This is a genomic window from Myroides sp. LJL119 (assembly GCF_054871605.1).
The window spans coordinates 460794-576136 of the sequence record NZ_JBTXLO010000001.1 but is presented as its reverse complement, the minus strand read 5'-3'; the positions used below and the strand labels follow the sequence as shown (position 1 = coordinate 576136).

General features: G+C 32.9%; 95 protein-coding genes and 1 tRNA gene (2 of these 96 cut by a window edge). 61 read left to right on the top strand and 35 right to left on the bottom strand.

Annotated elements, in window-relative coordinates:
* From ybeY to ACYSNV_RS02540, 5 genes are all read left to right on the top strand, one after another.
* On the top strand, positions 1 to 337 hold the 3' portion of the coding sequence (ybeY, locus tag ACYSNV_RS02560; protein WP_461760992.1) for an rRNA maturation RNase YbeY. Its footprint begins 83 nt before the window's first position; the window shows 337 of its 420 coding nt (coding positions 84–420); its start codon lies off the left edge, out of view; the stop codon is at positions 335 to 337.
* Positions 338 to 376: 39 nt separating this feature from the next.
* A complete protein-coding gene (gene mnmG, locus ACYSNV_RS02555) occupies positions 377 to 2254 on the top strand; it encodes a tRNA uridine-5-carboxymethylaminomethyl(34) synthesis enzyme MnmG (RefSeq protein WP_461760991.1) in 1878 nt (625 codons plus the stop codon).
* An 893-nt stretch (positions 2255 to 3147) separates the two neighbouring features.
* Entirely contained in the window at positions 3148 to 3999 is an 852-nt protein-coding gene (locus ACYSNV_RS02550) for a class I SAM-dependent methyltransferase (protein WP_461760990.1), read from the top strand.
* A gap of 231 nt (positions 4000 to 4230) precedes the next feature.
* Positions 4231 to 4827, top strand: a complete 597-nt coding sequence (locus ACYSNV_RS02545; RefSeq protein ID WP_461760989.1) for an OmpH/Skp family outer membrane protein — start codon at positions 4231 to 4233, stop codon at positions 4825 to 4827.
* Between the two features lie 129 nt (positions 4828 to 4956).
* Positions 4957 to 7230: a helix-turn-helix domain-containing protein gene (locus tag ACYSNV_RS02540; protein WP_461760988.1), complete on the top strand. Its 2274-nt coding sequence runs from the start codon at positions 4957 to 4959 to the stop codon at positions 7228 to 7230.
* Positions 7231 to 7242: 12 nt separating this feature from the next.
* Here ACYSNV_RS02540 and ACYSNV_RS02535 read toward each other — a convergent pair whose 3' ends face one another.
* Positions 7243 to 8391, bottom strand: a complete 1149-nt coding sequence (locus ACYSNV_RS02535; RefSeq protein ID WP_461760987.1) for a DNA polymerase III subunit — start codon at positions 8389 to 8391, stop codon at positions 7243 to 7245.
* 298 nt (positions 8392 to 8689) lie between these two features.
* On the opposite strand from ACYSNV_RS02535, the gene ACYSNV_RS02530 reads away from it, so the two are divergent.
* Together ACYSNV_RS02530 and ACYSNV_RS02525 are read left to right on the top strand one after the other, a co-directional pair.
* The gene (locus ACYSNV_RS02530; protein WP_461760986.1) at positions 8690 to 9880 is read left to right on the top strand and encodes a phosphoglycerate kinase; all 1191 of its coding nucleotides are present in this window, start codon (positions 8690 to 8692) and stop codon (positions 9878 to 9880) included.
* Between the two features lie 63 nt (positions 9881 to 9943).
* Complete coding sequence (locus ACYSNV_RS02525) at positions 9944 to 11446, top strand: lytic transglycosylase domain-containing protein (RefSeq protein ID WP_461760985.1); 1503 nt, start codon at positions 9944 to 9946, stop codon at positions 11444 to 11446.
* Between the two features lie 211 nt (positions 11447 to 11657).
* Here the strand turns inward: ACYSNV_RS02525 and ACYSNV_RS02520 are convergent, their stop codons facing one another.
* From ACYSNV_RS02520 to ACYSNV_RS02500, 5 genes are all read right to left on the bottom strand, one after another.
* Positions 11658 to 12446: a tyrosine-protein phosphatase gene (locus ACYSNV_RS02520; protein ID WP_461760984.1), complete on the bottom strand. Its 789-nt coding sequence runs from the start codon at positions 12444 to 12446 to the stop codon at positions 11658 to 11660.
* Between the two features lie 87 nt (positions 12447 to 12533).
* Positions 12534 to 12935: a ribonuclease P protein component gene (gene rnpA / locus ACYSNV_RS02515; protein WP_461760983.1), complete on the bottom strand. Its 402-nt coding sequence runs from the start codon at positions 12933 to 12935 to the stop codon at positions 12534 to 12536.
* A 75-nt stretch (positions 12936 to 13010) separates the two neighbouring features.
* The gene (locus ACYSNV_RS02510) at positions 13011 to 14906 is read right to left on the bottom strand and encodes a M1 family metallopeptidase (protein WP_461760982.1); all 1896 of its coding nucleotides are present in this window, start codon (positions 14904 to 14906) and stop codon (positions 13011 to 13013) included.
* 68 nt (positions 14907 to 14974) lie between these two features.
* On the bottom strand, positions 14975 to 16600 hold the full coding sequence (locus tag ACYSNV_RS02505; protein WP_461760981.1) for a S8 family peptidase: 1626 nt from the start codon (positions 16598 to 16600) through the stop codon (positions 14975 to 14977).
* Positions 16601 to 16676: 76 nt separating this feature from the next.
* Positions 16677 to 17537, bottom strand: a complete 861-nt coding sequence (locus tag ACYSNV_RS02500) for an MBL fold metallo-hydrolase (RefSeq protein WP_461760980.1) — start codon at positions 17535 to 17537, stop codon at positions 16677 to 16679.
* Between the two features lie 399 nt (positions 17538 to 17936).
* Between ACYSNV_RS02500 and ACYSNV_RS02495 the strand changes: the two genes are divergently transcribed.
* The 4 genes from ACYSNV_RS02495 to sufD all read left to right on the top strand — a co-directional run bounded on the left by ACYSNV_RS02495 (position 17937) and on the right by sufD (position 21978).
* A complete protein-coding gene (locus ACYSNV_RS02495) occupies positions 17937 to 18266 on the top strand; it encodes a HesB/IscA family protein (protein ID WP_461760979.1) in 330 nt (109 codons plus the stop codon).
* Between the two features lie 96 nt (positions 18267 to 18362).
* A complete protein-coding gene (gene sufB / locus ACYSNV_RS02490; RefSeq protein ID WP_461760978.1) occupies positions 18363 to 19811 on the top strand; it encodes a Fe-S cluster assembly protein SufB in 1449 nt (482 codons plus the stop codon).
* Between the two features lie 51 nt (positions 19812 to 19862).
* A complete protein-coding gene (gene sufC, locus ACYSNV_RS02485; protein ID WP_461760977.1) occupies positions 19863 to 20609 on the top strand; it encodes a Fe-S cluster assembly ATPase SufC in 747 nt (248 codons plus the stop codon).
* Positions 20610 to 20658: 49 nt separating this feature from the next.
* Positions 20659 to 21978: a Fe-S cluster assembly protein SufD gene (sufD, locus tag ACYSNV_RS02480; RefSeq protein ID WP_461760976.1), complete on the top strand. Its 1320-nt coding sequence runs from the start codon at positions 20659 to 20661 to the stop codon at positions 21976 to 21978.
* A 332-nt stretch (positions 21979 to 22310) separates the two neighbouring features.
* Here the strand turns inward: sufD and ACYSNV_RS02475 are convergent, their stop codons facing one another.
* The 6 genes from ACYSNV_RS02475 to ACYSNV_RS02450 form a co-directional block, all read right to left on the bottom strand.
* The gene (locus ACYSNV_RS02475; protein ID WP_461760975.1) at positions 22311 to 24005 is read right to left on the bottom strand and encodes a ribonucleoside-diphosphate reductase subunit alpha; all 1695 of its coding nucleotides are present in this window, start codon (positions 24003 to 24005) and stop codon (positions 22311 to 22313) included.
* 45 nt (positions 24006 to 24050) lie between these two features.
* The gene (locus tag ACYSNV_RS02470; protein ID WP_461760974.1) at positions 24051 to 25028 is read right to left on the bottom strand and encodes a ribonucleotide-diphosphate reductase subunit beta; all 978 of its coding nucleotides are present in this window, start codon (positions 25026 to 25028) and stop codon (positions 24051 to 24053) included.
* A gap of 391 nt (positions 25029 to 25419) precedes the next feature.
* Positions 25420 to 26457: a hemin-degrading factor gene (locus tag ACYSNV_RS02465; RefSeq protein ID WP_461760973.1), complete on the bottom strand. Its 1038-nt coding sequence runs from the start codon at positions 26455 to 26457 to the stop codon at positions 25420 to 25422.
* A 10-nt stretch (positions 26458 to 26467) separates the two neighbouring features.
* A complete protein-coding gene (locus tag ACYSNV_RS02460) occupies positions 26468 to 27241 on the bottom strand; it encodes a heme ABC transporter ATP-binding protein (RefSeq protein ID WP_461760972.1) in 774 nt (257 codons plus the stop codon).
* Position 27242: 1 nt separating this feature from the next.
* On the bottom strand, positions 27243 to 28280 hold the full coding sequence (locus tag ACYSNV_RS02455; RefSeq protein WP_461760971.1) for a FecCD family ABC transporter permease: 1038 nt from the start codon (positions 28278 to 28280) through the stop codon (positions 27243 to 27245).
* 2 nt (positions 28281 to 28282) lie between these two features.
* Positions 28283 to 29131, bottom strand: coding sequence for a heme/hemin ABC transporter substrate-binding protein (locus tag ACYSNV_RS02450; RefSeq protein WP_461760970.1), 849 nt, complete (start codon positions 29129 to 29131; stop codon positions 28283 to 28285).
* Positions 29132 to 29319: 188 nt separating this feature from the next.
* On the opposite strand from ACYSNV_RS02450, the gene ACYSNV_RS02445 reads away from it, so the two are divergent.
* From ACYSNV_RS02445 to ACYSNV_RS02425, 5 genes are all read left to right on the top strand, one after another.
* Entirely contained in the window at positions 29320 to 30534 is a 1215-nt protein-coding gene (locus ACYSNV_RS02445) for an aminotransferase class V-fold PLP-dependent enzyme (protein WP_461760969.1), read from the top strand.
* A gap of 31 nt (positions 30535 to 30565) precedes the next feature.
* Entirely contained in the window at positions 30566 to 30985 is a 420-nt protein-coding gene (locus ACYSNV_RS02440) for a SufE family protein (RefSeq protein ID WP_461760968.1), read from the top strand.
* An 18-nt stretch (positions 30986 to 31003) separates the two neighbouring features.
* A complete protein-coding gene (locus ACYSNV_RS02435; RefSeq protein WP_461760967.1) occupies positions 31004 to 31324 on the top strand; it encodes an SUF system Fe-S cluster assembly protein in 321 nt (106 codons plus the stop codon).
* Positions 31325 to 31326: 2 nt separating this feature from the next.
* On the top strand, positions 31327 to 31839 hold the full coding sequence (locus ACYSNV_RS02430) for a DUF2480 family protein (RefSeq protein ID WP_461760966.1): 513 nt from the start codon (positions 31327 to 31329) through the stop codon (positions 31837 to 31839).
* 61 nt (positions 31840 to 31900) lie between these two features.
* Entirely contained in the window at positions 31901 to 32737 is an 837-nt protein-coding gene (locus ACYSNV_RS02425; RefSeq protein WP_461760965.1) for a DUF3078 domain-containing protein, read from the top strand.
* 62 nt (positions 32738 to 32799) lie between these two features.
* Here ACYSNV_RS02425 and asnA read toward each other — a convergent pair whose 3' ends face one another.
* Together asnA and hflX are read right to left on the bottom strand one after the other, a co-directional pair.
* On the bottom strand, positions 32800 to 33804 hold the full coding sequence (gene asnA / locus ACYSNV_RS02420; protein WP_461760964.1) for an aspartate--ammonia ligase: 1005 nt from the start codon (positions 33802 to 33804) through the stop codon (positions 32800 to 32802).
* Positions 33805 to 34077: 273 nt separating this feature from the next.
* Complete coding sequence (gene hflX, locus ACYSNV_RS02415; protein ID WP_461760963.1) at positions 34078 to 35331, bottom strand: GTPase HflX; 1254 nt, start codon at positions 35329 to 35331, stop codon at positions 34078 to 34080.
* Positions 35332 to 35547: 216 nt separating this feature from the next.
* Between hflX and ACYSNV_RS02410 the strand changes: the two genes are divergently transcribed.
* Positions 35548 to 36843, top strand: coding sequence for a hypothetical protein (locus ACYSNV_RS02410; protein ID WP_461760962.1), 1296 nt, complete (start codon positions 35548 to 35550; stop codon positions 36841 to 36843).
* 317 nt (positions 36844 to 37160) lie between these two features.
* Here ACYSNV_RS02410 and ACYSNV_RS02405 read toward each other — a convergent pair whose 3' ends face one another.
* The 4 genes from ACYSNV_RS02405 to trpS all read right to left on the bottom strand — a co-directional run bounded on the left by ACYSNV_RS02405 (position 37161) and on the right by trpS (position 40670).
* Positions 37161 to 37955: a S1/P1 nuclease gene (locus tag ACYSNV_RS02405; protein WP_461760961.1), complete on the bottom strand. Its 795-nt coding sequence runs from the start codon at positions 37953 to 37955 to the stop codon at positions 37161 to 37163.
* Positions 37956 to 37961: 6 nt separating this feature from the next.
* Positions 37962 to 38477 (bottom strand): acyl-CoA thioesterase, encoded by a 516-nt coding sequence (locus tag ACYSNV_RS02400; protein ID WP_461760960.1) that lies wholly within the window; start codon positions 38475 to 38477, stop codon positions 37962 to 37964.
* A 77-nt stretch (positions 38478 to 38554) separates the two neighbouring features.
* On the bottom strand, positions 38555 to 39478 hold the full coding sequence (locus ACYSNV_RS02395) for an HU domain-containing protein (RefSeq protein WP_461760959.1): 924 nt from the start codon (positions 39476 to 39478) through the stop codon (positions 38555 to 38557).
* A gap of 205 nt (positions 39479 to 39683) precedes the next feature.
* The gene (trpS, locus tag ACYSNV_RS02390; protein ID WP_461760958.1) at positions 39684 to 40670 is read right to left on the bottom strand and encodes a tryptophan--tRNA ligase; all 987 of its coding nucleotides are present in this window, start codon (positions 40668 to 40670) and stop codon (positions 39684 to 39686) included.
* Between the two features lie 227 nt (positions 40671 to 40897).
* Here trpS and ACYSNV_RS02385 point away from each other — a divergent pair, with 227 nt between their 5' ends.
* Positions 40898 to 41665, top strand: coding sequence for a lysophospholipid acyltransferase family protein (locus ACYSNV_RS02385; protein WP_461760957.1), 768 nt, complete (start codon positions 40898 to 40900; stop codon positions 41663 to 41665).
* A gap of 310 nt (positions 41666 to 41975) precedes the next feature.
* On the opposite strand, the gene recA is transcribed toward ACYSNV_RS02385, so the two are convergent.
* Positions 41976 to 42983 carry a recombinase RecA gene (gene recA / locus ACYSNV_RS02380; RefSeq protein WP_461760956.1) on the bottom strand — a complete coding sequence of 336 codons (1008 nt, stop codon included), beginning with the start codon at positions 42981 to 42983 and terminating at the stop codon, positions 41976 to 41978.
* 424 nt (positions 42984 to 43407) lie between these two features.
* Here recA and trhO point away from each other — a divergent pair, with 424 nt between their 5' ends.
* From trhO to ACYSNV_RS02340, 8 genes are all read left to right on the top strand, one after another.
* Entirely contained in the window at positions 43408 to 44766 is a 1359-nt protein-coding gene (trhO, locus tag ACYSNV_RS02375) for an oxygen-dependent tRNA uridine(34) hydroxylase TrhO (RefSeq protein ID WP_461760955.1), read from the top strand.
* A 103-nt stretch (positions 44767 to 44869) separates the two neighbouring features.
* Positions 44870 to 45223, top strand: a complete 354-nt coding sequence (locus ACYSNV_RS02370) for an arsenate reductase family protein (protein ID WP_461760954.1) — start codon at positions 44870 to 44872, stop codon at positions 45221 to 45223.
* Positions 45224 to 45954: 731 nt separating this feature from the next.
* On the top strand, positions 45955 to 46803 hold the full coding sequence (locus tag ACYSNV_RS02365; RefSeq protein WP_461761071.1) for a YicC/YloC family endoribonuclease: 849 nt from the start codon (positions 45955 to 45957) through the stop codon (positions 46801 to 46803).
* A 26-nt stretch (positions 46804 to 46829) separates the two neighbouring features.
* Positions 46830 to 47402 (top strand): guanylate kinase, encoded by a 573-nt coding sequence (gene gmk / locus ACYSNV_RS02360; RefSeq protein WP_461760953.1) that lies wholly within the window; start codon positions 46830 to 46832, stop codon positions 47400 to 47402.
* Positions 47403 to 47412: 10 nt separating this feature from the next.
* The gene (gene nadD / locus ACYSNV_RS02355) at positions 47413 to 48000 is read left to right on the top strand and encodes a nicotinate (nicotinamide) nucleotide adenylyltransferase (protein ID WP_461760952.1); all 588 of its coding nucleotides are present in this window, start codon (positions 47413 to 47415) and stop codon (positions 47998 to 48000) included.
* A gap of 58 nt (positions 48001 to 48058) precedes the next feature.
* Positions 48059 to 49219, top strand: a complete 1161-nt coding sequence (locus tag ACYSNV_RS02350; RefSeq protein ID WP_461760951.1) for an iron-containing alcohol dehydrogenase — start codon at positions 48059 to 48061, stop codon at positions 49217 to 49219.
* A 307-nt stretch (positions 49220 to 49526) separates the two neighbouring features.
* Positions 49527 to 50522: an NAD(P)H-dependent glycerol-3-phosphate dehydrogenase gene (locus tag ACYSNV_RS02345; protein ID WP_461760950.1), complete on the top strand. Its 996-nt coding sequence runs from the start codon at positions 49527 to 49529 to the stop codon at positions 50520 to 50522.
* Between the two features lie 198 nt (positions 50523 to 50720).
* Positions 50721 to 51704, top strand: a complete 984-nt coding sequence (locus tag ACYSNV_RS02340; RefSeq protein WP_461760949.1) for a TerC family protein — start codon at positions 50721 to 50723, stop codon at positions 51702 to 51704.
* A gap of 597 nt (positions 51705 to 52301) precedes the next feature.
* Here the strand turns inward: ACYSNV_RS02340 and ACYSNV_RS02335 are convergent.
* A complete protein-coding gene (locus tag ACYSNV_RS02335) occupies positions 52302 to 52706 on the bottom strand; it encodes a hypothetical protein (RefSeq protein ID WP_461760948.1) in 405 nt (134 codons plus the stop codon).
* A 360-nt stretch (positions 52707 to 53066) separates the two neighbouring features.
* Between ACYSNV_RS02335 and porW the strand changes: the two genes are divergently transcribed.
* From porW to atpG, 10 genes are all read left to right on the top strand, one after another.
* Positions 53067 to 55721, top strand: coding sequence for a type IX secretion system periplasmic lipoprotein PorW/SprE (gene porW / locus ACYSNV_RS02330; RefSeq protein WP_461760947.1), 2655 nt, complete (start codon positions 53067 to 53069; stop codon positions 55719 to 55721).
* 29 nt (positions 55722 to 55750) lie between these two features.
* Complete coding sequence (locus tag ACYSNV_RS02325) at positions 55751 to 56197, top strand: bactofilin family protein (RefSeq protein ID WP_461760946.1); 447 nt, start codon at positions 55751 to 55753, stop codon at positions 56195 to 56197.
* 21 nt (positions 56198 to 56218) lie between these two features.
* Positions 56219 to 56440, top strand: coding sequence for an AtpZ/AtpI family protein (locus tag ACYSNV_RS02320; RefSeq protein WP_461760945.1), 222 nt, complete (start codon positions 56219 to 56221; stop codon positions 56438 to 56440).
* A 7-nt stretch (positions 56441 to 56447) separates the two neighbouring features.
* Positions 56448 to 56837: a hypothetical protein gene (locus ACYSNV_RS02315; protein ID WP_461760944.1), complete on the top strand. Its 390-nt coding sequence runs from the start codon at positions 56448 to 56450 to the stop codon at positions 56835 to 56837.
* A gap of 113 nt (positions 56838 to 56950) precedes the next feature.
* Positions 56951 to 58135 carry a F0F1 ATP synthase subunit A gene (gene atpB, locus ACYSNV_RS02310; protein ID WP_461760943.1) on the top strand — a complete coding sequence of 395 codons (1185 nt, stop codon included), beginning with the start codon at positions 56951 to 56953 and terminating at the stop codon, positions 58133 to 58135.
* A 51-nt stretch (positions 58136 to 58186) separates the two neighbouring features.
* Complete coding sequence (gene atpE, locus ACYSNV_RS02305) at positions 58187 to 58381, top strand: ATP synthase F0 subunit C (protein WP_461753240.1); 195 nt, start codon at positions 58187 to 58189, stop codon at positions 58379 to 58381.
* A 92-nt stretch (positions 58382 to 58473) separates the two neighbouring features.
* Entirely contained in the window at positions 58474 to 58974 is a 501-nt protein-coding gene (locus ACYSNV_RS02300; protein WP_461760942.1) for a F0F1 ATP synthase subunit B, read from the top strand.
* A 9-nt stretch (positions 58975 to 58983) separates the two neighbouring features.
* The gene (gene atpH, locus ACYSNV_RS02295) at positions 58984 to 59520 is read left to right on the top strand and encodes an ATP synthase F1 subunit delta (protein WP_461760941.1); all 537 of its coding nucleotides are present in this window, start codon (positions 58984 to 58986) and stop codon (positions 59518 to 59520) included.
* 42 nt (positions 59521 to 59562) lie between these two features.
* Complete coding sequence (atpA, locus tag ACYSNV_RS02290; RefSeq protein ID WP_461760940.1) at positions 59563 to 61137, top strand: F0F1 ATP synthase subunit alpha; 1575 nt, start codon at positions 59563 to 59565, stop codon at positions 61135 to 61137.
* 66 nt (positions 61138 to 61203) lie between these two features.
* A complete protein-coding gene (gene atpG, locus ACYSNV_RS02285; RefSeq protein ID WP_461760939.1) occupies positions 61204 to 62070 on the top strand; it encodes an ATP synthase F1 subunit gamma in 867 nt (288 codons plus the stop codon).
* Between the two features lie 470 nt (positions 62071 to 62540).
* Here atpG and ACYSNV_RS02280 read toward each other — a convergent pair whose 3' ends face one another.
* Together ACYSNV_RS02280 and ACYSNV_RS02275 are read right to left on the bottom strand one after the other, a co-directional pair.
* Positions 62541 to 64670: a DUF5689 domain-containing protein gene (locus tag ACYSNV_RS02280; RefSeq protein WP_461760938.1), complete on the bottom strand. Its 2130-nt coding sequence runs from the start codon at positions 64668 to 64670 to the stop codon at positions 62541 to 62543.
* A 12-nt stretch (positions 64671 to 64682) separates the two neighbouring features.
* Positions 64683 to 67454, bottom strand: coding sequence for a carboxypeptidase-like regulatory domain-containing protein (locus tag ACYSNV_RS02275; RefSeq protein WP_461760937.1), 2772 nt, complete (start codon positions 67452 to 67454; stop codon positions 64683 to 64685).
* Positions 67455 to 67579: 125 nt separating this feature from the next.
* Between ACYSNV_RS02275 and ACYSNV_RS02270 the strand changes: the two genes are divergently transcribed.
* Positions 67580 to 68647 (top strand): endonuclease/exonuclease/phosphatase family protein, encoded by a 1068-nt coding sequence (locus ACYSNV_RS02270; RefSeq protein WP_461760936.1) that lies wholly within the window; start codon positions 67580 to 67582, stop codon positions 68645 to 68647.
* A gap of 55 nt (positions 68648 to 68702) precedes the next feature.
* Here ACYSNV_RS02270 and ACYSNV_RS02265 read toward each other — a convergent pair whose 3' ends face one another.
* Positions 68703 to 69458, bottom strand: a complete 756-nt coding sequence (locus ACYSNV_RS02265; protein ID WP_461760935.1) for a 5'-methylthioadenosine/adenosylhomocysteine nucleosidase — start codon at positions 69456 to 69458, stop codon at positions 68703 to 68705.
* A 276-nt stretch (positions 69459 to 69734) separates the two neighbouring features.
* On the opposite strand from ACYSNV_RS02265, the gene ACYSNV_RS02260 reads away from it, so the two are divergent.
* From ACYSNV_RS02260 to ACYSNV_RS02240, 5 genes are all read left to right on the top strand, one after another.
* A complete protein-coding gene (locus ACYSNV_RS02260) occupies positions 69735 to 71315 on the top strand; it encodes a PSP1 domain-containing protein (protein ID WP_461760934.1) in 1581 nt (526 codons plus the stop codon).
* Positions 71290 to 71793: a gliding motility lipoprotein GldH gene (locus tag ACYSNV_RS02255; RefSeq protein ID WP_461760933.1), complete on the top strand. Its 504-nt coding sequence runs from the start codon at positions 71290 to 71292 to the stop codon at positions 71791 to 71793. Before ACYSNV_RS02260 ends, ACYSNV_RS02255 begins: the two co-directional genes overlap by 26 nt.
* A gap of 21 nt (positions 71794 to 71814) precedes the next feature.
* A complete protein-coding gene (locus ACYSNV_RS02250) occupies positions 71815 to 74130 on the top strand; it encodes a penicillin-binding protein 1A (RefSeq protein ID WP_461760932.1) in 2316 nt (771 codons plus the stop codon).
* Positions 74131 to 74201: 71 nt separating this feature from the next.
* Positions 74202 to 74903, top strand: a complete 702-nt coding sequence (locus ACYSNV_RS02245; protein ID WP_461760931.1) for a CoA transferase subunit A — start codon at positions 74202 to 74204, stop codon at positions 74901 to 74903.
* A 19-nt stretch (positions 74904 to 74922) separates the two neighbouring features.
* Entirely contained in the window at positions 74923 to 75579 is a 657-nt protein-coding gene (locus ACYSNV_RS02240) for a CoA transferase subunit B (protein WP_461761070.1), read from the top strand.
* Positions 75580 to 75623: 44 nt separating this feature from the next.
* Here ACYSNV_RS02240 and ACYSNV_RS02235 read toward each other — a convergent pair whose 3' ends face one another.
* Positions 75624 to 76496, bottom strand: coding sequence for a universal stress protein (locus ACYSNV_RS02235; RefSeq protein ID WP_461760930.1), 873 nt, complete (start codon positions 76494 to 76496; stop codon positions 75624 to 75626).
* A 94-nt stretch (positions 76497 to 76590) separates the two neighbouring features.
* On the bottom strand, positions 76591 to 77382 hold the full coding sequence (locus ACYSNV_RS02230; RefSeq protein ID WP_461760929.1) for a Rossmann-fold NAD(P)-binding domain-containing protein: 792 nt from the start codon (positions 77380 to 77382) through the stop codon (positions 76591 to 76593).
* A gap of 99 nt (positions 77383 to 77481) precedes the next feature.
* On the opposite strand from ACYSNV_RS02230, the gene ACYSNV_RS02225 reads away from it, so the two are divergent.
* The gene (locus ACYSNV_RS02225; RefSeq protein WP_461760928.1) at positions 77482 to 78747 is read left to right on the top strand and encodes an alkaline phosphatase family protein; all 1266 of its coding nucleotides are present in this window, start codon (positions 77482 to 77484) and stop codon (positions 78745 to 78747) included.
* 72 nt (positions 78748 to 78819) lie between these two features.
* On the opposite strand, the gene ACYSNV_RS02220 is transcribed toward ACYSNV_RS02225, so the two are convergent.
* Complete coding sequence (locus tag ACYSNV_RS02220; protein ID WP_461760927.1) at positions 78820 to 79173, bottom strand: transposase; 354 nt, start codon at positions 79171 to 79173, stop codon at positions 78820 to 78822.
* A gap of 97 nt (positions 79174 to 79270) precedes the next feature.
* Positions 79271 to 80800, bottom strand: coding sequence for a GNAT family N-acetyltransferase (locus ACYSNV_RS02215; protein ID WP_461760926.1), 1530 nt, complete (start codon positions 80798 to 80800; stop codon positions 79271 to 79273).
* 162 nt (positions 80801 to 80962) lie between these two features.
* On the opposite strand from ACYSNV_RS02215, the gene ACYSNV_RS02210 reads away from it, so the two are divergent.
* The 10 genes from ACYSNV_RS02210 to ACYSNV_RS02165 all read left to right on the top strand — a co-directional run bounded on the left by ACYSNV_RS02210 (position 80963) and on the right by ACYSNV_RS02165 (position 99761).
* Positions 80963 to 81667: a response regulator transcription factor gene (locus tag ACYSNV_RS02210; protein ID WP_461760925.1), complete on the top strand. Its 705-nt coding sequence runs from the start codon at positions 80963 to 80965 to the stop codon at positions 81665 to 81667.
* The gene (locus ACYSNV_RS02205) at positions 81657 to 83030 is read left to right on the top strand and encodes a HAMP domain-containing sensor histidine kinase (protein ID WP_461760924.1); all 1374 of its coding nucleotides are present in this window, start codon (positions 81657 to 81659) and stop codon (positions 83028 to 83030) included. The genes ACYSNV_RS02210 and ACYSNV_RS02205 overlap by 11 nt, the downstream gene beginning before the upstream one ends.
* Before the next feature lie 266 nt (positions 83031 to 83296).
* The gene (locus ACYSNV_RS02200) at positions 83297 to 84412 is read left to right on the top strand and encodes an efflux RND transporter periplasmic adaptor subunit (protein WP_461760923.1); all 1116 of its coding nucleotides are present in this window, start codon (positions 83297 to 83299) and stop codon (positions 84410 to 84412) included.
* Positions 84413 to 84435: 23 nt separating this feature from the next.
* On the top strand, positions 84436 to 87546 hold the full coding sequence (locus ACYSNV_RS02195; protein ID WP_461760922.1) for an efflux RND transporter permease subunit: 3111 nt from the start codon (positions 84436 to 84438) through the stop codon (positions 87544 to 87546).
* Positions 87539 to 88843 carry a TolC family protein gene (locus tag ACYSNV_RS02190; RefSeq protein WP_461760921.1) on the top strand — a complete coding sequence of 435 codons (1305 nt, stop codon included), beginning with the start codon at positions 87539 to 87541 and terminating at the stop codon, positions 88841 to 88843. Before ACYSNV_RS02195 ends, ACYSNV_RS02190 begins: the two co-directional genes overlap by 8 nt.
* Positions 88844 to 88856: 13 nt before the next feature.
* Positions 88857 to 89549 (top strand): porin family protein, encoded by a 693-nt coding sequence (locus ACYSNV_RS02185; RefSeq protein ID WP_461760920.1) that lies wholly within the window; start codon positions 88857 to 88859, stop codon positions 89547 to 89549.
* Positions 89550 to 89985: 436 nt separating this feature from the next.
* Positions 89986 to 93213, top strand: a complete 3228-nt coding sequence (locus tag ACYSNV_RS02180) for a SusC/RagA family TonB-linked outer membrane protein (RefSeq protein ID WP_461760919.1) — start codon at positions 89986 to 89988, stop codon at positions 93211 to 93213.
* Positions 93214 to 93234: 21 nt separating this feature from the next.
* Entirely contained in the window at positions 93235 to 94770 is a 1536-nt protein-coding gene (locus tag ACYSNV_RS02175; RefSeq protein ID WP_461760918.1) for a RagB/SusD family nutrient uptake outer membrane protein, read from the top strand.
* A 276-nt stretch (positions 94771 to 95046) separates the two neighbouring features.
* On the top strand, positions 95047 to 96693 hold the full coding sequence (gene pafA / locus ACYSNV_RS02170; RefSeq protein WP_461760917.1) for an alkaline phosphatase PafA: 1647 nt from the start codon (positions 95047 to 95049) through the stop codon (positions 96691 to 96693).
* Between the two features lie 143 nt (positions 96694 to 96836).
* Complete coding sequence (locus tag ACYSNV_RS02165; protein WP_461760916.1) at positions 96837 to 99761, top strand: M16 family metallopeptidase; 2925 nt, start codon at positions 96837 to 96839, stop codon at positions 99759 to 99761.
* Positions 99762 to 99821: 60 nt separating this feature from the next.
* On the opposite strand, the gene ACYSNV_RS02160 is transcribed toward ACYSNV_RS02165, so the two are convergent.
* The 3 genes from ACYSNV_RS02160 to ACYSNV_RS02150 are packed head-to-tail and all read right to left on the bottom strand — an operon-like array spanning position 99822 to position 104501.
* Positions 99822 to 100514: an HAD family hydrolase gene (locus tag ACYSNV_RS02160; protein WP_461760915.1), complete on the bottom strand. Its 693-nt coding sequence runs from the start codon at positions 100512 to 100514 to the stop codon at positions 99822 to 99824.
* A 30-nt stretch (positions 100515 to 100544) separates the two neighbouring features.
* On the bottom strand, positions 100545 to 103898 hold the full coding sequence (gene mfd / locus ACYSNV_RS02155) for a transcription-repair coupling factor (protein WP_461760914.1): 3354 nt from the start codon (positions 103896 to 103898) through the stop codon (positions 100545 to 100547).
* A gap of 15 nt (positions 103899 to 103913) precedes the next feature.
* Complete coding sequence (locus tag ACYSNV_RS02150) at positions 103914 to 104501, bottom strand: hypothetical protein (protein ID WP_461760913.1); 588 nt, start codon at positions 104499 to 104501, stop codon at positions 103914 to 103916.
* A gap of 151 nt (positions 104502 to 104652) precedes the next feature.
* Between ACYSNV_RS02150 and ACYSNV_RS02145 the strand changes: the two genes are divergently transcribed.
* Positions 104653 to 105606 carry an NAD-dependent epimerase/dehydratase family protein gene (locus tag ACYSNV_RS02145; protein WP_461760912.1) on the top strand — a complete coding sequence of 318 codons (954 nt, stop codon included), beginning with the start codon at positions 104653 to 104655 and terminating at the stop codon, positions 105604 to 105606.
* 31 nt (positions 105607 to 105637) lie between these two features.
* Here ACYSNV_RS02145 and ACYSNV_RS02140 read toward each other — a convergent pair whose 3' ends face one another.
* Positions 105638 to 105811, bottom strand: a complete 174-nt coding sequence (locus ACYSNV_RS02140) for a hypothetical protein (RefSeq protein ID WP_461760911.1) — start codon at positions 105809 to 105811, stop codon at positions 105638 to 105640.
* 32 nt (positions 105812 to 105843) lie between these two features.
* Entirely contained in the window at positions 105844 to 106014 is a 171-nt protein-coding gene (locus tag ACYSNV_RS02135; RefSeq protein ID WP_461760910.1) for a hypothetical protein, read from the bottom strand.
* Positions 106015 to 106110: 96 nt separating this feature from the next.
* On the opposite strand from ACYSNV_RS02135, the gene ACYSNV_RS02130 reads away from it, so the two are divergent.
* The 3 genes from ACYSNV_RS02130 (at position 106111) to ACYSNV_RS02120 (ending at position 108245) form a co-directional block, all read left to right on the top strand.
* Positions 106111 to 107403, top strand: a complete 1293-nt coding sequence (locus ACYSNV_RS02130) for an aldehyde dehydrogenase family protein (RefSeq protein WP_461760909.1) — start codon at positions 106111 to 106113, stop codon at positions 107401 to 107403.
* Between the two features lie 41 nt (positions 107404 to 107444).
* Positions 107445 to 108086, top strand: coding sequence for a trimeric intracellular cation channel family protein (locus ACYSNV_RS02125; protein WP_461760908.1), 642 nt, complete (start codon positions 107445 to 107447; stop codon positions 108084 to 108086).
* 85 nt (positions 108087 to 108171) lie between these two features.
* Positions 108172 to 108245, top strand: a tRNA-Asn gene (locus tag ACYSNV_RS02120).
* A 37-nt stretch (positions 108246 to 108282) separates the two neighbouring features.
* Here the strand turns inward: ACYSNV_RS02120 and ACYSNV_RS02115 are convergent.
* From ACYSNV_RS02115 to panC, 3 genes are read right to left on the bottom strand one after another with little or no spacing between them, the layout of a single operon-like run.
* Positions 108283 to 109251 (bottom strand): lysylphosphatidylglycerol synthase transmembrane domain-containing protein, encoded by a 969-nt coding sequence (locus ACYSNV_RS02115; RefSeq protein WP_461760907.1) that lies wholly within the window; start codon positions 109249 to 109251, stop codon positions 108283 to 108285.
* A gap of 4 nt (positions 109252 to 109255) precedes the next feature.
* A complete protein-coding gene (gene panD, locus ACYSNV_RS02110; RefSeq protein ID WP_461760906.1) occupies positions 109256 to 109606 on the bottom strand; it encodes an aspartate 1-decarboxylase in 351 nt (116 codons plus the stop codon).
* Between the two features lie 12 nt (positions 109607 to 109618).
* Positions 109619 to 110467, bottom strand: a complete 849-nt coding sequence (gene panC, locus ACYSNV_RS02105) for a pantoate--beta-alanine ligase (RefSeq protein ID WP_461760905.1) — start codon at positions 110465 to 110467, stop codon at positions 109619 to 109621.
* Between the two features lie 110 nt (positions 110468 to 110577).
* On the opposite strand from panC, the gene ACYSNV_RS02100 reads away from it, so the two are divergent.
* From ACYSNV_RS02100 to atpD, 4 genes are all read left to right on the top strand, one after another.
* Entirely contained in the window at positions 110578 to 111381 is an 804-nt protein-coding gene (locus ACYSNV_RS02100; protein ID WP_461761069.1) for a glycogen/starch synthase, read from the top strand.
* A 31-nt stretch (positions 111382 to 111412) separates the two neighbouring features.
* Complete coding sequence (locus ACYSNV_RS02095; RefSeq protein ID WP_461760904.1) at positions 111413 to 113071, top strand: DUF4270 family protein; 1659 nt, start codon at positions 111413 to 111415, stop codon at positions 113069 to 113071.
* Positions 113072 to 113083: 12 nt separating this feature from the next.
* Positions 113084 to 114928: a glutamine--fructose-6-phosphate transaminase (isomerizing) gene (gene glmS / locus ACYSNV_RS02090; RefSeq protein ID WP_461760903.1), complete on the top strand. Its 1845-nt coding sequence runs from the start codon at positions 113084 to 113086 to the stop codon at positions 114926 to 114928.
* 154 nt (positions 114929 to 115082) lie between these two features.
* A protein-coding gene (gene atpD / locus ACYSNV_RS02085) for a F0F1 ATP synthase subunit beta (RefSeq protein WP_461760902.1) crosses the window boundary here: on the top strand, positions 115083 to 115343 show its 5' portion. Its footprint extends 1251 nt past the window's final position; only the first 261 of its 1512 coding nucleotides appear in the window; it begins with the start codon at positions 115083 to 115085; the stop codon falls past the right edge of the window.

The following is a 115343-nucleotide window of genomic DNA, read 5'->3' as shown; positions in this document are numbered from 1 at the left end:
CGAAGGATTCAAAGTAGGAAATATTAATTATATTTTTTGTAAGGATGATTATTTACATCGAATCAATGTTCAATATTTGGACCACGATACTTTGACGGATATTATTAGTTTTGATTATACTGAAGGTAATATTATCTCGGGTGATATTTTTTTATCAGTTGAACGTGTTGCTGAAAATGCAAAAGAATTTGAGGTGGAATTTGAAAAGGAGTTATTACGTGTGATGGCTCATGGTATTTTACATTACTGTGGGTATGGTGATAAAAGCGCCGAAGAAGAATTAATCATGCGTAGAAAAGAAGAAGAGAAAATGGAATTGTTCCACGTGGAACAGTAAGATTTCTCAAAGTTTAATTTTAATGTTTCACGTGGAACAATGAGTATATTTCAAGATACATATGACGTTATTGTAGTGGGTGCTGGTCATGCTGGATCCGAAGCTGCCGCTGCAGCAGCAAACATGGGGTCAAAAACTTTATTAATTACAATGAGTTTGCAGAACATTGCCCAAATGTCCTGTAATCCGGCAATGGGTGGTATTGCAAAGGGACAAATAGTTCGCGAGATTGATGCTTTAGGTGGATATTCGGGAATTGTGTCTGATCAAACTGCCATTCAATTCAAGATGTTGAATAAATCTAAAGGTCCTGCAATGTGGTCTCCAAGAGTACAGTCGGATCGAATGCGATTTTCTGAAACTTGGCGATTGATGTTAGAAGGTACTCCTAATTTGGATTTTTATCAAGACATGGTTAAATCACTTATCATTAAAGATGGTAAAGTGAAGGGTGTTGTTACCAATTTAGGTTTGGAGATTAAGTCAAAGACTGTAATTTTGACTAATGGTACTTTCTTAAATGGACTTATACATATAGGAGAAAAACAATTCGGTGGTGGTAGAGCAGGAGAGGGGGCAGCTTATGGTATTACTGAGGATTTAGTTAATGCTGGTTTTACCTCTGGTCGAATGAAAACTGGTACGCCTCCGCGTGTAGATGGTCGCTCTTTGGATTACTCCAAAATGGAGATTCAACCCGGTGATGCTGTACCTGCTAAATTCTCGTATATGGATGTAACTAATCCTTTAAAAGAACAGCGTGCATGTCACATGACATATACATCGCCTTTGGTTCATGACTTGTTACGTGAGGGGTTTGATCGATCTCCTATGTTTACAGGTAGAATTAAGAGTATAGGACCTAGATATTGTCCATCTATCGAGGACAAAATTAATCGTTTTGCTGATAAGGATCGACATCAGATTTTTGTGGAACCTGAAGGTTGGAATACATGTGAGATTTATGTTAATGGTTTCTCTACATCTTTACCCGAAGAAATTCAATTTAAAGCATTAAGATCGGTTGTAGGTTTTGAAAATGCAAAAATATTCCGCCCAGGTTATGCTATTGAATACGATTATTTTCCACCTACACAGCTAAAACATACATTAGAAACCAAGTTGGTTGATGGGTTATATTTTGCTGGGCAAATTAACGGAACGACAGGATACGAAGAAGCAGCTGCCCAGGGATTAATGGCAGGTATAAATGCGCACTTGAAGATAACTGAGAAAGACCCTTTTATTTTAAGGAGAGATGAAGCTTATATTGGTGTTTTAATAGACGATTTGATTACCAAGGGTACTGAAGAGCCTTATAGAATGTTTACTTCTCGTGCTGAGTACAGAACATTGTTGCGTCAAGATAATGCCGATTTCCGTTTAACTCCTAAAAGTTATCAGTTAGGTTTAGCTTCTGAAAAACGTCTTAGAAGAATGGAACATAAGTTGAAGAATGCAGAAAATTTCGTGCAGTTCTTTAAAGATACAAGCGTAAAAACCCAAGAGGCAAATCCTATTTTACAAGCTAAAGGATCTTCTTTAATGACTCAGCCTGATAAGATGTTTAAAGTTTTTTCTAGACCACAGATAGAGTTAGAAGATATATTAAAGTTTGAAAAAGTACAAGCCTATATTCAAGAGCATAATTTAGATCAAGAAGTAATTGAGCAGGCAGAGATTCAAGTGAAGTATTCGGGTTATATAGAAAAGGAAAAAAATAATGCTGATAAATTAACAAGATTAGAAGATGTTAAAATACCTGATAATTTTGATTACGATAAGATTGTATCACTTTCCTTTGAATCACGTGAGAAATTAAAAAATATTAGACCTATAACAATATCTCAAGCATCAAGAATTAGTGGAGTAACTCCAACTGATATTTCTATATTGCTGATACATATGGGACGTTAAGTTCAATTAAAAATATATCAATAAAAAGGTATGTATGTTTCACGTGGAACATACATACCTTTTTTTGTTTATATAAAATTTATCTAGAAACTAATTATTTCTGGTTTCTCTAAATGTATAAAAAATAGTAAAAGCTAACTTATTTATATACTTTAAAAAGGCATTAATGAAGTGTAAATACTTTAAAAGAAGCTATAACGCAATCTATAATTTCAGTGTAAATTTTGTTTTTAACCTTAGACATTCATAGTAGAATATATTAATGAATCCATGTTCTTTTTAGAAAAATAATATTTTCCTTTTTGAAAAAATAAATTGGGCAAGAATGTTACTTTTATAAATACATTGGGTAGAGAAAAAAAATAACGAGTCTTATTTAACTTTAAGGCTTTTAATATGAAGTCAAAATCCTCATAGGAGTACTACTGGCATATTTTTATGTAAGTATATTGTTGAGATCTAATCGAAATTAACCATTAATAGACACATTTTTAAAGGCTTTATTAGCCACAGTTATTAATAGAGTTCAAATACGGTAATTTAGAAGACTAAGTGTTTTTAGTTTTTTTAGATTCTAGATTCTTAATAACTATAAATTAAAATTGTAATCAAAATATATTTTAATAAATAGGAAGTAGTAAATTTGTTTCTTCTTAAGTAAATAGTATTGAAAATATATTTAATATTTTAATACATTGTAAACATGACCTGCAGTAGATTGACTTTTTAAATAAGATAAAATATAATAGAAATTGTAACTTCAAATTATATTTTACACTTAGTATAAATTATTAATAAGGTATTAAAATTTCATCAGTGTGGATTCACAATTATGTCTTTGTTTATTTTATGAACATAGTTGTTTATATTTGTTTTGTAAATTTAAAGGTACCATGAAAATAAATCCAAGTATTAAGTTTTTAGATGTAGAAGATCATAGCATTACTAAGGAGAGATTTTCTTTATTTCAAGATAAAGAACTCCTTTTATTAAAGACTGAGCCGGAGCCAGATCTTTCTCAAATTGGACGTTATTATCAAAGTGAATCTTACATTTCGCATATAGACTCAAAACAAGGTTTTTTTAATAGAATTTATCAGATTGCAAAAAAAAATAGTATTTCAAGAAAATTACAATGGATAGAATCAATTCATGATGCCGGTGGAACCCTATTAGATATAGGCTGTGGAACTGGAGAGTTTCTTTTACATGCAAAGAGTAAAGGATGGAATACAGTAGGATATGAACCCAGTTTACTTGCAAGTGAATTAGCAATTGCAAAAGGAATAAATTTAGTAGCAAGTACCAAAGAAATAAAAAGTGGTTCTATAGAGGTTATAACTTTGTGGCATGTTTTGGAGCATGTCTCTGACTTAGATAAACAATTATTGGAGTTACGCCGTTTGTTAAAGCCAAATGGGATTATTTTAGTTGCTGTACCAAATTACCAATCTTATGACGCTGTTTACTATAAAGAGTTTTGGGCGGCATATGATGTACCTAGACATATTTGGCATTTTTCTCGCGAGGCGATGGCAAAATTATTTACTAGTTACGATTTCACACCAATTGGATTACAACCTTTATATTTAGATAGTTTTTATATTAGTTTGTTGTCAGAGCAATATAAGACAGGAAAGAAAAATTGGATTAAGGCATTTTGGATAGGATTGAAATCTAATGTGCAAGCAAAACAAGATATGAACTACTCTTCCTTAACATATATCTTTAGAAAGGATAATTGACTACTTTTTGAATGTTTTAATTAAATTAAAGTATTTTAAGGCATTTTTACATCTCTTATGTGTAGTTGTTGTGTTTATTTATTTTAAGTTGCTTAAATCGCTTTAAATAAGACGAAAATCCATAAGGTATTTTGATAGTTTCTTATTTACAAATAGATTTTTCTAATAATGTGTTTTTTTTAATATTCGTTTGAAAGTTTTGTTATTTTTACATACTTAAAAAAATCGGAAATGAAGAAAAGTATTTTAACATTAGGACTAGCTGCAATGTTTATGGCTTGTAATAGTTCTTCTTCTACAAATGAAATTAAAACGGCATACGTAGATTCAAATCTTCTACTTAAAGAATATGTAGAGGTTAAAAATATGGAAGTAGAATTTAAAAGCAAGTCAGAGCAAAAAGGTAAAGCTTTAGAAAGTGAGATTGCTGCGTTCCAAAAAGAGGTAGAAAGCTTTCAAAAAAATGCTGCTGCTAAAGGTCAAGCTTGGGCTCAGAGTAAAGCTCAAGAATTACAACAAAAAGAGCAAGAATTACAATATAAGCAACAAACTTTAATGCAAGCTTTACAACAAGAAAGCGGTGCTGCAATGGATGCTGTGATTGAAAAAGTGAAATCACATATTAGTGATTACGCTAAAAAGAATAATTTAGATTACGTTTTCAATACGGAAGATGCTTCGACAATTATATTTGCTAAAGAGCAATATAATATTACAGATATTATTGTTAAAGAATTAAATGATAAGTTTCAGGCGCAAGGATCTAAACAAGAAGATGTAACTAGTAAGGAAGATACAACTAGTAAAGAGCAAAAGACTGATAACTAGTTTTTTTATCAAAGGTTTTATACAAAGGAGCATATTATATGCTCCTTTGTTTATTAATAGAAAATCTACTAAGATTTTTAAATTACCTTGTATCAACATTTTATTGTAATTTGGCTTAAAATTACCTTCATGACTACTTTTTCAAAGCAAGCACAATATGTCTTAGATTTTGTAAATAGAACTAACCGAAATATATTTTTAACTGGTAAGGCGGGCACTGGTAAAACTACTTTACTTAAAGAAATAATTAGAACTACTCATAAAAAAGCAGTTATTGTGGCCCCCACTGGTATCGCAGCTTTAAACGCTGGAGGAGTTACTATTCACTCATTTTTTCATCTGCCTTTTGGAGCATTTATTCCTGATAGTGTTAATCCACCTATGCTTGATGCATCTTTAAAAGTGGAGAATAGAGTATCGTTGCGTAAACACATGCGAATGAATTCGGTTAGGAGATCTATTTTTAAAAATTTAGAATTACTAGTAATCGATGAAGTAAGCATGCTTCGTGCTGATGTTTTAGATGCAATGGATTACATGTTACAAACCATAAGAGGTAACCGAAAAGCTTTTGGAGGAGTACAGGTATTGTTTATTGGGGATTTACTGCAATTACCACCTGTTGTTAGAGATCAAGAATGGGATATTTTAAGACGCTATTATAATGGAATGTATTTTTTCCACTCTATTGTACTGCAAGAAAATTTGCCTTTGTATATTGAGTTAGAAACAATTTACAGACAGTCGGAGGCTGAATTTATTGGTATTTTAAATAATTTACGAAATAATACAGTAAGTGAAAAAGACTTACAAACCTTAAATAAATTTATACGTCCTGATTTTGATGTGATGAAAAATCCAGGTTATATTACCTTAAGCACCCATAATGCTAAAGCAGATAGAATTAATGAAGAGGCTTTAGCCGTTCTATCAGGTAAAGAGTTTAGTTATCCTCCGGAGATCATAGGGGAGTTTCCTGAAAAAATTTATCCTTTAGATCCTATATTGAAATTAAAACAAGGAGCTCAAGTGATTTTTGTAAAGAATGATACTTCCATTGAAAAGCAATTTTATAATGGAAAAATGGGAGTAATTAAATCGTTGTCTACAAATCAAGTTGTTGTTTATTTTGAGCAGGAAAATAAATCTATTGAAATAGATAAATATGAATGGGAGAATATTAAATATTCAATTGATCCTAATACCAAAGAAATACAAGAGCAAGTAATGGGAACCTTTGTACAGTATCCTTTGAAATTAGCATGGGCTATAACGGTTCATAAAAGTCAAGGATTAACTTTCGACAAAGCTGTTTTAGATGTGTCTTCTGTTTTTTTACCTGGTCAAGCCTACGTTGCTTTATCTAGACTTCGTAGCTTACAAGGATTAGTTTTACTCTCTGCAATTCAAATGAATGGATTGGTTAATGATTATGATGTTATGTGCTTTGCTAAAAATAAAGCACAAGATGATTATTTAAAGCTGGAATTAGCACAACAAGAAAAGGCTTTTCTTGCTGAATTTTTTATAAAGACATTTAATTGGAATGGTATGTCGCATTTATGGCATACTCATTTAAATACCTATAATAATGAGAGTGATAGAAGTCCTAAGACACCTTATAGGGGTTGGGCGCAGAAAAGTACGACAACTATTGATAAGATGTTGGTGCATTCGCAAAACTTTGTTAAGCAACTCTACGGATTGTTCCATAGTGATCCTTATCGAATTGAATTTATAAAAGAGCGTATAAACAAAGCATATGATTACTTTTTTCCTCAATTAGATCATCTTGTTTTTGAGTTACTTTTTAATATCGCTCAGGTTAAAGGTAAAAGAAGTTTAAAAACTTTTTATCAAGAACTAATTTTATTGGAAGATGATTTATTGAATAACGTTTTACTACTTAAAAAAGCCAAAAAATTAGTAGAGATTATAAATGATGGTAAACCAATAAATAAAGAGTCATTAGAAGATCAAGATATATCAAGTTATAAAATTAACCACTTGGTTAATATTGCCAATTTACTAAGGTCCACTAGATTAGATGTTGATAATCAGGATATAGATTTGTCTGAATATAGCTCATCAAAAAAAGAGCCTAAATTAAATAAAAAGCCTACCGTAACAATTACGTTAGAATATTATCAAGCTGGACATAGTATAGCTGAAATTGCGGAAATTAGGAAGTTATCACAAACTACTATTAATTCTCATATTGCTAAATTAATAAAAGATAAAATTGTTACTATTGATCAGGTTTTAGATAAGGATAAGTTAGATAAACTTGCAGAAGTTTTTGCCGAATTTGATCAACAAAGTTTGACACAAATTAAAGCAAAGGTTGCAGATGAATTTTCCTGGGAGGAATTAAGGCTCTATCAAAGTTATCTAAGTCAATAAAATATTGAAATCTTATTTTTTGTGAATTAACCGGGTTAATTTAATTGATAGATCAGTGAAAATCATTTTAGCATTACCATTTCTTTCAATGTGATAGATGGCTTGAGATAATTCAATAAAAATTTCTTGAATATTAGCTCCATTAACATATGGAGCAAAATTCTCTAGTTTAAAATTTTCCACTGTGGTTTGATAATAAACCAAGTTAGCAGCTTTATAATTTAACAATAGTGCTTGACGAAATAGTTCAATACAAAAGTCTAAAAATGATTTTTGTTGTTCTCTACCTATACTTGCTAATTCTTCGCTCCATTGAATTAATTCTTGTATAACTGCAGCATTTCCCTTAGCTCTAAAAGCTGCACGTACCCACTGAACAAACCATTTTTCAAAAGGCTCTACTTGATCTTTTGTGTCTACTAACTTTAGTGCTTTATTATAATTACCTTGTGATTGTCTAGCAATAAGATTGGCATGTTGTTCTGTACAATTGGTAGTGTTTATTAAAGCCTGTTGTATTTGATGCGTTGGGAGAATATTAAAATTTATTATTTGACATCTAGATACAATAGTGGGTAGAATATTTTTTTGATTCTCGGCAATAAGTAAGAATAAAGTTTTAATAGGTGGCTCTTCTAAAAGTTTTAAAAGTTTATTTGAGGCTTCCACATTTAATTTATCAGCCATCCAAATAATCATAATCTTATAACCTCCTTCATAAGATTTTAATGCCAGTTTTTTTGTAATAATTAAAGCCTCATCTACACCAATTTGTCCTTGCTTATTTTGAACGTCAATATAAGAGTACCAATCAGAGAGGTTTGCGTATGGATTATTTTTTAGAAAGGAAATCCATTGTGTTAAAAAATTATCAGATGTTGCGTTTTTTTTAACTGTTTCAGTGGTAGTTACCGGATAGACAAAATGTAGATCAGGATGGGAAAAATTTTCTACTTTCAGATCACAAGCTTCTCTACCTCCCATGCTTAGCTTAGCATTGCAATTACACAAAATGTGCTTGGCATAGGCTAAAGCCATAGGTAAAGTACCTGAACCATCAGGACCAATAAAAAGTTGGGCATGCGGTATTCTAGCATTATTCGCATTATTTATCAACGATTCTTTTATGTGACTTTGACCTACTATATGTGAAAACTCCATAAGGCAAATATAAAGTAATTCATCATTTAAAGAAATTAATCTTTTGTATTAACCTACAAAAATAATGCTAAAAACAGATAGAGGGTGTGAGACGTAAAATAGTTAAGTAAGAAAAAAAGATATAAAAATTAATCTTGTTTTGTTTTACCAATAGACACTTTAAGGTGAGAGTCTTAAATAGAAAATTTACTCCCTTAAAACCATGAAATCAATTGAGTATTAGGTTTATGCATTTTTTGGTTAAGAAAAAGAATTATATTTGTAAGCATTAATCTAAAAAAGCTCTAATTTTTAAGCAATGAAAACAGTCGATAATTTTAATTTTGAAAACAAAAAGGTTTTAATCCGTGTTGATTTTAATGTGCCTTTAGATGAGGAAGGAAATGTAACGGATGCAAACCGTATTCAAGCTGCTAAGCCTACTATTGAAAAAGTGGTAAATCAAGGTGGTGTTGCTATTTTAATGTCTCACTTAGGTCGACCAAAAGGAGAGAAGAATCAAAAGTTTTCTCTAAAACATATTGTAAAAGAGACAGAGCATATTTTAGGTCGTCCCGTAACTTTTGTAAATGATTGTATCGGAAAACAAGTTAAAGATATCATTGACAATAGTAAGCCAGGTGATATTATTTTATTAGAGAATTTACGTTTTTATCCGCAAGAAGAGCAGGGAGATAGAGACTTTGCTAAGGAGTTATCGGAATTAGCTGATTTTTATATTAATGATGCTTTTGGTACAGCTCACAGAGCCCATGCTTCTACTACAATAGTTGCTGATTTTTTTAAACAAAATAAATGTTTTGGTTACCTTCTAGCCAAAGAGATAGAAAGCTTGAATAAAGTACTGAAAAGTACTGAAAAACCTGTTACTGCTGTTTTAGGAGGTTCTAAGGTTTCATCTAAAATTACTATTATTGAGAATATTTTAGATAAAATTGACCATATGATTATCGGGGGAGGTATGACCTTTACTTTTATTAAAGCTTTAGGAGGTCAGGTCGGAAACTCCTTAGTGGAAGATGATAAATTAGAATTAGCTTTAGAGATTCTTAAAAAAGCTAAAGCTAAGAATGTTCAAATACATTTACCAGTGGATATTATTGCGGCAGATGCTTTTTCAGCTGATGCAAATACCAAAGTTGTTGATGCCTTTGATATACCTCAAGGTTGGATGGGGCTAGATGTAGGACCTAAAACTTTAAAAGAGTTAGAATCTGTGATTAATGAATCGAAAATAATTTTATGGAATGGTCCTTTAGGAGTTTTTGAGATTGATAAATTTTCAAACGGAACTATAACCCTTGGAGAGTTTATTGCCAAGGCTACTGAAAAAGGTACATTCTCATTAGTAGGAGGAGGAGATTCTGTTGCTGCGGTTAAACAATTTGATTTAGCCCAAAAGATGAGTTACGTCTCAACAGGAGGGGGTGCTATGTTAGAAATGCTTGAAGGAAAAACATTACCCGGTATTGCTGCCATTGAAAAATAAAGAAAATAATAAGATTAAGCTGCTTTCGTTATAGCAAGGCAGCTTTTATAATAATAGATAAATATGAACTACAAAGGACTTATTTTATCCTTATTGGGGCTAATAACACTTCCAACTTATGGGCAAAACCAACAAGATGATATAAAAGAGGAAATAATGCTTAAAACAACCGATCCTAAGACTTACCTGGATTCCATTAAGCTAACTTTTGTGGACCACATAGCTGGAGCAACTATAGAAAAACGCTGGTTAAATGAGTTAATGAGTCAAGATCTTTATTTAGATATGGAAAGTGACCTATCTGAGATTGACTTTGAAAACGCTGAGTTGTCAAATACGGAATTGAGCACAGAATTATTAAAACAGCGATTAGCGTTATTAAATGAAAAAACTCCTTTTGAAATTCAGTATAATCCAACCTTAGAAAAGGTAATTCATTCCTTTTTGAAAAATAGGAGACGTTCTTTTGAACGATTAATCGGACTTTCTCAGTACTACTTTCCAATGTTTGAAGACAAGCTAGCGCAATACAATGTACCTTTGGAAGTGAAATATTTAGCTATTGTAGAATCTGCTTTAAATCCACAGGCTAGAAGTAGAGTAGGTGCTACCGGATTATGGCAGTTTATGTTTGCTACTGGTAAACAATATAACTTAGAGGTAAATTCATATATCGATGAGCGTATTGATCCTTTAAAAAGTACACAGGCTGCAGCAAAATTTTTAGCAGACTTATATAATATGTTTGAAGATTGGGATTTAGTTCTAGCCTCTTATAACGCAGGTCCAGGTAATGTGGCCAAAGCAATTCGAAGATCACAAGGACAAAAGAATTATTGGAATATAAGACCAAATTTGCCAAGGGAAACTCAAAATTATTTACCCGCGTTTTATGCAACTATGTATATTTTCGAATATGCTAAAGAGCATGGCTTAGTGGCAAGTGAGTATACTCCTTTGGAACTTGTTCAAACCGATACTGTTTCTTTGAAGAAAATGATCTCCTTTGAGCAACTATCTGAAATATTGGATATTCCAGAAAAAGAAATAAGTTTTTTAAACCCTGTTTATAAACTCAAAGTAGTTCCATTCATTTCTGGTAAAGATAATCCTATTCGTTTACCTATTGATAAAGTAGGGCTTTTGGCATCTAACGAGCAAAAAATTTACGCCTATTTGGATTTAGTCAATTTAGATAAAGAACAACCGGACTTTCTTCAAGAAAGCTCTATGGCCTCTTCCTCAACAATAAATACCAAGTATCATACTATAAAAAGAGGTGAAAGTGTAGGAATAATAGCCAAGAAATATGGAATTAGTGTAGCCCAGTTAAAAAACATGAATAATTTAAAGAGTAATTTAATTTACCCAGGCAGAAAGCTTGTTGTAAGTAAATCCGTTGTAGCTCAACCAACAGGAAACTCTTATTATACAGTTAGAAAAGGCGATTCTTTATATTCAATTAGTAAAAAATTTTCTGGGGTTACTATAGCCAAGCTAAAGTCATGGAACAATATGCATGATACCGATGCATTACATCCTGGTATGAAGTTGCGCATAAATTAAATTTATAGAAGTAACGTGTTTTGATATAAACAGAATAAAAAGAAATCCTTCAAATTATGAAGGATTTTTTATTTTTAATACTTCTTTAAAATCAAAAACAATCTAATATGTGTTTTTAAAGGTGTTTTAAAGGCATTTTTAAAACACTTTACAAAAATTAGACATAAACTCATGTTAGTGATAAAGTAAAGGCCTTAAAGCAGTAATTTCGTCAATCTAAATAAAGTTCTTTTAAACGTAATCTATCTACTTTTAAAATATTGTCTAGAAAATTATCTACGTTTTGATAGTGCTTGTCAATTGTTTTAAAAGCATATTGAATATAACTTAATTTGACACTCATTAAATTTATCGTGGCTTGTATTTGTTTAGGATTATCTAATTTATAGGTTGTTAGAATATTTTTTATAAAAGGTTCGACTCTTTGATTAGTTTTCAAGTAATCATTATAAATGGTTTGTCTATCTACTTCTAAGGCACTTAGAAAAAGAGCTGCCGCTAGTCCTGTTCTATCTTTTCCAGCGGTACAATTAAAAACTAAAGGCGTTTGTTTTCTATGTTCTAAGATATTAAAGAAGGACTTGAATTGGGTTTGATTGTGCAGAACAAGTTGTTGATTTATATCCATTAAAAAATGTTCTGACTGCTCAACTTCTCCAGTTTGAATCATATTCTGAATAGTTGAAAATTTCAAATTCCCAGGGTTAATAGAAAGTTCAATCACTTGATGTATGCAAAGAGGCATTGGTGAATTATTACTATCTATTTCTTGCTGACTTCGAAAATCTATTGCAGTGTCAACACCAAGATTGGAGAGCTTTGTTTGATCTGTTATTGATAATCCGTTTAATTGTCCCGAACGATAGATTAACCCTTTTTTTATGTATTTTTTTTCGCGTGTTATATATCCTCCTAAATCTCTAAAGTTGGGCTGACTTTCTAACAAATAGTTAGTTGTGGAAGTATTTTGTAGATTGGAAGTAAAAGCGTGTTTTAGCATAGATTTTCTTTTTATATTAAACTAGAGATTTAACCTAGTTAAATTAAAGAAAATTTACCAATAAAACAATCTAGCTCTGCCTTTGAGCTAATTAGTACTATTAGTTTTATTTATTTGTTCGATGAATTTTTCCATGAGCTTAACCATTTTGTGATTTATTTGCTCATAGTTAAGTCTGTCTTTTGTTTGGTAAAAGATCATCATGGCGTAGGGCTGATCCAGTTTATTAATCAGAAGGTGTTTATTTAAACGGTAAGATTCTCTTAGAAGTCTTTTAAAATAGTTTCTATCTACGGCTTTTTTAAAATATCTCTTTGAAACTGATACACCAACTTTTAAAGGAAGATTTTCTTTATTAGTAACAGGAATATAAACTATACGTAAAGGATATTTACTTACTGTTTTTCCTTGGGAAAACATGGAATCTATTACCGTATGGCTTTTTAGCTTTTCCTTCTTTGGATAAGTGTATTTTAAACTTTCAATCATAAAGCAAAGTTATGAAAAAGCTTCTCAATATTTAAAAAAAAAAAAGAGTCACTGTTAAGTAACTCTTTTTATTTATTAGTTCTGATATAGGTTATTCTCTTGATTTACATCAGCCATAAATTGGCTTGGATCAATCATGATGCTTTTAATAGAACTTTTAGGTTTGTTGATGATAAACTTATATTGTGGTTGTGCCCATCCCCAAGGATCTAAGATTGTACGTTCTAATTCTACATAAGGATTTGGTTTTACCCAGTGCATTGAAGAATATGGGATATAGAATGATTCCATAGTCCCATCTTGATAGGTAACTAGAATATCTAGTGGCATTCCAGCACGACCGATTCGCTCCAAAGTAACTAAAGATTGCCCCTTTTGTAATTCTTCAACAAATTGAATTGCGTAATCAACCGTATTATTTGTTTGCGTAAAGTCAATCATGTACCAGTCTAAAACAGCACCTGATACTTTTTCAGCAGTGCGTTTAAAGTCATTAGGTGTTGGATGCGTTAATTTATAATTTGCATAATACTCCTTTAGAGTTTGCATCATATTTTCCCATCCAATTATGTAAGCTAATTGTGTTAAGAAAATAGAACCTCTACTGTAGGCTGATGTTGAGTATGCGCGATTTGTAAGGTAATGGTCCGCATGAGTTGTTAATGGCTCCTGCATACCTTTTGAAATTAAATTGTAATAACTCTTATAAGTTGAACCAAATGGGTTTTTATCTTCTTGTTGGTCGTCTGCTAATATTTTAACCATAGCTAAATCCGAAATAAAAGAAGTAAATCCTTCATCCATCCATTCATGTTTGGTTTCATTTGTAGCTAAAGCATGTTGGAACCAACTATGGGCAAGTTCATGAGCAGTAACTCCGATTAAACTAGACATATTTCTTCCTCCAGTTATAAGGGTACACATTGAATATTCCATTCCTCCGTCACCTCCTTGTATAACTGAATATTGACTATAAGGATATAGACCAACATTTTGGTTGAAGAAAGTCATTAAATCAGCAGTAATTGGTTGTAATTTTTTCCAATTTTCGATAATATCTGGATCATTCTTATATAAAAAATGTAGTTTTACATTGTTTGGTCCTGGGTAGATATCATGTATATAATTATTGTCTGCCGCCCAAGTAAAATCTAATACATTTTCTGCTTTGAAATGCCATGTTAAATTTTTGTCTTTAGTTGGTGCTACAGGCACACTTGGGTCATCTTGATATCCATGACCAATTTCATTTGCATTAACTAAAATTCCAGTTCCTCCCAAGGTATAGTTCTTATCGATTGTAATTTTTACATCGAAATCTCCCCAAACACTATGAAACTCACGTCCTAGGTACTGTTCTACATGCCAGCCCTCATAGTCATATTCCGCCATTTTGGGGAACCATTGAGCCATTGATAACGCAACACCTTCTTTAGATTCACGTCCTGATCTACGAATCATCTTAGGAGCCTGTCCTTTAAAATCTAATGTAATTTCAGTACTCGAATTAGGAGCAAGAGGTTCTTTTAAAGTAACTTCTAAGATGGTTCCTACTTCTTTAGAGGCTAGTTCTTTACCATTTTGCTTTAAGTTAGTTATTTTTAAATAGCCAATTTCATCTGGTTTTAATTTTGCTATTCGACTTTCTTTAATAGTTCTTCCTCTTACGGTTTTGGTATCGACCATTCTTGAATCAGGGTCGGCTATATTTTGTAGTAACGCATCCATGTCACTATTTGGCTGAAAAGCATTGTAATATAGATGGAAAAACACGCGGTTAAGAGTGTCGTTAGAATTGTTTGTATAGATTAGTTTTTGATTTCCAGAATAGGTGAATTTTTTCACATCGACTTTCACATCCATCTGATAATCTACATGCTGTTGCCAATATCCAGGATTAGGATTGTTTTGTCCTACGGAACTAACAATGCTAATAGCTGTTAGGGTTAAGGTAAGTAAAATTTTTTTCATAGTGATAGGTTGAAATAGGATAAGCTTCCAGACAAAAAAATCATGGAAGCTTATATTATAGTTAGTTTTTATTTTTTGTAAAGGACCTTATTTTCTGCTAATTGTTCTGCAAGTAATAAAGCGTTGTATGCATTTACAATAGAACCAGAAGTAGAGATAGTCTTGAAGTTTCTAACTTCTTTATTTTTTCCTACAATTACTTGTTGATCAATAGATACTCCAGAGTCTTTTAGAATTTTCTTTACCTGGGCAGCTGTAAATTCTGGGTAATAGGCGCGTATTAATGCAGCTACACCAGCAGTATTTGGCGACGCCATAGAAGTACCTGAGTATTTGTCGTATGTATTATGAGGAACCGTTGCATAGATTTGAACTCCAGGAGCAAATACATCCACATCATAATGTCCATAGTTTGAAAAACTTGCTACCATTTTTTCACCAAGTTCTGGTGCTAGAGCTCCAACTACAAGGAAATTATCTGCAATCTCAGGTCCCATAGCTACATTGTCGTTAGGGTACCTTTCAATACCTCCAGGAACATTTAAGTCTTTTGCATCATTACCCGCAGCAACTACAATTAGGACATCTTTTGATTCTGCATATTTTATAGCATCACGAACCCATTGGCTGTTTTCCTGGTAGTATTTTCCAAAACTACCATTAATAACTTTTGCTCCATTATCAGCAGCATAACGAATACCTAAAGCAATATCTTTATCATATTCATCACCATCTGGTACTGCTCGGATTGTCATTATTTGAACAACATCTGATGCAACTCCATCACCACCTAGATCATTTCCTCTTGTTTGAGCTATAATTCCTGAGACATGTGTTCCATGAGCAGCTTGATCGCGGTCTGGGCCAATTACATTGTTGTTTCCGTATATGCGATCATTAATATCTGTAGGATTATCACCCACAATACTTCTTCCATCAAAGTCTTTATTGTAGTGATGGTTTAGTTTCCCTTCAACGCTTTTTTCATAATTAGCTACCCAATTCAATGAACGGCCATCTTTTAAAACTTTCTCAATTTTTTCTTTAGCTTGGATAATTTCTTGTGGTGCAGTCTCTGATATATTTTCTAAATCTTCAAGTGTATAGTTTTGTTTATCTAAGTATTCTGCAAGACGTAAGTTAGCACGTTGAAGCATTTGCGCTCTAACTTTTGTTTCTAATGCTTTATTTCTCTCGGTTGTATATTCCTCAAAAGCTCTTTTGTACTGTTCAGATCCATCATCTCCACGTCTAACAATACGGGTAAGTTCAACATTTTCGTGAACCGCATCACCTAGAAAATTCCAACCATGTATATCATCTACATATCCATTGTTATCATCATCTATATTATTTCCCGCTATTTCTTTTGGGTTTGTCCAAATATGATTTTTTAGATCATCATGATCAATTTCTACTCCTGAATCAATTACACCTACTATAATTTTAGCTGGAATAGGTTTATTATTTAAAAGAAGTTCATATGCTTTATCTACAGACATTCCAGGAACAGAATCCTTTTGAATATCTAGGTGACTCCAACGGTTAAAATCTTCTACACTCAATGGAATTTGCTTTTTAGAAAGGTTTTCCATGTCTGGAGTGGGGGTAAATGTTAGGTTTTTTGTTGACCCACAGCTAGCCAATGCTAAGGCTAGTGTAGCCGAAAGATAGATTGGTTTAATCAGTCTCATTATTGTTAGTTTAAAAATTGTGATGTAAAAATGTTTTAAAAAAAAGAAATATAAAGCCTTTTAAAGCGTCTTAACATTAAATTAATATATCAGCGGCTTTAAAAGTATCTTTTAGTCGTACTCCTTTTTCAGTATGTTGTAAGGTGATAATTTCATTGTGTGCATCATGTTCAAGGAAAATATACCAGTTATTGTCTGCTGCTAATTGTAAAAACTTCTGCTTTTCATCTAAAGTAAGCAACGGCCTTGTGTCATATCCCATTACATAAGCAAGGGGAATATGCCCTACTGTAGGTAGTAAATCTGCGCTATAAGCTATTGTGTGATCTTTGTAATTAATAATAGGAATCATTTGTTTTTCGGTATGACCGTCAGCAAAAAACACATCAAAACCAAGAGGAGAATCTTTTAAAATATCTAAAGATGGAGTTTGAATAAAATTTAAAGCCCCACTTTGTTCTATAGGCAAAATATTTTCGGGTAAAAAAGAAGCTTTTTCTCTTGGGTTTGGATTAGTAGCCCACTGCCAGTGTTGTTTATTTGACCAATACTTAGCATTTTTAAATGTATTTTCGTACCCCGTTTTGTGCATATTATGTTTTACAGCTCCTCCTACATGATCAAAATGCAAATGTGTTAAAAAAACATCGGTGATATCTTCAGGACTAAATCCCTTTTGTTTTAAGGACTTCTCTAAAGAGTGATCTCCCCATAGACTATAGTAGCCAAAAAATTTTTCACTTTGTTTGTCGCCCATTCCCGTGTCTATTAATATTAATTTATTACCATCTTCTATTAATAGTAAGCGAGCGGCAAGATCAATCAAATTATTATTATCTGCTGGATTGGTTCGGTTCCATATTGATTTAGGAACAACTCCAAACATTGCACCACCATCTAGCTTAAAATTTCCGCTTTCTATGCTATGTAGTTTCATAATTGACTAGTTTTTAGATTTGATACGCAAAATAAGCAAATATTGTAAGCACAACAATAAATAAATTACTTGTAGGTATAAAAAATGAAATTCACTAAGATGATTATCATTAAAAAAAATAGATGATAAGAGATTAAAAACAATTACATAAAAAATCTTTTTTTAAGCCAAAAGCATTAAAATTAATACATTACATAAAATTTATCGGTTCCTAAATAACTAGTTAATATGCCAATAGGGTTCATTTTAAATAATCATTATGCGTTTGGCTTGATAGTTTTTATTGATATTAGTATTAAAACTTCTAATCGTTATAAATATGTTAGTTACTACCATAAACCATTTTTTTATAATACCTTTGCAGATAGATTTTTAGAATTAATCTAGATTAAACAACGTATGATAAAAGTTTCAGATTTAGCAAGAAAACGCGTAGCTCTTCTTATGGAAGATGAAGGCTTTAATCCTATTGAGGATTATGTACGTGTAGGGGTAACAAGCGGTGGTTGTTCGGGTCTTTCTTATCAATTAAAGTTTGACCGAGAATTAAACGAAAATGATAAAGTTTTCGAAGATAACGGAGTTAAAATCGTTGTAGATAAAAAAAGCTTTTTATATTTAGTAGGAACAACTCTTGATTATTCAGGAGGGTTAAATGGAAAAGGTTTTTACTTTGACAATCCAAATGCAAGTAGAACTTGCGGTTGTGGCGAGAGCTTTTCGTTATAAAAGCAACAAAAAATGGAACAAACTCACACTCTTGTTCTATTAAGAATTATTATTTAACTAAGGGCATAATTATGAATTGCTTTTAAGTATTAAAATATGAGCAAGTATACAGAAGAAGATTTAAAGAAAGAATTAGAAACTAAGGAATATGAGTATGGGTTTTATACAGATATAGAATCAGAGACATTTCCTATTGGTTTAAATGAGGATGTTGTAAGAGCTATTTCTCAAAAGAAAGAAGAACCAGAGTGGATGACACAATGGCGTTTGGAAGCTTTTAGAATTTGGCAAAGTATGGAAGAGCCGGAATGGGCAAACGTAAAATATACAAAACCAGATTTTCAGGCGATCTCTTATTATTCAGCTCCAAAAAAGAAAGATAAATACGAAAGTTTAGATGAGGTAGATCCAGAGTTAATAGAAACATTCAATAAGCTTGGGATCTCAATTGAAGAGCAAAAGCGTTTAGCCGGTGTGGCTATTGATATTGTGATGGACTCGGTTTCTGTAGCCACTACTTTTAAAGAAACCCTAGCCGAGAAAGGAATTATATTTTGTTCTATTTCTGAGGCTGTTAAAACACATCCTGAATTAGTAAAGAAATATTTAGGAACGGTTGTACCACAAACCGATAACTTCTATGCTGCATTAAATTCGGCAGTGTTCTCAGATGGTTCGTTTTGTTACATTCCAAAAGGAGTTAGATGTCCTATGGAATTATCAACCTATTTCCGTATTAACCAAGCTGGTACGGGGCAATTTGAGCGTACTTTAGTTATTGCCGATCAAGGTAGTTATGTATCTTATTTGGAAGGGTGTACAGCTCCTTCAAGAGATGAGAATCAATTACATGCTGCGGTTGTTGAATTAATAGCTTTAGATGATGCAGAAATTAAATACTCAACAGTTCAAAACTGGTTCCCTGGTGATGCAGAAGGTACAGGGGGAGTTTTTAACTTTGTGACTAAGCGTGGTATTTGTGAGAAAAATGCAAAAATATCATGGACACAAGTTGAAACAGGTTCAGCGGTAACCTGGAAGTATCCTTCATGTATTTTAAAAGGAGATAACTCTATAGGGGAATTTTACTCGATTGCTGTTACTAATAATCACCAACAAGCAGATACAGGTACCAAAATGATTCATTTAGGTAAGAATACTAAGAGTACAATTATCTCTAAAGGTATTTCTGCCGGAAAATCTCAAAATAGTTATAGAGGTTTGGTATCTATTGGACCAAGAGCAGAGAATGCAAGAAATTTCTCTCAATGTGACTCTCTATTAATGGGTAATGAGTGTGGAGCACATACTTTCCCTTACATTGAATCAAAGAATTCAACTGGTCAAATTGAGCATGAGGCTACAACAAGTAAAATTGGAGAAGATCAGATTTTCTATTGTAACCAAAGAGGTATTTCAACAGAAAAAGCAATTGCATTAATTGTAAATGGTTTCTCTAAAGAAGTACTTAATAAGCTACCAATGGAATTTGCGGTAGAGGCGCAGAAGTTGTTAGAAATCTCTTTAGAAGGAAGTGTTGGATAATAATCACACAACCAAGTTAAAACTCATTCTCAAAAATTAAAAAACAATCTTATGTTACAGATAAAAAACTTACACGCAAGTGTTGAAGATAAAGAAATATTAAAAGGAATCAATTTAGAAGTTAAACCAGGAGAGGTTCATGCAATTATGGGGCCAAACGGAGCAGGGAAAAGTACTTTATCTTCTGTTATTGCCGGAAACGAGGCTTTTGAGGTAACTCAAGGTGAAATTATTCTAGATAAAGAGAATTTAGTTGAGCTAGATCCAGAGGAGAGAGCACATAAAGGAATCTTTTTATCTTTCCAGTATCCGGTTGAAATTCCTGGAGTATCAGTTACTAACTTTATTAGAACTGCTATAAATGAAACTAGAAAGGCCCAAGGTTTAGAAGAAATGCCAGCTAGTGAAATGTTAAAGCAAATAAAGGAAAAAGCTGAATTGTTAGAAATAGATAGAAAATTCTTATCACGTTCTTTAAATGAAGGTTTCTCTGGTGGTGAGAAAAAGCGTAATGAGATTTTTCAAATGGCCATGTTAGATCCTAAAATTGCCATATTAGATGAGACAGATTCGGGGTTAGATATTGATGCTTTAAGAATTGTTGCCAATGGTGTAAATAAGTTAAAAAGCAAAGATAACGCCGTAATTTTAATTACACACTACCAACGTCTTTTAGATTATATTGTACCTGATTATGTACACGTTTTATATGATGGGAAAATTGTAAAAACAGGTGGTAAGGAACTAGCATTAGAATTAGAAGAAAAGGGATACGATTGGATTAAGGACTCTTTATAGTCTATCTGATTTAATTATTCATTATTCATTTTAATCTAATTGTAAGAACATGGAACTAAAAGATAAATTAATTACGTCTTTTACAGCTTTTGACAAGGAACTAAACACAGAGCATAATGTGTTGAAACCGATTCGCTCACAAGCTCTAAAGACTTTTACTGAAAAGGGATTTCCAAGCAAGAAATTAGAGGCTTGGAAGTATACTTCTTTAAATGCAATTTTAAAACAAGAATTCTCTTTTGAGAATCAAGTAAATGGTGATATACTAGAATTAGTTAAGCCTTATATTTTACAAGAAACTGATAGTTATAAATTAATTTTTATAAATGGTGTTTTTTGCGAAGAACTTTCACAGAAATACTTCGAACCAGGGATTACCGTTTGCTCTTTATCGCAGGCTCTTAATGAACCTGAATATCAGCAAGATATTGAACAGTATTATAATCAAGTTGCTGATAAACAAGATAGCTTGACTGCTTTAAATACCTCGTTTGCTCAGCAAGGAGCTTTTATTAGTCTAGCAAAAAGTAAGGTTTTGTCAAAACCAGTACAGATTCTGTACTTTACTACTTCTGCAGATAAAGCTATCTTTGTTCAACCTAGAAACTTAGTAATAGCAAGACAAAACGCACAAGTCAGAGTATATGAGCGTCACCAGAATATTGGTCAGGCTAATAGTTTTACTAACGTAGTAACAGAAATCTTTGCAGAAAAAACAGCTCAGGTAGATTATTATAAGTTACAAGACGATGTTTTGGAGTCTTCTTTAATTGATAATACTTTTATTGATCAACAAGATAATACTTTTGTTTCTGTACATACATTTAGTTTTGGTGGAAAAGTGACTAGAAATAATTTAAACTTTTATCAAAACGGGGAACATATAGATAGTACATTAAAAGGAATTACTTTAATCGGGGGGAAACAACATGTAGATCATTATACTCTAGTGTCTCATAATCAACCAAATTGTGAGAGTCACCAGAATTATAAAGGTATTTATGATGGTAATTCGGTAGGAGTATTCAATGGAAAGATTTACGTTGATAAGATTGCTCAAAAAACGGATGGTTTTCAGCAAAGCAACAATATCTTGTTAACCGATAAAGCAACTATTTATGCCAAACCTCAACTTGAGATATTTGCAGATGATGTAAAATGTTCGCATGGTTGTACTATTGGACAACTTGATATGGAAGCATTATTTTACATGCGTCAACGTGGAATAGGCAAACAAGAGGCTAAAGCTTTACTAATGTATGCTTTTACCGATGAGGTATTAGAGTCTATAAAAATTCCAGAATTAAAGAAAAAAGTATCTTCGATTATCGGAGGGAAATTGGGAGTTTCAATGGATTTAGATCTATAAACAACTAAGCTTTAATGATAATACAATATAAAAGAGCTACTTATTTAAGTAGCTCTTTTTTTTAATATTAAAAGTAACTTCGATGTAGAATTTTAATCAAAAGATAGGGTGAAATTAATATCGTTTTAATCATTTAACTTTTACGATGGCTTACTTGTTAATCAGTATGCTGTTTAAGACTAATTACAGCCCGTTTTAGCTATTTTATTTAAACGACGCATAAGAATTAATAAATAGCATAGATAGTTTGCTAATTATAGTTTTTAAAACAAAAAAAGGGATAAGCTTATTTCTATAAAATAAGCTTATCCCTTTTCTGTAGTATTTTTAATTTAAGATTCGCAGCTGCTACAGTTAACTAAATTTGTTACCATTTCTTTAGATACACTCTGACTACGTTGGTAGTATAAAGTTTTTACTCCCAACTTCCATGCCTCAATCATTAATTTATTAACTTCCTTGATAGGTAACGCAGAAGGAATGTTTAGGTTCAAGCTTTGGGATTGATCTACATATTTTTGTCTTATGGCAGCTTGTTGTATAAGTTCTAATTGAGAAATTTCTTTAAAAGTCTTAAACACTGCTTTTTCTTCTTGGGTCAGTCCCTCTAATTGTTGAACACTACCACCAGAGAGCATTATATTTCTCCATGTCTCTTCATTGTCTAATCCTTTTTCAACCAAAAGAGCTGTAAGGTATTTATTTTTACGCATAAAATTGCCTTTTGCTAATCCTGCTTTGTAGTAGTTACTACTAAAAGGTTCAATTCCTGGAGAAGTTTGGCCCAATATTGCAGAGGAAGAAGTAGTTGGAGCAATCGCCATAGTAGTAGTATTTCTTCTACCATACCCTTTTAGTATTTCAGGCTCTCCATATATTCTTGCTAAATCTTGTGATGCTTTATCTGCTTTTGCACTAATATCTGCAAAAATTTTGTTGGTAAGCATTTTGGCTTCTAATCCTTCAAAAGGTATCATATTCTTTTGTAAATACGAATGCCAACCTAGTACACCTAAACCTAAAGCACGATGACGTTTGGCAAATCGATTAGCAGATGCTAGGTAATAATTACCTTCTGTTTTTTCAATGAACTCTTGTAAGACAGCATCTAAGAAATAGATGGCCAATTTTACAGCTTCTGTATCCTTCCATTCATCATATAACTCTAAGTTCATAGAAGATAAACAACAAATGAATGATTCATCAGAGGAAGAAGGTAACATTATCTCAGAACACAAATTACTAGCGTTAATACGCATATTAAGGTCCTTGTAGACTTGTGGTTTATTTCCATTTACATTGTCAGAAAAGAAAATATATGGCATACCTTTTTGTTGTCTACTCTCTAAAACTTTAGCCCATAAACTTCTTTTTTCTTGATCACCATCTATCATTTCTTGCATCCAATAATCAGGTATGCTAACTCCGTAGAAAAGGTTTTGAATAGGACTTCCAATGCTTTTTATTTGTAAAAATTCTTCACAATCTGGGTGATCAATATCTAAATATGCTGCAAAAGCTCCTCTACGTACACCTCCTTGAGAAATAGTGTCCATTGCTGTATCAAAAAGCTTCATAAAACTAACAGCTCCACTACTCTTACCGTTATCTGTTACAGCACTGCCTCGTTCACGTAAATTACCAAAATAACCAGATGTACCTCCACCAATTTTTGTTTGCATGATTACCTCACCAAGTTTATGCGTGATTCCTTCTATACTGTCAGGAATATGAACATTAAAGCATGAGATAGGTAATCCTCTTTCTGTACCCATATTAGCCCAAATAGGAGAACTTAAACTCATCCAACCTCTTTCTATCATTTCTTGGAAAGACTCTTTTAATTCTGGCTTATAAAGACGTTTAGCCGCAGCGGTACAAATTCTATCAATCGCACCTTCAACGGTTTCTCCTTTTAATAAATATCCTCTGTTAAGGATTTGCTCACTTTCTGAATTTTTCCACCAAAGTTTTGGATATTGAGAGTCTGTTTTTTCGTTATCTATGAGAGGTAATGTCGTATTCATATTATTTAGTATTAAGAAATAATGGATAAATGGGTAATATATTATTTAGAAAAGATCGTCTGCTGAGATACTCTTATCATGTTTGGTGTAATCCACGGGTCTTTTAGCAAAGAAATCATCAAGACTATTTGCGAAAACTTCTTCTTCAAACCATGCCATTGGCTTATATTGATCCGATGTAATGTTATAGACTTTATCTAAGCCAATTTTTACCATACTTTCATCTACTCGGAATTTCATAAAGTTTAGTAAATCCTGTTTATTTACCGTTTCAATTTCTCCGCTTTCAAATATCCAGTCTAAAATTTCACTTTCAATCTCGATAGAGTGTTTTACTACTTGATTTACGTGATCTATTAACTCTTGGTCGAAAAAATCAGGGAACTCTTTACGAATAATATCTATGATATAAATACCAGCATTAGCATGTACTTGTTCATCCACGGAGGTCCATGCTATAATGTTGCTAACGTTTTTCATCAATCCTTTAAAACGGGTAAAAGATAAAATAATAGCAAACTGACTAAACAAAGATACGTTCTCTATTAACAAGGAAAATAAAATAAGAGAAACCACATATTTTTTTCTGTTGGTAGTATCTCTAGAATTTTCAAGTACAGTAGATAAATAGTCTACACGTTTTTTGATTACTGGTATGCAAAGCAAGTCTTCAAACTCATCGTTATATCCTAAAACATCTAATAAACGAGAATAAGCTTCAGAGTGTCTAAATTCACATTCAGCAAAAGTGCTTCCTAATCCATTAAATTCAGGTTTTGGAAAGTGCAAATATAGATTTCCCCAAAAGGTTTTTACAGCTACTTCTATTTGTGCAATAGCCAGTAAACTATGTTTAATTGCAGTTTGTTCCTCCAGGCTCAAATGCGAATGGAAATCTTGTGTGTCTGCAGTGAAGTCTACCTCACTGTGTACCCAAAATGATTTATTAATAGCCTCTGTGAATGTATAAATACCAGGGTATTCAAATGGCTTGTAATTAACTCTTTTATCAAAAATAGACATAGCAACACTTTATTAAAATTATTTCTATAAGCTTTTCATTTTAACACAACTTAGTTAAAGCTTGAAATTCAAAGCAATGAACTATTAAGTAAAAATAATGCTTAACTTATGCAAAGTACAATTTGAAAATCTGAATGTCAAGCTTATTTGAATTAAAAAGGAAAATACTTATCAAATAATGTTGATAACTAAATTTGTTTTAAGTTTTGTATTTGTCAAATATTTGATGAGTCCAGTAATGGCGGTGTGTCCGTTAATTAAGATTTTTTTTAAAGAATAGTTTATAGATTTCAATGATAAAAAAATACCCTGAAAAAGTGTTTAACTTTTTTCAGGGTATTTATATGTTAACTAAAAACTAGTATCTAGTATTAGGTATTTGTATAACTATTTAAAGAGAAGCTACAATTTCTCTCCAAGATTCTAATTCAGGTACTCCAGGTTTTCTTTTTCCAAAAAACTGTACAATAATATCACCTTTATCATCAAATACTTCAATAGAGGTAACCATACCATCCTCAGTAGGCTTTCTAACTACCCAAACTTGGTCAATTTTATCCATATCTAAGTGCATGTTGAAATCTGGGTCCATTATATTGTACCAGTTTTGGTGCCACATTGTTTTATAGATTTCACCAGTATGAATTTGTATTATACCTTTGTTTCCAGTGAAAACCATAATAGGAGTTTTAGTTTCTACTGATTTCTCCAGCATAGTTACAATGGACTCTTTTGTTATTTTTTTAGCATAATCACCTTCAGGCGCTAGGCGTAAGGCTTGCGTGCGGCTTACCCTATTTTTTGCCAATAACATATAAAAATCATGGGTGTCTTTTAATTCTAACCATCCTTTAGTGAATTCCTCTTTATTTATTTGTGAATCAGGAAGTTCGGCTTTGTTTTCACTGTAAGATTCCATGGTATAGCTTGGATGTTGCTCCATGGCTTTAAAGTCTTGCACTAATTTGTCGAAAGCCTCTTGATTGCTTTGTTCAGTTAAGTAAATTTTATGTACAGCTGAACCATCTTTAGCAAAAAACTGAAGACTTTTTCTTTGTTTCCCTCTTGCTAGTTCACTTACTGAAAAAGCATATTTCCAGTGACTAAGAAAAATTCTTAAATCAATATCAGGGTTAACAAAAAGGCTTGCGTGTGGAGATGTAAAATCAGGGTTTTCATATACTCCTTTTCTTTCATGCACACATTGATCATTGCGAGTAAGAGCCATTACCTTTCCAAGAGATTCTACTTGGCTAAGGATTTCTTTAAAATCAGGAGATAATGTAGTTACTGTTTCTCCTACTTGAGTAGCAAGTAATTCCATTTCACTTACCCCAAGAGTTTGAGCTGCATTTCTTATGCGAATGTGTGGGTTTTCTTTTTTTAATTCTTCCCAGTTTTGTTTTAAAATGGTTGTTTGTGTATTCATATTTTAATTATTAGCCAAATAGTATTAGCGGGTTATTTTTTAAAGGATGTTTTGTTACTACACAGGGTAATTGATATACTTTGGTTATGATATGTTCTTGTAAAACTTCTTGAGGTTTATCATAACTTACTTTACTTCCTTTGTCAAGTAGTAAAATTTTGTCAGCATATTGACTTGCAAGATTTAGATCATGAATAATAACAATAGCTGTGTTACCTTGACTTGTAAAGTCCTTTAATAGGTTTAGTATTTTATGTTGGTGTAATACATCTAAGTTGTTTAACGGCTCGTCTAAAAATAATAGTTTGTTTTCAATATTATTATTTAATTGAGCAAGAACTCTGGCCAGGTGAACTCTTTGTTTCTCACCTCCTGAAAGGTGATTGTATTCCGTGTGTTTGTATTTACAGATATCCAAGCATTTCATTGATTCTTCAACAACCTGTTTATCCGTGTTACTAGGGTCATTTTGAAAATAGGGATATCTTCCCATAGTAACTACTTGTTCAACACTAAGGGGAATATCGGTACTGTTGGCTTGTGAAAATTTAGCTTTATGTTTTGGAAGTTCTTTATGACACCAATTATCGTAATGGCATGTTTTAAATAAAATCTCATTTCCTTTTTGCTTTACTTCATTGGCCAGTAGATTTAAAAAGGTTGATTTTCCAGCTCCATTAGGTCCAATTACTGCAATTAATTCTGATTTTTCACAGCTAAAATCTATGCCATTAATTAAATAATGCTCTTTGTATTTAAAATTTATTTTAGTTGCCTGTATCATATTAAAATTTTTTCTTGGTACGAATTAAGATGCTTATTAATACTGGAGCACCTAATATCGCAGTTAATATACCAATTGGAATTTCAGAAGGAGGTATAATACTTCTACTAATAGTATCGGATACAACAAGTAGAATAGCTCCGCAAATAAAGCCAAGAGGGAGAATTACAGTGTAATTTGAATTAAAAAGTATTCTAAGAATGTAAGGTACTATTAAACCCACAAATCCGATGCTACCCGCAAAGGCTACACTAGTTCCAACTATTAAAGCTGAAAGTAGTATAATTCTTTTTTTTACCTTTTCAACGGAAATCCCTAAGTGTTGTGCGTCTTTTTCCCCCAACATCATTGCATTTAGAGCTTTACCATAGCGAATTAGAATAAAAGCGCTTGGAAGTACTACTAAGGCTAGAATTATATTTTTATTCCAAGATGCACCTGCTAGACTGCCAAGTGTCCAAAAGCTTAAATTTCTTAACTCTTCATCGGTAGATATATAAGTTAGTAAACCAGTTGCAGCTCCACTTAAAGCAGCGATAGCAACTCCACTAAGTAGTAATAGTCCTACATTGGTTTTTGATTTAACAGTGGAGATACGATAGACAAAAACCATGGTTATCATAGCACCAACAAAACTCATTATACTTAAAAGGGAGTAGTGTAGAAGTTCTGGGATATAAGGTTTGATATAAGATCCTAAAACAATTGTGACTGCTGCAAATAAAACAGATCCGGCAGTAACCCCAATTAAATCTGGTGAAGCAAGAGGGTTTTTAAATAGCCCTTGAAGTACTGTACCAGATATAGCTAAACCTGAACCTATTAATAAAGCCATGATAACTCGTGGTAATCTTAGCTGTAATAAGATGTATCTGTCGTTTAGTGAAATTGGCATGTTGGGATCTGGGAAAATAATTTTGACCCAGGTTTGTAAAGGACTATATTCAAATTGATACACTCCAATAAACAAACATAATACACTAATAACTAAAAGAATAGAGGTTAGTACGATAATATATAAACCTAGCTTTTTTTGCATTTTTAAGGCTGTAATAATAAGTTAAGCTCTTTAACTGCTTGTCCAACTCTTGGGCCAAATCCACTTAAAAACTGACCATCCATAGCTATAATTTGTTTGTTTTTTCCAGCATTTGTTTGTTCAACTCCTTGGATTTGTAATATACCCTCTATGTTTCCAAGACTTTCTAATCCGGTTGTAAATAATAAGATATAATCCGGATTAGCCTGGATAAGAGCCTCAGGTGTTAGAGGTTTATAGTCATTAAAACCTTGTACAGCATTTTTAGCACCTGCAAGAGTTATCATAGCATCTATAGGTGTGTTTTGACCAGCAACCATCATAACTGAGGTTCCTCTTGCGTATATAAATAATACAGAAGGGGTATGTTCAAAAGGGATAATATCGTTAGATTCTTTTTCGATTTTTGAAACGATTTCAGGATAAGAAGTATTATCTAGACTTTTTGCTACTTGTTCTATCATTTTATTGGTTCCCTCTAATGAAAACTCTTGGTCAATAATCTGAACCTTAACCCCAGCATTAGATAATTGTTGTAAGGTTTGTTCATTAATATCCTTTGAGCTGGCATATACACTAGTGGGTTGCAATGCCAATATGCTTTCTGCTGATATTTTGGTAGCATGTCCAAGATCTTGGGCATTTTGTTTTATGTACTCTGGATAAGTACTTGTAACGTCTACAGCTATGATATCTTTACCGTAGTTAAGAGCTTCCAAGGTTTCAGTTATAGAACCATTTAACGATATGATTCTTTGTGTTTGGGTCTCTTGTGGAGTGTTTGATGTTTTTTGCTTTTGACAAGCTACTAGTACTAAGACTAGTAAAGATAGTAAAGTTATCTTTTTCATTATTATTCTTATTTGTTTTAAATCTAAATTAATACAAATGTAGAATCTTTTTGATTTGTTACAAAACATATTTAGATTAATTTTAAATTATTATTATGTTCTGAGATACTTAGTTATGCGTATCTTTGCTATTAAATAACCATGGAGATTCCAAAAGGTTTTATTTTTATAATTAAATGAAGAGTAATATGTTAGATATAAAAGCCATCAGAGACGACTTTCCTATTTTACAAGAAAAGGTAAATGGCAAACCTTTAGTATATTTTGATAATGCTGCGACTTCACAAAAACCAAAAGTTGTTTTAAATGCAATTCAAGAATACTACCAAACTATAAATGCAAATATTCATCGCGGAGTACATACCCTGAGTCAGCTGGCTACCGATGCTTACGAGTTAGCTAGGGAAAAGGTGAAGAATCATATTAACGCTCCACATTTACAAGAAGTTATTTTTACATCGGGAACTACCTTTGGAATTAACCTTGTTGCAAATGGTTTTGGACAGATTTTAAAACCAGGTGATGAGATTTTAATCTCCTATTTAGAGCACCATTCTAATATCGTGCCTTGGCAGTTTGCAGCACAGAAAAGTGGGGCTTCATTGAAAGTAATTCCAATGAACGAAAAAGGAGAATTAGTTTTAGATGAATTAGATTCTTTATTGACTCAAAACACTAAAATTGTCGCAATAACCCATACCTCGAATGCTTTGGGTACTATAAACCCTATTAAAGATATTATTGAAAAAGCTCATAGCGTTGGAGCAGCTGTTTTGATTGATGGTGCACAGGCAACACCACATTTAAAACCTGATATGCAAGATTTAGATTGTGATTTTTATGTGTTTTCAGGACATAAAATATGTGGTCCCACAGGAACTGGGGTTTTATACGGTAAAGAGAGCTGGTTGAATCAACTACCACCTTATCAAGGAGGGGGAGAAATGATAAAGACCGTTACTTTTGAACATACTACATATGCTTGTTTACCACATAAATTCGAAGCAGGGACTCCTAATATTGCGGGCGGGATTGCTTTAGGATTTGCTATTGATTATTTAAATCAAATAGGTTTGGATAAAATACAAGCTTATGAAGATGAATTATTGCAATATGCTACTCAACAACTTTTGCAGATTCCAGGTTTGAAAATTTACGGTACAGCACAACATAAAGCAGCGGTGATCTCCTTTAATTTACAAGGGATTCATCCATATGATGTTGGGGTGATTATTGATAAATTAGGTGTTGCTGTTCGAACTGGTCATCACTGTACTCAACCTATTATGGACTTTTTTAAAATACCTGGAACAGTGCGTGCTTCTTTCAGTTTTTACAATACCAAGCAAGAAATTGATATTCTTGTGCAGGCAGTAAAAAAAGCACAAGAAATGCTATCTTAAAACAAAAAAACATACAAAAATAATATATAATATGACAATCAAAGAAACACAATTAGAGATCATTGACGAGTTTTCTATGTTTGACGATTGGATGCAGCGATACGAATACATCATTGACTTAGGGAAGAGTTTGCCTTTAATTGATTCTAAATATCAAATTGAGGAAAACTTAATTAAAGGATGTCAATCTCAAGTATGGCTACACGCAGAACAAAAAGATGGAAAAATCTTTTTTACAGCTAACAGTGATGCGATTTTAACAAAAGGAATAATAGCTATTTTAATTCGTGTTTTTTCAGGACAATCAGCTCAGGATATCGTTAATGCGGATTTGGATTTTATTGATAAGATCGGTTTAAAAGAGCATTTATCGCCAACGAGAGCCAATGGGCTTGTGTCAATGATCAAACAAATTAGAATGTATGCTTTAGCCTACCAAGCTAAAAATTAATATCAAAGTAATAATCTTATGCAAGAAATAGATGTACAACAACTAGGAGAGAATATCGTTTCGGTTTTAAAATCAATATATGATCCCGAAATTCCTGTAGATATATATGAATTAGGCCTTATTTATGATGTTTTTGTAAATGAAGATCACGATGTAAAGATTTTAATGACATTAACCTCGCCTAATTGTCCAGTAGCGGAGTCTTTACCTATGGAGGTAGAGGAGAAAGTAAAGTCAATAGACCAGGTTAAAGATGTGGAAGTTGAATTGACTTTTGACCCAGCTTGGTCAAAAGATTTAATGAGTGAAGAGGCAAAATTAGAACTAGGAATGTTATAATTATGGAAGGAGAAATCGTAAATAAAGTTGCCAATAGTATTTTAAAGGTTTTTGATCTAGAGGATTATTACCCAGTTAATGCTAGAATGGAAATAGATATTGCCCAGTGGCTTTATGAAGGGTTTGTTCTTCGTGAAAAAGAGTTTAGAACGTATTTAAAACAATTTGATTGGTCTGTGTATAAAGATGCCTATGTAGGACTTTTTTGTTCAACAGATGCTATCCTGCCACAATGGGCTTATATGCTTGTAACCAGTCACCTTCAGGGAATAGCGAAAGAAGTCTTTTTAGGAAATATGGAAATGGTAAATCAAAGTATTTACCATGATATTATAAATAAAATAGATTTTAGTATCTACCAAGACTTACCGGTAATTATAAAGGGTTGTTCTAAACATCCAATTCCCGAGCAAGCATACATTCAAGCTACGCAAGAAATGATTAAATATGCAAGGTCGGTGATGTTTGGTGAGGCTTGTTCGGCTGTGCCAATTTTTAAAAGATCCCTTAAATAATTAACGTTATTTTTGGAACTCTTTAGTTAAGTAACTAATTTTGGAGGCAAATAATACTGTTATGAAAAAACTTATTTTTTGCCTTTTAGGGCTATTTTCTACTTTAGCTATTCAAGCTCAGGATTCTGAAGTTCAAAAACCATGGAAAAGTAGTGGTAACGTTGGAATTTTGTTAAATCAATCTAGTTTTTCAAATTGGCAAGCAGGTGGAGATAACACTGTTTCTGGTAATTTGAATGTAAATTATGATATTAATTATGCCAAAGAAGATTGGACTTGGGATAATAAAATTCAAGTTAACTACGGTTTAACTAAGTTAAAGGGGGAGCAAGAAAAGAAAACGAATGATCGTTTGGAGATTAATTCTCTTTTAGGAAAACAAATGCAAGGCAATTGGTATTACTCTGCTTTTGCTAACTTTAAGACTCAGTTAGATACTGGTTATGATAAAGATGGAATTAGTAATTCACACTTTATGTCTCCTGCTTACTTGCAAATTGGTCCAGGTTTACTTTGGCAAAAGTCGGAAAATCTAAAAGTTAATATCGCTCCTGCAACTTCGAGATTCATTATGGTTCATAAGCATTTTACGGAGTTTCATGACTCTTTTGGGGTGAAGCAAGGTAAAACATTGGAATACCAATTAGGTATGTCTTTAAGTGGTTATTACAAATTAAATATTATGGAAAATGTTTCCATGGAAAATATTATTAATTTGTATTCGAATTATCTGGATAAGCCCGGAAACATTGTTTTAGATTATCAATTAAATATTGTAATGTCTATAAATAAGTACTTATCGACAAACTTCACTTTTCAAACAATTTATGATGATCAAGCCTTTAGTGGTTTTCAAATTCGAGAGATGTTAGGTGTAGGAGTTAATTTTACATTCTAGAATTAAAGTTAAAATTTAAAATAAAAAGCAAACCCCCAGAGATTTCTCTGGGGGTTTGCTTTTTATAATAAATGAATACCTTTTTCATGAGCATCTTTTTTGACATGTTCTGGCCAAATACTTGCTTGAACCTCGCCAATATGTTTTTTCTTTAATAAGAACATACAGATTCTAGATTGGCCCAAACCTCCACCGACTGAAAGTGGTAGTTGATCGGTTAGAAGTAAGTTATGATAAAATAAGTTACTTCTATCTTGTAAGGATTCTAGCTCTAATTGATGTAATAAAGCTTGTTTATCTACTCTAATCCCCATGGAAGATAGTTCGATGGATTGTTCACGTAATTCATCCCAAACAAGAAGGTCACCATTTAGACCTAGATAATTATCTTGATTTTTAGTACTCCAATCATCATAATCGGCAGATCTTTTATCATGCGGCTGACCATTACTAAGATTTGCACCAATACCTATTATAAAAACTGCACCATAGTCTTTTGCAATAGCGTGTTCTCTTTGTTTTGGTGTAAGTTCTGGATATTTATCTAAAACTTGTTGTGCATATATAAAGGTAACTTTTTCTGGTAAAACTGGCTTGATAGCTAATTCTTGATATACGATTTGTTCTGTTTGTTTTAAACTTTGATAGATTCGATTTACTACATCTTTTAAATAGGAAATATTTCTGTGATGTTTGGTTATTGTTAACTCCCAATCCCACTGATCTACATAAATTGAGTGAATGTCACTTGTGCTTTCATCTGGTCTTAAGGCCTTCATATCTGTTAGAATTCCTTCTAAAGGGTCTAAATTTAATTCTTTGAGTCTAATTCTTTTCCATTTAGCCAAAGAGTGCACTACTACGGCACGATTGTCATTTAAGAATTTTACAGGGAAGGAAACTGCACGCTCTTTTCCACTAAGATCGTCATTGATTCCTGTTCCTTCTCTTACAATCATTGGGGAAGATATGGGGTAAAGGTTTAGGGCATCGCATAACTTTTTAGAAAAGGTCTGTTTTACTAAAGCTATGGCTTTCTCGGTTTGTAAAATTTCTTTTTTACTCATGATAAATTTAGATATGATTTATAATTGGAATGTTTTTGAAAAAAATAGGCATAAAAAAAAGCCCCTTTTATTAAAAGGAGCTTTTAAACGGATAATGAAATAATATATAATTAACTTAAATCAAAAACAATAGCAAGCCCCTTTGGATTGTATACACAATTCAAATTATTATTAGCGTTATTATTGTTTAATGATTGATACATATAATCTTTTTATGATTAGGGTAAAAGTAATAAAATTTTTATAACTAGCATTTAAAAAAGCTAATATTATTTAAATTTCTTCATGATCGATATCCAAAGGGCCTTCACTGGCTTGTAAATGATCATAATCTGGATACAGAAAATCGTTATAAGGAAACCTTGTTACATGTATTTCTCTTACGGCTTCGTATACTTTTTTTCTCAACTCTTCAAAATTATCTTTTTGGGTTGCTGAAATAAATACGGCATTATCTTGCCCAACTTTATTCATCCATGTTCGTTTCCAGTCCTCTATGGTATTGTGTTTAGATGTACGCTCGGTTATTAAATCATCTTGTTCGATTGTTTCATGTTCATAAGCATCTATTTTGTTGAAAACCATTAGGGTAGGTTTATCTATGGATTTTATATCTTTAAGAATTTGGTTAACCGATTCAATATGATTCTCAAAGTCATGATGTGAGATATCCACCACGTGAATTAATAAATCTGCCTCACGAACCTCATCTAAGGTACTTTTAAAGGATTCTACTAATTGTGTAGGTAGCTTTCTAATAAAGCCAACTGTATCGGAAAGTAAAAAAGGAAGATTACCAATAACAATCTTTCTAACGGTAGTATCTAATGTAGCAAATAATTTATTTTCTACAAATACTTCACTCTTTCCAAGGGCATTCATTAGAGTCGATTTTCCAACGTTGGTATATCCCACTAAAGCAACTCGAACCATAGCTCCACGGTTTCCTCTTTGAGAGGCCATTTGCTTATCGATAACTTTTAGTTTCTCTCTTAGTAGGGTAATTCGATCTCTAACTATACGTCTGTCTGTTTCAATTTCTGTTTCTCCAGGACCTCTCATCCCAATACCTCCTCGTTGACGTTCTAAGTGAGTCCACATTCCAGATAATCTTGGTAATAAATACTGAAATTGCGCAAGTTCTACTTGTGTTCGGGCATACGAGGTTTGTGCTCTTTGTGCAAAAATATCGAGTATCAAGTTGGTACGGTCTAAGACTTTACAGTCTAGAATTCTAGATATGTTTTTTTGTTGAGCAGGTGTTAATTCGTCGTCAAAAATTACCGTATGAATATTATTTTCTACGATATACTGATGTATTTCCTCAATTTTTCCTGTTCCTACAAAAGTTTTAGGATTTGGTTTTTCTAATTTTTGTGAAAAACGTTTAAAAACTTGTCCTCCAGCAGTAAAAGTTAAAAACTCTAATTCATCTAAATACTCTTGTAACTTGGCTTCATCTTGGTCTTTTGTAATAATGCCAACTATTACAGAACGTTCAAAATTTGTTTCTTCTCTTTCAATCATAGAACTATGTATATATTACAAAATTAGTAAAAATGTAAGACTGTATAACAAAGGTATTAAATTTGTGTGTAATTATATTTTTTGTGGCTTATTTAATATTTCACTGTATTAATTTAAGTTTTATTTATAATTTAATGAGTTGCTTTTGCTTAACTTGCTAAAACATTGGTATGTTTATTGTAGTTAGTATATAAGTTTATTTAAAAAATTAGAATTATGCAAATTAAAAAATATATAGTACTTGTTTTTGCATTTGTTAGTTTTTTGCAAGTGCAGGCACAAAAAACCACGGTAACAGCAAACAGTTATGATATAAGTGATAATTTAGACCTACAAGCTGTAGCATCTATATTTGGAGACTCGAGTGATTTAGCTGATTTCGAATACCGTTTAAATGATCCTAAGTCTAGAATATCCAATTTAGATTTAAATAACGACGGATATGTAGATTACTTAAGAGTAGTTGAATTAGTTGAAGGCAATACACACCTTATTGTAATTCAATCTGTCTTGGGACAAGATATGTATCAGGATATTGCGACCATTGAGGTGGAAAAGCAAAAAAAACGTGGTAATGTGTATATACAGGTAGTTGGAAACTCATTTCTTTATGGGCCCAACTATATTTATGAGCCTGTATATGTTTCTAGGCCACCCATTTTTTCATTATTTTGGACTAATTCCTATAGACCATATTATTCTTCCTGGAATTGGGGTTATTATCCAAGTTACTATTATAATTATAACCCTTATGCGACTAATATTTATATAGGTCATATACATAACCATATTAATTACAATAACAATTATTTATATCACCCTTATAGATATAGTAACAGAGCAAGAACTCTATATAAGAATAATCGAAATGATTATTATGAACGTCAATATCCAGATAGAGATTTTAGAACTAAATACAAGGATGCTAATTATGTAAACCATTACGATAGATATAATTCAGCAACTAGTAGAAGCTCTTACGCTGTTAAATCAAGTTCAAATAACCGTACGCCAGTTACTGATTCGGATAGAAATCCTTATTATTCTAACGGTAGTTCTTCTTCTAGTTCTAGTAGAACTTCTTATACTAGAGATACTAACTCAAATGGATCTAGTGCCTCTACAAATAGTCGTGGAAATTACTCAAGTAATACTAGCTCGAATACAAGTAGATCTTCTTACTCAAGTGGTAACACAGGTTCCTATTCATCTAGTCCTAGTTATTCTCGAGGAACTACTAGTTCATCCTCAGGATATACTAGAAGTTCAAGTGGAAATAGTACAAGTAGTAATATAAATTCTAGTAGAAGTTCTAGCTCAAGAAGCTCTTATAGTGTGCCTGCTAGTTCTTCTAATTCTAGAGGCTCTTATAGTAGCCCTTCTAGTTCAAGAAGCTCTTATAGTAGTCCTTCTAATTCTTCTAATTCAAGCAAGTCTTCAAGAACAAGTAGTGGATCCTCTAGATCTAATTCTGGAAGCTCTAACAGTAGTAGGAGTTCTTATTCAAGATAATTTTGTTAGATACAATTTGATAGTATTTGGTGGATACAATTCATTGTGTCCACCTTTTTTATTTTAATTACTCAAATAATACAAGATTACTGAGTAGTTTTTATGTATAAAGCCCCTTGATTAGAGTTATCGATTTTCTCGTAAGTAGTTTGATATATGTATCATCGGATAAATCGTTGAAAATCCTTTTTTTAAATTAAATCTATTTTTACTTCTAATTCTAATTCTTAAGACTTTGGGTTAAAGGGAATTTATTTAAAATAAAAAAGTCGGAAGTTTTATCCCTCCGACTTTTTATAGTTTTTTATGTAAGTTTTTTACTTGAAAATATCATTTAAAACATCAGCTAAGCGAATACCTCCTTTTAGTAGGGAATCCTCTATGGTGTCTTTAAAATCATAATGATATCCGTAGCTTAATGAACTACTATTATCGTCTTGTACACTAGCATAAAGTTGTTCTGCAACATTATAGGATTCAAAAATCCAATCATTTAAATTTCCTTTAGAAATTTCTTTGTTATATTTCTTTCCATGTACATCTAATACTGTTGCATATTCTGTATAGCTATACTTGTCAAAATCTACTAAAGCAGAATCCCACAAAGAGTGTAAATTAGTTGGTTTTCTAAACCATTCTACTTTTACTCTATTTCCTCCTAAATCTTCAGGTCTTCCTACGTGCATTGGTTGATGAAGATCTCCAATAATATGAATTAAGAAATATAATTTTTGTTGTTTTTCTTCTAGGGTTAAATCTTTATTTTTTAACTCATCGATTAGTAGCAAAGCTCTTTTGTAAGCATTTGCATCAGTGGATTGTTCCAAAGCAATATCAAAAGCTTGTCTATCTAATCCCCCTGGCATATTAACATAATGCCAACCGTCTGCAAATTTAAAGCTTGGATCTGATTTTATAAAATCAGGCCAGTTTGCCCAATATGCTAATTGTTGATCACCAATGATTTCTTTTAATTGTTTTTTAGCCTTTTTACTTAAGTTTCGTTGTGCAATTTCTGCTACAACTCTGTGTCCAGTTGTCCCCCATGCAAAAACATTTGATGTCTGTAATGTAAATAGTGCTGCTATTACAAAAAATAAGATTTTCTTCATTTTAAATTATTGTTCGTTAAATAATGCTTTTAATTCTATAGCATCACTAGGTAGCATTTTACCTGCGATAACTAAGCTTAATTGTTTTCTTCTAAGTGCTCCTAAAAAGCGCTCTTTTTCGAGTTTGGTCTCTGGAATAATTTCCGGAACAACAACAGGGTGTCCTGTATCATCAACAGCTACAAAGGTATATATTGCTTCGTTGGCTTTTATTTTGTTTCCAGATTCTCGATCTTCAATCCAAACATCAAGGTAAACTTCCATAGAAGTATTAAAAGCTCGCGATATTTTCGCCTCCACACTAACTACACTTCCAAGAGGAATAGGTCTATTAAATGCTACGTGATTTACAGAAGCAGTTACACAAACTCTTCGAGAATGACGTCTAGCGGCTATACCAGCTGCTCTATCCATACGTGCAAGTAGCTCTCCACCAAACATATTGTTTAAGGGATTCGTTTCACCGGGTAAAACTAAATCGGTCATTAAGGTTGCCGATTCTGATACTAATTTAGCTTCCATTTATAAATTTTCCACAAATATAATGACATTAAACAAAAAATCCCTTAACTTTTGGTTAAGGGATTAAGGTTTAACTTTTATTGTACTAAAATCCAAGCATCTTTGTTGGATTTCTTATGTATTTTCCTAAGCTCACTTTGAGCAGATTCCTTGTCTGTAAAGCCCCCGTATGCAACAGGATACATTCCATACTTACTTCTAGGAAGTACTAGTGCGTGGTCATGACCTGATTCTTTTAACTTTTCAGCTTGGGAATTTGCAGCGTCTTGATTTCTAAAAGCACAAGCTATGATATAATACGGTGTAGCCAGGGGAGTCTTATCTTGTTTTTCAACTACAGGTAAGTTTACAACCTTTGCTGTGGGCTCGATAAAAAATGTAGCCTGTTGAATTTGATTTTCTAGTTGTACCTGTACTTTCTTTTGTATTTCTAAATCTTGGTAATTTTTATAGGAATCATATCCATTTTGAAATAAAAAGTAACCAACGCCCGTTAAAATAGCTACACTAGCTACATAGGGTAGTAGATTATATTTTGGTTTTAACTTAACTGTTTTTTTATTTGAAACTACCGGTAATGATCTATCAATTCGAAAAGCTGTTACTGCACTCAACCCAAAAGAAGTTTTTTTAAAACTTGAATCACCAGCGGGCGAGAACATTAAAACGTTATCTTCTAAAAGTTGTATCTCTCCTATTTGATCCAAGTTTAAGTGGCCAAGAGTTTTTAAATCTTCCATCCACTTAGATGTTTGTTGATATATTAAATCTAGAGCTTGTTCGTACGAGATTTTCATATCTGATGCGATATGATGTGCAAGAAGACCATCATTGTAAATAATATTGACATTAAAAGAAAGTCTTCTAAAGGGAGGAAAGAAGGCATCGGCTTTCTCATCGTAGTAAGCAGGCTGATTCTGCGTTAAAAATGCCCCAAAGCCTGGGACTACCACACATTGATAACGAAACATTAAATCCGATATGTATTTTTCTATCCTCATAATTACAAAATTACACCATTGCATTTATAAAACAAATAAATATATAACAATAATCTCATTATTACTTTATTAGCTCTTTATTTTTAAAAAAAACATCTGGTATTTCCAGAAAATTTTAAAGCAAATTACAAATACGAAAGTAAGTAACTAACTAATGTAAAAATAAGGGATTAAAAAAAACCACCTAAAAATAGGTGGTTGATATTTATTTGATAGGTAATTGTCCATAGCCAAGTTTTTCTCTTACTCTATTTAGAGTTTGGGTTGCTACCTTAGAGGCTTTTTCAGCTCCAATTTGGAGAAGTTTATCAACTTCTTCTAAGTTGTTTATATAGTAGTCGTACTTTTGCCTAATGGTGGCAAATTTTTCTACGATTAGTTCATACAGGGCCTGTTTTGCATGACCATAGCCATAATTTCCACCTAAATAATTGTTTCTCATCTGCTCTACTTGCTCAGGAGTTGCTAGGAGTTTGTAGATGATAAAAACATTACAAGTATCTGGGTCTTTAGGGTCTTCTAATGGTGTACTATCTGTCTCAATACTCATTATTTGTTTTCGTAAAGCTTTATCACTTTGAAAAATATTGATGGTATTGTTTCTCGATTTACTCATTTTATTTCCATCTGTACCTGGTACTATCATAACTTGTTCTGAAATTTTTGCCTCGGGTAAGACAAAAGTTTCTCCCATTTGATTATTAAACCTAGTTGCAACATCTCTTGTAATTTCTATGTGCTGCAATTGATCTTTACCTACAGGTACATATTGTGCGTCATAAAGTAAAATATCAGCCGCCATTAGCATTGGATAGTAAAACAAACCAGCATTAACATCGGACAATACCGAAGCTTTGTCTTTAAAAGAATGGGCTAATGTTAGACGCTGATATGGGAAAAAACAACTAAGATACCACGTTAATTCGGTGGTTTGCGCAACGTCACTTTGGCGATAAAATGTGACATGATTAATATCTAAACCACAAGCAAGCCAGGTTGCTGCTACACTATAGGTGTTTTCTTGTAATGTTTTTGCGTCTTTAATCTGGGTTGCGGAATGTAAATTGGCAATAAAAAGAAAAGAAATATTCTCCTTGTTATTAGCCATTTCCACTGCGGGAAGAATAGCTCCTAAGAGATTTCCTAAGTGTGGAGTTCCCGTGCTTTGTACTCCGGTTAGAATTTTAGCCATTGATTTTTGAATTATATAATAAATAGCAAAGATAAATCATTTGTTTTATTAATTATAGAGTTTTGCCAAGGTAATTAGTTGTGTTAGTAAGGTATAAGTTTACTTGAGAATATTCTGTATATGAAATTTTTCTAATTTCTAAGGAATTATTGTGCTTTTTATTTTTATAACACGGGAGTTACCAGAAAGATTTCTAAATTTACTCTTCCAAAAAGTGTATGAAAATTATGAGAGTACTATGTTGGCTTGCTAGTTGTTTATGGAGAATATGGTTTTACATGTGGATGGTAATTGTAATATTGATTCTAAGCCCTTTTTTGTTGTTAGTAATTTGGTCACAAAGACAATATCCATATTTTTATAAACTTGCTCGTGTTTGGGCAATTCTTACTTTTTATGGAATCGGTATGAGGTATAAAGTAGAAAAAAGTTTTTCTTTAGAAAAAGGAGCAAGCTATATGTTTATTGCCAATCATACATCCATGCTGGATATTATGCTAATGCTTATTGTTATAAAACGCAATCCATTTGTTTTTGTAGGGAAGAAAGAGTTAGCAGATTTACCATTATTTGGTTTCTTTTATCGAAAAACTAGCATTTTAGTTGACCGAAACGATACTAGAAGTAGAGTGGGGGTATATAATAGTGCTCAAGAAAGAATAGATAAGGGGTTAAGTATTTGTATCTTTCCTGAAGGAGGAGTGCCTGATGATCGAACTGTTGTATTAGATAATTTTAAAGATGGTGCATTTCGCTTGGCTATCGAACATAAAATTCCTATTGTTCCAATTGCATTTGGTAGATTGAAATATCACTTTCCATTTGTATGGGGTTTAGGATATCCAGGAAGAATTCCAGTGATAATTAATGAACCAATCTTAACTACTAATAAGTTAGCTAGCGAAAAAAGAATTCTAAAACAGCAAGCATATAATGTGATTTACCAACCTGTTAATAGTTGGGAAAAAGAGTTGAAAACCCGTTGGAGTTTATAGAATAAAAAACTAACACTAGTGAAAAAAATTAGAGTCAAGGACTCTTGTGACAGCATAAGATTTACAAGAGATTTTTGATAAATGATTTAGTCAATAGTTTTATTTAGCTAAAGTTTGTATTATTTATCTACTAGATAGACAACTGATGAAATTATATGATTTCTTTCGCTGATAGTAATTACTTTAATGAACTGAGCCCAGTGTTTAACTGGGCTCAGTGCATTAAAAATATAGTGTAATTTTATTTAATTATTTTTGTACTGTAATTAAATGAAAAGTAATTTTTTTTAAGGAAATCAAATTCTAATTGTTATGAATTTTCGTTTTCTTTGATTAATTCTTTAATCTTCGTTTCTAATTCCTCCATTAACTCAGGGTTGTCTTTTATTAAGCCTTTCACAGCGTCACGACCTTGACCTAATTTAGTATCTCCGTAGCTGAACCAAGAACCACTTTTCTTTACAATTTCATATTCAACAGCTAGATCTAAAATTTCTCCAACTTTGGAAACACCTTCTCCGTACATTATATCAAATTCTGCTGTTCTAAAAGGTGGTGCTACTTTGTTTTTTACGACTTTAACTTTCGTTCTGTTTCCAATAATATTTTCACCGTCTTTAATTTGGGTAGAACGACGAATATCTAAACGAACAGAAGCATAGAATTTTAATGCATTACCACCTGTTGTTGTTTCAGGATTTCCAAACATAACGCCAATTTTTTCACGTAATTGGTTAATGAAAAATACAGTACAGTTGGTTTTGCTAATTGTTGAGGTTAGCTTTCTTAAAGCTTGTGACATTAAACGAGCATGAAGACCCATTTTGGAATCTCCCATTTCCCCTTCAATTTCACTTTTTGGTGTTAGTGCTGCAACTGAGTCTACAACTACTAGATCTATTGCGCCAGAGCGAATTAGGTTTTCTGTAATTTCTAAGGCTTGTTCACCATTATCAGGTTGCGAAATAATTAAGTTGTCAATATCAACACCCAATTTCTGAGCATAAAAACGATCAAATGCATGCTCTGCATCTATAAAAGCAGCGATACCACCATTTTTTTGAGCCTCCGCAATTGCATGTAAAGTTAATGTTGTTTTTCCCGAAGATTCAGGTCCATAGATCTCAATAATTCTTCCTTTCGGATACCCACTCACACCCAAAGCAAGATCAATTCCTAAAGATCCTGAAGGAATTACTTCTATCTCTTCCACAGCGGTATCTCCAAGTTTCATTACAGTACCTTTACCGTAGGTTTTATCTAATTTATCTAATGTTAGCTGTAACGCTTTTAGTTTTGCTTCTTTATCTGCACTCATTTTATTGAAAAAATAGGTTCTTAATGAGGTAAAAGTAATACTTTTTGTTTACAATTCAACCAAAGGTAGGTATTATGCTACAAATTATAGCAAATTGTTGTTTCTCCTAACAAGTCTAAGTATAGTTGTAGCTGCTGTTTTTGTTTTATTTGTTAATCAGTTAGTTATGTGATTTTAAAAAAAGAGATCTAGTAGATATACGGGAATAGAAAAATAGCGTATTGTGTTATTTGATATTTTTTAGACTACAGTGGTCTCAGGGTGTTTTTAAAAGAGTCTTTTGCAGGTCTAGGATTGGGAAAAATTAAAAATTACTAAAGGGTTTTTAGCCAGTTATATATAAAAAAATTATCTTTGTCGAATCAAATCCTTCCATTTAGGATTTGATACTAATTATTTATTATCGACTTAAATTGTTTATAGCATGCAACTGTATAACACCCTAAGCGCCGAGGAGAGAGCTTTGCTAATTGAGCAAGCTGGCGAAAAACGTTTAACTTTATCTTTCTACGCATACGCGAAAATACAAGATCCACAAAAATTTAGAGACGATTTATTCCAAGAATGGCATAAGCTTGATGCTTTAGGTCGTACCTATGTAGCACATGAAGGAATTAATGCTCAGATGAGTATTCCTGCTTCTAAATTAGAAGAATTTCGTGAAACCTTAGAAGCCTATGATTTTATGAAAGGTATACGATTAAATGTAGCTATTGAGCAAGATGACTTATCTTTTTTAAAATTAACTGTAAAGGTTAGAAAAAAAATTGTAGCTGATGGGTTGGATGACCATACGTTTGATGTAACTAACAAGGGTATTCATTTAAGAGCAAAAGAGTTTAATGAATTACTAGAGGATCCAAACACTGTTGTAGTAGATTTTAGAAATCATTATGAAAGTGAAGTTGGTCATTTTACAGGTGCAATTACTCCTGATGTAGATACTTTTAGAGAGTCCTTACCTATTATAAAAGAACAATTAGAAAATATAAAAGAGCAAAAAAACTTATTGATGTATTGTACCGGAGGTATCCGCTGTGAGAAGGCTTCAGCGTACTTTAAACATCATGGTTTTAAGAATGTTTATCAATTAGAAGGGGGTATTATTGAATATACTCGTCAGGTTAAGCAAGAGGGATTAGAGAGTAAATTTATAGGAAAGAATTTTGTTTTTGATCATCGCTTAGGTGAAAGAATAACAGATGATGTAATTGCTCATTGTCATCAGTGTGGGGCACCTTGTGATACTCATGTGAATTGTGCAAATGAGGCTTGTCATCTGCTATTTATTCAGTGTGATGATTGTGCAGAAGCAATGCATGGATGTTGTACAACGGAGTGCTTGGAAACAATACAATTACCATTAGAGGAGCAGAAAAGATTAAGACAAGGTGTACAAAAAGGGAATCTTGTATTTAAAAAAGGACGTTCCGAGGCATTAAAGTTTCAAAAAGAACGTAATGTTTTCGAGGAAATTAAACCTGTAAAAGTTAGTACAGTTACTCAAATTAGAAAGAAAAAAATGGAACGACGCGTTTTAGTTGGTAGTGTTCAACATTATTTTACTAAGGCAAGTGTAGGACAAGTTCTTTTAAGTAAAGATTTAGAATTAGGAAATAGGATTGTTATTGTTGGTCCAACAACAGGCGAGGAGTTTATAAACGTTGATAAAATGATGGTTAACGGACAAGAAGTAACTCAAGCCAAGCAAGGAGATAAAATGACTATCCAGTTAGGTTTTAGAGTAAGAAAAAATGATCAAATATTTAAAGTTGTAGAGTAATTAAGGTTAAAGCTTTAGAAAAAAGTAAAATTAATTGATAAGTTGTGGATATTGTTTTTAATCCATTTCTTTGTCCGTATCCTAACTTATAAGGTTTTAAATTATGAGAATATTATACTACTTAAGTACTTGTGATACTTGCAAGAGAATCATGAAAGATTTACCGGATTTGGATACTTTTGAACTAAGAGAAATTAAAAAACAACCTATTTCAGCAAATGAGCTAGATCAGATGTATAAACTTTCTAATAGTTATCAAGCCCTTTTTAATAAAAGAGCACAGTTATATAAGAGTAGAAATTTGAAAAATGCTAATCTGCAAGAACAAGATTTTAAAGATTTATTATTAGAGCATTATACTTTTTTAAGCCGTCCCGTTTTTATTATAGATAATGAAATTTTTATAGGTAATAGTTCTAAAGTTATCCAACAAGTGAAGCAGAAAATTACATATTAATAGTATAAAAAAGAGCTGGAAATATTTTTTTCAGCTCTTTTTTATTTTTTCACAAGGATGTTTTGAAATAAGATTTAGTTGTTAATACACTGGTGTTCAGTAGATTGCCGGATTACTTGTTTTGATTTAAATTGCTTTAAAAGCAGTTTATTTTCAAATAAAGTGAATATCACTAGTTTTTTTAATAAAAAAACCTTAATTTTAGGATACTATAGTTAATTTAAAGATAGATTGCTAATTTCAAAAGAAAATAGTAATGAAATAGGATTAAATATAATTTAAATTAAATTTAACACTTTTAGATGTGACTAAACCACCGTTTAGTTGTCTAAAGGGCATACGAAAGGGAGAAATTGCTATGAAATCCTTTTTAAAATAAGTGTAAACCCAAGCATTAGGGTATGAAATTCCAAATAGGGGAGGTATTTCATGTTTTAAACCTAAACTTGGTTGTTGTTTGAATTAGGTTAGGATTTTAAACAACTAAAAAACTTATCATTGTTTTGGTTTACTTCCAACAATTAACGTTGAGTATGGGTTGAAGTAAAAAGTTAAGTATAGAGGGCTTTTAGCCTTCTATACTTTTTTTTTGTTTAAACAAAAAGGATCTTTTAGTGGCTAAAGGTTTAATTGTGTTGTAAATAAAGTAGTATTTTATAGGAATTATAGGTAGATTATTTGAGATTTTAGTACCTTTGTAGCTATTATTTTTTTAGGATATGATACAATCGATGACCGGTTTTGGTAAAGCTAGTTTGCAATTAGCAACCAAAAAGATAACTGTAGAAGTTAAATCGTTAAATAGTAAAAATTTAGATTTAAATGTTCGACTACCACAAGCTTATAGAGAAAAAGAGCTACCATTACGAAATGTAATAGCCTTAGAATTGGAAAGGGGAAAAGTTGATTTTTCTATGTTTTGTGAGGTGACCGCAGAAGAGACTTCTAATAAAATTAACGGTCCTATTGTAATGGCGTATATCCAACAAATGAAAGAGCTGATTCCCGATGCTGATCAAACGGAATTAATGAAGATGGCTGTTCGAATGCCTGATGCTTTAAAAGTGGAGCGTCAAGAATTAGACGATAATGAATGGCAACAAATTCAGCAAGTAATTCAATCGGCCTTAGCCAATATTAAAGAATTTCGTCACAGTGAAGGAGCTTCTTTAGAGAAGGATTTTTTGATTCGTATTGAAAATATTCATAGTTGTATGGAGCAAATCATTAATCTAGATGTAGAACGTATTATTACTGTCAAAGAAAGATTACGTACCAATTTGCAGGAATTGCAGCTAAATATAGATGAAAATAGGTTTGAACAAGAGATTATCTATTATTTAGAAAAAATGGATATTACCGAAGAAAAGGTTCGTTTAAAAAAGCATTTAGATTATTTTGTAGAAACTTTAAATGGAACCCAGGCTAATGGTCGTAAACTAGGCTTTATTGCACAAGAAATGGGACGTGAAATCAATACCATGGGCTCAAAAAGTAATCATGCAGAAATGCAGAAACTAGTGGTACAAATGAAAGATGAATTAGAAAAAATTAAAGAACAAGTTTTAAATGTTCTGTAATTAAATATAAGTAACAACACGACATTATGACGAAAAAAGGTAAGCTGATAGTTTTTTCAGCTCCCTCAGGATCTGGTAAAACTACAATTGTTAAGCATTTACTTGGGAAGGAAGATTTAAATTTAGAGTTTTCAATATCTTGTACTTCTAGAGAGGCACGTGGACAGGAAATAAATGGAACGGATTATTATTTTATTTCTTTAGAAGAGTTTAAAAAACATATAAAATCTGAAGATTTTCTAGAATGGGAAGAAGTATATCGCGATAATTTCTATGGTACACTTAAGAGCGAAATAGAAAGGATTTGGGCTAAAGGTAAAAATGTTATTTTTGATATAGATGTTGCTGGAGGGTTACGTATTAAGAAGAAATTTCCTGAAGAAACATTGGCTGTTTTTGTTAAACCACCAAGTATCGATGAGTTGAAAATACGACTAAAAAAGCGCTCTACAGAATCAGAGGATAAAATAAACATGCGAATAGCTAAGGCTTCTGTAGAATTGGCAACTGCACCTCAGTTTGATTTAGTTATAAAAAATTATGATTTGGATACAGCCAAACAAGAGGCTTATCAAATTGTGAAGGAATTTATTAAGTAAATAATTAATCATGAAGGTTGGACTTTATTTTGGAACATTTAATCCGGTTCATGTAGGACATTTAATAATAGCAAATCATATTGTACAGTATACTAACTTAGATCAAGTATGGATGGTTGTAACTCCCCATAGTCCTTTAAAAAAGAAAAGGGGACTATTAGAGGATTACCACCGAATTCATATGGTTAATTTGGCATGTCAAGAATATGATTATATTAAGAGCTCTGATATTGAGTTTAATTTATCACAGCCTAATTATACTATAAATACAATGGCTTATTTAAATGAGCGTTTTCCTAAATATGAGTTTAGCTTAATAATGGGAGAGGATAACTTAGATTCTCTGCCTAAGTGGAAAAATTATGAGCTGTTAATGGAACGATATCATTTTTATGTGTATCCTAGGTTATTTAGCGATAAATTAGTTGACAATCCTTTAAGAAGTCACCCCCATGTGCATTTGGTGGAAAAAGCACCAGTAATTGAAATTTCATCTACCTATATACGCAATGGAATCAAGGAATCTAAAAATGTTCGTCCTCTTTTAGATAAGGAAGTCTGGAAGTATATAGATCATAATTTGTTTTATAAAAAATAATAATAAATAAAAAAGGAAACTACGGTTTCCTTTTTTACTTTAAAACAGATATTTTAATATGGAAAATTTTGAATTGTTTAATCCAACTAAGCTTTTTTTTGGTAAAGGAGAAATCCATAAACTAAAGAATGAAATTCCTATTGATGCAAAAGTTTTATTAGTTTACGGTCAAGGAAGTATACATACAAACGGTGTGTATCAACAAGTTTCTACAGCACTAAAGAATCATATTGTTATAGAGTTTGGGGGTATTCAGCCAAATCCTGTTTATGAGACCTTGCAAAAGGCATTAGCTATAATTCATCAAGAGAAAATTGATTTTATACTAGGTGTTGGAGGAGGTAGTGTAATTGATGGGGTAAAATATCTTTCGGCAGCTACCCATTACAAGGGAAATCCTATTGAGATTATTCAAAATAAAATGAATGTAAAATGGGAAACTTTACCTTATGGAGCTGTTTTAACACTACCAGCTACTGGAAGTGAGATGAATTGTGGCGCAGTAATTACTATTGAATCTACACATGAAAAATTGTCCTTTCAGGGAAATGCACTTTATCCCAAATTTTCAATTTGTGATCCTACGGTTATTGGAAGTTTACCAAGCAGACAAATTAGTAACGGATTAGTTGATGGTTTTATACATGTTTTAGAACAGTATTTAACTTATCCTCAAGATGCTTTTTTACAAGATCGTTTTGCCGAAGCAATTTTATCCACCTTTGTTGAGGTGGCACCAAAGGTTTTAAAAGATCCTACAAACTATAGTGCAGCAAGTACCTTTATGTGGTGCTGTACCATGGCCTTAAATGGGTTGATTAGTATGGGGGTAAAGCAAGATTGGGTTACTCACGCTTTAGGGCATGAGTTAACAGTTTTATATGGCATAGATCATGGTAGAAGTTTAGCCATTGTAAATACAAATTTATATCGTGTAATGTTTGATTTTAAACAGCAGAAGTTAGCTCAATTGGGCAAGCAAGTTTTTAAGATAGACAACGGTACTACCCAGGAGATTGCTATGTTAACTTTGGAAAAACTGGATTCTTTTTATCATAGTGTTGGTGTTTCAACTCATTTATCAGATTATACCGATGATTATCTAAATACCAGTGACTTTATAGTGGAACGTTTTAAAGAAAGAGGGTGGGTTGCCATGGGTGAAAGGAAAAATATAACCCTAGATAAAATAGCTCAAATAATACAAAAAAGTTATTAATTAATAGGGTAAGTCTTTTACTTTCAGGTATTTTAATGGATTTAGAAATTGTTTATTAGTTTAAATTTTAGTCTTCTGTAGCGTCTTAGGGATTAAAAAACATAAAATTATATTTAAGTTTCCTAGAAATTGTTTTATGGTATGAAATTATAATATTGTTAATTTTGCTGTTAGTTTTTTCTTAGTTTCATATATTTGTGATTAATCTTGTGTAAAACAGACTAGGTATTTGGTAAATAACATACTGTATTGCTAATTGTTTGCAATAGGTTTTTTACTTACTTTTGGCACAGATATAATCAATATTATGAACGAGTACCCAAAATTTGCGGTAATAGGTGGTGGAAGTTGGGCAACCGCTATTGTAAAAATGCTTAGTGAGAACCTAGGTAAAATTGCATGGTATATCCGAAGTGAGATGGCGATTGAGGAGATTAAGGTAAATCACCATAATCCTAATTATTTGAGTTCGGTAGAATTTGATGTGAATCAACTATATTTAACTAATGATATTAATAAAGCTATTTCTTACGCAGACTATGTAATATTTGCTATTCCTTCTGCTTTTTTAAGTAAAGAGATGGAAAAGGTACATACTAGTTTAGCCGACAAAGTTATTGTTTCGGCTATAAAGGGTATTATTCCCGAGACTAGCTTAATTGTGGGAGAGCACTTTCATCAAATTTATGACATACCATATGATAATATTGCAGTTATTACTGGTCCTTGTCATGCGGAAGAAGTTGCCTTGGAAAGATTATCTTATTTAACTATTGCTTGTCGAAATAAGCAACACGCAAAGATGCTTCAACAGTGCATTAGTAGTCATTATATTAAAGTAAAATTAACCGATGATATTGTAGGAACTGAGTATGCAGCTGTTTTAAAGAACATTTATGCTATTGCTTGTGGGATGGCACATGGATTGGGGTATGGTGATAATTTTCAAGCCTTATTAATGAGTAATGCTATTCGGGAGATGAATAAAGTAATTAAAAAGGTATATAAGATGAAAAGAAATATAAACAACTCTGCTTATCTTGGAGATCTTTTAGTTACTGGTTATTCTTTGTTTTCTAGAAATCGAATGTTTGGTAATATGATTGGAAAAGGTTACACAGTTAAAAGTGCCCAAATGGAGATGAACATGATTGCCGAGGGATACTACGCGACAAAGAGTGCTTATGCCTTAACGCAAAGCGTTGGTGCTAAAACCCCAATTATAAATGCAGTATACGATATTTTGTATAATGGTAAGGATCCTAAAAAAACCTTTAGAAAGCTCACAGAAAAATTAGATTAAATTTTTAATTATCTTTCGTCTTTTTATTTTTTATCGATAAAAAATTGTAACCTACTGATTTTAAGTAGGTTATTTTTTTTAGAAATATTTTCTTTTTTGTTTAATAATGTTGTAAATTGTTGATTTACAGGCACATATTTATCGTTCTCTTGGTGGAGAATTTTATAATTAGCTTTGGACTCATAAAAAAATATTGATATGGATCACCTTGTTAATCACCCTGGACTACTGGGTATTTTTGGCGTTGTTATTTTAGTAATGTTATTACTGGATTTAGGCGTTTTTAATAAAAATAGTCATATAGTATCAACAAAAGAAGCTTTAATCTGGAGTATAGTTTGGATAGGTCTGGCTATGTGCTTTAGTGGTGTAATTTATTATTATATGGACCTTGAAAACTTTGTACGTTTTCAAAGTGCTTACTGGATAGAAAAGGCTTTATCGGTTGATAATTTATTTGTATTTATTTTAGTTTTTACTTTTTTTAAAGTTCCTAAAGTATTACACCATCGTGTTTTGTTTTGGGGAATTATCGGAGCGTTAGTCTTTCGAGCTATTTTTATTTTTGCCGGCGTTGAAATTATTAATTTGACTTATTTACCGGAATTTATTTTCTTAGGTAAGCCTGTTGAAGTTAATGTAGTGTTATCAATTTTTGGAATATTCTTACTTGTTTCGGGGATTAAAAGCTGGTTTGCTAAAGATGAACACGATGAAAATCAAGATTTATCAAAGAACTTTGCAGTTCGTATGGTGCATAAGTTTTTTAAAGTATCACCTGATTATGATGGAGAAAAGTTTTTTACCATTCAAAATGGTGTCAAGATGGTAACACCTTTGTTTGTCGCCTTAATGGTAATAGAATTTACGGATTTAATTTTTGCTGTAGATAGTATTCCAGCCATTTTCGCTATAGCACCTGATGATCCTTTTATTTTATATACATCTAATATTTTTGCGATTCTAGGATTACGATCATTATATTTTCTCTTAGCGAATTTTATGAATAAATTTTCTAAATTAAAATACGGATTAGCTATCATTTTGTCTTTCATAGGAGTAAAGATGATTATATCTCCATTGGTTCATATAGAATCTATGGTTTCATTAATGGTTATTGCTTGTGTACTTGTATTGTCGGTTGTTGCTTCCTTTTTAACTGCGCCTAAAACAACAAATTAATAGAGTTGTCCTTATTGATCAGCGAGATAATAAATATTTACTTAAGCTTTGACAATAGTAATTTATAAACATGATAAGCACGCCTGTGGAAAAACATTTTTTATTCTACAGGCGTTTTATTTTTTACCAAAGGATTCCATAAAAGGATAATAGTTGTTGTTCAACTATTAATTGGTTTGTTATTATAGATTGATTTTTGAAGAATTAGTTTCAAAAACTTTATAGATTTGGAACAAGTTTTAGTTTCTTAATTGTTTTTAAGGTGTATTACCTGCAATATCCAATTAGGATATTAATACAAGGTCCGTGGATAAACCACATGGATTAAAATCACCTAAAGTTTGCTAAATTCAAAACAGGTCTTGCTAAGTGTAATAGCAGATCTTTATAAGATCAACCTAATGTAGAGGTAAAACTAATTTTTACAATTTTTTATTTGCCAGTAATTATCAACGTAGTAGTTTATAAAAAATATAGAAACTAAGTGGTTAGAAGTAAAAAAAAGAACAGGTAAACCATAAATTAAAAAATATGACTTACCTGTTATAAATAATACCTTTTTTAGTTTTTAAAGCGGTAATTTTATTTGGAGAGTTACTATGGTAGAATTAATTTTTTATCTGTAAAGGCTGCTTGTTTTAAATTTTGATCATTAATCGTGTTGGCTTTAAAAATAAACGTTTTATCAAATAATTTTCCTTCTAGAAAGTAGGTCAGCATAAAGTGATTATCTAAGGCGAAAACATTTTGATCTATGAGTTCTATTTTCAAAGACTCTTTAGCTTTTAAAGCTGGGAAGGCATGGCGGAAAAGACTAGATTCTCTCTTGTGACCATCTAACATTCCTTTGGCTTGGGAGACAATTAAAATAGCCTCTAAGGGTTTGTCATTATTGTTAAATAAATAAGCATACCAACTATCGGATAAAAAGTCTTGATTATACTCTTTAACTATTGCGATTTCTACGTTTTCCACTTTTGGAATTTCAATGTCTTTTTTCATGTTTGTACCTATTTATTGCAAAGATAAAAATTATTTAACATATGAGAGACTGTACATTTTACACATAGAATATATTTATACTGCGGTTTTATATTTTTGATGTTATTTAATATAAGGCAAAGCAAGGACAGTGCTATCTTAGTACTAATAGCTTATTTGTGTAAAAGTAGCGTATGTATATGGTAAGTTAATGTCTGAAAATTTTAAAAAAAATCAGTTACTTTGCTTCTAGTCTTTTTGCTAGTTTTTTTATGGATAAGAGATAGTATAATAGTCTAAACTAGAGATATAAGTAAAACAAATTATCGCGAAACATACTAAAATGATGTAATTTGTGTTTTTGTTGTAAAGAAAGTTATTTTGAAAAGAAGTTTTATAGGATATTTAATATTTTTAAATGCAGTTTTTTTGTGTTTGGCCTGTTCCGTTAAAAAGGACCGGTTAATAAATCGTGGATTTAATGCCATGACTGCTAAATATAATATTCTATACAATGGCGATTTGGCCTATCAAGAAGCCCTAAAAGAACTCGAGGATAATTATTTTGATAATTACTGGGAAATTTTGCCTTTGGAACGTATTAATTTGGATATTGATCCAACAAAGGAATTTCAGAAAGGCATGTCATTAGACTCAAAAACAACTAGTGTATTGGATAATTTTGCAATTTCTGGTGTATCATCGAGTCAGCAAGAAGATTCTTTGGATCATGGTTCGGGATTCGAGCGTGCAGAGAATAAAGCAACAAAAGCTATTCAAAAACACTCTATGTATATTAACGGACGTGAACGAAATTGGGAGATGGATAATGCGTACCTTTTATTGGGTAAATCCAGGTACTACGATGGACGTTATATACCGGCTTTAGAGGCTTTTAATTATATTATGTATAAGTATCCCGATGGAGCGTTTATTGATCAGACCATAATATGGCGCGAGAAAACAAATCTACGATTAGCATATGAGGATATTGCTATTAAGAACTTGAAGGAATTATTGGTTCAAAAAAAAGGACGTTTGTCTAAAAAGGATGAGTCGGATGCTAACGCCGTTCTTAGTCAAGCTTATATTAATATTGAGCAGTATGACAATGCTATAGCTAGTTTAAAGCGTGCCATTGAACTTTGTAGAGATGTTAAAACAAAAGCACGTTATTTATTTGTTCTAGGTCAATTGTATGTAAAGGTAGGTAAAAAAGCAGAGGCCTATCATGCTTTTTCTCAAGTAATTGATTTTAATAGGAGAGTTCCTAGGATTTATCGTATACAGTCTTTTGCCCAGCAATTTGCTTTAGAGAATTTGTCTGCTCGGGATTCGTTATCTTTTTTAAGAAAATACACTAAGTTACTTGAAGATAGAGAAAACAGAGCTTATCTAGATATCTTAAATAGGCAAGTTGGATTGTTTTATCAAGAGATAGGTAATGACAAACAAGCACTTAAATATTTAAAACAAGCTGTTAAGCAGTACAAGGTCGATACTCAATTAAAAGCTAACAATTATTTAAACATAGCGGAAATTTATTTTAATAATTCTGGATATGCTCAATCGGGATCTTATTACGATAGTGCTTTAGCAATCCTACCTGGTAAGTATAAAGATAGGTTCCGAATTGAAAAACGTAGAGACGCACTTCGCGATGTTGTTGCCTATGAAAAAACTGCTAAAACAAATGATAGTATCTTGGCACTTGTTGGGATGAGCACTGATCAAAGGCATGTTTATTTTCAAAATTATATAGATCAATTAAGGAAGGAAGATTTTAAAAAGTTGCAGGCTACTTTAAAGCAAAAAAATAGAAATGATAATGTAGATTATTTCAATATTACTAGTTTTGGCGATGCTATAAATAAATCCTTAGGCGATACTAATAATCAAATGACAGGAAAAAGCTCTTTCTATTTTTATTCTTCTCAAGCTACCCTACAAGGTGAGAATGAGTTTAAAAGGAAATGGGGAAATCGTTTATTAGAGGATAATTGGAAATGGGCTAGCTCTAAAGTTGAAAGAAAGTCCGGCCAAAACCAAGAACAACAAGTTCCCAATGAGCAGCAAAGTATAGGAGAACCTTTGGATAATCGTTATAATTTAGAATATTATTTAAGTACTATACCAAGTGATCCAGCAGAAATTGAAAAATTAAAAAAAGATCGAGATTTTGCCTACTTTCAATTGGGATCTATGTATAGTGATCGATTTAAAAAATATGATTTAGCAGCTCAAAAATTAGAAGATCTTTTAACTTTTGATCCCGCACAACGCTTGGTACTTCCTGCCATGTATAAGTTATATAAAATATATTTAGAAACTGACCCTGTAAAGGCACAATCTATGAAGTCAAATATAATAGGACTTTATCCAGATTCACGCTATGCAAAGCTTTTACAAAATGTTAGTGGAGATTTGATTGATGATTTGTCGCCAGAACAACGCTACACCCAAGTATATCGTATTTATCAAACAGGAGATATCGATAAGGCTTATGATGCGGTTCAAGATGTTTTGGAAAATTATGACAATGATTTTATAAGCATGTTTGAGTTACTTAAGGCGCAAATAGTCGCTCAGAAATTTGGATTGCAAGCTTATAAAGAAGCTCTTAATTTTGTAGCACTAACCTATAGCTCGACTCCGGAAGGTAAAAAAGCGGAGGAATTACTCGAAACTGTCGTAAGTAAATTAGAGGCAAGAGATTTCAGTAATTCTAATTCAAATAATTGGAAGATTGTCGTTTATACCAATGAAAATGAAGGTGTTAATGATTCTTTGATACAACGTGAGATGATTAATTTTGCGATGATAAACAAAGAAGTTGGCATTACCTACTCACAAGATCCTTATCAAAACGATGGTCAGTTTTTAGTCATTCATGGATTTAAGAGTGAGCAAGACGCATTGAAGGCTATTGAACGTTTAGCACTTATTGGGGCTAATGCTATTAGTGGTGAAAACTATAAAATCGTTTTGATTAATCAAAAGTGGGAAGAATATAAGAACTGGAAAACAAACAAATAATATAATAGACTCAAAAAAAAAAATTAGTTATGTTTCAAAAAACTAAAAGCAAAGGTCCAGTGGATCAATTAGGACAAACTAACCGAATTGTAGATCAAACCATTATTAAAGGAGATATTGAGGCTGTAGCCGATTTAAGGTTTGATGGATCTTTAGAAGGTAATTTAAAAGTAAAGGGACGTTTAGTTATAGGTCCTTTAGCTCAGATTATTGGAAATATTGATTGCTTAAATGCAGATATTCAGGGTGTTGTTAAAGGTGTGTTACATGTGCAAGAACTTTTACATATAAAAGAAACTGCTCAGGTTAACGGAGAAATCTTCGCAGGTCGGTTAGCAGTGGACCCAGGAGGTAAATTAGAGGTGAGTTGTAAAATGCTTGGCGATTCTGCTAGCAAAATCGAGCTTTTACAGGCCGGTAGTCAGCAGGCGACTCTTCAATTGGAACAAAAGGTAAAAACAACCAAAAAAAAGTAAAAAATCAAAACATTCTTTACTTTGAAAAATCCAAATGATAAAGGACCCAATAAATGGCTTAGTTTAATTACTATGCCTGTACAAATGGGGGTAACTATATTTATTTTTAGCACTTTGGGACAGTGGCTTGACAACAAGTATAATTTGCAAGAAGGTTTAGCAAATAAAATTTGTACTTTGATTGGAGTAGCTTTAGCTTTGTACCAAGTTATAAAGCAAGTAAATCGATTAAATCGTAATTAATATATACATGGATAAGAGTATTCTAAAGATAGGACTAAAGGTCATCATTAGTTTGGTAATTTGTTTTTTTGCGCAATATGCGATTTTATACTTCTCAGGATGGGATAGTTCTTTAAGCAAATTAGGTTATAGTTTAGCTGGACTTTACGGTTTTGAATTGATTTTTTCAATCGTGATTTTACTAGCTATGGTGGGGATTGTAAAAAGTTTACCAGAGCACCTTGGTTTTGTCTTTTTAGGATTCATAACTTTAAGATTAATAGGTAGTTATCTGTTTGTTGAACAAGGCTTAGATCATGTTGATACGGATGATGCTTTTAAGTATAATTTTGTCATTGTTGTCCTGGTTTTCTTAGGTACAGATGCATATACTGCCTTTAGAGTACTAAATAAGTAAACTACGATAGAAAAAAGTTATTGAAAATATTTCGCATTAAAGTATGATTGTAAGAGATTTATTGTACTTTTGCACAAAATTTTAAGAACCATAAATATTTAAGAAGTTAAGGTATGGTGACTCTGAAGAAATCACTGAATTTATTAGCAGCTGTTATTTTTACAGCCACGTCTGTATTTTCGTACGCACAAACAAGTAGTAAAGAACTTGAAAAAAGCACTCAAGAAGAACTTGAGCAATCTATCCAAGAATCTACCCAGAATTCTGTTGCTGAGACAATAGAGGCTGCGGAAGGCCGTGAAGGGAACACTACGCAAGCTGAAAAAGTCGCTGCGCATATTCAACATCACTTAGCTGATGATTACTATTTTACATTCTTTTCAGATGAAGCAGAAGATAAAAACTACGGTTTTGCATTACCTGTAATCTTAGTGGATAATGGTTTTCATGTGTTTATGTCTTCTGAGTTTGATTATGGGAAAAAAATAGTTGAGAAAGCGGGACAGTTTTACAAACTTTACCACGGTAAAATCTATAAAACAGATGCACAAGGTACTATTACTTATAATGATAAGGGATTTGTGGCTAATCAAAAACCGTTAGATTTCTCAATTACCAAAAACGTAGCTGCATTGTTGTTTACATCTGTGTTGCTGTTTATAATGTTCTTAGGATTGGCAAAAACATATAAAAATGGTGCCAATAACCTTCCCAAAGGATTCGCGAGAGCTTTAGAACCATTGGTTATTTATGTTCGTGATGAAATGGCAATTCCTAATATTGGGAAAGATAAATACAAAAAGTATATGCCTTATTTATTATCGGTTTTCTTTTTGATTTTTTTACTGAACCTATTGGGTTTAACTCCTCTAGGATTTAACGTAACTGGTAGTATTACAGTTACAGCTTGTTTAGCTATTTTTACATTCTTTTATACAAACTTCTCTGGAAATAAGCATTATTGGAAACATATCTTTTGGATGCCTGGTGTACCAGCTCCAATGAAAATAATGTTAGCTCCGATTGAAGTTTTGGGAATGTTAATTAAGCCTTTCTCATTGATGGTTCGTTTATTTGCTAATATCACAGCAGGTCACTCAATTGTTTTTGGTTTAATTGCTATTATTTTCATAATGAAGGAAGCCTTAGGAACTCCTGGAGCTACGGCAATTGGATTTTTCCTTTCAACTTTCTTAGTTATATTAGAGATTTTAGTAGCATTCTTACAGGCCTTTATTTTTACAATGTTATCTTCTTTATTTATTGGTTCAGCAGTTGCTGAACATGAAGAGCACTAATAATAGAAAATTAAAATTTAAAATTTGTTTAATTAATATAAATCAATCACTATGACATTACCAAACATTATTGGGGCAGGTATTATCGTAATCGGAGCTGGTTACGGTTTAGGAAAAATCGGATCTTCTGCAATGGACGCTATTGCTCGTCAACCAGAAGCTGCTGGAAAAATCCAAACTGCGATGATCATTATTGGAGCTTTATTAGAAGGTTTAGCATTCGGTGCTTTAGTTTTAGGTAAATAATCCAAACAAAACAAGAGTTTATCTGTAACGGTTGGTTGCAGATAAACTTCTTAATTAAACAATATTAGTATTAAAAAGTATAAATTTAGATAATGGATAAGTTAATTAACGATTTCAGTTTTGGATTATTTTTCTGGCAATTTATCATCTTAGTTGTTATAATTTTCCTTTTAGGAAAATTTGCTTGGAAACCTATTGTAAACGCTTTAGAAGCTCGTGAAGCAGGTATTTCTGATGCATTAGCTGCAGCTGACAATGCAAAGAGAGAATTAGCAAATTTACAAGCTGATAATGAAAAATTGTTAATTGAGGCACGTGCAGAGCGTGATGCTTTAATTAAAGAAGCTCGTGAAATTAAAGAGCAAATGTTAGCAGATGCTAAAAATGAGGCTGAGGCACAAGGGCAAAAAATGATTGCTCAGGCTAAAGCGACAATCGAGAGTGAAAAGGCTGCTGCTATTATCGAGTTAAAACAACAAGTTTCAGGTCTTTCAATTGAGATTGCAGAGAAATTACTGAAAGATCAATTAGCTGACAAGGAGGCTCAATCAAAATTGGTTGAGAAGATGTTAGGAGATGTGAAATTAAATTAATCAATCATTATGGTAAGCACTAGAGCAGCTGCACGCTACGCTAAAGCGATGCTAGAGATTTCTATAGAAAAGGGAAATGCTGATGCTATAAATAATGATATGATCCTTATTTCTGAGTCAGTTTCTCAAAGCAACGAGTTGAAAACATTTCTAAATAGCCCAGTTATTGGCGATAGCGTAAAGTTAAACGCATTATTAGAGTTATTTAGTTCTGCAAACCAAGGAACTAAGGAATTGTTTAAATTGCTAAAGACAAATAGTAGATTTGCGATATTAGAAGTAATTGCCAAAGATTTTCAAAGACAGTTTGAGGCTTATAAAGGTATCGAAAGAGTTACTGTTACTACTGCAATTCCTATGGATAAAGATCTTGAATCTAAAGTTTTAGTGAAAGCTACAGAGTTGGTACAAGGTAAACAAGTTATCATTACAAATATTGTTGACCCATCAATTATTGGAGGTTTTATACTAAAAATTGGAGATAAACAATACAATGCATCCATAGCTAATCAATTGGAAGTTTTAAAAAGAGAATTAACGAATTAAAAAATCACCGCACGAATTTTTCGTGTATAAACATAGATAAAAATGGCGGACATTAAACCAGCTGAAATTTCAGCGATTTTAAAGAAACAGTTATCTGGATTTAACTCTGACGCTTCTTTAGAAGAAGTTGGAACTGTACTAGAGGTAGGAGATGGTGTGGCTCGTGTACACGGGTTAACAAATGCTGAATACGGAGAGTTAGTTGTATTAGACAACGGATTAGAGGCAATGGTACAAAATCTTGAAGAAGATAACGTAGGTATTGTATTATTAGGAGCTTCAAAAGGAGTAAAAGAAGGTTCAGTTGTTAAAAGAACAGGACGTATTGCTTCTTTGAAAGTTGGAGAAAAAATGGTTGGTCGTGTTGTTAACACGTTAGGTTTACCTATTGATGGGAAAGGGCCAATCGAGGGTGATTTATATGAAATGCCTCTAGAGCGTAAAGCTCCTGGAGTTATTTTCCGTCAACCAGTAACTGAGCCATTACAGACTGGAATTAAATCAATCGATGCAATGATCCCTGTAGGGCGTGGTCAACGTGAGCTTGTAATTGGTGACCGTCAGACTGGAAAAACTACTGTATGTATTGATACGATTTTAAATCAAAAAGAATTTTATGATGCTGGGCAACCAGTTTATTGTATTTATGTTGCTATTGGACAAAAAGCTTCTACAGTTGCTGCAATTGCGAAAACTCTAGAGGATAAAGGTGCAATGGACTACACTATTATTGTTGCAGCTAATGCTTCTGAGCCTGCACCAATGCAAGTTTATGCAGCTATGGCTGGAGCGGCTATTGGAGAATATTTCCGCGACACTGGACGTCCTGCATTAATCATTTATGACGATTTATCTAAACAGGCTGTGGCTTACCGTGAAATGTCGTTAATTTTACGTCGTCCACCAGGTCGTGAGGCTTATCCAGGTGACGTTTTCTACCTTCACTCAAGATTATTAGAACGTGCTGCACGTATTATTGGAGACGATAATATTGCGAAGGAAATGAATGACTTACCTGAGTCATTAAAACCATTTGTTAAAGGAGGAGGTTCATTAACTGCTTTGCCAATCATTGAAACTCAAGCAGGTGACGTTTCGGCGTATATTCCTACTAACGTTATTTCTATTACAGATGGACAGATTTTCTTAGAGTCTGATTTATTTAACTCAGGAGTTCGTCCTGCTATTAACGTGGGGATTTCGGTATCACGTGTAGGAGGTTCTGCTCAAATTAAATCGATGAAGAAAGTAGCTGGTACATTAAAATTAGACCAAGCTCAATTCCGTGAATTAGAAGCTTTTGCTAAGTTCGGTTCTGATTTGGATGCTGCTACAATGAATGTTATTGAGAAAGGAAAAAGAAACGTAGAGATCTTAAAACAAGCAGTTAATGATCCATACTCTGTAGAGGATCAGGTTGCTATTATTTACGCTGGAACTAAGAACTTACTAAGAAACGTTCCTGTAAATAAAGTTAAGGAGTTCGAGAAAGATTATTTAGAGGCTTTGAATTCACGTCATAGAGATACTTTAGATGCATTAAAAGCTGGAAAATATTCAGATGAGTTAACGGCAGTACTTGAAAAAGTTGCTAAAGAAGTTTCTTCAAAATATTAAGAATTAAGTTGAAAGAATTAGGTAAAGATTTTGACCTAATTCTTTCAAATTATTATATATCAAAAAATGGCAAACCTTAAAGAAATACGTAATAGGATTTCATCTATTGGTTCAACAATGCAGATCACATCGGCGATGAAAATGGTTTCTGCGGCTAAATTAAAAAAAGCCACAGACACAATTGAAGCAATGCGCCCTTATTCTGAAAAATTGACAGAGATAATCCAAAATATTAGCGCTACTTTAGAAGGGGATAACCAAGGTGTATACTCTCAGGAAAGGGAGATTAATAATGTACTACTTGTTGTTATTACTTCCAATAGAGGACTATGTGGTGCTTTTAACGCGAATATCATCAAGCAAACTAATGTTTTAAAAGCAAAGCAGTTTAAAGATGCCAATGTGGATATCTTAACCATTGGGAAAAAGGGTTATGATGTTTTAAATAAGACATTTACAGTTTTTGAAAATGACAGTAATCTTTATGATCATAACGATTTTGAACATTGTGCAGAAATAGCTCAGAAATTAATGGACGCATTTGTTGAAGGGAAATACGATAATATTCAAATTGTATATAATCAGTTCAAAAATGCAGCTACACAAACTGTAGTTACAGAGCAATTTTTGCCATTATTGCCTATTGTAGTTGAGCAAAGTAATGTTGTTTCAATGGATTATATCTTTGAACCATCGAAAGAAGAGATTTTGGATACTCTTATTCCTATGTCTTTAAAAACACAATTGTTTAAAGCTGTTTCTGATTCTGTGGCTTCTGAACATGGTGCACGTATGACTGCTATGCATAAGGCTACTGATAATGCAAGTGATTTAAGAAACGCTTTAATGCTTACTTACAACAAAGCTCGTCAGGCAGCAATTACAAATGAGATTTTGGAGATTGTTGGAGGTGCTGAGGCATTAAATAAATAATTGAGATATAACTTAGTCCAAGAGACCTTGGAGAGTTTCATAATATAGAATCCAGAGGATATTAAACCTCTGGATTTTTTATTTTATATAACTGCCCATTACAGATAGGGTATAAGTGAAAATTGGTAATAGGTTGTGGACTCATAAAGTTTATGGCTTATGGTAGTTGTTTTAGGCTTTTTTGAGGCTTTATTTTTCTAAGTGGGGGATTTGTCTTACAATTGATGACTTACTTGATGTATGATAAGCTTGTATCTTGTGTATTGAAAACTTTTTAGTTGCATACCTTGGTTTATTCGGCATTTTATCGGGGAGATAATAGATATCACTCCTGTGAACCAGATGCCACTTTATTATTTACTGCTTAGTTATGAGTGAGTGGTGAATTAACTTTACTAGATATTTTTGAATTAGGCCAAAAAAAAAGCTCAGTCTATTACTGAGCTTTTTGCATTATAGAAGATTGCTATTTATTTTATAAAATTGATATTGGATAACAGTAAATTATACTGCTGGCCTGAGCCAACTTTAAAACCAAATAGACTACCTTGTTGGGTGGTATTGATATCTACACCTGTTAGATCTAAAGTTATAGTGATCCACTTATCAGGTGAGTTGATTGTACCATAGGTGTAGTTATTAGAACCACTTCCAGTGTTGGCATTAACTTTTTTAGTTGCAAATAGTGTTACGTCAGATGAAATACTAGGTGACTCTTTTGCATCAATTTGAGCATCAGAAGCTAAATTAAATACGTCATATGAACCATCAGCTTTATAAACATTCATAGATAGCGACTTAGCTGAAGTTCCTTTTACTTGGAATTGGATGGCTTTGGTACCCGCAGGTATGGTTTGTTTTTCTGTTGTGAAAACATAATCATTACCAGATGGTTTTGCGTCTATTAACATAGCATCTTTCGCGTCTGGAGCTTGTCCTTTTGCTTGGGTGGCGTAGTTTTTTAAACCATGTGTTGTTAATGTGGCTAAGAAGCCTTCCCAGTTGTTAAAGTCAGCTAAACTACCTAGTACCTCTCCAGTAAAATCTCCTCCAGGGTTTTCTGGCTCTTCTGGAGTTTCAGGTTCACCTGTGTCAGTTCCTCCGTCAAAGATTATGTCTCCGACTGTTAAATTGTAATATGCATTTGAACCTAGCTTAAAGGCAAAAACACTTCCACTTGCTGTAGTGTTATAGTTAACTCCTGTTAAGTCTAATGTAATTGTAATCCAGTTGTTAGGTGAATCTATCTGGGCTCTAACATAATCATTTTGACCATTTGCTGTATTTCCTGTTTGAACTCTTGTTGTAGCTTTTAAGGTAATATCCTGCTTAATTATGGCTGTCTCTTTTGCCTCAATTTGTGCATCAGTAGCTAAGTTAAACACGGCATAGGTACCATCGTTTCTATAAAGATTAAAGGAAAGAGATTTAGCAGAGGTACCTTTTACTTTTAAAGTTATACTTTTTGCTCCAGAAGGAACAGTTTGGTTTTCCGTTGTAAAAAGGTATGCATTACTCGTTACCTTGCCTCTGATTGTCATTGCAGGTGCTCCATCTGGTCCTTGTCCTTGCGCTTGTTGAGCAAGACCTAGAAGACCAAATTTATTTGTAGAAGCAATAAAGTTATTCCATTGTCCAAAATTAGCTATGTACTTGCCTTGATTTTGATTTACCCCATCTGTACCATCACCTTGTGGTTCTTTATCAGAATCATCCGGGCCTTCTGTTTCACCTCCTTGATCATCTCCTTGGAATGGGTCATCCTTTAGTCCTTCTAAATCTGCCATAGTACGAGGATTAAATTGACGGTCACTTAAAAATGCTGTCATGATTCCGGTCATGCTACCACTTTTTGCAGGTACTAATTCTTGTGCAAAACCACTAGTTTGTTGCATAACTCGGAAAAAAGGAGTAGGAGATGGGTTATCTGTCTTACTCTCAATCAAGTTATTTGTTGCTCGATTAGTTTCTGATACTTCATTATCTTGGTCATAGAAAGTTTTACCCCAGAATGCCTTTTGAAACTGCACATCTTTAATGGTAATTAATTTTCCTATGTATTTGGTTGTTACAGCTTCTTTAAGGGTAACCGTTGAGTGGTAATTTTCCATTATCTGCTCAGGTGTCAGCCTTTCACAACCTCTAACAATATGTTTTCTTGCAGTTGGAGATGCTAATGTCTGAACAAAGTTACCAGAGGTATGTCCTCCAAAGGTTAGTATCTCATTATTGATTTGAACTTTTAAGTCTTTTAATTTTAAATAGATTTTCGTACCAACCGGGAACGAAGCATAGTATGCTTGAATATCTGCTCTAAATAGTGCCGAGAAAGTGTTATTTTCATCTACAAAATAGATGCTTTGATATAAATTTCCTCCTTGGTCACTTGAGATTATATAACCTTCAAGGATATCATCATTTTCATAAGTGCTAATTTTATCAGTTATGGTTCCATATAATTGAGCCATCGTAACAGTGGCTGTCAATTCTTCACATGGTAAATCCACATTGGGAGTAGTGAAGTCATCGTTTTTCGCACAACTAACTATAAATAGAGCGAAAAAGCAAGCGTATAAAATGTTTTTAAGTATTGTTTTCATTTATAGAGCGATTTAGAAGTTGTAGTAAAGATTTACAAAAAAGTTTCTTCCATATCCATAGAAGTATTTATTAGCGAAGGTATTGGTGCCACTTGCGTTGTTAGCTAATTCACTTGCGTAGTTTGAATTACGTGCTTGTTCAAAACCTCCAGTTTTGTATTTCTTGTTTAATACGTTGTTTATATTTGCGTTTAAGCCTATGGTATTTCTGTTTGCTAGTCTCCATGACTTACCAACACTAACATTAAGTAGTGCAAAATCTGCTAATTTCTCTTGTTTCCACATATCACGTACTATTTCTTGTGTTAAACCAGGGAAGATGTCACCAGGGGCAGTAGGGTCTTTTACAAAGTTATCTGTTCTTCTAAGAGCTGTAACATCAGTGTAAGCATCATTGAAGTAGTTTATATTTGCACTTACCCACCAGTATTGTGGTGATCTATACTCAAGTCCAAGAGACAAGGCAGTTTGTGGACCGTTTGATAATCTATAGTTTTTTAAATAGGTTTCTCCATAGTCAAATGTTTTGGCTACGTTATCGGAATTCAATTTAATGTTGGGGTTGTTTGTGTAAAAAGATTGACCTAGTGAAGCTGCTGCCGTAGCTTTAATGGTTTGTGTAAATTGATATTCTATTCCCATCTCAAGGCCTAGATTTCTTTTATTAACACCTGTTAATATTTCAGATACAAACGCACCACCACTTTTAGTTAATAATTCTCCATCTTCATTCATTATTCCTGCTCCATCTGCATAGTAAAATGAGATATCTGTAGCATTCTTAATCTCAGAAACGTATCCTGTTAGAATGGCTCTAAGTTTAGGTGAACGAAATATGTAACTAGCATCTACTGCAATAATATCTTCATTTTTTAGGTCTTCGGTAATTTTGTTGTTTACCCTTGCGTTTCCAAACGTATTTCGAATTGTTGGTGCCTGATTATACACAGCTGCATTTAAGTTCAAGGCATGTTTTCCTGTAATATGGTATGTACCTCCAGCTTTGAAACCGAAGCTATTAAAGTTTACATTGTTACTTTTACCAAAAGAATCATCTTTGTATATCCCGTTTCTATAAAGTCCTTCTCTTTGGTAATTGGAGTAGCCAATGTTTTGGGCTACGTAGAAGTCAACTTTCTCATAATCGAAAACAAATTGAGTGAATACATTTACAACATCTGCAAAGACATTGTAATTATAACCAAAATGATCGTTTTTTCCAATATAGCGATTAGGATTATTTAAATCTGTTTCTCTAGCCTCTCCAGTTTGGTAATTATCTATGTCTAAATATCTTTCTCCACCAAGTAGATCGATTGCTTTTTTGTAGTTATGAGATTTTAAACGACGATAATTAATACCCGCATCAAATGTGATATGATCATTTATTAGAGACTTAAAACTAGTGTTGAAGTTAAAGGTTTGTTCGCTTTGAACGTCCTCGTATAGAATAATTTTACTCGTACCATTGTTTTGTCTATTTACGTTGTAAATCCAGTCCCAATCAATTTGTCCGTTTTGAGAAAAAGCTATAGCTTTTTGTTCTGCAAGTTCATAATTTGGATCCCAAACCCCGTTTGTGTGGTAGTTTAATGCAAAGCTAGGCATATTTCTATAGTAAGTAGGATCTGGGTTTAAATTGTCTTTATATCCAAATCTACTATTTGCAATATGACCAAATTGGTAAGCTGCTGAAGTTGTAAGTGAATTTTTCTCATTAATAGTCCAATAGTGGGTAAGCATAAAAATAGGTTCTTCGACATTTTTATATCTAGAGTTTCTTTTATCTCCACCTTGATACCCCCAATAAGAATTATACTTATAATCTTTTAAAGCAACTTGTTCATCTGTTACTGGTGAATTCTTAGCTCTTGTGTTTTTTGCATAAATAGCAGTAAAGTTTAAGCTGTGTTGGTCATTGAATTTTTTCTCAATGGCTGCAAAAAAAGATGGAGCATCATAATTTGTTCCGTCAAAAAAACCTTCTCTCGCACCACGATAAGAAGCCGAGAATACATACGCCCATCCTTCTTGATTTAATCCAGAAGAGTAAATAGCGTAAGGCCTCCATGTATAGTTTCCGTTAGATCCTGAAAATCCGGCTTTTGCACCTTGTCTAATATGTGATGCTCTGGTGGAGATCTCCTGAGTACCTAAAATCCCACCAAAAGTAAAATCTGAAGGGGAAGTACTAGAGGAGTACGTCTGATTTCTAGTAGCATCGTTTAATCCTCCCCAGTTGGACCATTGTGGACGACCATCGTATATTTTATTCATTACAATACCATTGATAAGAGTTTTTCCATACTCATTATCTAGTCCTCGTAATCGAAAAAATGCTTGTCCCCAATTATAGGCTGCCGCTTGTTGAAAAGGGTTTTTAGATGCCTGAAGTAGGCTTGAAGATGATTCAGAGCTACCGTTATCTTCGCCCAGGTCATTTTCAGAGAGGGAGATTAGTCCCATCTGGGTCGCAGAGGCTAAATCTTCTTCTAACAAAATGGTTCCTAAGTCAATGTCATTTTGATCAAGACTTATAGGTAATCTTTTAGTAACGTACCCCATATAGGAAAGTACAATGGTTTGATCACCGTTTTTCAAATCTGTTAGAATGAAAACTCCCTCGTTGTCAGTTAAAGTAGAGATGTTTGTCGCGTTTACATTTATTAATGCTGCATTAATAGGTGTGAGTGATACCGCATCTACAATCTTTCCTTTAACTCCTTGTGCATATAGCTGACAGGCGCTAAAGACAAGGAATAAACTAAGTAAAAGTTTTTTCATAGAAATAATTATTTGTGATTTTTTGTTAAAATCCTTAAAGTTAATTGCACGATAAATATACTATATTTAAATAAATTTAACTATTTTTGTTAGAGGATAGAGTGAAATAATTATAATTTTTAACTATGCACAGAAAAATAATCGTTTTAGGTATATGTTTATTGTCGCTAAGTTTTTCGATAAAATCTTTTGCACAAGAAAAACAATTTGAAATACAGACAATTGCATTTTATAATGTTGAGAATTTATTTGATGCCAAAAGGGATACTACAATTTATGATTTAGAATGGACTCCAATGGGAGCTCAAAATTGGACTCAAGATAAATATGAAAAAAAGATTCATAATTTGGCTAGAGTAATATCTCAAATAGGTACAGATGATAATCCAAAAATGCCGGCCGTTATAGGATTGGCAGAGGTGGAAAACAGAGCAGTTTTAGAGGACTTAGTAGATGACCCTCAACTTGTTCCGGGTAATTACGGTATTGTTCATTATGACTCACCAGACCTTAGAGGAATTGATGTGGCACTGTTGTATTCTCGAGAACACTTTCAACCATTAAGTAGTCAAACACATACTTTGGCTATTTTTGATCAAAAGAAAATAGATTCTAAAACTGGTGAACCCCAACGAATCTACACTAGAGATCAACTTGTTGTAAGTGGTTTATTAGATGGAGAACAGATACACTTTATTGTGAATCACTGGCCATCTCGCAGTGGAGGAGAAAAACGAAGTAGTCCTTTAAGAGAAGCAGCAGCAGCTCTTAATTTAGTTATCATTGATTCACTTCAAAATATTAATCCAAATGCGAAGATTATTACCATGGGTGATATGAACGATGGGCCTTATAATAATAGCATTAAGAAAGTCTTAAATGCAAAAGATGAAAAGTCAAAAGTTGAACCAAAAGGTGTTTATAATCCTTTTGAAAAACTTGCTAAAGAAGGGCAAGGTACTCTAGCTTATAGAGACGCATGGGATGTATTTGATCAAATTATATTAACAGAACCTTACATTAGTGAGGGATATGATTCTTGGAAATTTTGGAAGGCAAAAATTTACAAAAAACCCTTTATGATCCAAAATTCAGGCCGTTATAAAGGTTACCCTTTAAGAAATAGTAATGGTATTCCAGGATTTAGTGATCACTTTCCGGTATATGTATATTTAGTTAGAGAAGCTAAATAAAAAAGAGATTAAAAAATGGCATGTATATTAATTAAACATGCCATTTTTATTTTAATTATAATATTTTTTGAATGATTTGCTTCCCATAAACTAGAGAAATTTGTTCAACGAAGGATTCAAAACTATAGCTTGCTTGTTCATTAGCATTATCCGAAATAGTTCTTATTACTATACATGGAATGTTGAATTCATAACAAACTTGGGCCACTGAGGCTCCCTCCATCTCAACACATAGTACTTGGGAAAGGGATTTTTGTAAGTTAGTTTTTTGTTCAATGGTTGAGAAAAACTGATCACCACTTGCAATAGTGCCAAAGTGTACTTTTGGTTGAGTTATATTAAACCTATCAAGTTCCTTTTTACCTAAAATGTTTTTTAAAGAATCAGTCGTTAGAATCTGTGTTATAGCTTTAAATATCTGCTGTGATTTTGTTAAATCTGTTTCAAAAAAAGTTTTACCTAAAAGTGGAATCTCAAAAGCAGGACGTAAAGGAGATGCGTCCATATCATATTGTACCAAATCTTTTGCCACTACAACATCACCAACTTGTACCTTAGGGTGTATTGCACCAGCAACACCAATGAACATAACTGATGATACATTAAATTCCAATAATAAAGTTGTCGCAGTTGTGGCCGCTGCCACTTTACCTATACGAGAGTAAACTACAACTACATTTTGATTATTAATAGTACCTTGATAGTAAGTTCGATTGGCAATAGTTTTTTCAGACCTATTGTTTAATAAATCTACGATACCATTAATTTCTTGGGGTATGGCGCCTAATATGCCTATTGTTTGTGTTTGCATTGGATTTTATGGTGTGAAAATTATTGACAAAAGTACAAAACATGTGAGGGTAAAGAGAATAAAAAAAGAAAATTAAAAAGGTATAATAGATCGGATTTATTTAATCTATAGTTGCATTTTTAATATTTCCAGAGTAAGATAGGACCCAAATGTACTTTAAATAGAATTATATCAGTTATAAAAAAATGAAAATAGGACCTTTAAAAATACTATCTTTACAGCGACGTAGATAAAATAATCTCCCACTTAGGGAATCATATATATAAATAAAAATAGATGGCTTGTACAAATTGTTCAACAGGTAAAGAGAGTAATGGAGTTCCTAGAGGATGCCAAAGTAAAGGAACATGCGGAACAGATGGCTGTAATAAATTAGCAGTTTTTGACTGGTTAGCAAACATGGTTTATCCAAGTGACATGCCAGTTTTCGATATAGTAGAGGTAAGATTTAAAAACGGAAGGAAAGACTTTTATCGCTATCCTAAGGAATTAACTATGAGTATGGGGGATATTGTTGCAACTGAAGCATCTCCTGGACATGATATTGGAATTGTTTCTTTAACCGGGGAACTTGTTAAAGTACAAATGAAGAAAAAACATGTTGATAGTAATGGTGACATTTTAAAAATTTATCGAAAAGCTACTCAAAAAGACATTGATATCTGGCAAGAGGCTCGTGCAAAAGAGGAGCCCGTTAGGATGAGAGCTAGAGAAATTGCGATCGGTTTAAATTTAGAAATGAAAATTTCTGATGTAGAATTTCAAGGCGATGGTTCGAAAGCTACTTTTTATTATACAGCTAGTGAACGTGTTGACTTTCGACAATTAATCAAGGATTTTGCAAGAGAATTTTCCATTCGTATTGAGATGAAACAGGTTGGCTTTCGTCAAGAAGCGGCACGTTTAGGAGGTATTGGTTCGTGTGGACGAGAACTTTGTTGCTCTACATGGCTTACAGATTTTCGTAGTGTAAATACTGCTGCTGCTCGCTACCAGCAACTATCTTTGAATCCACAAAAATTAGCTGGACAATGTGGAAAGCTAAAGTGCTGTTTAAATTACGAACTAGACACTTATTTAGAGGCAATCAAAGATATGCCAGATTCGGATACTAAATTAATGACAGTTAAGGGTTTAGCAATATGTCAAAAAATAGATATTTTCAAAGGACAGATGTGGTTTGCTTACGCAAATAACTCTGCGAATTGGTATGTTTTAACCACCGAACAGGTAAAAGAAATTCTTTCTTTAAATAGCAAAGATCAACGCGGACAAGAGTTAGAAAGCTATTCTTTAGAGGTTCAAGATGATAATGTAATTAATGTTGCAGAAGAGGATAGTGTAACTCGTTTTGATCAACCTAAGCGAAGAAGAAAACCTGTACGAAAAAAAGATAAAGAAGAAGGAGTAAAAGACTCTAACTCAAGAGCTCGTAAATCTTTTGAGTCAAAGACAGATAGCCCACAAGAAGGGAGAAATAAAACAGAAGCTGTAAATCCTAAAAATAAAAGAAATAGGGTGAAGTCTGTTAAAAATGAAAACAAGGCTATTGAACAGATCTCGACAGCAAAGCAATCACCAGATTCTACTGTTGTGAAAAGTAGCAAAGAGCCTCGTGTTAAGCGTGATAATAGAGTAAAGCGAGAGATGCGCTCAAAAGATTCAGGTGATCAACAAGAAGTAGGTAAGAAAAATAAGGAAGCTAGAGAGAAGCAACCAAAAGCAGAGGTTTCAAAAACAAGCGATGTTACAACTGATGGTGTTGAGAAACCTAAACAAAATAAAAATAATAGAAATCGAAATAGAAGACCTAAAAACTCTAATAATTCTAATGATAAATCTAATAATAAAGAGTAGATTTTACTTGTTGTTTTTTGTGGTATGTTTTTTGTTAACTTCTTGTTCGAAGGAACAAAATGTACTGTTTGATCAGTATCAAAAGACCCCAGGGTATTGGCAAAAAGATGATATAAAAACTTTTGTTTACCAAGTTGAGGATACCATAGCAGCAAAAAATTTATTCATAAATATAAGAGCTGATCACAATTATCCTTTTAGTAATATATATGTGATTTTTAAAATGTATCAACCTGATATGAATATAGTTATTGATACTTTGCAGTATCAAATGGCCAATGGACAGGGTGAACTTTTAGGAAATGGATTCACGGATGTGAAAGAAAGTAAATTGTGGCTAAAAAAACAATATGTTTTTCCAAGTAAAGGGACCTATAAGTTTACTTTAGAACATGCCGTACGTGAGTTAGGAGAAGTAAGGGGAGTACAGGACCTATCAGGTATTTCAGAGATAGGGCTTAGAATTGAAACAGAATAAAAATAGAACTAGATAATTACTATGAGTTCAATAAAACAAAATAAGAAGGCCCCTAAGATACAAAGTAAGGGGTTTAAAAAATACATAATTGCATTTTGGATGTTTTTTATGGCGGCAATACTAGCCGTGGTTTTTTTCTTTTTATGTGCATCTTGGGGTGTTTTTGGACCTATGCCAACCTTTGATGAATTAGAAAATCCAGCTAGTAATGTAGCAACGGAAATTATATCTGCCGATGGAAAAACAATAGGTAAATTCTATTTAGAGAATAGAGTACCGGTTAAATATGAGGAAATCCCTACTAACCTTGTAAATGCGTTGATAGCTACGGAGGATGAACGTTTTTTGGAGCATTCAGGTATTGATGCAAGAGGGACAATTCGTGCAGTTTTATCTGGTGGAAGTAATGGGGGAGCTAGTACAATTACTCAGCAGTTAGCAAAACTTTTATTTCATGGGGAGGGATCACGTAGTTTAGTTAAGCGTATCGCACAAAAAGCCAAAGAATGGGTTATTGCCGTTAAGTTAGAAAGACAATATACAAAGAGCGAGATTTTGACTATGTATTTAAACAAGGCGGATTTTGTTAACAATGCAGTAGGTATAAGATCAGCTAGTCGAATTTACTTAGGTAAGGAGTTAAATGATTTAACTTTAGATGAAGCAGCAATGTTTGTTGGTATGCTTCAAAATCCGGCGTATTTTAATCCTGTTAGAAGACCAGAGTTGGTTCAAAAAAGACGTAATGTTGTATTGCATCAAATGGCACGTAATGGCTATATAAGTAAGGAACAAAGTGTGGAGACGCAACAAATTCCTTTGTCTTTAAACTTTACACCAGAGAGTCATAGTGATGGAATAGCAACTTATTTTCGAGAATACTTACGTGATTTTATGCGTAGATGGGTAAAGGAAAATCCAAAAAAAGATGGAAGTACTTATGATATTTATAGGGACGGATTGAAAATTTATGTAACTATAGATTCACGTATGCAAAAATATGCAGAGCAAGCCGTTACAGATCATATAGCTAATTTACAAGAACAGTTTTTTATCGATCAAAAGGGTAATAACATGGCGCCTTTCTACGGAATAACTAATGCGGAGAAAGATGGTATAATTAATCGATCAATTAAAAATTCGGAGCGATACAGGCAGATGAAAAAACAAGGTAAATCAGAATCTGATATCTTGGCTTCTTTTAAAATAAAAACTCCTATGCGTGTTTTTACATGGAAAGGTGATGTAGATACTGTGATGACCCCTTTAGATTCTATTGTATATTACAAACATTTCTTACAAGCTGGTATGATGTCTATGGAACCTCAAACAGGACATATTAAGGCCTGGGTAGGGGGAATTAATTATAAACATTTCCAGTATGATCACGTGGGACAAGGTGCCAGACAGGTGGGATCTGTTTTTAAGCCCTTTGTTTATGCTACAGCTATTGAACAATTGCACTACTCTCCTTGTGATTCTATAATTGATTCTCCTTTTACCATGCCTAAAGGGAAATATGGTATCAGCAAAGATTGGAGTCCTCAAAATGCATCTCGATCTTATAAAGGAATTATGACTTTAAAGCAAGGTTTGGCTGGTTCAGTAAATACTATCACAGCTAAGTTAATGGATAAGGTTGGACCTAAAGCAGTTATAGATATGACTCGTGATTTAGGAATTTCGGCTGATATTCCTGAGAGTCCTGCCATTGCTTTAGGAGCTGTTGACATTACAGTTAGCGATATGGTTGCTGCATATAGTACTTTTGCTAATCAAGGTGTTTATGTTAAACCTGTATTTATTTCAAAAATTCAAGATAAAAATGGGGTGTTACTTTATAATGCCATTCCAGAGACTAAAGATGTTATGAGTCCTGATGTGGCCTATGCAATTGTTAAGCTTCTAGAAGGAGTAACAGAAAGCGGTTCTGGTGTTCGATTACGTACCACATGGCAAGGTGCGGGATACAAGCGTGTAACTGGCCATCCTTATAAATTTACTAATCCTATTGCAGGGAAAACCGGAACAAGCCAAAACAATAGTGATGGTTGGTTTATTGGAATGGTACCAAATTTGGCAACAGGAGTCTGGGTTGGTAACGATGATCGTGCAGCTCATTTTAAGACCATGACTTATGGGCAAGGTGCTACTCTTGCATTACCAATATGGGGGCTATATATGAATAAGGTATACAAGGATAAATCTTTAGATGTCTCACAGGGTGATTTTATAAAACCTGATAACTTATCCATACGTGTTGACTGTACAGCCGTTGAGATAGATACCTCTAATGATAGTGAGGAAGTTTTACAAAGTGATGAGTTTGATTTTTAAATATAAAACGCCTTTTTTAAAAGGGCGTTTTTTTTTTGTATTTTAGGAGTATTAATTAAACCAAAACTCTTATGATACGAAAAGATGTTGCTAACGTTGAAAAAGCCCTGGAAGGAGTCTCTAACGGGATGACAATTATGTTAGGTGGCTTTGGGTTGTGTGGGATACCAGAAAATTCCATAGAAGAATTAGTTAGAATTAATGTCAAGGATTTAACTTGTATTTCTAATAATGCTGGAGTAGATGATTTTGGCTTAGGATTATTACTTCAAAAACGCCAAATAAAGAAAATGATATCTTCTTATGTTGGCGAAAATCAGGAGTTTGAGCGTCAAATGCTAAGTGGTGAATTGGAAGTGGAATTAACTCCCCAAGGAACTTTAGCAGAAAAGTGTAGGGCGGCTCAAATGGGGATACCTGCATTTTATACTCCTGCAGGATATGGTACTGAGGTTGCTCAAGGTAAGGAAGTGCGTATTTTTAAAGGTAAACCTCACATATTGGAGTTTGCCTACGATGCAGATATAGCAATTGTTAAAGCATGGAAGGGAGATACTGCTGGAAATTTAATTTTTAAAGGCACTGCTAGGAACTTTAACGCTTGTATGGCCGGAGCTGCTAAAATTACTATTGCTGAGGTCGAGCAATTAGTTGAAGCTGGCGAATTAGATCCCAACGAAATACATGTACCTGGAATTTTTGTAAAACGAATTTTTCAAGGCGAAAACTATGAAAAAAGGATTGAACAACGAACAGTTCAGCCAAAAAATTAACTCTTTTAAAAATCGAATTATGTTAGATAAGATAGGTATAGCTAAGAGAATTGCACAAGAATTAAAAGATGGTTATTATGTGAACCTCGGTATTGGTATTCCAACTTTAGTTGCCAATTATGTTCCAAAGGGTATGAATGTTGAATTTCAGAGTGAGAATGGTATTTTGGGTATGGGACCTTTTCCAGTGGACGGACAAGAGGATCCAGACTTAATCAATGCCGGTAAGCAGACAATAACGGCCCTGCCTGGAGCTAGTTTTTTTGATTCTGCTACTAGTTTTGGAATGATTAGAGGTCAACATGTTGACTTAACAATTTTAGGAGCAATGGAGGTTTCGCAAGATGGTGATATAGCTAATTGGAAAATACCAGGTAAAATGGTTAAAGGAATGGGAGGAGCAATGGATTTAGTTGCCTCAGCCCAAAATATCATTGTGGCAATGATGCATGTTAATAAAGCCGGGGAATCTAAAATTTTAAAGCAATGCACCCTGCCCTTAACAGGGGTTAAATGTGTTAAGAAGATTGTTACAGAGCTAGCTGTTTTACAGGTCACGGATAAAGGTATCGAGCTTTTAGAGAGAGCTCCTGGAGTTAGTGTAGAGCACATTGTTAAAGCTACTGATGTGGATTTGATAATTAATGGAGATATTCCAGAGATGAAATTGGAATAAGTGAATTAAACCTATAAAAAAGCCATCTCTCAAGGATGGCTTTTTTATAGGTTTAATATGTTCTGTAGCTTATCAATTTTAGATTTTTTATAGATAAAAAGTGGAACTTTTAGGTGCTTGGCTAAATGCTCGGTAGTACTTTTGTGTAGTATTTCTTCCCAAAAAGTTTTACTTTTTTCCATAGCAATTACCATGCTAACAGGCTGCTCTATACGTATAAAATCTAAAAGTGATTTTTCTACATTCTCATCGCTAAATAGATGAAAAGAAATAGGTTTATTTGCATATCTTAGTTTCCAGCTTTGATAGATTTCCATGCAGTCTGGACATTTTTTAGTTTTAATGTGTACAAGTTTTATTATCGCACCCAATTTTTGAGCTATTTGTACAAATTCATCTAAGGTATCTTGCTCTTGTATGGAAAACTCACTAGTGAAGATCACATTTTTTAAAGAAGAGAATTTAGCCTGGTTTGGGATAGTTAACACAGGGATATTTACTTTTGAGATTGCATTCAAGGTATTACTTCCAAGAATTTTTTTGTGAAAACTTGCATTAGTTCCTTCGGTACCCATTACAAGGAAATCAATATCTAACTCCTGAATTGTATTTAAAATTTCAGGAATAAGTAATCCTTCTTTAATTTTAAATAGTACTTCGACATGTTCTAGATCTTGTTGTTGTCTTAAATTCTTTAACACAGGGCTGTTGGCCTCAAGTTGTTCAAGCTTTAAAAAATTAGTTTTCTTAATTACGTTATCTACCAATGAAGGGGATATTCCACCTGAGATTACAGGTGGGTCATATACATGCAATACGTAAAGTTGAGAATTTGTATAATCAGCTAGTTGTAATGCATATTTAAAAGCGTTATTTGCAGTATCTGAATAATCTGTTGGGAATAGTATTTTTCTCATTTTTTTTACTTTTTCATCACCTATACAATGTACAAAAAAATAAAGGTAAAAGAAGTTTCCTTGACAAAAAATAAACTTTTAAAAATAAGGTTACTTAATATAAATAGGCTTTATTGGTGTGATTAACAATTTTTTGGCCACTCACTTTTCTATAGGTAGCTAAGTCATCTTTACCTAGCTTGGGTAAGGTTAGGTCATGTTCTAAGGCTTGTTTACTATAATAGTCTAGTCGGCTAAAATACTTGTCAGAAACTAAATTGAAAATACAATTAGAAGTAAAGCTTTGTTCTAAAAGTTGTTTAGTAAAGGTTATAATATCATGTTGATGAATCATATTAATGGGCATGTTGGGATTTTTAAGCTCATTTTGTGAACAAATATAACGTACAGGTTTTCTATCAGGACCAAAAAGCCCCCCAAGACGTAAAATACACGCATTTATATATGGGTCATCTAAAAAAAGCTTTTCTGCATTTCTAATTTGTTGTGCTGTCGATTCGTCACTGTATCTGGTGTATTGTTCATCGATAAGTGTATCACTAGGAGCGTATATGGAAATTGAACTCATGAAGATTACTTTGTTAATCTTGTGTTTTTTTATATACGGTATTATTTTTTGTATATTCTGGCTATAACTAGGAACTTTCTCTTGTCTTATAGGAGGTATGGAAATTATTAAGTAGTCCAAATTTTGTAAAAAATAATCGATATAATCATACCCGTTATCTGCAAGATTTATGTGATAGGGTTTTATTTGATTTTCTTGTAAAATGTTCATCTTGGCCAAAGTGGTAGTGGTACCTTTAACTTTGTAATTGTTTTTTACTAATTCTTGTCCAAGGGCAAGTCCTAGCCAACCACATCCTAAAATTCCAATTTTTTGCATATCTGTAAAAAAGTAATTATAAATTTACTATAAATTTACACATTTACTTTGTATGGCTAAACTTATCTACTGATATTTGAACTTGTAAAACTTAAAAGCATGAAAAAACTTCTTTATTCTGTGTTTATTGTTCTTGGCTTCTCAAGTACACTTATTGCACAAAGCAATCCTGTTGAAGAGCAAATTGTGGTTGCTGATCGAAAAAATAGTCCACAGCAAGTAGAAAAACCTTATGTTATTATGATTTCTATTGATGGGTTTAGACATGACTATTTACAAAAGCATGATGCCAAGTTTCTAAAAGAATTTTCTAAAAAGGGAGTTTTAGCGGAATCTCTTATCCCTTCTTTTCCTTCGGTTACTTTTCCTAATCATTATACTTTAGTAACAGGCCTGTATCCGGGGAATCATGGACTAATTGGTAATAATATATATGATCCTGAGATGGATTCTAGGTATTCTTTAAGTAATGCAAAAGCTGTAAGAAATAAGCAGTGGTATGGCGGTACTCCGATTTGGGTTTTAGCAGAGAATCAAGGACTTTTAAGTGCGTGTTATTATTGGCCTGGTTCTGAGGCTGATATTAAAAACACATTGCCATCTTATTATTATCAATATTCTGAGAAAGCAAATATACAGGATCGTATACAAGCCGTAGTTGATTGGTTAAATTTACCCCAGGAACAACGTCCACACTATATTACCTTTTATTTTCCAGATGTAGATCACGCTGGACATAGGTACGGGCCAGATGCAGTACAAACTTATGATGCGGTGCAATATGTGGATAAGGCTATTGCTGATTTAGTTTCTAGTGTATCGAAAACTGGATTAGATGTAAACTATGTTATAGTTTCTGATCATGGAATGTTAGAGATGGATCAACAAAAGGTATTATCTTTCCCATTAAAAGCAGATCCTGAGGAATTAGTTTTGGTTTCCAACGGTGTGTTGATGAATGTGTTTGTAAAGGATAAGAATAAGATTGAGCTTTGGTATGAAAAAATAAAGCAAGCTAGCGATCCTAGATATATGACGGTATATAAAAACCAAGATATTCCATTAGAGCATAATTATGGTGGTAGTAACGATAAGTTTAATCGAGTAGGGGATATTGTTATTACAGCTAATGCTCCTTATTATTTTACTAATAAGCCCTTTGCTGCTAGTCATGGTTGGGATCCTTTAAAGGTTAAAGAGATGCATGCTATTTTTATGGGAGTTGGACCTGCATTTCATCAGAATAAGAAAGTTGAGTCATTTGAGAATGTAGATGTTTATCCAATAGTAACTCAAATTTTAGGATTAGAAATTACTGAGCCTATTGATGGTAATAGTGATATGGCTAAAAAAGTTTTAAAGTAGACTTTTGTCAAGTCCTGAAATAACGATACAGGATTAATATTATAAAAATGCTAAAAAATGGTAGTAGACATCTTAGTTTACTACCATTTTTTTATAGGTCTTAAACTTTTTATTTCTAGTTGCGAACATCTGACTTGGAGTTAAAAGGTAATTTGAATCATGTGATCTAAAGTTATTATATATATCGACTACTTGATTTATTATCTTTTGTTCTGGTGTCATTTCCATAGGTTTACGTAATTGATTGTCCCAATCAAAGTCACCAAATTTTTTCAACCAATTCTTAATTGTTTGATTACCTTGGATACCATATTTAAGTGCTGCTTGTGAAATACTTAGTTGTCCTTGCTCAATTTGCTGAACAACTTGAAGTTTGAAGGTTAGCGTATAATCTTTTTGAGTACGCTTTACATTAGGGTTTGTCATAACGATTACTTTTGTTGTATCATTATACTAGGACGTGACAATTTATAGAAAAGAGGGGGCGCTTATTTTATTAAACGCCCTCTTTTTTATGTTTTCTTTAATTCTTAACTTTTCTAACTTGGTATAGGTCCAGTCGACGATCTTTTAGAATTTTTACGCTTCCATGTTCATGTAACTCCTTTAGTAAATCAACATCCACATCAACAATTAAAGTCATTTCCGTGTTCGGGGTTGCCTCGGCTTTTATGCCATTTGTAGGAAATGCAAAATCGCTAGGAGTAAATACGGCTGTTTGAGCAAATTGTATGTCCATATTATTAACTTTCGGGAGATTTCCTACACACCCTGCAATAGCGACATAACACTCATTTTCAATAGCTCTAGCTGCTGCGCAATTTCTTACCCTTGTATAACCATTTTGGGTATCGGTTAGAAACGGAACAAATAGGATATCCATACCTTCTTCTGCCAGAATGCGCGATAACTCTGGAAACTCTACATCATAACAAATCATAATACCTATCTTTCCACAGTCAGTATCGAAAGTTTGAATGGTTGACCCTCCTTGCATTCCCCAGTAAAAAACTTCGTTAGGGGTAATATGAATTTTGGAATACATTTCATAAGTACCATCTCGTTTGCACAAAAAACCAACATTATACAAAACTCCATCAACCAAATATGGCATACTTCCAGAGATGATATTGATGTTGTAAGAAATAGCGAATTCTTGAAATTTTTTTCTAATAGGGTCTGTAAAACGCGCTAATTCACGAATAGCATCGGCCTCTGATAAATGATTATAATCTGCCATAAGAGGTGCTGTGAATAATTCAGGAAACATAGCGAAATCACTTTCATAATCTGAAACAGCATTAATAAAGAATTCGGCCTGGTCAAAAAATTCTTCTAAGTCATTTAACGGTCGCATTTGCCATTGAATAAGTCCAAGACGAATAACGCTTTTCTTAGCATTAATTAATTGTACATCCTTTTCATAATATATGTTATTCCATTCTAAGAGTACGGCATATTCCTTTGAACTTGTGTCTCCTTCCAAGTAGTTTCTCATAAGACGTACCATATGGAAGTCATTGGCCATTTGAAAAGACATAACAGGATCATGAATTTCTTTTGACTTAACTTTTTCTAAGTATTGTTTAGGTGTTAATTCTTCCGAAAATTTCGAATAATTAGGTATTCTTCCAGCAAATACGATAGATTTAAGATTTAACTGCTCACAAAGTTCTTTTCGTGCATCGTAAAGGCGTCTGCCTAGACGCAGACCTCTATATTTTGGATGAATAAATACATCAATACCATATAGAACATTACCTTTTTTGTTATGTGTATTAAAGGTAGAATAGCCTGTAATTTGGTCGTATGTATGGGCTGACATAGCCTGTTTTTCATCAATAATTAAAGATAAAGCAGAGCCAACTACCACACCATCTACAAGAATAACCAATTGGCCTTCAGGAAATACCTTTAATAGGCTCTTTAGCTCATCTTTATCCCAATAGGCATCTGCTAATTCAGGATACGACTCTAACATGGATTTTTTTAATTCCATGTAGTCGTTAATATGTAGATTTCTCAGTTCAATTTTATTAATTGAGGTTTCCATATTTTTTTATACTAATATACAAAGAAAAGAATTTACAACACCAACTGGTATAATTTGTTTTTGTGGTTTTGTTTTTGATTTAATCAGTATTTTTATATATAGAATTTCAGGGAGTTACTTTTCATTTTTATATGATTTTTAGAAAAGCCGTATCTTGCGAACATGAAAGCAAACAATTCAAATGAACTCAGAGTTTTAGTAATAGAGGATGATATTCGCGTGGCTGAACTTCTGCAAAGAAGTTTACAGGCTAAGAATTATCAAGTGGATATAGCTTATGATGGATATATGGGTAAGAAACTGGCTTTGCAAAAAAACTATAATTTAGTTATTACCGATGTTATTCTTCCTAAGATAAATGGCGTTGATTTGTGTAAAGAGTTAAAAGCAAGTTTATCTGAGTTACCTATTATTATGCTAACTGCTTTAGGAACTACAGATGATAAAGTAGAAGGATTCGATGCAGGAGCAGATGATTATCTAGTAAAACCGTTTGAACTCAGAGAGCTTTATGTGCGAATTCGGGCTGTTTTAAAGAGATTTGAATCCTCATGTAGTTCAAATATTTTACAATATGCCGATTTACACATGGATTTAAACTTAAAGCAATTTAGTAGAAATGGGCAGGCAATTCATCTAACACCCAAAGAGTTTAACTTAATGCAATACCTACTATTGAATCCAGAACGGGTATTATCCCGAGCCGAGATATCCAAAAATGTATGGGATACCAATTTTGATACGGGAACAAACTTTATAGATGTTTACATTAATTACCTTCGTAAGAAGATGGATACCGATGTACATAACAAATTAATTCATACCAAGAGTGGTATGGGGTTTATACTAAAACAAAATGAAGATTAAGACTCGTTTACAATTGTGGTTTACTCTTTTAGCTGCATGCTTACTTATAGTTTTTGCAGGATTTATATATTGGTCATCTTCCAAGAATAGGGATATAGAGTTTTATCATCAATTAGAAAAGGAAGCTATTGTAAAAGCAAAATTGGTTCTAGAAGCTAAGGTTTCCCCTAAGATATTACAACAAATTTATACCAATAATAACCAGGTTTTAAACGAGGTTGAGGTTGCTGTCTATACAACGGACTTTAAATTACTTTATCATGACGATGTGGTAGAGGACAAAGTAAAGGAGACACCAGAGATGATTGAATTGATAAATGAGAAAGGAAAGATTTATCAAAGGGACCACGATTGGCAAATTATAGGTGTAAAGTATCCTTACATGGGACAAGATTATATTGTAACTGCAACTTCTTATGACGTATATGGTTATAACACATTGGGAAATCTGTGGATTAGCATCTGGATTATAGCTACTATTTGTTTACTGTTGATTTTCTTTTGTGGTGGATTATTTGCAGAGAAAGTATTACTTCCTATACAAAAGATAAATAAACAAATACAGAATATAACAGTGGCTAATCTAGATGCTCGAATTCCTGTTTCAAACCCAAAGGATGAGCTTGGTCAACTTGCTATAAATTGTAACTCTATGTTAGATCGTTTGGAAAATTCTTTTATTTCACAAAAGGAATTTGTTTCTAATATTTCACACGAGTTACGCACACCCTTATCTGCAATTATTGCTGAAATACAGTTAGCTTTAGTTCAAGAACAGTCTTTAGTAACTTATAATCAGATACTCAATAATATCTTACAGGATTCAAATAAGATCGTAAATTTATCTAATAGTTTGCTAGATTTAGCCAAGGCTAGTTATGATTCAACACAAATTGTCTTTAAACCTGTTCGTTTAGACGAAATTATTTTGGATGCAATTCAAAAAACTCAAAAGAAAAATCCAAAAGCTAGCTTCAATTTAATAATAGATTCTAGTTTAGATAATGATCAACCTTTAACTCTTAGAGCAAACGCATATTTACTTGAGGTTGCAATATTAAACTTGTTGGATAATGCATGTAAGTTTTCACAAAACAAATTATGTAATATTTCTTTAACCTATAATATGCCTTTTTTAACCCTAAAAATAAAAGATAAAGGACCAGGAATAGATCCAAAGGAATTACAACATATTTTTAAGGCTTTTTATAGGTCGGAAAGTGTTGGAAAAGTCACAGGAAGTGGAATTGGACTCACTTTAAGTAAAAAAATTATAGAATTACATCAAGCTACATTAACCCTTGAATCCAAGCAAGGGGATGGAACATGTTCTATTATAAAATTCGATTTAAATAAAAATTAGTAAAACACCTTTTAGGTGTTTTTTTTATTTTCTAATGGAATTCTAATTTTTTTCTAAAAGCTTTCTAATAGTACCCAGAGTCATATCTAACTACTTTTGCCCTACAAATTTTAAAAATATAGTGATATTATATATAATTTGTTTTTTAATATTTTTTAATATGTAGAAAATATGTTTTTTAACAAATAAGTTGATTAACTTTATTGTAAAAGTTAATTGTTTATAATCTGATAGGTGAATTAGGTAATTTAAAAAAAGGTATGTTTATGGTTAGGGTTATTCCAAAAATAGCGATGGTAGTACTGTGTTGTTTATTTGTTTTTTGTTCAAAAAAACAGACTGAGTCAACAAATGTAGCTCCATACGTAATAGAAAATAATGTAGTTATAGTTGGGGAGGATTCTTCATTAAAATCGCGATTAAAAATCACTCAAGTATTACCCGAGGATTTTAGTTTTGATTTAGTTACCGCTGGTATTGTGAAAGCTATTCCTAATCAATATGCTGAAATAGCTTCTCCTTTTTCAGGGAGAATTTTAAAATCATATGTTCGACTTGGTCAAAAAGTGGCTATTGGAACCCCGTTATTTGAGGTTTCTTCTTTGGATTTTTACCAAACCCAAAAAGATTACTTTGATTCCCAACAAGAATATAAACAATCCGTTTTAGATTTAAATAGGCAGGCGGATTTACTAGAAAACGGTGTAGGTATTCGACAAGAGTATGAGCAGGCTCAAACGCAAAATTCAATTGCAAAATTGGCCTTTGATAATGCCAGGGCTGCAATGGCTATTTACAATGTAGATACTTCTAATTTAGTATTGGGACAAGCATTAGTGGTAACATCACCTATTAATGGTGAGGTTATCCAAGATGATATTGTAATTGGGCAGTATATCCAGGAGGATGCAGAGCCTATTATGAAAATAGCTTCTTTAGAAAATATCTGGGTGGTGGGAAAGATTAAAGAAAAGGATCTTTTACATTTAAATCAGCTCGATAAAGTACAGGTAGAATTAGCGGCTTTTCCAGATGATCCTATTCAGGGTCAAATTTACCACATTAATGAAATAGTTGACGAACAAACCAGAAGTATCGATGTGTTAATTCAAGTGCATAATACCCAACGATTATTGCGACCAGGAATGTATGTTAATGTACGTTTTAAAGATAAACCACAACCTGTTTTATTAATACCAACGAGTTCTATTATGCAAGCAGAGAATCGAGCTTTTGTATATGTGGAAGTTGCTCCGTTTGAATTTGTTATAAAAAATGTTGAGATAGGTGGAGTAAAAGGTAATCAATCAGTAATAACAACAGGGTTACAACCAGGAGATAAAGTAGTAAGCGAAGGAGGAATTTATCTACCAAAACTTTAGTAGGTCCAAAAAATGTAAGAACGATGAAAAAAAATATTATTGATTTAGCCATTGAAAAAAGATGGCTTATGGTGGCTTTGTTTACCTTGCTTTGTATCTTTGGGTACTACTCTTGGAAACAATTATCTATAGAGGCTTATCCAGATATAGCTGATACTACTTCTCAAGTGGTTACACAAGTGCCTGGTTTGGCTGCCGAGGAAATAGAATTACAAATAACCATACCATTAGAGCGTGCCTTAAATGGTATGCCAGGGATGCATGTTATGCGCAGTAATAGTACTTTTGGACTCTCCATGATTACTATTGTTTTTGAAGATGGTATAGACGATTACTTTGCAAGACAACGTATACAAGAACGTCTAAATCAAGTGGATTTACCATATGAAGCTACCCCGGAATTAGATCCATTAACCTCGCCAATAGGTGAAGTTTATCGTTACATTATCGAGGGCGATGGTTATAGTTTAAGAGAGCTAACAGATTTACAAAACTTTGTAATTATTCCTAAATTAAATCAAGTCCCTGGTGTGGCCGAAGTTACAAACTTCGGGGGTATTACAACCCAATTTCAAATAGAGTTGGATCCTCGTAAATTGGAGCAGTACGATTTGTCTTTAAGTGATGTTACCCAAACCATACAAGATAATAATGTAAATGCTGGAGGAAGTATTTTAACCCGTGGTGATCTTGGATATGTGGTTAGAGGAATTGGATTAATTAAAGACTTAGATGATTTAGGTAAAATAGTTGTTAAAGCTCAGGATGGTATTCCGATTTTCTTAAATGATATTGGGGTTTTAAAATATGGTAATTTAGAAAGAAAGGGAATCTTAGGTTACACAGACAGACAAAGGGATTATTCAGATAGTATTGAAGGAATCGTCTTGTTACTAAAGGGTGAAAACCCGTCTATTGTTTTAGAGAAAATTCATCAATATGTAGAAGAGTTAAATAATGGAATTTTGCCACAAGGGGTCAGAATTCATCCGTTTTTAGATCGAACGGATTTAGTAGACACTACCCTACATACTGTGTCAACAACATTAGTAGAGGGTATTTCGTTGGTCATTATTGTTTTAATCGTCTTTTTAGGCAGTTGGAGAGGAGCTCTTCTTGTTGCTATTACTATACCCATTTCGTTACTTTTCGCTTTTATAATGATGTACTTCACCAATATTCCTGCTAACCTATTGTCATTAGGTGCGATAGACTTTGGAATTATTGTCGATGGAGCAATAGTAATGATGGAATCTATTTTAAAGAAAAGAGAAGAGAATCCACATCAGGAATTAAAGGAAAAATCCATAGCCCAAAGAGCAAAAGAGGTTGCTAAGCCTATATTTTTCGCCACTATTATTATTATTACTGCTTATTTACCTTTGTTTGCCTTTGAAAGAGTTGAGAAAAAACTTTTTACGCCAATGGCCTTTACTGTTGGGTACGCTTTAATTGGTGCATTATTGGTTGCTCTTATCTTAATTCCAGGATTGGCTTATACTGTATATAGAAAACCTAGGAAAATTTACCATAATAAGTGGCTAGATAAGTTAACGGAACTTTATGATAAGCGAATTATAAAAATAATGAATAAACCTAAGAGAGTATTTGCACCTATTGTACTTGTTTTAGTGGCAACAATTGGACTCTCTATGCATGTAGGTAAAGATTTCTTACCTCCTTTAGATGAAGGTTCTATTTGGTTACAAGTTACCTTACCCCCAGGAATTTCCTTAGAGAAGTCAAAGGAGCTTAGCGATAGTTTAAGAGCGCGTACAATGAAGTATGATGAGGTAACATATATTATGGTTCAAGCTGGTCGTAATGATGATGGTACGGACCCTTTTACGGCTTCCCACTTTGAGTGTTCCGTTGGTATTAAACCCTATAAAGAATGGCCAAAGGGCAAAACAAAAGATGATTTGATTCACGAGTTAGCTAAGGAATATGAAACTTTGCCTGGTTTTACAGTAGGTTTTGCTCAACCTATGATTGATGGAGTTATGGATAAAATTTCTGGCGCTCATAGTGAATTAGTGGTAAAAGTATACGGAGATGATTTTCATGAAACAAGACGAATAGCAAACGAAATACTTTCTACTTTAGAGCAAGTGGATGGTGCTGTTGATCTGGCTATAGACCAAGAACCACCTTTGCCACAACTGCAAATTCATGCAGATCGCGATAAGATTGCTCAATATGGTTTAAATGTATCAGATGTTGCAGAATTAATCGAGGTTGCTATCGGAGGGAAAGCTATTTCACAAGTTTTTATTGATAATAAGGTATATGATATCAGTGCAAGGTTTATTGAAGAAACTAGAGATACGCCACAAAAAATTGAAAACCTAATGCTTACATCTGCCACTGGTGCTAAGATTCCTTTATCTCAAGTGGCAAAGGTGTATACCAGTACTGGAGAAAGCACTATTACCAGAGAAATGAACCAAAGGCATTTGACTGTAAAATTGAATGTTAGAAATAGGGATTTGGGATCCCTAATAAAAGATGCTCAGGATAAAATTGAAAAGAACGTTTCTTATGACCACGAAAAGTTTCATGTGCAATGGGGTGGACAGTTTGAGAATCAAAATAGAGCATATAGCCGTTTATTAGTTATTATTCCTTTGACTTTATGTTTGATGTTTGTTTTATTATATGGAGCATTTGGTCAATTCCGACAAGCAGGTATGTTAATGATTGTTGTTCCGTTGGCACTATTTGGAGGAATGCTTGCTTTGAATGTTAGAGGGATGAGTTTGAATGTTTCTTCTGCTGTTGGATTTATAGCTCTTTTTGGAGTAGCAATCCAAAATGGGGTAATCATGATTTCTCATATTAATGGATTAAGACAAAAGGGACATGAGCTTAAGCAAGCAGTTATTCAAGGAGCCGAGCAGCGATTTAGACCAGTTTTAATGACCGCTACTGTTGCTATTTTAGGATTGTTCCCCGCTTCACTTGCAACAGGAATAGGATCTGATGTACAAAGACCCTTGGCAACAGTTATTGTTTATGGGCTTTTATTTGCAACAATTTTAACTTTGTTTGTGCTTCCAGCTTTATATTATATGGTAGAGAAGAAATGGGGGAGTGATTCCGATTTTAATATTAAAGAAAATACAGATGCGTAAGATCAAAAAAATATATAAAAGTGCTTTTACTGTTCTTTTGGTTTGTAGTAACTATTTGGTAGTTTCTGCACAAAATACTTTTGATTTAGATCAGCAAGAGTTTAAAATGGACTATTCTGAGTTTATTTCTAAACTCTTTGAGAAGAACCTTAGTTATGCTGCACAAAAGTATGACATTGATATTGCAATAGCTCAATTTGAAGCTGCAAAGATTTTACCAGACCCTGAGCTTAGTTTTGCTTGGTTTGATAACCAACAAAAACGTTTAGATATGGGATATGGTTTTGAAGCTGAGATAAGTTGGGATTTGGAATTGGGAGGTAAACGGAAGGCTAGAAAAGAGTTAGCTTTTAATCAAAAAGAATTAGCCGAATTGGAGCTTCGCGACTATTTTGAGAATCTTAGAGCGCAAAGTACGCTAGTTTATTTAAAGGCATTGCGTGATCAGGTTGTTGTCAATATTCAAAAAAGCTCTTATGAATCTATGTTACAAGTAGCTCAAAGTGATAGTATTCGATTTAAACTTGGTCAGATCAGTCAAGTAGCTGCTGTTCAGAGCAAACTTGAAGCAGCCAATATGCTACATGACCTACAAGATGCTATTTTAGAGTATAAACAGAGTATTTTGGAGTTAAATTCGTTAATTAATAATACAAAGTATACAGAATTGTTTATCCCTATTGGAGATTTTGAAAGCTTTAGTAGATTATTTTCCTTAGAGGAACTGTTAGAAAAAGCATTAGTTAATCGTAGTGATGTTTTGGTTGCTAAGCAAGGAGTTATTGTAGGAGAAAAGGAAATCTCACTGGCTAAGGCCGAAAGAGTCATAGATTTGGGGTTATCCTTAGGAGTGGAGAATAATTCCTATGCACGTAATATTATTGCTCCTACTCCAAGTCACACAGTAGTGAAGGCTGGTATTAGTGTCCCGTTGAAGTTTTCCAATTCAAGAGAAAGTGGACTTAAAACCGCTATTTATCAGCAAGCCCAAGCTCAATTAGGTTACCAAGAATTACAATTAGAGACCATTAAAGAAGTTACTACCGCTTTTGAAAACTATTTAATAAAGCAAAATCAAATACGAAGATACGAAAAGGGTATGCTTTTACAGGCTAAGGAAGTATTTGAAGGAATTCGCTATAGTTATTTAAGAGGTGCAAGTAGTCTTTTGGAAGTTCTAGAGGCACAACGAACCTATAACGAAACACAACTTTCTTATGCGAGTACTTTATTGGAGTATGCTACTTCGTTAGTGGAATTAGAGAAGTCTGTGGGTATATGGGATATTAATTTTTAAAAGACTTGTTGCTATGAAAAAGATAATGATTTTTATTTTGTGTCTTGTAGGGGCTTTAGGAAAAGCTCAAAACAGGACAACTTTGGAAAATGCTACAACAACGATTGCTTTGAAGGGAGGGTGGTTAAATTCCACCATCTTTGGTGCCGATAAGGATATCTTGTCTGCAAATAATAAAATAGATAGTTATAATGCTTTTATGGTTGGATTCTCAGTGGATAATGCCTTTAATAAGTATTGGGGATTGAAACATGAGTTATTCTACCAAAATTATGGGGCTAAGTTTGAAAAACAGCAGGATAGTCAAGTGTTTCAAGCTGATCTACGAATGCATGGTATACGCGTGAATCCTATTAGTGTTTCTTACAATGTGTATGGTTTTCAGGTTTATCTAGGTCCATATGTAAATATTTTACTTAACTCCTGGGTCACGGCATTAGATGAGCAAGGTAATAAATATAAGGATCATCACATTTTCGGAACCAGTGAAGATGATCAATCTAATTCAGACTATTTACAAAAGATGGATTATGGAGGCGTTTTAGGTATTAGCTATACTTTTAGATCACGCTTTAGTTTGGGAATACAGTACTCCCGAGGATTTGCTTCTTTATTTGACAATTCTAATTCTTATGAGAATGATCAGCGAGCTAATATTAAAATTTACAACTCCAATTTTGGAGTCTTTCTCGGATATAGTTTATAGTTTATAAAGTTACTAATTGGTTTTTTACAAAGACTATAACTTACACTTAAGGTAAGTTATAGTCTTTTTTTGGTTTATTTAACAAGTGTAATTGGCTATTTTATATCCTATTATATATGTATTCTTTACCTGATAACCTGATTTTATTGGGTTCTATAAAGCGTGTAAAAGTAAAGTGACAGTTAAGTAAATGTAAATTTTAAGAAAAGATTAACATTTGATCTTTTTGCTGATTGAAAATGATGTTTTTATCTGTGAAGGAAAATTTATTGGAGTTATATTCTTTTTTAATGTTAAATCTTGGTGATTATTTCCTGAGCTCCTTAACAATTAGTTTTTTGTGGGCCTATTATCTATCAGTAATTCATTAACAAAATTTTTTCTTAACAAAATTTTTATATTTTTGGCTCCCTCAAAGAACCTTAAAATAGTACTTATGAAATTAAAACTTTACTTAACTTTTATTGTGTGTACAATATCTAGTGTGGTATTTGCTCAACAAAAGACCGTGACAGGTACAGTTGTTGATGAAGACGGATTCCCACTTATTGGTGCATCAGTTTTATTACAGGGGACTAGTTTCGGAACTAGCGCCGATGATAATGGTGTGTTTCAGATTGAAGCAGCGCCTGGAGATGTTTTGGTTGTTAGCTATGTATTCTATACGACGCAAAACGTGAAAATTGACTCAAGAAATCACTATAACGTGGTTTTAAGTAGTGAAGATGAGCTTTTAGATGATGTAGTTGTTGTAGCCTATGGTACAGCAACCAAAGAATCGATTACTGGAGCCGTAGCTAGTATTGGATCTACCCAAATTGAAAGTAGACCAGTATCTAACGCAGTTGGTGCTTTAGAAGGTGCTGCAGCTGGTATTCAAATCAATAATACTTCAGGACAACCTGGTTCAGAGCCAGAGGTTCGTATTCGTGGATTTACTACTGTAAATGGAAGTAATAGCCCATTGTATGTAGTAGATGGTAGCCCTTATCCTGGAAATATCTCAGATTTAAACCCTGCAGATATTGAGAGTATTACTGTGTTAAAGGATGCTTCTGCTTCTACGCTTTATGGAAATAGAGCTTCTAATGGAGTAATTATGATTACAACAAAAGGTGGAGCTAAAGGAACAGGATTCTTAAATGTTTCTGTTAAACAAGGTATTTATAACAGAGGAATTAAAGATTACGATAGATTAGGTGCTGATGAGTTCATGGAAACAATGTGGACAGGATACCGTAATAATATGCTTTCTTCAGATGTTGGTCAAAACTGGACAATGGCTCAAGCAGGGGAATATGCTTCTAATAATTTAATTCAGAATATTTTAGGGGTTAATATTTACAATGCTGCAGACACTGAATTATTTGATGCAAATGGGCAATTACGTCCAGGGGTTCAAATCTTAGATGGATATACAGATTTAAATTGGTATAATCCAATTGAAAGAACTGGATATCGTCAAGATTACGTTGTAAATGGACGCGTAACAAATGATAAAGGAGGAGCTTACTTCTCAACTGGATTTACAAATGACGAAGGTTATATAGAGAGAACCGATTATAAACGTTTCACAGGACGTGTTAATGCAGATTACCAAGCTAAAGAGTGGTTAAAGGTTGGAGGTAGCGTTGCTGGTTCTCACCAAGAGTCAAGTCTTGTTAATGGAGGAGCTGATAATAGTGGGGGATATACCAATCCATTTATGTTTGCTCGTAACATCGCGCCTATTTATTCTGTTTATCAACATGACGCTAATGGAGATTTTCTATTAGATGAGTTGGGTAATAAACAGTATGATACAGGACAAGGTGGACGTAAGCAATATAATGACAGACATGTCATTATGGAAAATGATCTTAATCGCAATAGAACAGTAAGAACTACTTTGAATGGTCATTTCTTTGCAGATGTTAAGTTTTTAAAAGATTTTACCTTTACAGTTAAAGGAGATATGAGCTTAAGAAACTCAGAGAATGCACGATATGAAAATGCTATTGTTGGAGATGGAAAAGGAAACGATGGGCGTTCAAGACGTACAAATTACCGTTACAAATCTTATACTGCACAACAGTTATTAAACTGGACTAAAGATTTTGGTGGACATCATGTGGAAGCTTTAGTTGGACATGAGAATTATTCGGAAGAATATACTTATATGTATGGGATGAAAGGTAAACAAAATATGGAGGGGCAGATAGATTGGATTAACTTTAACGAAACTATTAACCTTTATGATTATTCAATGGTGTACCGTACAGAAGGTTTTTTATCTCGTGTAAAGTATGATTATAATAATGCTTATTTTGCTGAGGCTTCATTTAGACGTGATGGAAGTAGTAAATTCCATAAAGATAATAGATGGGGTAACTTCTGGTCAGTAGGAGGAGGATGGATCATCTCAAGTGAGGAGTTCTTCAAATTTGACCCGATTGACTATTTAAAAATTAGAGCATCTTATGGTGAGGTTGGTAACGATTCTGGTGCAGATTGGTATGCATACCAAACATTTTATACAATGAGTAAAAATGGTGGTGCAGGAGCTTTATATAAATCTCAAAACGGAAATAACGACTTACAGTGGGAAACGTCTTCTTCACTTGATATAGGAGTTGAAGCAAGATTATTTAGAAAAGCTAATATAGTACTTGAATATTTCCATAAACGTTCAAACAACTTATTGTTTGATATGAATTTACCTCTTTCCAATGGTGCCACTACTACAGGAAGTAGTGCATCTTCAGTATTAACTATGAATATGGGTAATATCACTAACAAAGGATTTGAGCTTACTGTAGATGTAGATATTATCAATAATGATAATTGGAAATGGAGTGTTGGAGCTAATGCTACTTGGTTAAAAAATACAGTAGATCGCTTACCACCAGAAAATAGAGAATTTGGTATTGAAAACGGTACTAAACTTATCACAGAAGGTAAAAGTATTTATGAATTCTATTTATATAACTATATTGGTGTAGATGCTGCTACTGGTAGTGCGCTTTATAAATTCAATTCAGATAAATTCTATGTAAATGATAGTGACGCTGCTGCAGGAAAAGATAAAGTTACAGATCAAAGTATCATTAGAGAAATTGATGGTGAATACTATGCTTTAAATGGAACTTACGCTAAGAAAGAATTTGCTGGAACTGCAATTCCTGATGTGTATGGAAGTTTTTCAACTGCATTATCATATAAAAACTTTACATTATCAGGTTTATTCACTTATAGTATAGGTGGAAAAACATATGATTATTCTTATGCTTCTTTGATGAGTGCTGGTAGTACACCAAGTGCATTACATAAAGATGTATTAAATTCATATGATATTGAGAATCCAATTGATCAGCCAATTCTTTATGGAGGAATTCCTTCATTAAATTTCCTTAACTCTTCATATAACAACTTATCACTATCTGATCGTTTCTTAAAAGACGCTAGTTATTTTGTAATTAAAAACATCAGTCTTAACTACGAAATGCCAAAGTCAGTGATTAACAAAATCGGAGTTAATAAATTCAATGTGAATTTTGGAATTGAAAATTTAGCAACTTTTACAAAATTAAAAGGAATGAATCCACAACAGTCATTTAATGGAACTAACCAAAATGGATTCGTAACACCTAGAACATTTACTTTAGGACTTACTTTAGGTTTATAATTTTTAAAGATTTGATTTAATATGAAATATATACAATATATGCTACTTGCAGGAGCCTTAACTTTAGGGTCTTGTAGTTCAGATTACTTAGATACATCACCTACAGACAAGGTTGCTCCTGATGTGGTGTATGCTACAACTAAAAATGCTAAGATGGCAATTAATGGAATTGCTCGTTTAATGACCAATCAGCATATCGGAGCTCAAGGGTTTAATGGGGAAGGATCTATTAAACTTTATTATGGTGAACTTTCAGGAACTGCAGCAACTGCACCAATTGGTTCATCTAACCAATACCAAGTTATAATGAGATATAATTCGGACGATACACATCGTATGAATTATTACCCTTGGTATTATTATTACTCACTTATCTCTAACGCTAACCTTTTAATTGCTCATATAGATGATGCTGAAGGACCGGAAGCGGAGAAGCAGGCTCTAAAAGCACAAGCCTACACTTATAGAGCGCACTCTTATTTAATGTTAGCTCAGATATACGGAAATCGTTGGGAGGATTCAAATAATGGAGCTACGCCAGCGGTTGTGTTAAAGACTAGTATTGAAAATGAAAAATTACCTGTTTCTACTTTAGGTGAGACAATGGACTTAATCTATAAAGATCTAACCGAAGCTATTACTCTTTTTGAGCAAGCTAAGTTTGTTAGAGAGGATAAAGAGTTTTTCGTTCTTGATGAAACGGTTGCTCATGCATTATTTGCCAGAGCTGCTTTGGTAAAAAAAGACTATGCTAAGGCTAACGAACATGCCATTAAAGCTCGCCTTCACTCGGTTACCAATAAAGAATATGCTTTAATGGACCAAGAAACTTTCGCAAGTGGTTTCTCTAATCCAACATCTGAGTGGATCTGGGGAAGTTACGGTGCTTCTGATGAAACATTATATTTTTATTCTTATTTTGCTTATGTAGGATATAATTCCACGGCCGGTGCGGTAAAGAATTATCCTAGAATTATTAGTAAGCAACTTTTTGAGAAATTTCCAGATACTGACGTTAGAAAGCAATTATTCTTAGATCCTAAGAATGATACTTATAACCAAGATACTGGTGAGGCTAAAAAAGGTACAGCTTTATATGACAGAGCAAGAGAAGCTTACCCTGCTTTAGATCCTGCAGCTAAAATTTTTGCTTATATGCAGTTTAAAGTAAAAGCTAATGATATGCCAGGGGTTGGAAACTTAGTTCATATTCGTTCCGCAGAAATGTACTTAGCTGAGGCAGAAGCTAAATATTTCATGGGCGATGAAAAGGGTGCTGCACTAGCTTTAGAAACTTTAAATCAGAAAAGAGATCCAGATTATACTTTAAATAAAACGGGAACTGCTCTTTTACAAGAAATAAAAGATTACCGAGCTTTAGAGCTTTGGGGTGAAGGAAGTAACTGGTTTGATATGAAGCGTTGGAATGATACCGCGGTTAGAGATAACTACACAAACGGTGGTAACTTCCCAGTTGACTTATCAGGTACAATTACACCAAATGAAGCCAATAAATGGACTTATGTTGTTCCGCGAAAAGAAACAGCAAATAAATAATTTAAGTTTTAAACTTTGATTATCGTGATTACGTTATTTTAAAATATAGCCTGGATTTATATTCAGGCTATTTTTTTTCGATGCAAGTTCAAGAGTTTAAAATTTTGGATAGTATGTTAATGTTTAGATAATATCAATTAGAAATAAATAAAGGTAATTTGTAAGGATTTGTAAGTGTTTTCTTACATTTGCTTAGTACAATTAATAATTTAATAAAGCAAGATTGTCTTTTAAAGGTTTTCCTTAAAAGTAAGTCTTAAAAAAAAGTAATAAAAAATGAAATTTAGTTCAAGGTTATTTGCAGCTATATGCTGTTTGTTTTCTCTTGCTAGTATTGCAAGCAACAATAATTTACCTAAACCAAAGCTAGTTGTAGGGGTAGTAGTGGATCAAATGCGTTGGGATTACCTATATCGTTATTATGATCGTTATGGAGACGAAGGATTTAAGCGATTATTAAATGAAGGTTTTACAAGTGAGAATTGTAATATTAATTACGTTCCAACTTTTACAGCTATTGGGCATAGTTCAATTTATACAGGAAGTGTTCCTGCTATTCATGGAATTGCCGGTAATGATTTTATTATTCAAGCGACAGGACAAAGCATGTACTGCACGCAAGATGATAGTGTACATGCTGTGGGTGCTCAAGGAAAGGTGGGACAACAATCACCAAAAAATTTATTAGTTTCAACGGTTACCGATCAATTAAAATTGGCTACTAATTTTCAAAGTAAAGTGATTGGTATTGCTATAAAAGACAGAGGAGGAATACTTCCGGCAGGTCATTTTGCCGATGCGGCATATTGGTTTGATGGAGGCTCTGGTAATTGGATTACTAGTACTTTTTATATGAATGATTTACCAAAATGGGTTAAGAGTTTTAATAAGCAAGGTAATCCTGATAAGTATTACAAGCAAGGTTGGAATACTTTATATGACATAGATACATATGTGTTAAGTAATCCTGATGATAATTACTATGAAGGGAAATTCAAAGGGGAAGATAAGCCAGTATTTCCTAGGAACCTTACTAAATTAAAAAAAGAGAATGGATATGATTTAATCAAAGCTACTCCATTTGGTAATAGTTTAACTTTAGATTTTGCTATGGCTGCGATTGAAGCAGAAGATTTAGGAAATAATCCTAAGGGAGTAACAGATTTCTTAGCAGTTAGTTTATCATCTACTGATTATATTGGACATCAATTCGGTATTGAATCAATCGAAGTTGAAGATACCTATTTGCGTTTAGATAAAGATTTGGCTGAGTTTATGAAGTACTTAGATCAAAAAGTTGGTAAAGGAAACTATACGTTGTTCTTAAGCGCTGATCATGGAGCTGCACATAACCCACGTTTTTACAGTGATAAAAAAGGGAATTCAGGCTATTTTGATACCAAATCAGTTAGAAGTCTATTAAATGACAAATTAGCTAAAGAATTCAATCAAGAGAATTTGGTGATTAGTTTAAGTAACTACCAAGTACATTTGAATAACCCAGTAATTGTTGAAAATAATTTAGATCAAGAGCAAATTAAGGATATTATTGTAAAAGAATTGAAAAAAGTTGAAGGTATTGCTTTTGTTACAGATATGGATAAGGCTGCAAGTGCTTCTATTCCTTTGCCTATACGTGAGCGTATTGTAAATGGTTACAATATTAAACGAAGTGGTTCAATCCAGTTTATTTTAGAGCCACAATGGTACAGCGGAAGACAAAATGGTACAGGAACAACTCATGGAACTTGGGGAAGTTACGATGCACATATACCTGCTGTGTTTATGGGGTGGGGAGTTAAGCAAGGAAATACTATAAGACCTACTAGTATGACTGATATTGCTCCAACAATAGCTGAAATTTTGAAAATTGAAGTTCCAAATGGAAATATAGGAACTCCTATTTTTGAGGCGATAAAGTAATTAGGTATTTTAAAATACGTTACTAGAATAAAAAAGCAATTTTCTGATTTTAAGGGAAATTGCTTTTTTATTTTCGAAAGGTTTTGATTTTATAACGATTTATTTAGTTACTTTATATTATTAACAATCTTAATTAAATAAATATGATAAAACGCTTAACCTTAGTTTGCATGTTGTTTGTGTTTACAAGCGGACTTCATGCACAGTACCGGACACTAAAAAAAACGGATTCACTTGGATTTGAATATGAAGTTGTAGAAAACGATCCGTCCAAAGCCAGAGTCTACACCCTGAAAAATGGGTTGAAAGTTTATTTGGCGCAAAATAAAGACAAGCCATTGATTCAAACCTATATTCCTGTAAGGGCTGGATCAAATAGTGATCCTAGTGATAATACAGGACTTGCCCATTACTTGGAACATATGCTTTTTAAAGGTACAAGTAAGCTAGGAACAACAAATTGGCAAGTGGAACAGGAGTATTTAAAGCAAATAGAAGATCTATACGAGCAACATAAGGCGGAGTCAGATCCTAAATTAAAAAGTCAAATTTACAAACAAATCGACTCCTTGTCGAAGGTTGCTTCCCAATATGCCGTGGCAAACGAATATGATAAGTCAGTTGCATCAATAGGAGCAGTTGGAACCAATGCTCATACTTGGTTTGAAGAGACGGTTTATCAAAATACAATACCTTCTAATGAATTAGATAAATTTTTATTTATCGAATCAGAAAGATTTTCAGAATTAGTTTTAAGACTTTTTCATACGGAATTAGAAGCGGTATATGAAGAGTTTAACCGTTCACAGGATAATGAAAGAAGGGCCAGTATGCAAGCTATTTTGGAAATGCTCTTTCCAGAATCTAATTACGGGCAACAAACCACAATTGGAACTTCGGAACATTTGAAAAATCCTTCAATGATTGCTATAAAGAACTACTTTGACAAGTATTATGTAGCAAACAATATGGCAGTGGTTTTAGTGGGAGATTTGGAATTTGAACCAACCATTGAACTTGTAGATAAATATTTTGGTTCTTTTAAAACCTCTAATAATATTAAGGAGTATGTAGCACAGGAAAAGCCACTAACGAAAATTCAATCCAAAGAGATTTTCTCCCCTGAAGCGGAAAGAGTTGAATTTGCTTATCGATTAGGTGGTGTAAATTCTTCCGATGCTTTATATGTAACTTTAATAGATATGCTTTTATCTAATGGACAAGCAGGATTAATCGATTTAGATATTAATCAAAAACAAGCAGCCTTGTATGCAGCAAGTCAGTACATGACTTTAAAAGATTATACTGTTCATTTTTTCTTTGGAATGCCAAATCAAGGACAAAGTATTGAGCAAGTTCAAGAGCTTTTAATGCAAGAATTACAGAAAATTAAGGATGGGGATTTTGACTCATGGTTATTAACAGCAGTTCTAAATGACTTGCGAGTGAATGCTATGAAAGCTCTAGAGAGTAATTCCCAATTAGGTGAACAAATGTATACGGCGTTTATTCAAGGTAGAACTTGGCAGGACATGATATCAGATATAGATAAAATGTCTAAGATAACCAAGGAGCAAATTATGGAATTTGCCAAGGAAAATTATAAAGATAATTATGCGGTGGTCTATAAAAGAATGGGGGAGAAGAAGAATCTTGTGCATGTGGAAAACCCAGGTATTACTCCAATTGATTTAAATAGAGAAAGTGAGAGTGAATTTTATAAAGAATTGCAACAAATAAAAGTTAAGCCAATTGAGCCTGTATTTATAGATTTTAATGCAGCTATTAAGACCCAAAAAGTAGGACCTAATCAATCAAATTTATATTCGATTGAAAATACTACGAATGACTTAGGAACTGTTACTTATATTTTTGAACTTGGTAGTGATAATGATAAAAAACTAGGGCTTGCAATGGAATATATCGATTACATAGGTACATCCAAATATAGTGCGGCTGATATTAGAAAAGAGTTCTACAAATTGGGAATCGATTACTCTATTTCAGTTGGTAGTGACCAAACATTTATTAGTCTATCAGGATTAAATGAAAATATGGAAAAGGGAATTGCACTATTAGAGCATGTTTTCAATAATGTAGAACCTGATGATTTGGCATATAACAATATGGTAGAGCAAATTATAAAAAGTAGATCAGATCGCAAATTAAATAAAAATGCCATTGCCTCTGCTTTGAATGCTTATACAGTTAGTGCAGGTGAGAAAAGTAGATTTACAGACGTATTAAGTGAGCAACAATACAAGGAAATAACCCCGCAGGAACTGATAGATTTAGTAAAAAGCTTTTTTAACTATAATCAAGCAGTGTTTTACTATGGTAATGATTTAAAACGTGTGAAGGATGCAATCGTAAAACATCATAACTTAGGTAAATCTAAGGCGGTTCCGTCTCCAACAATTTATCCAGAGCCTCAAAGTAGTAAACAAGTGTTTTTTGTTCCTTATGATATGGTTCAGGCAGAGATTAATTTTAGATCACGTGAACAACTTTTTGATAAGAATCTTTTAGCTTCATCAGGAGTATTTAATTCTTATTTTGGAGGGGGAATGGCATCTGTTGTTTTTCAAGAAATTAGAGAATCAAAAAGTTTGGCTTATTCTGCCTATGCAGGATATATAAACGCTAGTAAGCTTGGTAGGTATAACTATGTAACGGCTTATGTAGGTACGCAGGCAAATAAACTTTCTCAGGCTGTAGATGCTATGATGGAATTAATGACAAATATGCCACAGGCTCAGAATCAGTTTGAGAATGCGAAGAATTCTACTTTAAAGAATATTGCTACTTTACGTTATACTAAAGCTCAAATTTTTTATTATTGGTTAAATCTGCAAAAAAGAGGAATTGATTATGATATAAATAAGGAAATATATATCCAGACTCAAAGTATGCAAATGTCTGAGTTAATAGAATTTTTCAACAAACATGTCAAGGGAAAAACTTACAATGTTGGTTTATTGGGTAAAAAAGAAAACTTAGATTGGCAAAGTGTACAAAAAATGGGACAAGTAAAAGAAGTTACATTAGAGGAGATCTTTGGCTATTAAACATAGAAATTTTTTAATAAATAATAAAAGCTCCGATATTGGAGCTTTTATTATTTATAGTTATAGTAAGAAGTCTTTTATTTGCGAAAGTTTTTTAATTGTTTTAAAATTAGGATGTACAACCTCATGCTCCACATGTTCATGTAACCAAGTAGTATGAAAGGGGACATGTACCGCATAACCTCCTAATTCTAATACCGGTAATACATCGGAACGAAGAGAGTTACCTATCATAATAAATTCGTGGGGCTGTATATCTAATCTTGTAAAAAGCTTTTTATAATCTATAGGTTCTTTATCGGTCATAACTTCTATGTGATGAAAGTAAGAGCCTAAACCGGACTTGTGTAGTTTTCTATGTTGATCTTTCAAGTCTCCTTTTGTAGCAACAACTAATTTGTACTTTGATTGTAATTCTTGTAAAACCTGTTCTACTTGATCTAAAAGCTCAACAGGTTTTGTTAATAATTCTTTTCCAATATGGAGAATTTTATTGGTAATTACAGACGATAAGTGGCCTTTAGAAATAAACAGAGCCGATTCCAACATCGACAGGGTAAAACCTTTGATTCCATATCCATATAAGGGTAGGTTATCAATTTGCGTTTTAAAAAGAATCTGTGAGATACTTTGATGTGTAAGATAGTCTTCCATTAGTATACAGAATTCTTTTTCTGCTTGATTGAAAAAAGGTTCATTTATCCAAAGGGTATCGTCTGCGTCAAATGCGACAACTTTTAATTGTGAATTCATATAATATTATTTGAAAACAATAAACAGGTCTTATTGAGTTAATAATTCAGTGTACTGTAAGGCTTGCTTTATTGATTTTACATTTTCAAAGGTTAGTAAAAGACGCAATCCCTGTTTTGTTTGTCTTTCTTTTATTTTACAGATGTTAGCATGTTCTTGAACAAAATGTAGAATTTTTCTAAAATTCGGAGACTGATAAAAAGCAGAATCTTGGTCAGAAACAAAATAGCATAACATTTTCCCTTGTTTTAAAACGACTTTCTCAATTCCCATTTTACTAGCATGCCATTTAATTTGTAAACTATCTAATAGGGCTATAGCAGGTTTAGGAAGTTCGCCAAAGCGGTCAATCAACCTTGTTTGATAGGCCTGTAGTTCCTGCATGTTTTTAAGCTGACTTAATTCGTTATAAAGATTTAATCGCTCGGTTATATTATTAATATATTGATCAGGAAAAAGAATTTCAAAATCCGTATCAATTTGAGTCTCTTTTACATATATCGTACTTTGCTTTTCTATTTCTTCTTGATATAGATCTTTAAACTCATTATGCTTCAACTCCTCAATGGCTTCTTCCATGATTTTCTGGTAGGTTTCAAAGCCAATCTCATTGATAAAACCACTTTGTTCACCACCTAATATGTCCCCAGCACCACGAATTTCTAAATCCTTCATAGCAATATTAAACCCACTACCAAGGTCACTAAACTGTTCCAGAGCGTTAATTCTTTTTCGAGCCTCCTCTGTCATAGCTGAGTATGGTGGACATATGAAATAACAAAAAGCCTTTTTATTACTTCTTCCAACTCTTCCTCTCATTTGATGTAAATCCGAAAGGCCAAAATTATTCGCATTGTTAATTAATATCGTGTTTGCATTTGGAACGTCTAATCCACTTTCTATGATGGTTGTGGCTACTAGTACATCAAATTCTCCTTCCATAAAAGATAGCATTAGGTTCTCTAGTTTTTTACCATCTAACTGGCCATGACCAATTCCAACTCTTGCATCAGGCACAAGTCTTTGTATCATTCCTGCAACTTCTTTGATATTTTCAATTCTATTGTTTATAAAATAAACTTGACCTCCACGTTGTATTTCATAAGAAATGGCGTCGCGAATAATCTCTTCATTGAAACCAATCACATTTGTTTCAATTGGATATCTATTTGGAGGTGGTGTTGAGATTACCGATAAATCTCGTGCTGCCATTAAAGAAAACTGTAGAGTTCTTGGAATAGGAGTAGCCGTTAGTGTGAGCGTGTCAACATTTTCTGAAATAGTTTTTAATTTATCTTTTACTGCAACTCCGAATTTTTGTTCTTCATCAATGATTAATAAGCCTAGGTCATTGAACGATATACTTTTATTTACTATTTGATGTGTTCCAATTAGAATATCTATTTTACCTTGAGCCAAGTCTGATATAATCTGATTTTTTTCTTTAGTAGTTCTAAATCGGTTTAAATAATCAACATTTACAGGCATGTCTTTTAATCTTTCAGAGAAAGTTTTATAATGCTGGAAAGCCAATATAGTTGTTGGTACTAAAACAGCTACTTGTTTCCCGTTCTCAACTGCTTTAAAGGCTGCTCGAATAGCTACTTCTGTTTTACCAAAACCTACATCTCCACATATTAGGCGGTCCATTGGTCTATCACTTTGCATGTCATTTTTTACATCTTGAGTGGCAGTAACCTGATCTGGCGTGTCTTCATAAATAAAAGAGCTTTCAAGTTCATGTTGTAAGTAACTATCTTGTTTGTAAGCAAAGCCCTTTTGTAATTTACGTTTAGCATAGAGTTGAATTAAATTAAAAGCAATATGCTTTACTCTGGCTTTTGTTTTATTTTTTAAGTTTTTCCAAACATTTGAACCCAATTTATGGATTTTTGGAGCTGTGCCTTCTTTTCCATTGTATTTGGCAATCTTATGTAGGGAGTGGATGCTAACATACACAATATCATTATCGGCGTATACTAATTTTATTGCTTCTTGTGTTTTACCTTCTACTTGAATTTTTTGTAATCCTCCAAATTTTCCTATTCCATGATCTATATGTGTTACAAAATCACCAACAGAAAGGGAATTTAGTTCCTTTAATGTAATGGTTTGTTTTTTAGTGCTGGAATTTTTAATGTTAAACTTATGATAGCGTTCAAAAATTTGATGATCTGTGTAGCATGCTATTTGCTTTTCTAGATCAATGAAACCTTCGTATATTGGGGTAACAAGAGTTTTATATGACTCAACTACAGTTTTATCGCTTTGATCTTTTAAGGCTTGAAAAATTTCTTTAAATCGTTTGGATTGACTTTCATTTGCACAAAATAAAAAATTGGAAATTCCATCTTGTGTATTTTCATTTAAATTACTTGCCAATAGGTTAAATTGCTTATTAAACGAAGGCTGCGGTTTTATATGAAATTCGTATGTTTTACTCTCTTGTGGAAAACTATTAGATTGTAATTCAATAAGTTTAAATAACTCTATTTGTTTGAAAAAAACTTGTCCGTCTATAAATAAATCTTTAGGTTGACTATGCTTGATAGTTTTGTCAAGCTTGTGAAAAGCTTGTTGTGCTTTTTCAAATAAATTGTCCAATTCTTGCCTAATAATAGATGTGTCTTGTGTTATTATCAGGGTTGATTTTGGAATATAATCTAAGAAGCTCTCCCTGGTTTGGGTTAATGCTTTATTTTCAAGATTTGGAAGGATAGTAATCTTATTGGCACGTTCCACCGATAACTGAGTTTCCACATCAAAGGTTCTAATGCTATCGATTTGATCACCAAAGAATTCCAAGCGATATGGGAAGTCATTTGAGAATGAAAATACATCGACAATTCCTCCTCTTAGAGCAAATTCTCCGGGTTCAGATACAAAATCAACTCGTTTAAAGTTATATTCAAATAGAGTTTCATTTAAAAAATCTAGACTCAATTTGTCAGATACCTTTATGTTTAAGGTATTTTTTTCTAACGTTTTTTTTGTAACTACCTTTTCAAAAAGGGCCTCTGGGTAAGAGACAATAATACTAGGCTTTTTATTTGAAGTAATACGATTTATTGCCTCGGCTCTTAAAAGTATATTAGCATTATCTGTTTCTTGTATTTGATAGGGTCTACGATAGGAGCCAGGGTAGAATAAAACATCCGTTTTATTTAATAAGTTTTCCAGATCATTTAAATAGTAAGCGGCCTGTTCTTTATTATTGAAGATTAATAATAAAGGAAGATCGCTCAAGGAAAATATACTTTCGATCTGGAAGGAAATAGAAGAGCCTATTAATCCTTTAAGATGTAATTTTTGTGTAACTTTTTGTAAGTCTTTTAAAATTTGATGGGTTTTGGTAGACTCTTGAAATAACTGTTTTATTTCCATTATAATTTGGCCATATTAGGGTTGAGGATTAGCTCTTCTTACAGTGTCAAATAGGTTTTGTAAATCCTGATCCGATAGATACTCTTTTATCGAAGGTCTAGATAGGTTTTTTTGCATTTGATCCATTAAAACACTTAGGTCTTTATCCACCTTACTGATTGCTGAATCCAAGTTTTTAATATCTACCGGATTTAAATGTAGAAACATATTAAGGTCTTTTATGGATGATAATAAAGTTGTTATTCTGGCTTTTATATCTGGAGAGTTAAGTGGTTCAGGATATTTTAGATAAGTAAGAGACTGTAACTTGTTATCTAATATTTTTATTTTATTTTGGTAAGCACCAATTGAAGTAACAGGTTTTATAGCAAGTTCTTGGGAAAATTCTTCCCATATTTTCCATTCTTGTAGAATTTGATTTAATTCAGAATTGTTCTGTTCTATTTTAAAGTTCCAATTGGCTTGTAAGAAATTAAAGATGCTATCATTGTGTTGCAAAGCTTTTTGCTTTAGCTCCTGTTGTATTTTATCTTGATCTTCACAAGATCCTAAAACTAAGCAAACAAAAAGTAGCTGTAATGTAAGAAATATCCCTTTTTTCATTTTAATTTAAATATGTTACAAATTTACGAAGTTATACCATAAGAATTAGCACGTACTATAGAATATTACACAATCAAGAAAGTTAACGTATTTATTTTGAAAAAGTCAAGGGAGTTAGGTTATATTTGTATCAAATTAAAACATTAGTTTAATGGGAACCAAAATTCTAATCATTGGAGCTTGTGGACAAATAGGCTCAGAGCTTACATTAAAATTAAGGGGCATTTACGGAAATGAAAACGTGATTGCTTCTGATATTAGAGAAGGAAATGACAAATTAATGGAGTCAGGTCCGTTTGAGATTATTAATGCAATGGATTTTGACGCAGTGCAAAATGTGGTTGAAAAACACCAGATAGAACAAGTTTATCTTATGGCTGCGTTATTGTCTGCTACTGCAGAGAAAAATCCAGCATTTGCATGGGATTTGAATATGAACTCCTTGTTTCATGTTTTAAACTTAGCTAAGGAAGGAAAAATAAAACAAATTTTTTGGCCATCTTCTATTGCGGTGTTTGGTCCAACAACCCCAAGGATAGATACCCCACAATATACTGTTATGGAGCCTAGTACTGTTTATGGTATTTCTAAGCAAACTGGTGAGCGTTGGTGTGAGTATTATTTTAATAAATATGGAGTAGATGTAAGAAGTATACGTTATCCAGGGTTAATTTCTTGGACTACTGCTCCTGGAGGTGGAACAACAGATTATGCCGTAGATATTTTTTATAAGGCAATTCTAGATAAACATTATGATTGCTTTTTATCCAAAGATACGGCTTTGCCAATGATGTATATGGAAGATGCTTTAAATGCGACAGTTGGAATCATGCAAGCAAAAAAAGAAGATGTGAAAATCAGATCTTCTTATAATTTAGCGGGTGTTTCCTTTACACCAGAGCAGATTTATAATGAAATAAAGAAACATATACCCGATTTTACAATTGATTATGCGCCTGATTTTAGACAAGCAATTGCTGATAGTTGGCCTGCAAGTATTGATGATAGTAAGGCTCAACAGGATTGGGGATGGAAACATAAATTCGATCTAAGTTCCATGACAGATGTGATGTTAGAAAATCTGGAAAGAGAATTGAAAAAATAATGGAGAACCGGTATCAAGTATACCGGTTTTTTTATTTTCGTAAATTTTTATACACTAAATTCATTAGTGCAATCACACTTATAATTAGGGCAAGTATCAAGCCAATTGTGCTTGTGGTCTGATTTAAAATACCTTGTGACTCTAAAATAAGTGATAAGGCAAATATGAATAATCCTACAAGTAAAAGCGTAAGGTTTCTCTTCATGTTTTTTGTTATTTTCAGGTAAAGATAGTAAATTAACCTTTTTCATTAAAAATATATAGAACTATTGGCATACCTATCATCACAGCCGAGAGAGAAGCAACAAAAAATGCAGCTTCATTATTAAACACACCTAGAAGGTAAAGCGTAATGTTAAGAACTAACAATAAGATTCCTAGTAAAAAAATAATGGTATTTCTTTTCATGAGGTAAAAATTTAGTACCTTACTAAGTTAGTCTATAATCAGGTAATCAACAAGTTTGTTAAACGAACTTTTTTAGAATAATTAAATAAGACCCATATGCAAGCAACAGTAGAACAGATATTATTAAGAGCCGAACTAAGTTTTAATTCGTGGCATACCACAGATTTAGAACATCGTATTTCTTATTTAAGAGCTTTGAAACAAAAAACTCTTAAAAATGTACGAAATTATGCTGAGCTAATGACTCGCGATATGCACAAGCCAATAGCACAGAGTATTGCTGAGGTTGAAAAATGTATAACATTGGTTGATTATTACATAGAAAACGCCGCTCGTATTTTGCAAGGCAGGGAAATTACAACCAACTGGAGTCAAACTTATATTGTCAATGATCCTTTAGGAGTTATTTTGGGAGTAATGCCTTGGAATTTTCCTTTTTGGCAAGTTTTTCGTTTTGCTGTACCGGCTATTGTTGCGGGTAATACGGTCGTTGTTAAGCACGCAAGTAATGTACCATTAAGTGCAGAGGCTTTGCAGGAATGTTTTTCGATAGATGGATTTGAAATGGTTTATTATAATTTAACTTTACCCGGTAATTTGATAGAACAGGTAATTGCTAACCCTATTATAAAGGGCGTGTCTTTAACTGGTAGTGAGGCCGCAGGTAGAGCGGTAGGCAAACAAGCAGGACAACACATTAAGCCTGTAGTTCTAGAATTAGGAGGGAGTAATGCTTTTATAGTAAATTCTGATGTGGATTTACTAGAAGTTGTGAGAATAGCGGTAAATGCTAGATATCAAAACACAGGACAGAGTTGTATTGCGGCAAAAAGATTCTTAGTGCATAATTCTATTAAAGAAGCATTTATTGAAGAATTCCAGAAGCTAGCTAATGATTATAAACGAGATGATCCGATGAAAGAAACGACAAAAATTGGCGTGATGGCAAGAGAAGATTTGGCTGTAGAGCTTGAAAAAATAATGAATGACTCCATAGCTATGGGTGCAAAGCTTGTTTTTGGAGGTAAAAGAGATGGTAGCTGGTTTGAACCAAGTTTAATTACTGAGGTTACCCCTGGTATGCCAGCTTTTACACAGGAAACTTTTGGTCCATTAGCTGTTGTGGTAGGATTCGATACTTTTGAACAAGCCTGTGAGTTAAGTAATGATTCAAATTTCGGTTTAGGTGTTTCTATATTTGGAAAGGATGTGGAGTTTTTAAAATCGCAAGTACATCAATTTCAAGAGGGCGCAGTATTTATAAATCAGATGGTTATTTCTGATCCTCGTGTACCTTTTGGAGGTAATAAGTTCTCAGGGATAGGAAGAGAAATGTCAGATGAAGGATTACTGAGTTTTGTTAATAAGAAAAGTGTAGTAATAAATTAGATTTAAAGTAACCTGTTTCTAATTGTATAAAACGAAGTTTTATGATTGACTATATCTTAGATTTATGGGACTCAATTAGTTTTGTTGATATTATTGAGTTTTTGGGAACAATAGCTTTTGCAATTTCTGGAGTTCGCTTGGCTTCCGCCAAAAGTGTTGATTGGTTTGGTGCGTTTGTTGTTGGTTTTGTTACCGCTACAGGAGGCGGAACTTTAAGAGATATCCTATTAGGGGTAACTCCTTTTTGGATGTTATCTTCTGTATATGCATGGGGGACCATTATTGCTTTAGGGATTGTAATTCTTTTTAGCAAAAAGTTAATTCATTTAAATAATACATTTTTGTGGTTTGATAGTATTGGATTGGGACTTTTTGTAGTTGTAGGAACTGAAAAAACGATGGCCTTAGATTATCCTTTTTGGGTGGTAATGGTCATGGCAACTATCACTGGAGTGGTAGGAGGTATAATTCGAGACATACTAATAAATGAAATTCCTGCTATTTTCAGACAAGAATGGTATGCTCTTACTTGTATATTTGGAGTTTGGATCTATTACGCTCTTTCTTATTTTAATATGGATATTGTTATTGTTCAAATTTCAACAGCAGTCTTTGTTTTTGTAATACGTTTGATAGCAACGCGTTACCGTTTGATGCTTCCGACTTTGAAAAATGAGGGGTAAAAAATATTGATTTATTAAATAAAAATCTTTGGTAAAGTGAAAAAAGCGCTTATATTTGCATCGCAATAAAGGTAACAAATCACCTTCCTCCTTAGCTCAGTTGGTTAGAGCATCTGACTGTTAATCAGAGGGTCCTTGGTTCGAGCCCAAGAGGGGGAGCAAAAAGCTAGACATATGTCTAGCTTTTTTTTTATGCTTATTTTTTAAGCTTTGAATATATAAAAGGGAGTGCTAAGAAAGATATGCATCCTAAAATAATAACTATAGCTGTTTGAGTAGTCCAAAGTATCCATCCAAAAGCGGTAGCGCTAACTGCTTTTATTTGATAAAGCAATAGTACTTCTGTTATAATTAAAGGAAAAGCTCCAAATCCACCATTGGTAAACGAAACAGCGAAGCTTCCAGCTACAAAGGCTGCCATTACTGCAGCAAAATTTAGTGAGCTTGTCTGGGGAATTGCGTATATTGCAATATAAAATGTGGCGATATATCCAAGCCAAATAACTAAAGTAAGAATTATAAAGCCTTTTTTATTTGGCATCTTTGCAATGCTCGTTAACCCTTCAACAACCCCTTGTATCTTCTTTTTAATAAAAAGGATTATTTTGTGTTCAACCCAAGTGAAGATAACCCATAAAATAACAGCTAATACTATCATGGCAAGGACCAAAAGATATAGTTTGTTGTAGGGAATATATTGACTTAAAAAATTCTTCAATAAGTCGAATTGCAAAGCAAGGGCAAGAACTACACATGATAATAGACAAAATAAGTCTACAATACGCTCAGCAACTATGCTGCCAAAGCCCTTATCAAAGGGAATTTGATTATATTTTTGTATTACTAAAGCTCGGGATACCTCTCCTGACCTAGGAACAGTTAAATTAAGAAGATACCCAATACATATTGCCATAAAATTAGTGGTTGTATTGGATTTATAGCCCATGTAAGTTAGTGCATATCGCCATCTATAGGCTCTAGCCCATAAACTTATTAGACTAAATAAAGATGCTAAAGCAATATAACTGTAATCTGCATCTTTGAAATTTTGAAGAATTTCTTGAATTTGTTCTTCTGTAAATTGTTTATAAGCATAATAAACCAAAAATACTCCCAGAAGTAAAGGGAGTATTAAATTGGTTATTTTATTTATATTTTTCTTCAAACAATTAAGTTAAGGAGTTAGTGTGTTCATTTGGAAAAACGATAGATGGTTTGAAGGTTTTTGCTTCTTCAAAGTCTAGAATTCCATAAGAAATAATTATAACAACATCTCCTTTGTGTACCTTACGTGCTGCAGGACCATTTAGACAAATCTCTCCACTATTTCTAGGGCCTGGTATTGCATATGTTTCAAAACGTTCTCCGTTGTTAATATTTACAATAGATACTTTTTCACCCTCAATAATATTTGAAGCTTCCAATAAAGCTTCATCAATTGTGATGCTCCCAATGTAATGTAAATCTGCACCAGTAACAGTTACTCGGTGAATTTTTGATTTTACTACTTCTACTTGCATTTTGCTCGAGTTTTAGTTAAATTTTAAATTGTCGATCAAACGAATACCTTCAATATGTGCAACTAAAAAAGCTCTATATTCAACATTAGGTTTCTTGTCTAAAGCCGTTTGTAAAGTTTTTTCCTCTGCGATTGTGAAATATTCGAGCTCAAAGGTAGGATTATTTTTAAATTCATTGGCAACAAATAGGTTAACTTTATCAATACTTTCACTTTGAAATAAAACTTTTGCTTTTTGTAGTACTTCAAATAAGAATGTAGCTTTATTTAAGCCTTCAGTAGAAATACGTTCATTTCTAGAGCTCATTGCCAAGCCATCTTTTTGTCTATAAATTGGAACTCCAATAATCTCTACATCTAAGGTATTCTTTTCAACAAGTTTTCTGATAATTTGTAATTGTTGGAAATCTTTTTCTCCAAAATAGGCTTTGTTTGGCTGTACTAATTCGAAAAGTTTTTTTACTATAGTACCCACTCCATCAAAATGACCAGGACGCTGTTTACCTTCCATTTGATTTTCAATTCCTTCAAAATCAAAAGATTGAGATTTCGTTTGACCTTGATAGATCTCATCTACACTCGGGGCAAAAATTACAATTTGATCAGATAAAGAAGTAATAGTTTGAATATCTCTTTGTAGTGTTCTGGGGTAATTCTTTAAATCCTCAGGGTTGTTAAACTGAGTTGGGTTAACAAAAATACTAACCACTGTGCAGTCGTTCTCTAAGAGTGATTGTTGCATTAAAGATAGGTGTCCTTGGTGAATAGCTCCCATGGTAGGAACAAGACCAATTGTTTTATTAGCCTGAGTAAATTTGTTTAGATACCCTTGTAATTCGGCTTTTGTATTAAAAAGGAACATTAGCTTTGTGTTTAAAATATTGGCAAAATTAGTTATTTAGAAAATAACTCACTAAAATTTTGTAAATTTGCAACGTTTATTTATTTCACCCAAAGAAATTACGAATGAATATGAAAGAAAAGAGGATATTGTACGTATCATCTGAAGTGGTACCTTATTTAGCAGAAAATGAAGTTTCGTTAATGTCTTACGATGCTCCAAAAATGATTAATGAACAAGGAGGGCAGATAAGAATTTTTATGCCTAGATATGGTAGTATAAACGAGCGTAGACATCAATTGCATGAAGTAATTAGGTTGTCGGGAATGAATCTGGTGGTTAATGATATGGATATGCCATTGATAATTAAAGTGGCATCTATTCCAAAGGAAAGAATTCAAGTTTACTTTATTGATAATGATGAGTATTTTAAAAGAAAGTCAACCTTTACGGACGATGACGGAAATTTATTTCCTGATAATGATGAAAGAGCGATTTTCTTTACAAAAGGTGTAATTGAGACGGTTAAGAAACTTAACTGGGTACCTGATGTTATTCATGTACAGGGATGGATGGCATCTCTTCTTCCAATTTACTTAAAACATTATTACAAAGACGAAGCAATTTTTGCAGACACAAAAATAGTAACGTCTATTTTTGAAGAAGGATTTGAAGGTCAGTTAAGTTCGAAAATGAAATCTAAAGTAGCTTTTGATGGGTTACCTGAGGAAATTATTTCTGAGTTTGCAGAGCCTACTTATGAAAACATCATGAAAAATGCGATAGTTAATTCTGACGGAGTAATTATGGCATCAGAGAAAATTGGTTCAAATTTAACAAATTTTATAGAGTCTTCTGAAAAACCTTTTTTACCTTACGTGCCAAAAGAGGATTTTGCGAAAGCTTATAGTGAGTTTTATCAGAAGTTCCTTTAGAATTAACAAAAACTAATTTGTATTAGAGTACATGAGTCAAAAAAATATATTTAAAGGATTTATCCTTTCGTTAGGTCTAATTGCATTACAAGGGTGTGATGCAGACTTCAATAATACAGGTTCCGATATCATAGGAGGAGGTGATTATAGTGTAGAGTCTTATGTGGTAAAGGACATTAAGGCTTACAATCAACCCACTGGAGCTGTAGAGTCTAGTAAACTACCTGAATTCAGTATTGGTGCATTAAAAGACGATTTTTTTGGTGATGTGTCTAACAGCTTAGCGCTTAATTTTAGTGCGAATTCGGTTGACTTTAATGCCTTGGATAATACTGCTGTATTTGACTCGGTTTATGTGTATATTCCGTTTTATAATACTGTGCCGGATAAATTAGAAGATGAATTCTATACTTATAAGTTAAATAGTGTATATGGCGAAGGTAATTTTGACTTAAAGGTTTTTCAGAATAATTATTTAATTAGCCTAGATAATCCAATTGCTGGAGGATCAATATATTATTATAATAATGATTATTCATTATTCAATGATAATCATGGCGGAATGATGTTAAATGATTCCAGAATGGGAATGCAGAATAGCTATGTGAGTTTTAATAACACAGCTATTAACATTTATAAATATGATGAACAAGGTGCAATAGAAACGGATGATGATGGAAAGCCTATTGTTAAACAACGTTTAGACCCTGGTTTTTGGTTGGATTTAAATTTAAAATATTTTCAAGATTTTTTCATTAATAATCGTGAAGCTCTTGCAGATTCTGAGTTATTTGGAAATGTTTTTAGAGGACTTTATATGAAAGCCTCTACAAATGGTTCACAGGGTGCTATTGGACTTTTGGCTTTAGGGCAAGGGTATTTGCGTGCAACCTATGAAAGAACACAAACCAAAACTGATAGTGAAGGAAACGAGACTAGTGAAAAGATTAGAGGTGAAATTAAGCTTCCCTTAGCAAACTTTGGAGGAGCAAGTTCAGGTTCTTTAGCAAATACTAGTAATAGTATAATTAATTTAATGTCAACTACTAACGATCAGGGGTACTTAGGAGCAATTGCAAATCCTAATAAGGAGCTGGGTGATGAACTTCTTTATATTAAGGGAGGACAAGGTAGTATGGCTATTATAGAGCTTTTTAAAGAAGATGATTTCCAGGAGCTAAAAACATTAAAAGAGCAGGAAGTTTTAATAAACGACGCTTTTTTAACTGTACATGTGAATCGAGATATTATAGGAGAAAATACAATTAATCCTCCTCGTTTGTTTTTATATAATTATGATAATTCGTCAGTTATTGCCGATTTTGCAAATGATAGTTCTTTAGATAAGAATGTATATGGTGGTGAATATGTAAAAAAGGCAGATGATAGTAAGCGTGAGCCGTATACCTATAGAGTTAGAGTAAGGGATCACATTCAGACTTTGTTAGATAGTGATAAGTTAGCGAGTCCAAAATTAGCCTTAGTGGTTAGTAATGAGTACACTAGTACCATGAATGAGCTTTCGTTTAAAAAATTAAAGACCCCCATAGTAAATGTTCCTCAAGACGTTACTACTATTCCTTCTTACAGTGTTACATGTCCATTAGGAACAGTTGTTTATGGTACAAATAGCTCTGTTCCTCAGCAAAGTAAGATGGAATTGGAAATATTTTATACCAAAATTAAATAACAAGGACAAAATATGTGTGGAATTGTTGGTTATATAGGGCATAGAGATGCCTACCCTGTTATTATAAAAGGGTTGACAAGATTAGAATATAGAGGCTATGATAGTGCTGGTTTAGCAATTTTTGATGGTCAAGCTATTAACATGTGTAAAACCAAGGGGAAAGTTGCAGATTTACAAGCAAAGAGTACCGAACAGGTTAAAAAAGGTACAGTTGGTATTGGGCATACACGTTGGGCTACTCATGGTATTCCAAACGATGTAAACTCACATCCACATTTTTCAAATTCCGGTGAGTTGGTAATTATCCATAACGGTATTATAGAAAATTATGATTCTTTAAAACAAGAATTAATAAAACGAGGTTTTGTTTTTCATTCCGATACAGATACAGAGGTTTTAGTAAATCTGATTGAAGATGTGCAAAAAACACAGGGTGTAAAATTAGGGAAAGCTGTTCAAATTGCTTTAAATCAAGTAGTTGGAGCTTATGCTATTGCCGTGATGGATATAAAAAAACCCAATGAGATTATTGCTGCCCGATTGGGTAGTCCTTTAGCTATCGGTATTGGTGATAACGAATACTTTATCACATCTGATGCGTCTCCTTTTATAGAATATACTAATAATGCTATTTATTTAGAAGATGAGGAAATGGCTATTATTAGACTTCATAAGCCATTGATTATTCGTAAGATAAAGGATGATTCATTAGTTGATCACTATGTTCAAGAGCTACAATTAAATTTGGAGCAAATTGAGAAAAATGGTTATGATCATTTTATGTTGAAGGAAATCTATGAACAGCCTGAGGTAATTAAAGATACTTTTAGAGGTAGATTGTTAGCCGACCAAGGCATTATCAAGATGGCTGGAGTTGAGGATAATATTGACAAGTTTGTTAATGCTAAGAGAATAATTATTGTTGCTTGCGGTACTTCTTGGCATGCTGGGCTTGTTGCAGAATATTTAATAGAGGAGTTTGCGAGAATTCCAGTAGAGGTGGAATACGCTTCGGAATTTCGTTATCGAAACCCCATTATAAATAGTGACGATGTTATTATAGCTATTTCGCAGTCAGGTGAAACAGCAGATACTTTGGCCGCGATTAAATTAGCAAAGAGTCGTGGTGCTTTTGTTTTTGGAGTATGCAATGTAGTAGGATCTTCGATTTCTCGTGAAACTCATGCAGGTGCTTATACGCATGCTGGTCCTGAAATAGGGGTAGCCTCAACTAAGGCTTTTACGACTCAAATAACAGTGCTAACCTTGATAGCTTTGCGCTTAGCAAAGGCAAAAGGAACTCTGCCACATTCTGAGTATTTAAAGTATTTACACGAATTGGAATTAATACCAGAGCGTGTAGAGGAAGCATTAACTCAAAATCCGCAGATTTATGAAATCTCAAAGGTTTATAAGAATTCCAATAACTGTCTTTATCTAGGACGTGGGTTTAATTACCCAGTTGCATTGGAGGGAGCTTTGAAATTAAAAGAGATATCTTACATTCATGCAGAGGGATATCCAGCAGCGGAAATGAAACATGGACCTATAGCACTTATTGACGAGCATATGCCAGTGATTGTTATTGCTCCTGATCAGGTTCATTATGACAAGGTAGTGAGTAACATTCAAGAAATAAAAGCAAGGAATGGAAAAATCATTGCTGTTGTTACAAAAGGTGATACACAAGTTAGAGAATTGGCCGATCATGTTATTGAAGTTCCGGGGATTTCTGAGGCTTTAACACCAATTTTAGCGACAATACCTTTGCAGTTACTGTCTTATCATATTGCAGTTTTAAGGCAATGTAATGTAGATCAACCAAGAAATTTAGCCAAATCGGTTACAGTAGAATAAGTACAAATTGCGACTCCATTTCATGGGTCGCAATTTTTTTATAAAAAATTAAATTTTGAAGCTTTTTATATTACAAGAAAAAAACTATCTTTGCGCTCTGAAAAAGTAGATTTTTTCATTAAAGGTAAATAGCTGTTAAATAAATACATAAGCAATGTCTAAAGTTACAGGAAAAGTTGCGCAAGTTATCGGACCTGTTGTTGATGTAGTCTTCAACACAGAGAATTCCGAACTTCCGAGAATTTATGATTCATTAGAAATCACTAAACCAGATGGTTCTAAATTAGTACTTGAAGTACAATCACACATTGGAGAAGATACAGTTCGTACAATTTCAATGGACTCAACAGACGGATTAAGTAGAGGTTACGAAGTAATCGCTACAGGATCTCCTATCCAAGTTCCTATTGGAAAA

What these genes read in the sequence shown, in the direction of transcription:
- mnmG (WP_461760991.1), top strand. Translation starts at nt 377, where the DNA reads ATGAGTATATTTCAAGATACATATGACGTTATTGTAGTGGGTGCTGGT.
- ACYSNV_RS02550 (WP_461760990.1), top strand. Translation starts at nt 3,148, where the DNA reads ATGAAAATAAATCCAAGTATTAAGTTTTTAGATGTAGAAGATCATAGC.
- ACYSNV_RS02545 (WP_461760989.1), top strand. Translation starts at nt 4,231, where the DNA reads ATGAAGAAAAGTATTTTAACATTAGGACTAGCTGCAATGTTTATGGCT.
- ACYSNV_RS02540 (WP_461760988.1), top strand. Translation starts at nt 4,957, where the DNA reads ATGACTACTTTTTCAAAGCAAGCACAATATGTCTTAGATTTTGTAAAT.
- ACYSNV_RS02535 (WP_461760987.1), bottom strand. Translation starts at nt 8,391, where the DNA reads ATGGAGTTTTCACATATAGTAGGTCAAAGTCACATAAAAGAATCGTTG.
- ACYSNV_RS02530 (WP_461760986.1), top strand. Translation starts at nt 8,690, where the DNA reads ATGAAAACAGTCGATAATTTTAATTTTGAAAACAAAAAGGTTTTAATC.
- ACYSNV_RS02525 (WP_461760985.1), top strand. Translation starts at nt 9,944, where the DNA reads ATGAACTACAAAGGACTTATTTTATCCTTATTGGGGCTAATAACACTT.
- ACYSNV_RS02520 (WP_461760984.1), bottom strand. Translation starts at nt 12,446, where the DNA reads ATGCTAAAACACGCTTTTACTTCCAATCTACAAAATACTTCCACAACT.
- rnpA (WP_461760983.1), bottom strand. Translation starts at nt 12,935, where the DNA reads ATGATTGAAAGTTTAAAATACACTTATCCAAAGAAGGAAAAGCTAAAA.
- ACYSNV_RS02510 (WP_461760982.1), bottom strand. Translation starts at nt 14,906, where the DNA reads ATGAAAAAAATTTTACTTACCTTAACCCTAACAGCTATTAGCATTGTT.
- ACYSNV_RS02505 (WP_461760981.1), bottom strand. Translation starts at nt 16,600, where the DNA reads ATGAGACTGATTAAACCAATCTATCTTTCGGCTACACTAGCCTTAGCA.
- ACYSNV_RS02500 (WP_461760980.1), bottom strand. Translation starts at nt 17,537, where the DNA reads ATGAAACTACATAGCATAGAAAGCGGAAATTTTAAGCTAGATGGTGGT.
- ACYSNV_RS02495 (WP_461760979.1), top strand. Translation starts at nt 17,937, where the DNA reads ATGATAAAAGTTTCAGATTTAGCAAGAAAACGCGTAGCTCTTCTTATG.
- sufB (WP_461760978.1), top strand. Translation starts at nt 18,363, where the DNA reads ATGAGCAAGTATACAGAAGAAGATTTAAAGAAAGAATTAGAAACTAAG.
- sufC (WP_461760977.1), top strand. Translation starts at nt 19,863, where the DNA reads ATGTTACAGATAAAAAACTTACACGCAAGTGTTGAAGATAAAGAAATA.
- sufD (WP_461760976.1), top strand. Translation starts at nt 20,659, where the DNA reads ATGGAACTAAAAGATAAATTAATTACGTCTTTTACAGCTTTTGACAAG.
- ACYSNV_RS02475 (WP_461760975.1), bottom strand. Translation starts at nt 24,005, where the DNA reads ATGAATACGACATTACCTCTCATAGATAACGAAAAAACAGACTCTCAA.
- ACYSNV_RS02470 (WP_461760974.1), bottom strand. Translation starts at nt 25,028, where the DNA reads ATGTCTATTTTTGATAAAAGAGTTAATTACAAGCCATTTGAATACCCT.
- ACYSNV_RS02465 (WP_461760973.1), bottom strand. Translation starts at nt 26,457, where the DNA reads ATGAATACACAAACAACCATTTTAAAACAAAACTGGGAAGAATTAAAA.
- ACYSNV_RS02460 (WP_461760972.1), bottom strand. Translation starts at nt 27,241, where the DNA reads ATGATACAGGCAACTAAAATAAATTTTAAATACAAAGAGCATTATTTA.
- ACYSNV_RS02455 (WP_461760971.1), bottom strand. Translation starts at nt 28,280, where the DNA reads ATGCAAAAAAAGCTAGGTTTATATATTATCGTACTAACCTCTATTCTT.
- ACYSNV_RS02450 (WP_461760970.1), bottom strand. Translation starts at nt 29,131, where the DNA reads ATGAAAAAGATAACTTTACTATCTTTACTAGTCTTAGTACTAGTAGCT.
- ACYSNV_RS02445 (WP_461760969.1), top strand. Translation starts at nt 29,320, where the DNA reads ATGTTAGATATAAAAGCCATCAGAGACGACTTTCCTATTTTACAAGAA.
- ACYSNV_RS02440 (WP_461760968.1), top strand. Translation starts at nt 30,566, where the DNA reads ATGACAATCAAAGAAACACAATTAGAGATCATTGACGAGTTTTCTATG.
- ACYSNV_RS02435 (WP_461760967.1), top strand. Translation starts at nt 31,004, where the DNA reads ATGCAAGAAATAGATGTACAACAACTAGGAGAGAATATCGTTTCGGTT.
- ACYSNV_RS02430 (WP_461760966.1), top strand. Translation starts at nt 31,327, where the DNA reads ATGGAAGGAGAAATCGTAAATAAAGTTGCCAATAGTATTTTAAAGGTT.
- ACYSNV_RS02425 (WP_461760965.1), top strand. Translation starts at nt 31,901, where the DNA reads ATGAAAAAACTTATTTTTTGCCTTTTAGGGCTATTTTCTACTTTAGCT.
- asnA (WP_461760964.1), bottom strand. Translation starts at nt 33,804, where the DNA reads ATGAGTAAAAAAGAAATTTTACAAACCGAGAAAGCCATAGCTTTAGTA.
- hflX (WP_461760963.1), bottom strand. Translation starts at nt 35,331, where the DNA reads ATGATTGAAAGAGAAGAAACAAATTTTGAACGTTCTGTAATAGTTGGC.
- ACYSNV_RS02410 (WP_461760962.1), top strand. Translation starts at nt 35,548, where the DNA reads ATGCAAATTAAAAAATATATAGTACTTGTTTTTGCATTTGTTAGTTTT.
- ACYSNV_RS02405 (WP_461760961.1), bottom strand. Translation starts at nt 37,955, where the DNA reads ATGAAGAAAATCTTATTTTTTGTAATAGCAGCACTATTTACATTACAG.
- ACYSNV_RS02400 (WP_461760960.1), bottom strand. Translation starts at nt 38,477, where the DNA reads ATGGAAGCTAAATTAGTATCAGAATCGGCAACCTTAATGACCGATTTA.
- ACYSNV_RS02395 (WP_461760959.1), bottom strand. Translation starts at nt 39,478, where the DNA reads ATGAGGATAGAAAAATACATATCGGATTTAATGTTTCGTTATCAATGT.
- trpS (WP_461760958.1), bottom strand. Translation starts at nt 40,670, where the DNA reads ATGGCTAAAATTCTAACCGGAGTACAAAGCACGGGAACTCCACACTTA.
- ACYSNV_RS02385 (WP_461760957.1), top strand. Translation starts at nt 40,898, where the DNA reads ATGAGAGTACTATGTTGGCTTGCTAGTTGTTTATGGAGAATATGGTTT.
- recA (WP_461760956.1), bottom strand. Translation starts at nt 42,983, where the DNA reads ATGAGTGCAGATAAAGAAGCAAAACTAAAAGCGTTACAGCTAACATTA.
- trhO (WP_461760955.1), top strand. Translation starts at nt 43,408, where the DNA reads ATGCAACTGTATAACACCCTAAGCGCCGAGGAGAGAGCTTTGCTAATT.
- ACYSNV_RS02370 (WP_461760954.1), top strand. Translation starts at nt 44,870, where the DNA reads ATGAGAATATTATACTACTTAAGTACTTGTGATACTTGCAAGAGAATC.
- ACYSNV_RS02365 (WP_461761071.1), top strand. Translation starts at nt 45,955, where the DNA reads ATGACCGGTTTTGGTAAAGCTAGTTTGCAATTAGCAACCAAAAAGATA.
- gmk (WP_461760953.1), top strand. Translation starts at nt 46,830, where the DNA reads ATGACGAAAAAAGGTAAGCTGATAGTTTTTTCAGCTCCCTCAGGATCT.
- nadD (WP_461760952.1), top strand. Translation starts at nt 47,413, where the DNA reads ATGAAGGTTGGACTTTATTTTGGAACATTTAATCCGGTTCATGTAGGA.
- ACYSNV_RS02350 (WP_461760951.1), top strand. Translation starts at nt 48,059, where the DNA reads ATGGAAAATTTTGAATTGTTTAATCCAACTAAGCTTTTTTTTGGTAAA.
- ACYSNV_RS02345 (WP_461760950.1), top strand. Translation starts at nt 49,527, where the DNA reads ATGAACGAGTACCCAAAATTTGCGGTAATAGGTGGTGGAAGTTGGGCA.
- ACYSNV_RS02340 (WP_461760949.1), top strand. Translation starts at nt 50,721, where the DNA reads ATGGATCACCTTGTTAATCACCCTGGACTACTGGGTATTTTTGGCGTT.
- ACYSNV_RS02335 (WP_461760948.1), bottom strand. Translation starts at nt 52,706, where the DNA reads ATGAAAAAAGACATTGAAATTCCAAAAGTGGAAAACGTAGAAATCGCA.
- ACYSNV_RS02325 (WP_461760946.1), top strand. Translation starts at nt 55,751, where the DNA reads ATGTTTCAAAAAACTAAAAGCAAAGGTCCAGTGGATCAATTAGGACAA.
- ACYSNV_RS02315 (WP_461760944.1), top strand. Translation starts at nt 56,448, where the DNA reads ATGGATAAGAGTATTCTAAAGATAGGACTAAAGGTCATCATTAGTTTG.
- atpB (WP_461760943.1), top strand. Translation starts at nt 56,951, where the DNA reads ATGGTGACTCTGAAGAAATCACTGAATTTATTAGCAGCTGTTATTTTT.
- atpE (WP_461753240.1), top strand. Translation starts at nt 58,187, where the DNA reads ATGACATTACCAAACATTATTGGGGCAGGTATTATCGTAATCGGAGCT.
- ACYSNV_RS02300 (WP_461760942.1), top strand. Translation starts at nt 58,474, where the DNA reads ATGGATAAGTTAATTAACGATTTCAGTTTTGGATTATTTTTCTGGCAA.
- atpH (WP_461760941.1), top strand. Translation starts at nt 58,984, where the DNA reads ATGGTAAGCACTAGAGCAGCTGCACGCTACGCTAAAGCGATGCTAGAG.
- atpA (WP_461760940.1), top strand. Translation starts at nt 59,563, where the DNA reads ATGGCGGACATTAAACCAGCTGAAATTTCAGCGATTTTAAAGAAACAG.
- atpG (WP_461760939.1), top strand. Translation starts at nt 61,204, where the DNA reads ATGGCAAACCTTAAAGAAATACGTAATAGGATTTCATCTATTGGTTCA.
- ACYSNV_RS02280 (WP_461760938.1), bottom strand. Translation starts at nt 64,670, where the DNA reads ATGAAAACAATACTTAAAAACATTTTATACGCTTGCTTTTTCGCTCTA.
- ACYSNV_RS02275 (WP_461760937.1), bottom strand. Translation starts at nt 67,454, where the DNA reads ATGAAAAAACTTTTACTTAGTTTATTCCTTGTCTTTAGCGCCTGTCAG.
- ACYSNV_RS02270 (WP_461760936.1), top strand. Translation starts at nt 67,580, where the DNA reads ATGCACAGAAAAATAATCGTTTTAGGTATATGTTTATTGTCGCTAAGT.
- ACYSNV_RS02265 (WP_461760935.1), bottom strand. Translation starts at nt 69,458, where the DNA reads ATGCAAACACAAACAATAGGCATATTAGGCGCCATACCCCAAGAAATT.
- ACYSNV_RS02260 (WP_461760934.1), top strand. Translation starts at nt 69,735, where the DNA reads ATGGCTTGTACAAATTGTTCAACAGGTAAAGAGAGTAATGGAGTTCCT.
- ACYSNV_RS02255 (WP_461760933.1), top strand. Translation starts at nt 71,290, where the DNA reads ATGATAAATCTAATAATAAAGAGTAGATTTTACTTGTTGTTTTTTGTG.
- ACYSNV_RS02250 (WP_461760932.1), top strand. Translation starts at nt 71,815, where the DNA reads ATGAGTTCAATAAAACAAAATAAGAAGGCCCCTAAGATACAAAGTAAG.
- ACYSNV_RS02245 (WP_461760931.1), top strand. Translation starts at nt 74,202, where the DNA reads ATGATACGAAAAGATGTTGCTAACGTTGAAAAAGCCCTGGAAGGAGTC.
- ACYSNV_RS02240 (WP_461761070.1), top strand. Translation starts at nt 74,923, where the DNA reads ATGTTAGATAAGATAGGTATAGCTAAGAGAATTGCACAAGAATTAAAA.
- ACYSNV_RS02235 (WP_461760930.1), bottom strand. Translation starts at nt 76,496, where the DNA reads ATGAGAAAAATACTATTCCCAACAGATTATTCAGATACTGCAAATAAC.
- ACYSNV_RS02230 (WP_461760929.1), bottom strand. Translation starts at nt 77,382, where the DNA reads ATGCAAAAAATTGGAATTTTAGGATGTGGTTGGCTAGGACTTGCCCTT.
- ACYSNV_RS02225 (WP_461760928.1), top strand. Translation starts at nt 77,482, where the DNA reads ATGAAAAAACTTCTTTATTCTGTGTTTATTGTTCTTGGCTTCTCAAGT.
- ACYSNV_RS02220 (WP_461760927.1), bottom strand. Translation starts at nt 79,173, where the DNA reads ATGACAAACCCTAATGTAAAGCGTACTCAAAAAGATTATACGCTAACC.
- ACYSNV_RS02215 (WP_461760926.1), bottom strand. Translation starts at nt 80,800, where the DNA reads ATGGAAACCTCAATTAATAAAATTGAACTGAGAAATCTACATATTAAC.
- ACYSNV_RS02210 (WP_461760925.1), top strand. Translation starts at nt 80,963, where the DNA reads ATGAAAGCAAACAATTCAAATGAACTCAGAGTTTTAGTAATAGAGGAT.
- ACYSNV_RS02205 (WP_461760924.1), top strand. Translation starts at nt 81,657, where the DNA reads ATGAAGATTAAGACTCGTTTACAATTGTGGTTTACTCTTTTAGCTGCA.
- ACYSNV_RS02200 (WP_461760923.1), top strand. Translation starts at nt 83,297, where the DNA reads ATGGTTAGGGTTATTCCAAAAATAGCGATGGTAGTACTGTGTTGTTTA.
- ACYSNV_RS02195 (WP_461760922.1), top strand. Translation starts at nt 84,436, where the DNA reads ATGAAAAAAAATATTATTGATTTAGCCATTGAAAAAAGATGGCTTATG.
- ACYSNV_RS02190 (WP_461760921.1), top strand. Translation starts at nt 87,539, where the DNA reads ATGCGTAAGATCAAAAAAATATATAAAAGTGCTTTTACTGTTCTTTTG.
- ACYSNV_RS02185 (WP_461760920.1), top strand. Translation starts at nt 88,857, where the DNA reads ATGAAAAAGATAATGATTTTTATTTTGTGTCTTGTAGGGGCTTTAGGA.
- ACYSNV_RS02180 (WP_461760919.1), top strand. Translation starts at nt 89,986, where the DNA reads ATGAAATTAAAACTTTACTTAACTTTTATTGTGTGTACAATATCTAGT.
- ACYSNV_RS02175 (WP_461760918.1), top strand. Translation starts at nt 93,235, where the DNA reads ATGAAATATATACAATATATGCTACTTGCAGGAGCCTTAACTTTAGGG.
- pafA (WP_461760917.1), top strand. Translation starts at nt 95,047, where the DNA reads ATGAAATTTAGTTCAAGGTTATTTGCAGCTATATGCTGTTTGTTTTCT.
- ACYSNV_RS02165 (WP_461760916.1), top strand. Translation starts at nt 96,837, where the DNA reads ATGATAAAACGCTTAACCTTAGTTTGCATGTTGTTTGTGTTTACAAGC.
- ACYSNV_RS02160 (WP_461760915.1), bottom strand. Translation starts at nt 100,514, where the DNA reads ATGAATTCACAATTAAAAGTTGTCGCATTTGACGCAGACGATACCCTT.
- mfd (WP_461760914.1), bottom strand. Translation starts at nt 103,898, where the DNA reads ATGGAAATAAAACAGTTATTTCAAGAGTCTACCAAAACCCATCAAATT.
- ACYSNV_RS02150 (WP_461760913.1), bottom strand. Translation starts at nt 104,501, where the DNA reads ATGAAAAAAGGGATATTTCTTACATTACAGCTACTTTTTGTTTGCTTA.
- ACYSNV_RS02145 (WP_461760912.1), top strand. Translation starts at nt 104,653, where the DNA reads ATGGGAACCAAAATTCTAATCATTGGAGCTTGTGGACAAATAGGCTCA.
- ACYSNV_RS02140 (WP_461760911.1), bottom strand. Translation starts at nt 105,811, where the DNA reads ATGAAGAGAAACCTTACGCTTTTACTTGTAGGATTATTCATATTTGCC.
- ACYSNV_RS02135 (WP_461760910.1), bottom strand. Translation starts at nt 106,014, where the DNA reads ATGAAAAGAAATACCATTATTTTTTTACTAGGAATCTTATTGTTAGTT.
- ACYSNV_RS02130 (WP_461760909.1), top strand. Translation starts at nt 106,111, where the DNA reads ATGCAAGCAACAGTAGAACAGATATTATTAAGAGCCGAACTAAGTTTT.
- ACYSNV_RS02125 (WP_461760908.1), top strand. Translation starts at nt 107,445, where the DNA reads ATGATTGACTATATCTTAGATTTATGGGACTCAATTAGTTTTGTTGAT.
- panD (WP_461760906.1), bottom strand. Translation starts at nt 109,606, where the DNA reads ATGCAAGTAGAAGTAGTAAAATCAAAAATTCACCGAGTAACTGTTACT.
- panC (WP_461760905.1), bottom strand. Translation starts at nt 110,467, where the DNA reads ATGTTCCTTTTTAATACAAAAGCCGAATTACAAGGGTATCTAAACAAA.
- ACYSNV_RS02100 (WP_461761069.1), top strand. Translation starts at nt 110,578, where the DNA reads ATGAAAGAAAAGAGGATATTGTACGTATCATCTGAAGTGGTACCTTAT.
- ACYSNV_RS02095 (WP_461760904.1), top strand. Translation starts at nt 111,413, where the DNA reads ATGAGTCAAAAAAATATATTTAAAGGATTTATCCTTTCGTTAGGTCTA.
- glmS (WP_461760903.1), top strand. Translation starts at nt 113,084, where the DNA reads ATGTGTGGAATTGTTGGTTATATAGGGCATAGAGATGCCTACCCTGTT.